We start from the raw sequence: 106,992 nt of genomic DNA on the forward strand, positions 1-106,992 counted from the left end.
TATTGTATGAGACTTTTTTTTGGTATCAACTTAATTGACAATATAATTTAATAGATTGAAGATGTAGGATAGACCTATAAATAAACTATCAGAAAAAAGTTACTGAAGAAAGATTATCACAGAAATGTAAAGCCTTTAAGAATTGAATATTTGTTAATAACTGGTAGTTAGAAGAAACTGAAAGAAGAAAGTGTAAAAGCGCCAATGAAATAAAATGTGTTTAATAAAAAAATAAGAACCAGAAAATATAGTATTTAAACCAGATCTCTGACTAACAAAGCGTATACAGTTTACCTTCCCATATTTTTTTAAACAGATTAAAAGATTCACAGCCGAAAAAGACAATCAAGAATGACAGTAATTCTATTAAAAAAATATATTTAACTAATATAAATTATGAAGCTGTGGAAACTCTTCTTTTCTCTTCAAGTAAATCAAAATGAAATTTTATGTTGGCAATATTTTTCCAAGTTGCATATTTAAATAAGAAGAAACCGATAAGCATTCCTAATGTATTCAAAAATATGTCATCAACATCAGCAACTCCTCTTCCTGTCATGTACTGTATTGATTCAATTATACTTATTGCGATTAGAAAAAATAGCGTGATTGGAATAAAGCCATTGAATTTCCTGATGCACAATCCCAACCAACCGAACGGACTAAATAAGAATATATTACCAAATATATTCACAACAAAAGCCTGATTATCTATATTCTGATCGTTAAAAAAATGCTGTATTGTAATAAATGGCTGATGTTGAATGTATGAGATTTCAGAAGGTTCTCTTCCAGAAGCGTAGAACATCATATATAATAAAACAACTGCATATAGGACAATAAATACTGCAAAATATCTTTTCATAGGTTTCCTTTTGGGATTAGTAATTAAAAAGAGGTTGAAGTGCTTATTAGTTTTTAGTATAATCTAATAACAAAAATCTTACCCTATTAGTATGGTGTTTAGAGACTTTATAATTCTTTAGGACTATTTAACATAATATAAAAGCCCCACTTAAAAAAGTGAGGCTTGTTTTTATAAATTTGTTTATTTATCACACCTGAATAACTCCAAGATTAAATTTTTCTGTAATTGGAGAGTGATCTGCAGCTTCAATTCCCATAGAAATCCATTTTCTGGTATCTATTGGGTTGATGATCGCATCGGTCCATAATCTTGATGCAGCATAAGTAGCTTCTGTCTGCTTTTGATATTTTTTTGAGATCGAGTCTAAAATTTCTTTATGGGCTTCCTCAGTAATTTCTTTTCCTTGTTTTTTTAGCGTTGATTCCTGAATCTGAGCTAAAACTTTAGCAGCCTGTGAGCCTCCCATTACCGCAAGGTCTGCCCACGGCCAAGCAACAATCAATCGTGGATCGTAAGCTTTTCCGCACATTGCATAATTTCCCGCACCGTAAGAATTTCCTGTGATAATAGTAAACTTAGGTACAACAGAATTTGCAACTGCATTAACCATTTTTGCTCCGTCTTTGATGATTCCTCCGTGTTCTGATTTTGAGCCAACCATAAAACCTGTTACGTCTTGTAAGAAGACCAGAGGAATTTTTCTCTGATTACAATTAGCAATAAATCTTGTTGCTTTATCTGCAGAGTCCGAATAAATTACGCCACCAAACTGCATTTCACCTTTACCGCTTTTCACAAGTTTTCGTTGATTGGCAACAATTCCTACAGACCAGCCGTCAACTCTCGCTGTGGCACAGATTATGCTTTTTCCGTAATCAGCTTTATATTCTTCAAATTCAGAATTATCGACGATACATTTTATAATTTCTAACGTATCATACTGATCAGCACGAGAAACCGGCATGATTCCGAAAATATTATCTATTTTTTCTTTCGGTGGGAAGCTTTCAATTCTGTCGAAGCCAGCTTTTTCGTAGCTTCCGATAGATTTCATGATGTTTTTTATTCTGTTCAAAGCATCCTGGTCATCTTTAGCTTTATAATCTGTTACTCCGGAAATCGAACAGTGAGTTGTTGCACCACCCAAAGTTTCATTATCAATACTTTCACCGATGGCAGCTTTCACCAGATAGCTTCCTGCAAGAAAGATAGAACCTGTTTTATCAACGATCATCGCTTCATCGCTCATGATTGGCAGGTAGGCTCCTCCTGCCACGCAACTCCCCATTACGGCAGAAATCTGGATGATTCCCATTGCACTCATTTTAGCATTATTTCTAAAAATTCTTCCAAAATGTTCTTTGTCCGGGAAAATTTCGTCCTGCATCGGAAGATAAACTCCTGCTGAGTCAACAAGATAAATAATTGGAAGTTTATTTTCCATTGCAATTTCCTGAGCTCTCAGGTTTTTCTTCCCTGTTATCGGAAACCACGCACCTGCTTTCACAGAAGCGTCATTGGCAACAACCAGACATTGTTTTCCTGAAACATAGCCCATTACTACTACAACTCCGCCACTTGGACATCCGCCGTGCTCTTCATACATTTCGTAACCTGCAAAAGCGCCAATTTCTATGGAATCTGAATCTTTGTCGAGAAGATAATCTATTCTTTCTCTCGCCGTCATTTTTCCTTCATCGCGAAGCTTTTGAAGTCTTTTTTCTCCACCGCCTTTTTTTATTTCAGAAAGTAAACGATTTATTTCAGATAATTTTAATTTGTTTTGATCTTCTCGTTTGTTGAATTCAATATCCATGAAATTTCTATTTTAATGTGCCTAAGATACTACTTTTATAAAAAATAATATATTACAAATTTTTATGATTCAACGCATTGAAAATCATAAAATTATGAAATATTTAACACAGTTAAGTTTTTTTATGTTTGTTTTTTTTATAATTTTACATAAGAGGAAAGGAGCTGATTACTCCGTTATAAATCCTCTGTTCCTAGTTTATTTTTTTAATAGTTTATTATTTGAAGGCCCTGAAAGTTGCATAGACTTTCAGGGTTTTTTGATTGCTGATTTGAAGCGGTTTAAAATTCAAAGTTTAGAATATAAAATAATGACATTTGTAAAAACGTATTTGTAAATTTGCAGGCCGGTAAAACCGTAAACTAAATTTAGTATGAAATATTATCTTCTCTTTATTTTTCTAATCATAGCAAATTTTTCATTTTCACAAAATGTTCTTAAAGTCACAAACACTTACGGAAGTGAAAACGAAGAGATTCAAAATTTGTTAGACTTTGAGAATATTTATATTGAACAACTCAATTTTGAAAGCGAAAAATTAAAGGGGAAATATTATGTTATAAACTTGGAAGAATTTAGCAATGGAAAACTTGTGAAAACTTCAACATTATTTGATGGTTCAGAATCCGATTATTTTAAAATAGACTCAGAAAAAGAAATAGTGAAATTTTTCTTCAAATTAAGTGATAGAAAATTGAAAACTTATATAAGAGGACAAAAGTTTGGGAGCAAAAAATCATATTTCAACTTAAGCAGTGATTCTGATCAATATGCGCTTAAAGATTTTTTTGGAAATAAGAAGGAACTTAAAATAGATTTAACCAAGGAAAATGCAATATTTGCGATTATTACGCCAACAATTCATAAAGATGGTTCAGGTTCTTACTGCGAGGTTGCTCAATCTGAGGTTATGCCTCAGAAACTTGGTGAGCATTTTAGAATTCCGCATTACTTTTTGATTACCATTAAATTTAAGTAAAAGCACAAATAATAAATTTTTAAAGTTTTAATTAATATTAAAATGCAAAAACTAGCACTTTTCAGATTGCACCTGATTGTTTTTTTGTGGGGATTTACTGCAATTTTGGGTAAACTTATTACCGCAAACGCACACATTTTGGTTTTTTACCGAATGTTGTTTGCTGCGATATTTCTTTTTGTGTTCATCAGAGTTTTTAAAAAGGAAAGTATTAAAGTTTCCAAAAAGCTTTTTTTACAGCTTTCTGCCATAGGATTTTTCATGGCGTTACATTGGTTATGCTTTTTTTATTCTATTAAAGTTTCGAATGTTTCAATTGCTTTGAGCTGCCTTTCTTTGTCTACATTGTTTGCAGCCATTTTAGAACCTCTCGTTTTTAAAAGGAAAGTAGATGTTTCAGAAGTGGTCATGGGAGTTGTGATTGTTGCATGTATTCTTCTTATTTTTAAAACAGAGTTTCAGTATAAAGAAGGTATTTTCTTTGGTATTCTTTGTGCAGTTTTTGGGACTATCTTTTCTGTTTTCAACGGAAAACTATTTGGTAAAACCAGTCCAGGAAATATTATTTTTTACGAAATCTTCAGTGGTTGGCTTATTTTGGCTGTATTTTATTTATTATCTGGTCAAATATTTTCAATGAATGAAATAAATTACCGAGATTTGGCGTTAATATGCTTGTTGGCAAGTGTTTTCACTGCGTTTCCAATGCTTGAATCGGTAAAGTTGATGAAATATATTTCGCCTTTTACACTAATTTTAACAGTAAATTTAGAACCAGTCTACGGAATTATACTAGCTTTTTTTATCTTTGGAGAATCAGAACATATGAGTCAGGTATTTTATGTGGCATCATTGGTTATGATTTTGGCAATTGTAGCAAATGCTCTGATAAAAACTAGGAAACAAAAAACAATTAACTAAGCATCAATTTGCATGATGAAAAAATATCTTTTATTATTATTTTCCCTCTTATTCGGGTTTTCTCAATCACAGATTATCAGAAAATATTCCAATGAATTTTTAAATATTGGAGCCGGGGCAAGAGGTTTGGCTATGGGTGGAGCTGTGATCTCCAATCAGGACGATGTTTACTCGCCAATGTGGAATCCGGCTGGTCTGAACGGAATTAAAAAAGACTGGCAAGGAGCAGCAATGCACGCAGAATATTTTGAATCTATTGCAAAGTACGATTATCTTGCCTACGCAAAAGTTTTGGAAGAAGGCGTTTTCGGAGTTTCAATTGTAAGACTGGGCGTTGATAATATTTTGAATACCACTCAGTTGATCGATACGGAAGGAAATATTGATTACGATAAAATTACAAAATTCTCACAGTCAGATTATGCGGGAATTATTTCTTACGCATTCAGTCCAGGGGGAAATCCAAAGCTGGATGTCGGTATTAACGCTAAAATTGTTTACAGAAATGTAGGGAAATTTGCAAGTGGTTATGGTTTTGGTTTTGATGTTGGTGCAATTTATAAAGCAGATAACGGCTGGAAATTCGGGGGAATACTCCGTGATGCAACAACTACAGTGAATTTCTGGAGTATTAATCAAAACGAATTGTCGGCAGTGGTCAACGGTGAAGAATTCAACCCTGCACCAACCGATAAAATGGAACTGACGATGCCGAAGTTGAATGCGGGTGCAAGTAAATTATTTGAAATCAACAGTAGTTTATATGTTTTACCCGAAGCGGGAATTAATGTGGATTTTGCTAAAACAGCAGCTCTTCTCTCCACAGATTTTGCCAGTATTACTCCATATGCAGGTGCTGAATTGGGTTATCAGAAAATGATTTTTGTGAGATTAGGAGTCAATAGATTCCAGTCGATTACTGATATTGAAGATTTAAGCAGAAAAGTTTCCTTCCAGCCGAGCGCAGGTTTAGGAATCAGATACAGAGGTCTGACTCTTGATTATGCAATCAGTAACTCAGGAATCGGCGGATCAAATTTCTTCTCAAATTTTTTCTCTCTGAAACTGGATATGGGTGAATTTAGGAATGATTAAAAAATTAAGATTATTTTAAAATTAATTACAATGAAGAAACTTTCAACAATAATAGCAGCTCTTTGCATTACGTTTTCGTATGCGCAAAAGGTTTCCGATTATCAATATATTGCACTTCCAGAGAAATTTAGCGGATTTAAAAACGATCAATACAAAATGGATGTATTGCTTTCTAAAACATTGAAACAAAAACAGTATGTAGTTGTTTCAGGAAACAGAAGTCAATGGACGGCGGAAGCCAATTCAAATCCATGCAGCGTTTTGAATGCAGATGTAATCAACGACAGTGGTTTTTTGAGAAATAAGGTTGTTTTGGAATTTAAAGATTGCAACGGTAAAGTAATTGCAAGCCAAAAAGCGAGCACTTCGATTAAAGAATTTGAGGAAGGTTTTCAGGATGCTTTAAGACAGGCGTTGGTAACGGTTCCGGTTTCAAGTCCGAAAGAAATTCAGATGCAAGTGGCTGGTCAGGAAGCACAATCTTCAGAACCTGTAAGAGAAGCTCCACGTCAAAATGTAGATAATTCTTCAAATCAATCGGGAAAATATACGAATGGAAAAGTAAGTTTGCAAAAAGTTCAGATTGACGATAGTCAGTTTATTTTGGTTGAAAGTAATAGTTCTGTACCATTTGCAACTTTTAAATCGACAAGTAAAAAAGATACCTTCAAAGTAAAATTAAATTCAGGAGAATCAACCATCGGATATTATGAAAACGGAAACATCGTGATTGAGATGCCAAAAGGCAATGATGATTATTCAAAAGAAGTTTTCATTTTAAAATAAATAAAAAAGCCTTATCTGTCATCCAGATAAGGCTTCCTTAAAATAAACCATAAAAAACTAAAACTATGGTAATAGAACAGTATCTATTACATGTATAACACCATTTGACTGATTGACATCAGCGATTGTCACTTTTGCTTTGCTACCTTTTGCGTCAGTTACATACAAATCGTTTCCTTTTGTCCAAAAAGTAAGCTGTTCTCCTTCTACTGTCTTCATCATTGCTTTTCCATTTCCTGCTTTTACTGCTGCCCAAACTTGCTTAGCACTGTATTTACCAGGAAGAACGTGATACGTTAAAATCTTTGTAAGCATTTCTTTATTTTCAGGCTTTACCAAATTTTCAACTGTTCCTGCAGGTAATTTTGCGAAAGCTGCATCCGTTGGAGCAAATACTGTAAAAGGTCCTTTGCTTTGTAAAGTTTCCACCAAACCTGCTGCTTTTACTGCTGCAACCAATGTTGTATGATCTTTAGAATTTACTGCATTTTCTACAATATTTTTAGAAGGATACATTGGTGCTCCACCAACCATTACCGTCTTTTCTTTCATTTTCTGAGCAGCTGCATTTCCACTTAATGCAAATGATAAAGCGACCATTCCTAAAACTGCAAATTTTGATCTTGTGTACATTTTTTTGATTTTTTAAATTATTATTATTTGATTTTTCTAAATTTTGTTCTTGCTTTTATTTACGACAGTAACATGATTTCAGTTTTACGTTTTTCAAATATTTATTTTATTTAATTGAAAATCAATGTATTAAATTTATTTCTTTTTCTTTTGATTAGGAACAAACTCTAAAGAAACCGAATTCATACAGAATCTTTTTCCTGTAGGTTTTGGTCCGTCATCAAAAATATGTCCCAAATGAGAATCACATCTTCCGCAAAGCACTTCGGTACGCTCCATATTGTGAGAGTTATCCTTTTTATATTTTACACCATCTTTTCTCAAGGGTTCATAAAAAGAAGGCCATCCACAAGTTGTAGCAAATTTTGATGTTGACAGAAATAACGCATTACCGCAAACTGCACAGTAATAAGTTCCCTTTATATCAAATTCATAATATTTCCCTGTAAAGGCCATTTCGGTGGCTCCTTCTCTTGCAACTTGATAGAGTTCTGGTTTCAGAATTTTCTTCCATTCTGCATTGCTTACTTTTAAGGGAGCTGTGTTTGTTTTGGAGTAATAAGGATTTTTCGCCTTAAAATTTTCTGACTGTGCTGAAATATTTCCGAAAATCAAAATCAGGAAAAACGCGGAAAATATTTTCGTAATCGTATTTTTCATTTTTAATTAAATTTTATAATGATTGTTTATGAATATATATACGAGATAAATTTTTTGAAAGATTTTTTCTGTTGTTCATTTTATTTTATTAGATTTGATATGTAAAATATTCAATATTAAAACAAACTATTCGGAAGACGAACTTATTGCTTTGCTCAGACAAAAGAGCGAATCAGGTTTCCACCACTTATATGACCATTATTCAGGGGCATTATATGGGGTGATTCTTCGGATCGTACAGTCAAAAGAATATACTGAAGAAATTATTCAGGATGTTTTTATGAAAATCTGGAATTCTATTCACCAGTATGATGCTGCAAAAGGAAGATTTTACACTTGGATGATCAATATTGCCAGAAACACAGCAATCGATTATTTAAAATCAAAAAGTTTTCAGAACGAATTAAAAAACCAATCATTACCTGATTTCGTATATAACAATGCGGAACTTTCAACCACCAATAATTCAGATTTTATTGGATTTAATAACGTGCTTGAAACTTTAGAATCTGATAAGCAGGAGCTCATAGATCTTGCTTATTATCAGGGCTATACGCAGAGTGAGATATCAGAAAAACTGAACATGCCTTTGGGTACTGTAAAAACGAAAATGCGAAATGCATTGATGAAATTAAAAGATTTATTAAAAGATTATCAATAAAATTGAATAGTAAAGAGTACATATCATCCGGAATTCTAGAATCATACATTCTAGGTCATGCTTCTCCCGAGGAAGCAGGTATTCTGGAGTGTGTAATGAAGAATAATGCTGAAGTAAGAGAAGCTTTTGAGGAAGCACAAAAAACTTTTGAGATGCTTGCTACTGCGCAGGCTGTGACCCCACCCAACGATTTGAAATCTAAAATCTGGGATAAAATTCAACAACAGGAAAAAGTTGAATCAGATATTGAAAAACCGGTTATACCTATACAAACCAGTGTTCAACAAAGCGAAATAACAACTACAGCTCAGGATATTAAAACTGAGAAAAACGGCAGTTGGAAAAACTTTGCAATTGCTGCTTCTTTACTGTTTTTAGTAAGTATAGGTGCTAATCTGTATTGGATGAACAGCCAGGCTGAGATCAATGAGAAAATGGTAAAACTGGAAAGTGAGGCTCAATCTAAAAATGTTGCAATGCAGAATATGCAGCAGAAATTAGATATTGTTGCTAATCCCGATATGAAAAAAATTGTCTTAGCCGGCGTTGACAAACATCCGCAATCTAAAGCAACGGTTCTATGGGATACCAGCTCTAAAGATGTTTATCTGAATGTAAACAGTCTTCCGAAGGCACCCGAAGGAATGCAGTATCAATTATGGGCAATTGCAGACGGAAAACCTGTAAGCGCAGGAATGTATTCTGAAGATAAGGACGGAAGAATTGCATTATCAAATATTCCAGATGCGCAGGCATTTGCTATCACACTTGAGAAAAAAGGAGGAAGTGAAGTTCCGACTATGGAAAATATGTACGTAATGGGAGGAGTTTAAAATTTTAATAAAATATATTGTATAAAAAATCAGCTTAATAAAATTGAGCTGATTTTTGTTTTTAGCGAACTTATATATTATTAAAAAAATCAAAGACTATCTTCCCCTTGCTTTTTCCTAAGATTTCCTCTAAAGTTTCCAGATTGGCTTCTTTTATTCTTTTTACTGATTTTAATTTAGATAAAAGCATTTCAATAGTTCTGTCGCCTACGCCGGGAATTTCCTCAAGCTCAGATTTTATGGTTGAATTGGTTCGTCTGGTTCTGTGATGTTTTACCCCAAAACGGTGCGCTTCGTCACGTACTCGCTGTAGAACTTTCAATGTTTCAGATTTTTTATCGAGATACAAAGGAATAGGGTCTTCCGGAAAGAAAATTTCCTCAAGTCGTTTGGCGATACCGACAATTGTAATTTTTCCATACAGTCCGAGCAATTTTAAACTTTTAATGGCTGATGAAAGCTGTCCTTTTCCACCATCAATTAAAATCAGTTGTGGCAGAGCTTCACCTTCATCGAGCATTCTTTTGTAGCGGCGGAAAATCACTTCCTCCATGGTTTTAAAATCATCAGGACCTGTAACGGTTTTTGGATGAAAAATTCTGTAATCTGCCTTGCTCGGTTTTCCGTCTTTAAATACAACACATGCCGAAACCGGATTGGTTCCCTGAATATTTGAGTTGTCAAATCCTTCAATATGACGCGGTTCAACAGGCATTCTCAAGAGTTTCTGCATTTCTGCCATGATTCTGTTTGAATGTCTTTCAGGATCTACAATTTGTACCTGTTTCAACTTTTCTATTCTGTATTCTTTGGCATTTTTCTCAGAAAGTTCTACAATTCGTTTTTTGTCACCCATTTTAGGAACAATCAGTTTCACATTCGGGATTTCCAAAGTTAAATGAAAAGGTATAAGTACTTCTTTGGAATTCGATTCAAACTTCTGACGAATTTCAATTAAAGCTTCTTCCAAAATATCTTCATCGCTTTCTTCAATGATTTTTTTTATTTCAGTAGTGAAACTTTGGATGATATTTCCGTTTCTGATTTTAAAATAATTAACGTAAGCTGCTGTTTCATCACTTGTCATTCCAAAAACATCGACATCATCAATGTTTGGATTGACAACAGTATGTTTTACCTGATAATCTTCCAATATATCGAGTCTTTCCTTGATAATCTGTGCATTTTCATACTGAAGATTTTCTGCATATTTCATCATTTGGTTGATCAGATATTTTTTTGCAGTCTGGAAATCCCCCTTGATGATTCCGCGTATTGCATCAATTTTCTCATCGTATTCTTCTTTGCTTTCCAAACCTTCACATGGTCCTTCGCAATTTTTTATGTGAAATTCAAGACAGACTTTATATTTCCCATCATTAATTTTATTCGGAGATAGATTGAGATTACAGGTTCTGAGCTTATAAATATGTTTGATCGTATCTAAAAGAATCTTTGCAGGGCGTACTTTCGCATAAGGTCCGTAATATTCTGATCCGTCTTTAATCTTCGTTCTCGTTAGAAAAATTCGTGGAAAATCTTCATTTTTAATGCAAATCCAGGGATAAGTTTTGTCATCTTTCAACATGACATTATAAAATGGCTGATGTTCTTTGATTAAATTATTTTCCAATAAAAGCGCATCATATTCGCTGTTGACAATGGTAGTTTCCAGTCGATGAATCTTTCCGACCATTATTTTTATTCTGGAACCTAAAAGATTTTTATTAAAGTAAGAGAGAACTCTTTTTTTCAAATGTTTAGCCTTTCCTACGTACAATAAATTTCCGTTTTTATCGTAATAACGATAAACTCCGGGCTCTGATGGTAAAGTTTTAAGCTGTAATTCTAAAGAAGGATTCATAAAACAAAATTACGGAATCCTGATGTGATTTAAAAGCATAAAAAAAGCTGCAGAAAATTCTGCAGCTTCAGATTTTAAAAATAATTTTATCCTTTTGTCATCTCGGTATATTCATTAACCAAAAAGCTGAAATAATCCCATTCTACAGACTTCTTAGGGTATTTTTTCATAAATTCTGCGTTATCGCCAAATAAGAAATCATAGTTGTCTTCAAAATCATCTTTGTGTAGCCACATTACTTTGTCACCTTTTTTCACATAGTAAGATTTGATAACTCCGCCACCCAATTGAGGTCCGCCAAATGAAACGCCACCGGTTTCTTTAGCTCTAGGATCATGATAAACTGAGATCAATTCGCTGAATTCTGGATTGATCAACTGCATCAAAAACTCTTTATCATCCTTTTTATTTTTAAGAGAAACAGTCTGGTTGACAAAATGAATATGCTCGTTAGTAGTATTTTTATTAAGTTTTTTTGTCCCGAAATTTCTGATATTGCCCATATACTTTCGAACTTTTAAAGCTTTTTCAAAATTGCTTGGGAAAATGTACATTTCACCAACATTTTCAGCGGCGAATTTCATTTGTTTTTTTGTTGCGCTGTCCTTAATTGCAATCTCGTAAATCTGTCCTTTTTTCGTTTCGATGTCACTGCAGAAACCTTTATGGGTAGTTCCGTCCTTTAAGATAATTGTAGAAATCTTTTTCGTAGAAGGGCCCGAGAAACCCTCATTGAAAAGATAAGTTTCCATTTTTTTGATGTTTTCTTTAGAGTACTTCACTTTGTCTTGAGCGAACGAGAATGCACTGGTAAGAGATAGTGCCAGTAATAAAGCTTTAATTTTCATACATTTAGTTTTAATGTTAGGGCGTAAAAATAATAAATAATTTGATTGGTTTTAAAAATAAATTACAACATTTGTTTTGCATTTTCATTTCGCCTCAAAATGTGTATTTTTAAGCAAATTTTTTGAAATGATATACGGAGTAGATGTTTTGAGTTTCCATGATGTTCTGGAAATCTGTAAAACCCCTGATAAAGCTAAATTAAATAAGACTGCGAAAGCGCAGATCCTAAAATCTCAGGATAATGTAAAGAAAATTGTAGAGTCTGATCGTTGTGTTTATGGGATCAATACAGGATTCGGACCACTTTGTGATACAAAAATTTCTGCTGACGAAACTGCGCAGCTTCAGTATAATTTAATTATTTCTCACGCAGTTGGCGTTGGAAAACCGATTGATAAAGAATTTTCGAAAATCATGATGATTACGAAGGTTCATGCGTTGTCAAAAGGTTTTTCGGGAGTTTCTCTTGAGGTAATTGAAAGATTAATTCTGATGCTTGAAAAAGACATCATTCCTGTAGTTCCGGAACAGGGCTCTGTGGGAGCTTCAGGAGATTTGGCACCTTTGTCACATTTGGTTTTGCCACTTTTAGGTTTAGGTCAGGTTTGGGTTGGAAACGAAATTTTTGAAACTGCAGAAATTCTTGAAAAGCATCAGCTTGAACCTTTGGTTTTAGGTCCAAAAGAAGGTTTGGGATTGATCAACGGAACACAATTTATTTTGGCTCATGCGATAAAAGGTCTTGAGAAATTTGAATATTTATTAGATTTGGCAGACATGACGGCAGCGATGAGTCTTGAAGCATATAGAGGTTCAGCAAGTCCGTTCAAAAAAGAGCTTCACGACATCAGACCTTTTGAAGGAAGCAAAAAAGTGGCGGCAAGAATGCTTAAATTTTTGAAAAATTCCGACAATTTAAAATCTCACGAATATTGCGACAGAGTACAGGATCCTTATTCGATGAGATGTGTTCCGCAGGTTCACGGTGCAAGTAGAAATGCTTTTGAGCATTTAAAATTAATGGCAGAAACGGAATTAAATTCTGTAACCGATAACCCGATTGTTTTGAGCGCTGAAGAATCTATTTCAGGAGGGAATTTCCACGGACAATTGATGGCAATGCCTTTAGATTATGCAACATTGGCGGCGGCTGAATTGGGAAATATTTCAGACAGAAGAAGTTATTTGTTATTGGAAGGAAAATACGGATTACCAAGATTGTTAACAGAAAGTTCAGGTTTGAATTCTGGATTTATGATTCCTCAATATACTTCTGCGGCTTTGGTGACAGAGAATAAAACACTTTGTTTCCCGGCTTCCGCAGATTCTATCCCAACGAGTTTGGGTCAAGAAGATCACGTTTCGATGGGGAGTATTTCAGGGAGAAAATTCAATCAGGTTTTAGGAAATTTAGTAAATATTTTGGCGGTTGAATTGATGTTTGCTGCTCAAGGTTTAGAATTCAGAAGACCTGCGAAATGTTCAAAAATTATTGAAGAAAACTTCGCAATTCTTCGTTCAAAAGTTGATAAACTGGAAGATGACAGATTGATCGGAAAAGATATTTTAGCGATTGCTGAATTAATTAATGAGAGACAATTTGTAGTGAATTAATCAGGTCAATTTTTATTTAAATTGTAGAGATCATAAGTAACTAAGGTCTTTGTCATTCTGTAGGAATCTCGATAAAGCTGTAATTTTAAAATATTTAGGAGAAATATATAGAAAGCTTCCAATTTGGAAGCTTTTTTTAATATAAAATAATGAGAATTCTATGTTCGTAATATTAAATTTCAAACATCAAATGTCTGTAATTCAGTAGAAAGTGTTAATTTGGTAAAACCAAACAAAAATATTCTACTATGAAAAAATGTGTATTCCTATTACTCACGGTTTTCGCTTTGAGTTCATGTAATAATGATGATCTCCAAACCTCATCAGTCGAAAATGAAATCGTACAGACCGATCCGCTTACTGCAAGACAAATCAATGAAAAAATCAACGAAATAACCAAAACCAAAGGCAGATTTTCCTGGAACGAATCTTCATCCCATTTTTTATGGAGTGGAATTGTTCAGGGAAACAAAGTTGCTTCCATTGGTTTCGGAAATTCTAAAGATGATTTCGACAGAAGCAAATCTGCTGATTCAGAATCAATGCAGAATGAAATTTTAGATGTCATTGCACAATATGAAGGAAAGAAAGACAGAATTTTACTCGCCTCAGATGAAAACCTGAATCAAATAGATGTGTATATTGAAAAGCAGGAAACCGTGATTGCTCTTCGTCGTTTAAAAACCATTCGTTATTTTGAACCTGCAGATTACCATTATTTTGAAAATGAAAATAAAATTAACGGTGTTGCAAAATCAAGCGGAAGTTCATCCGGGTGCGGATTTGAATCAACAGCTTTAAGCGCATCAGATTATACAACGGTAACACCAAACGCAAAAGCATCATGGTCTTTTTACAAACATAATATTACCAACGCATGGAGTTACAGTACAGGAGCAGGAATTACGATTGGTTTGATTGATTCCGGAGTTTCAGCAAATCAGAGTTTGTTGGGAAGTAGTTTTAATAACGGTTTATCTTCTGGAAGATCAATTAGTAAAAATGGAGTTTATGTAGATTCTGTTTGGCCGTGGAGCTCAGGTTTTGACGGTTCAGATGACAAATGCGGTCATGGAACAAGTATGGCTTCTGCGATGGCAGCTCCGAGAAATAATCAGGGACAACCTGTTGGAGTTGCTTATAATGCCAATTTAGTGACTTACAGAGCGGCTTCCAATGTTGTTTTAGATGGTTATCACGAACAGGAAGGGGTTAAACTGGCTTTTACAGCATTGGCAAATAATACTTCGGTAAAGATCATCTCCATGTCGATGGGACATATTTTTTCTGTAGGGAAGATTGAAGACGGGGTGAAATACGCGTATTCAAAAGGCAAATTGATTTTCTGTGCAGGAGGAACTTCCACAAGCTTTACCACTTTCGTCGGAGTGATTTTCCCGGCTTGGATGCCTGAAACACAGGCAATCACAGGTGTGAAAGAAAATACATCCAACCAAAAATGTGATGTCTGTCATTCTGGAGCTGAAATTGATTTTACGTATCAGATGGAACGTGCCTCAGGAAATAATATTCCGGTTTTAAGTTATTATAATGCACAAACTGATTATGTAGGTGGTTCTTCCGTTGCAACAGCTTCTACTGCGGGAATTGCAGCTTTGGTATGGTCAAAAAATCCTTCATGGACGAGAGAGCAGGTTTTAACCAAAATGAGACAGTCATCAACATATTATCCGACGCCAAATTCAGATTTTGGATATGGAAATATCAATGTTTTACAGGCTGTACAGTAAATAAATTATATTAATTTCAATGCTCCCGACTGATAATTAAAAGAATGTTTTGATTGTTAGTCGGGAGCATTTTTTGTTCAGTAAACCAATGTCTATGTACGAAATTTTATATTTTTATCTTAATTTGCTTTAAAAATAAAAAAATGATAGTCAAAAGAGTCGATTCCACAGATAAGGATTTCCAAAAACTGGTACAATTTTTAGATGCAGATTTAGCGATCCGTGACGGTGACGAACACGATTTTTACCATCAATTCAATAAAATTGATATGCTTAAACATTGTATTGTTGCTTATCTGGATGATGTTCCTGTTACTTGTGGAGCTATAAAACCATTTAATGAAGAAAGTGTAGAAGTAAAAAGAATGTATACTGATCCTCAAAAGAGAAAAATGGGTTTAGCTTCAGAAACTTTAAATCAATTGGAGATTTGGGCAAAAGAACTCGGATATAAAAAATGTGTTTTAGAAACGGGAATAAAACAACCCGAAGCAATTGCATTGTATGAAAAATCTGGTTATCAGAGAATTCCAAATTATGGGCAATATATTGGGATAGAAAATAGTGTTTGCTTCGAAAAATAAATCAATTAATCTCCCAGTTTATAATCCAGCGGTAATAATTTCTCAATTTTATCTTTTGCAAACTCTCCCTGATTGGTCAGCTGACCGGGATTGGAAGTGTTTCCATCAGAATAAATTTCAAAAGTATCTTGTTCAGGATGAAGAAATGAAGTCTGCATAATTGGCATAATACCTTTCACAAACTGATCTTTTTTTAGTTCATAATACAATTTTTTAAAATTGATCTGCATCATGTGATCATAATCCAAAAACAATTTTCCATCAGTCTTTTTAGTGTAATCAGATTCCGGAATCTGAATTTTGGTAACAGCGATTTTGTAAGGTGACTCATTGCGTTTTCTGTTTCCGATATCTAAAATATCTTCAGGAACATTCAGCGTTTTTTTTGATTTTAATGTTTTTGCAAAATCTTTTAGTCGCTGCAATTCTTCTTCAGTAGGATATTTTGAATTGGGAAATTTGGTGATCTGATTCACAATGAAACCTTCATCTGCAACCTTATTTTCATAAACGCTCCTGAAAAAATGAACCTGACTTCCGTCGTAAGCATTCATTCTGTTGAGCTTTACTTTATTGGTACTTTTCGTTTCTCTAAAAAAGCTGGTTCCCATAAATCGGGTCGTGTTGTTTTCAAAATCAGCAATATATTCCACAAGATTATAATCGATGGTATAACCAAGATTTTTATTTTCAATAATCAATATTTGCGGAGCTTTCACCTTGAGAATTTTATTTTCTTTATCAAATGAAAACTTCAGAGAACGTTGATTTTTTATGCGCACATTTTCCTTATCATTTCCGATAAAAGAATCCAGAAAAAAATGAATGTAATTTTTGTAAGCCGCTTCTGTATAAGGAATAATTCTTACTTCCTCAATTTCTTTAGCTTTAATTAAAACAACTTTCAGCTTTTTATTTAAAACTTGCGAAACAGAGATTGTGAATGTCTCGTAATCGTCTTTCTGGAAAACCAGACTGTTGTTATTTGCTGAAGGAAGATTTAAGGTGAAACTTCCGTCTGCTGCGGAAACCGTTCCTGTTTTCGTTCCATCCAGATAGACATTCACATTGGAGATAGGTTTCTCAATGTCATTCACTACCGTTCCTTTGATGGTCTGAGCAATTACGAGATAAAACGGTAAAATTATAACTAAAAGTAATATCAATTTTTTCATGGTAAACAATATTACTAAATTTATAGTGATAAAAAAAGGCTATCACAAAAATTTTATTTTACCCAATCCTTACACTCGTCATGCTCAGACTTCCGCCAATTAATTCATCATTAAACAAAGCAAGATCCTCAGATTTATCTTTCAAAGCCAAACTATACACCAACGGTAGATAATGATCAGGACTCGGAACTGCATATTGCAGAAAAGCGCCTTGTTTATGATAATCAATAATATTCTGAAAATTTCCGTCCAAAAGCCAATTGTTTGTTTTTTCTCTTGCTTCGATTGCCCAATCCCAACCGGCTCCAACAGTATTGATGTTTCGCCAGTCGATTAATCTTAAATTATGAATGATGTTTCCGCTTCCGATAATCAGAATTCCTTTTTCACGAAGTTTATTGAGCCTTTTAGCTAAATCAAAATGATATTGCGGCGGTTTTGTATAATCGATACTCAACTGAATCACAGGAATGTCAGCTTCAGGATACATGTGCTTGATAACCGACCATGCACCGTGATCCAAACCCCAGTTGTGATTTTCCTCCACTAAAATTGGCTTCAAAAGTTCGGCAGTTTCTTTTGCCAGTTCAGGATTTCCGGGAGCAGGATATTGTACATCAAATAAAGCCTGTGGAAAACCTCCAAAATCATGAATGGTTTTTGGCATATCCATCGCAGTGACAAAAGTTCCTGCGGTAAACCAGTGCGCTGAAATACACAAAATGGCATTCGGTTTCGGGATTTCCTTCGCTACATTTCTGAAACCCTGTACAAACTGATTTTCTTCAATAGCATTCATCGGCGAACCATGTCCCAGAAAAAGAACAGGCATCTTCTGAGTGTTCTTAAAATTGTCGCTGATGTTTTGTAGATCGTTGAGATTCATAATATCCATCTTAAAATAAAAGATCCAGTGATTATAGTAAACCACCGGATCTTCAGAAAACTATATTTAATTTACTATGCTTGCTTTACAAACTGTAGTTCACCAGCAATTTTCACATCTTCGCTTACCATTACTCCTCCTGCTTCAAGAGCTGCATTCCAGTTTAACCCGAAGTCTTTTCTATTGATTTTTCCTTCAAAAGAAAAACCTGCTTTTGTATTTCCCCAAGGATCTACATTGATCCCTCCGAAATCTACATCTAAAGTTACCGGCTTAGTAATACCGTTTACTGTAAGATTTCCTGTAATAGAATCGTTCAAGGCATCAGATTCGAAAGTGATTGTAGGATTTGCTTCTGCGTTGAAGAATTCTGCTGATTTCAAGTGAGCATCTCTGTCTGCATTATGCGTAGAGATAGAAGATACCTGAATCGTTGCTGTAGTTTTTGCATTTTTAAAGGTATCGTCATCAGCATCGATTTCAGCAGTGAAATTGGTGAAATTTCCTTTGATGTTAGAAATCATCATGTGTTTTACTTTAAAAGTAATTTCACTGTGCGTTGGGTCTAAATTCCATTTTGTAGCCATTGTATTTATTTTTTATTGTTATTGTATGATGCAAATGTATAACAAGAACGATATCCGATTCATTGATTTAGGATAAGAAATGAGTTTTCTAGCATATTATTATGAAGCCGCAGAAAATGAAAATCAAAAGTTTTACCGGAAACCTTCTTGCATCCTTGTAGAATGTTTTCCCTGTTACCGGAAAGTCTGTAGCACCCTTGCAGTGAACTTTCCGGAAAGCAGGAAAGCTTGTCGCACCCCTGCAACAGGTTTTCCGGAAGCCCGGAAAGTATGTTGCACCAGTGAAAGGCTTTTCGATGATAATCAAATTTTCTCAAGAAATATAATAAGTTATGACTTGATAAACTCTCTCTAATTTACTCAATTCAAATAAATTCATCTTTTATTTAACATTTTTTAACGGACGGGTTTTATTTCTTACTTTTGACAGATTCAATTTTTATGCAATGAAATTATATAAATTTTCTTTATTGATGGTGGTTTTGGGCGGATCTGTATTTGCACAGACCCAAAAATTTACCATGGCAGAAGCTGTAAACGGACTGCGAAGTAATCTTGCAGTGAAAAACATCTCGCAGTTTTCGTGGTCAGACGACGGCAAATCTTATATTCAGGCTGTGAAAGGAGGGTATTTGGTGACAGATTTGAAAACCAACAAACAAGATACTTTGGTTTCTCTGACGCAGCTCAACAAAAATTTTGCAGACAAAAAGCTGAAAGCGGTTCCACCAATTAAATTTACCAATACTTCAAACGGTTATTTCAGTGCAAATAATCAGATGTATTGGGTAGAAAAATCAGGAAACGACTGGAAGGTAAAACGTTCATCTGCAATGGATGAGAATGTTTCAAACATGAAGATGTTTGCTGATAACCAAACTTTTGCTTACACTGTAAAGAACAATTTATTCATCGGCAAAAACGGAAAAGCAATTGCGGTAACCAATGATTCTGATGAAAATATTCTCAACGGAGCATCCAACGTTCACAGAAACGAATTTGGAATTGATACAGGAATTTTCCCTGCCCCGAATTCTGAAAGTGTAGCCTTCTACAGGATGGATCAGAAAATGGTTGCAGATTATCCTATCATCGACTGGTCTGTAACTCCGGCGGTGAATACCAACATCAAATATCCAATGGCAGGAAAAACTTCGCACGAAGTTACGTTGGGTGTTTATAATATTAAAAATGAATCAACTACTTTCTTAAAAGTTCAAGGCGAAAAGGATCAGTATTTAACGGCAATTACGTGGAGTCCGGATTCTAAATATATTTTTGTAGGTGTCTTAAACAGAGGTCAGAATCATTTAAAAATGAATCAATACGACGCTGCTACAGGAAATTTGGTGAAAACTTTATTTGAAGAAACCGACAGTAAATATGTTGAACCACAACATCCGTTATTATTTTTCCCGAATTCTAATACAGATTTTATCTGGCAAAGTCAGAGAACAGGATATAATCATTTGTTCCACTACAGTTTGGAGAAAGGATTGATTGCTCAGATCACAAAAGGAGATTGGTTGGTGACGGATATTTTAGGATTTAATGAAAAGAAAAAAGAAATTTACTACGTTTCTACTCAGGAAGGTCCGACAGAAAGACATTTATACAGAATTAACTGGACAACATTCAAAACTCAAAAATTGGATAATGCAGAAGGTATGCATTCGGGAGTTTTGAGCAAAGACGGAAATTACCTGTATGATATTTATACCAATTCAAATACACCGAGAATTGCCAATATCATCAATACCAATTCTCTGAAATCAACAAATCTTCTGACTGCAGAAAATCCACTGAAAAATTATCAGCGACCGGAAATTAAAAACATCAACTTAAAAGCAGACGACGGAACTTTACTGTACGGAAAGATCATTCTACCGACCAATTTTGATCCGAATAAAAAATATCCGGCAATTGTTTACCTATACAACGGACCGCACTTGCAATTGGTTACGAATAGCTTCCCTGCTTCCGGAAATCTTTGGTACGAATACATGGCACAAAACGGATACATCATTTTCACGATGGACGGAAGAGGTTCTTCTAATCGAGGAATGAAATTCGAACAGGCTGTTTTCAGAAACTTAGGAACTACCGAAATGAACGACCAGATTCAGGGAGTAAAGTATCTGCAATCTCTTCCATATGTAGATTCCGAAAGAATGGGAATCCATGGATGGAGCTTCGGAGGATTTATGACGACAAGTTTCATGCTTCGTCATCCTGAAGTTTTCAAAGTGGGAGTTGCAGGGGGACCTGTAATCGACTGGAGTATGTACGAGATCATGTATGGTGAAAGATATATGGATACTCCGCAGGAAAACCCTCAAGGATATGCAGCTTCAAATCTTTTGGATAAAGTTCAAAACCTGAAAGGAAAGCTATTAATGATTCACGGAGCGCAGGATGATGTTGTGGTTTGGCAACATTCGATGAAATTTATAAAATCTGCGGTTGACAACGGAGTACAGTTAGACTACTTTGTTTATCCGGGGCATCCGCACAACGTGATCGGAAAAGACAGAGTACATCTGATGCAGAAAGTGACTGATTATTTTGATCAGTATTTAAAGAGATAATATTTAAATCCAACCGATGAGGTTGGATTTTTTTGTTTTTAGAATCTCAATTTCCATAAGGTTTGTCAATCCGTAGGAATCTCAATAACGTATTTAAAACTAACATAGATTCTGTAGAGTAATAGACGAAACGGTTATTTTTTTAAGAATTAATTTCATATAATTATTTTTAATTTAACCATTAAAATTTAAAATGATTCGATAGTTCAACAAGTTCCTAATGTAGATTAGCATAATATGCTAGTACTAACTGTTTTGACGCTCGCTTCGCTCGCGCCATTTAATTATCTTTAAAAACTAGTTCTTAATATTCTAACCTTTTCATTAAAATCTTAATGGCTAAAATGATTTGTTAGTTCTTGCTTATTTTTTTATTTAAAACTCTAAAAATGTGATGCTTCTTTGTCTTATTTTAACATAAAATCCAATTTTGGATATTGAAAAGTTAATAAAACCGCCTTAAAAACGTTTTTAATTTAATATTTTTTCATTATATTTACTGAAAACAGGTTTTATGAAGAAAACGCTGGTAGTTTTTGCGCATCCTTATCTGGAACACTCAAACTCAAATGTAGAATTGATTAACTTCTACGTCAGGCATCAGCATTTTACTTTACGCGACCTTTACGAAGAATATCCGGATTTTCACATTGCTGCTTTTCGTGAACGAAAACGCTTAAAAAATTACGATCGTTTTATTTTTCAGTTTCCTATTATCTGGTTCGGAATGCCACCTTTGTTAAGGCTTTGGATTGACGAAGTTTTTGACAGAAGCTGGCTCGAAGAAGGAGTAGAAAATCCTCTGGAAGGAAAAGAAATTTACATCGTAGTAACGACCGGCGGAAAAGAAAGATCTTTCAGCAAAGAAGGAACTTATCAATACACGATTGACGAGTTAATCAGCGGACTGATTGTCTCGTTAAAAGTTTTTAAAGCCAATATCAAAGACATGATTATCGTTTATGAAGCCAACAAACTTTCAAAAAAAGAAATTATTTTACATAAACAAAAATTTGCAAAACTGTTAGATCAATAAATGGAATCAACTTTAGCCATGAATACTCTACTCTTTCTGGGCGTTGCCATCATCATGGTTCCGTTGGCGAGAAAATTGGGTTTAAGTTCAGTCATTGGTTATATTTTAGGAGGAATTATTATCGGTCCTTATGTTCTGAAACTGACAGGAAAAGATGTTGACGACATTATGCACGCCAGCGAATTCGGAGTCATTATGCTTCTGTTTTTGGTCGGTTTAGAATTGGAACCCAGAAAGTTCTGGGAAATGCGGAAGAAAATTCTTGGTCTCGGAATGACTCAAATGGTCTTAACGATTTCATTACTATTCTTAATATTCATTTCAGTTGGATGGAAAACTGATAAAGCATTTGCCATTGCGATGTGTTTTGCGCTTTCATCAACAGCGATTGTTCTTCAGACTTTACAGGAAAAAAATAGCTTTAAAACGATCTCTGGTGAAGCATCATTCTCCACTCTTTTGTTTCAGGATATTGCAGTGATTCCGATTTTGGCGGTCTTGCCATTGCTTGCCCATTCCAAAGCAAAGCACAATGAAAATGAAGTTCAGGTTTTAATTCAAAAACTTCCCGAATGGTTGCAAGCCGGAACCGTAATCATGGGTGTTGTGATATTAATTCTATTGGGAAGGTATGTTTTCGTTCCTTTTTTAAGATATGTTTCAAAAGCCGGTATGACTGAATTACTGACCGCTTCTTCGCTATTTCTGGTTATCGGAGTTTCAGAACTGATGGTTTCAATCGGGCTTTCTCCTGCATTGGGAGCCTTTCTGGCAGGTGTCATGTTGGCAAACAGTGAGTTTAGACATGAGTTGGAAGCACAAATCGATCCTTTCAAAGGATTACTTTTAGCGGTATTTTTTGTCAGTGTAGGTTCTACAATGAATTTTAATGTAATCGCAGAAGATCCTTTATTCATATTCTCAACTGTTTTTGCAGTTTTGATTGTGAAATTTACTGTTCTTTTTGCCATCGGTAAATTTTTCAAAATGGATAATCCTCAAAGCTTATTCTACGCATTTGCGCTTTCGCAGGTTGGGGAATTTGCTTTTGTGCTGATCAATTATGGTTCAGATCTTTATCTTTTTGGAGAAGAATTAAATGCGCAAATGATGGCTGTTACAGCGATTACTATGTGCATCACTCCATTTTTATTAATTATTAATGATAAACTGATCACCCCAAAATTTCTTCGTGGTATTCCCGAGGAACAAAGTGATTTTAATATTCTCGAAAACAATATCACTCAAAAGAAAATTATCATTGTGGGTTTTGGTCATTTTGGAAGCACCGTAGGACGTTTATTAAAAGCAAATAAAATTAAAGCTACTGTTCTTGACAGAGATTCTGACCGTGTTAAATTATTACGTGGTTATGGTTTTAAAGTCTATTACGGAGATGCTACAAGACTCCCTGTTTTGAGAGCGGCCGGAATTGAAGATGCTGAAATTCTGATACTATGTCTCGATAATTCCGGAGATAATAAATTTATTGCAGAATTGGTAAGCGAGCATTATCCTGATGTAAAAATATTCGTAAGAGCAAAAAACAGGATTGACGCTTATTCTTATTTAAACAACGGAATCGACAATATTTACCGTGAAACTTTGGGAACTGCAGTAGATATGGCAGTTGATGTTCTCCACGAAACCGGAATGCGCAAATATGCCGCAAGACGTCTCGGACAAAGATTTATGGCAATTGATAAGGCTTCCATCAGAAAATTGGCGAAAGCTGACAATGATGATGAAATCCGTCTGTTTACCACAAAAGAACTCCTCCAGAGAGAGGAGGAGTTATTGGCTTATGATAATCTCAATTTTGATGGTAAAAACTGGGAAGGTTCTTCATCATCTGCCGAGGAGGACGATGATGAGAATAAAGATTAATTTTATTGAATATTTACACTTCCGCCGCTGCTTTCTTCTTTTTTCACGGTAGTTACGTTTCCTTTTTTATATACATTCACACTCCCTCCTGAAGAAGCTTCTGCATCAATCGTAGAACTTGCGCTCACTTCTAAGCTTGCACCGCTGGATGCTTCCGCTCTAAGATTTTCTACAATGACATTTTTCCCACTCATACTGCTTCCTGACGATGAGCTTATCTCTGCATTTTTAGATTTACCGGAAATTGAAATACTTGCTGCCGAAGATGCGTCAACATCCAGATCTACAGCCCAGATTTTGCCGTCAAAACTACTGCTGCTGTCAGCAGAAATTTCAAGATCATTTGCTTCAAGATTGCCTGTGATGCTTGCAGCGCTTGAAGCCTCAACATCGGTTTTTTCTTGGGTAAATTTATCTTTTACATTGATACTTGCTGCAGAATTGGCAATCAGTTTCACAAAATCTTTAGCATAAATTTTCGCAGTCACATTATTCGTATTCATTACACGAAATCCTGTTTTGTAATGAATATGAATTTTTCCGTTTCTCCTTTCTACCAAAACCTCATCTATAATATTAGCCGGTGCAGAGATAACTACTTTTTCTACATCAGATTTGATAATTTCAGCTTCAATTGCCTGAGAAACTTCAATTTCGTCAAAATCTCCGCTGAATTCTTTTTGTTTTAAAGGTCCGTGATCTTTATTGGTGACATCAGGAAGCCATTTTGATTTTTCAGATTTTTCGTTGCATGCAGAAAGAACAATCAGTCCGGAAAAAAGTAAAATTGTAGGATATTTCATGGTTGGTTTTAATGAATTTTGTTTGTATTAATAATAACAACTAAAATATAAAAAATATTACATAGTTATTTACAGATTTTTTGATCTTTTTTGATTCCTAGATTTCAATTTAAATAAATCAGCAAAATCAGACTAATTTTAATAATTATAACGATCAATATTTGGGAATACAAGTCGCAATAAATTTATCAATTACTTTTAATATCTTTAGACTTTAATAATAATTCATCTATGAAAAACATTTCATCAGCATTATTAATTTCTGCTTTAGCATTCAATTACTCATGTACCACAATGAAAACAAACGACATAAGACAGGAAATTCCTGTTCCGGATTCTTCACTTTCGTCGAATCCTTTCATGAAAAAAAGTAAACTTCAGTACGAAGCTCCGGAATTTGATAAAATTAAAGACGAACATTTCAAACCTGCTTTTGAATTTGGCTTAAAACAGCACGATGCTGAAATCCTTAAAATTGCCAACAATTCCGAAGCAGCAACTTTTGAAAATACAATCGTGGCTTTAGAGAAAAGCGGTGAAATTTTGAAAAGAGCCGTAACGATATTCTCAAACCTGACAAGTGCAAATACAAACCCTACTTTACAGGCTTTAGATGAAGAATTTGCACCAATTTTTGCAGCACATTCTGACAAAATGTATTTGAATGAAAATTTATATAATAGAATAAAAGCGATTTCAGAAAACGGCTTAGATTCTGAAAGTAAAAGACTTCTTCAGTTTTATAAACAGAATTTTGAGATTGCCGGTTCCAATCTTTCTGCTGCTGATAAAGAAAAACTAAAGCAGTACAATCAGGAAATGGCCTCGCTTTCTACTCAATATTCAAATAAATTATTGGAGGCGAGAAAAGAAGGCGGAATAATCATCGACGATGTAAAAGAATTAGACGGACTTTCTGCTGACGAAATTGCGGCAGCTGCAGCCGACGCTAAAACTGCAGGAAAAGAAGGAAAATATCTTTTAGCTCTTCAGAATACTACACAACAACCCGTTTTACAAAACCTTACGAACAGAGCAACCCGCGAAAAAGTTTTCAAAGCTTCATGGATGAGAGCCGAAAAAGGCGGAAACAGTGACACCAGAGAAACGATTGAAAAACTGGCAAATTTAAGACTGAAAAAAGCTCAGATTTTAGGCAAAAAAAGCTTCGCAGAATGGAAACTGCAGGATCAGATGGCAAAAACCCCTGATGCAGCGGTAAAATTGATGAATCAATTGGCAACTCCTGCCGTAGAAACTGCAAAACGCGAAGCAAAAGACATTCAGGATTTGATCGATCAGCAAAAAGGTGGTTTTAAATTAGAACCGTGGGACTGGAATTTTTACGCAGAACAGGTAAGAAAAGCGAAATTTGATTTAGATGAAAACCAAATCAAGCCTTATTTTGAAATCACAACCGTTCTGGAAAAAGGAGTTTTCTTCGCAGCTGAAAAATTTTACGGACTGACCTTTAAAAAAAGAACCGATCTTCCTGTTTATCATCCCGATGTCGTAACCTACGAAGTTTTCGATCACGATGGAAAATCTTTAGCAATCTATTATCTTGATTTCTATACAAGAGATTCTAAAAACGGCGGCGCATGGATGAGCAATTTCGTAGAACAGTCTTATCTTTTAGGAACAAAACCTGTCATTGTGAACTGTTACAATTATCAAAAACCGGCTCCGGGGAAACCTTCATTGATCAGTTATGATGATGTGACTACGATTTTCCATGAGTTTGGTCACTCTATCCATGGAATGTTTGCCAGTCAGAAATATCCTTCCCTTTCAGGAACCAATGTTCCGAGAGATTTTGTAGAATTTCCTTCGCAAATTAATGAACATTGGGCTTTAGATCCTGTTGTTCTTAAAAATTATGCGATTCATTACGAAACAAAACAGCCAATTCCGCAGGCTTTGGTTGATAAGATTAAAAATGCTGCGACTTTTAATCAAGGTTATATGACTACTGAATTGGTTTCTGCGGCTGCTTTGGATATGGATTGGCATTCTGTGACGAACGAAGGACAATTGCTTCCGGTTTTAGATTTTGAAAAACAATCTTTAAATAATCATGGATTTACTTTATCAACCGTTCCGCCAAGATACCATACTCCATATTTCGCACACATTTGGGGCGGAGGTTATTCGGCGGGATATTACGCGTATTTATGGTCTGAAACTTTAGACAGCGATGCCTGGGAATGGATTTCAAAAAATGGCGGATTGACCAGAAAAAATGGTGACCGTTTCAGAAAATTCATTCTCTCTGTTGGTAATTCTGTTGATTTGAATCAGGCATTCAGAGATTTCACAGGACATGATCCTGATATTAAACCTTTATTGAGAAACAGAGGTTTTATTAAATAAATTTTAAAAGCATTCATTGATTTGGATGCTTTTTTATTTAAACACAAATGATAAAATGACACGATTTTAGGCTAATACAGATTTGGAGAATAAGCAGATATCCCTTTCCATTTAATCAGCGTTATCTGTAAAATCAGCGAGAGATCTAGCTTTGTGATATTCGTGCAAAAATATTCGTGTAAATTTGTGTTTAAATAAAATCTAAAGAAATGAACTGCCCCTGCTGCTCCGGAAAATCCTATGAAGAATGTTGCAAACCTTATCACACAGGAGAAAAATATGCTCCGAACGCAGAAGCTTTGATGCGATCCAGATTTTCTGCATTTGCTATTCCCAACGGAGAATATTTAATGGAAACCACGCTTCCCGGAAAAAGAAAGCTTCACCATAAAGAAGATTTGCAGGAATGGGGAGAAATTAATCAATGGACAAAACTGGAAATAGTAAAAACGCCTGCTTTAAATCAGGTAGAATTTAAAGCTTATTATACGGATGAAAACGGCAAATCACAGATTCATCATGAGTTTTCAATCTTCCAGAAAATGCACGAACGATGGTACTACGTTTCCGGAGAATTTTTAGATTAACTAAATACCTCATTCATTGACTTCAAAAAAAATGTCCGATTTTCATCGGACATTCATATAGTTTATAATGCTTAGTGAGCTTCGTCTCCGTCAACTCCATGAGCGTGACCGTGAGCCAACTCTTCTTCAGTCGCAGGACGTGTATTTAAAATTTCAACCTGAAAATCCAAAACTTTCCCAGCCATTGGATGGTTAAGGTCTGCTATTACAACTTCAGGGGTAACTTCTACCACAAATGCCTGGAAATTATTTCCCTGATCATCAGATAATGGTAAAATAGCTCCTACCGGTGGAATTCCAGCTTCACCAAACATATCGATTGGCAATTGGGCAATAGCATCTTCCTGCTTTTCACCGTACGCTTCTTCCGGCTGAATTACAAAAGCAGCTTTATCACCAGCTGTCAAACCTAAGATATTTTGTTCAAATTTAGGAATCATCATTCCAACTCCATATAAAAATGTAAGCGGATTTTCTGCAGTCGTTTCTTCAACAAGAACTTTACTTCCATCCTCTTCAATAGTGTGAAGTATGTAGCTCACCGCTACAACGTGATTGTGATCAATTGTCATAATTTTTCTTTTTTTCGTGAGATTTTTCACGATTAACGGCGCAAATATACTGCTTTTGAAATCATTGAATGCCGAAAACGTATTAAAAGAAGATTATTAAACATCCAATATACTATCCTTTTTTTGCTTCTTCTTTCTTTTTCTGTCTCAGAACGTAGAGATACAAACTCTCTACTTTTGCTCTTGCCCAATCAGTTTTTCGTAAAAACTTCAGTGAGGAATTGATACTAGGATTGTCTGTAAAACATTTGATATTGATCTGTTTTCCCAATTCCTCAAAGCCCTGATAATATTCTACCAGTTCCTCAAGAATGGCATCAAGTCTTTTTCCGTGGAGTGGGTCTTTTGATTTTTCTTCCATAACGCAGTAAAATTAAAATATTTTATCCGACTTAACGACTAAAATTGTTTAGACTCTTAATCTTTAGTATTTTTGATGAAGATATTCTTATCAATAAAAATCACTCATTACAAAAAGATATGAGCAAAAACAACGAAGCGAACAGAAAAAAGAATAAAAATAAAATCGATCAGAAAAAACGTAAAATTCAAACTGCGGAAGCAGAAAGAAAAGCACGTTTAAAGCAAATTCGGGAAGATTTTAAAGCAAAAGAAGCCAATGATAGTTAATCATATTCTTTGAAACAAAAAACTGCATTTAGTTACAAACAGCTTGCTTTACTTAAATGTCATTTGCATTTGATTACAAACAGGGTTGTTTTAAACAAGAGTAATTTGCAGTTGATTACAAACATTGTTGTTTGAAGAAATTAAAAATTCAGGAAAACTATTCTGACTTTTCCTTCAATTTTTCTGCCTTTCCTTTTTGAATGTTCTCTGCCATATTTTTAAAATTCTCACTTTTCATAATGATAAGATTATGATTAGGATTCCAAATACTAGTAAATTTTTTAGAGACCGTAATATAGCTTTCCCAATTTGTAAATTTCTGATAAAGCATCAAGGTACAAATATCTGTCGGCGTCATGGTCTGCCAATTTTCAATCACATGAGAATGCACTCCACTTACGGTTTTTCCAACTTTATCATCATTGATATTTTGGGCAATCATACTGTTATGAAGTCTTTCAACATTTTTTACTTCATTTTTATTATTAAAAGTAATCAAATAATCATTTCCAAAAATAATCACGTTATCTACAGAAGGTCCGGTCAAAACATAGACTTTCTTTACTTTGTTCCTGATAATGGGAACAATATTAAAATTAGTGTTCTTATATGATTTGAAGATCGTATCATTTTTTATCCTCGCTAAAGCATTTTGTCTGATTGTAAAATACTCAATTTCTAGAGATGTAAAATCTCTTTCCTTCATATCTAGTTTTGCATCTTTCGGATTATAGTTTGTGGGAAAAGCAATGGTTGCCAAAACTTTATTCTCCTTCGAAAAGAAGATACATTTGGGAACAGATTCATCAATGTAGGAGAAATATCCACTTACATTTTCCATTTTAGCATAATTTTCTCTGAAGATATCCGTACCGTACCAACTTGCCATCTCGCTTCGGTACAAGGCAATTCCTTCTTCATTAATTTCTTTTGAAATTTTTTCGAGATTTTGAGCATTAAAAAATGTAACAAACAAAACAAGAAACAGAGTGAAAATACATTTCATAAGATTAGTTTTTTTCAAAAGTAGGAAATAACATTTTCTTTCAGAAATTTCACATTAGGTTTTTAGTTTCTTAAATTTGAAATATGAAAATTCTGCACACCGCCGATTGGCATTTGGGTAAGCGACTTGACCGTTTTTCACGCTTGGAAGAACAAGTGTTGGTTTTAAACGAAATTGTTGAAATTGCCGATGAACAAAACGTTGATCTGGTTTTGATTGCCGGAGATTTATTTGACAATTTTAATCCGAGTGTTGAGGCGACAGAACTTTTTTACAAAACATTAAAACGTCTATCATTAAACGGAAAACGTCCTGTCATTGCCATTTCAGGAAATCACGATTCACCTAATCTGATCGATGCACCAGATCCGTTGGCTAGAGAATGCGGTATTATATTAATCGGTCATCCAAAAGCGAATATTGCTCCTTTTGCACTTGAACATTTTAAGATTTCAAATTCTATTCATGGTTTTGTTGAATTAGAATTAAAAAGTCAAAATTTCCCTATTAGAATTTTACACACACCTTATGCAAATGAAATTCGTTTAAAAGAATATTTCGGAGAGAACAAAGAAGAAGAACTCAACAAAGTTTTAGCAGAAAATTGGGCAGCAATCGCCAATGAATTCTGTGATGAAAACGGAGTCAATATTTTAATGGCACATTTATATATCAACAAAAAAGGAGCGCCGATTCTTGAAGAACCCGAAGGCGAAAAACCGATCAAAATTGGTAACGCAGACCTTATTTATTCTGATATTATTCCTTCGCAGATTCAATATACTGCTTTGGGACATTTACACGGTTTTCAGAATATCGGAACTCTGGAAAAACCTGTTGTTTATTCGTCTTCGCCACTTTGCTATAGTTTCAGCGAAGCCGGACAGACAAAATATGTTTCTATCATTGAAGCTAAACCCAATAAAGAAGTTTCATTTGAGAAATTGGCTTTAAAAAACGGAAAAAAACTGGTGAGAAAAACTTTTGATTCAGTGGAAAAAACTGTTGAATGGTTAACTGAAAATCCAAATACTTTGGTCGAGCTCACTTTAGAAAGCGAAACATTTTTAAAAGCCGAAGAAAGAAAACAGATTTACCAATCTCACGACGGAATTGTGCATCTGATTCCAAAGATTAAAAGTCAGGAATTTAATGAAAATCAATTGCAGGAGATTAATCTCAATCAGGATATTCAGTTTTTGTTTAAAGATTATTTTAAATCTAAAAACGGTGGTCAGGAAGCCAATGAAGAACTCATCAATTTGTTTAACGAATTTTTAAACCCTTAAATTAAAATGATTCCAATTCAATTAACCATCGAGGGTTTATATTCTTATCAGGAACGTCAGACGATCGATTTTAAAAATCTGACGGAAGCCGGATTATTTGGAATTTTCGGGTCTGTCGGTTCGGGAAAATCATCAATTTTGGAGGCGATTTCGTTCGCTCTTTACGGCGAAACAGAACGTTTGAATATGCGCGACAAAAGAGCATATAATATGATGAATCTGAAATCAAATTCTTCTTATATCCAGTTTGATTTCATCAATCATGAAAACAAAATCTTCCGTGCAACGCGTGATTTTAAAAGAAATTCTAAAAAATTTGATGATGTAAAGCCTTCTTCAGTTACTTTTTACGAAAAAATAAATGACAAATGGATTCCTTTGGATCATTCAGATTCAGAAAAAATCATTGGTCTCAGTTATGCGAATTTCAAGCGCACGATCATCATTCCACAAGGTCAGTTCAAAGAATTTCTTGAGCTTGGAGCGACTGAAAGAACGAATATGATGAAAGAAATTTTTAATCTTCAGCGATTTGATCTTCAGAATAATGTTTCGGTTTTAAATGCCAAAAACAGATCAGAACTTGATCAGTTGGAAGGTCAGCTGAAAGGTTTTGAAGAAGTGAACGAAGAACAGATTTCTGCCCAAAAAGGAACTTTACAGCTTGAAAATCAAAAACTGGAAATGATACAGATTCAGTTTAAACAAATTGGAGAAAAATATCAGCAACTCAAAAATTTAAAGGAAGATTTTGAACTTTTAAAGAAGAAAAAAGAAGATTTCGAAAAACTTTCCGTTGAAAAAACTGAAATTGACATTTTAGAAAGAAAAATTGAATTATTTGATCAGGTTTTCCGTACTTTTAATCCTTTAATTACTGAGAAAAATAAGCTCCAAACAGAAATTGAATCTCATCAAAAAGCCAGAGAAAATCAGACTAAAATTTTATTGGAAACGGAGACTCAATTTAAATCTTTAACGGAAAAACTTTCAGCAATTTTACCAAAATTTCAAGCTTTGGATCAATCAAAAGTTCAGCAAGATGATTTGAATTTGATATTACAAATGCTAAATTTTTCTGATGAAATTGAAATTCTGAAAGACAGAACCAAAAAAGGTTCGGAAAAAGTACAGGAAGTTGAAGCCAATAATAAGCTGATTGAAAAAAAGCTTACCGAGCTTGCAAAAGAAACAGAAGTTTTAAAGCCTAAAAAATTAGATGCAACTTTAATAATTAATGTCGGAAATTGGTTTTTAGAAAAGAAAAATCTGACGGAATCTTTTCAAAAACAAACCGAAAAAACGAATCAAAAGAAGACTGAAATTGAAAAAATTTCAACCGTATTAAAACCTTTTGAAATCAATACTGAAAGTTTTAAAAATGATTTTAAAACTCAAATCGATGCTTTAGAAATTCAGAAAAAAGAGCTTTCGGAAAAGCAAAAACATCTGGAAATCCAGCAAAAGTTGTCGCATTTTGCAAGTGAATTGCATGACGGAGAATCTTGTCCGCTTTGTGGATCGCTGGAACATCCGAATATTTTAGAATTTGATGATGTGAATTTTGAACTGAATGAATTGCAAAAACAAATTGAAAATCTTGAAAATCAAAAACAGGAAATTCAGAAAAAATCTTTAGAAATTGAGAAAATTTTCGAACGGAAAAACATTTTTGAAGAGCAATTGAAATCTGAAGAAGAAATTTTAAAGCAAATTCAGATCAACATTCAAAATCATGTACAAAATTTTATCTGGAAAGAATTTAATGCTGAAAACGAAGCCGAATTTGAACAAAAACGTCTGCAATCTTTTGAAATAGAAAAACAGATTGAGCAAATCAGTCAAAATATTTCCCAAGAACGAAAAAATCTTGAAAAAGAGCGTGAAACTCTTGATCATTACAACAAAGCTTTGGAAAAATTCAGATTAGATGAAGCGAAAAAAGCCGAACAAATCAAAACCAATGAATCAAATCTGAAAATTCTGGATTGGAAAGATTATCAGGAAAAGGCGATTATTGAAGTTGAAGAAAGCTTTCAAAAACTCGCACAGTCAAATCTTGAAACCGAGCAGAATTATCAGAATTTAATTAAAAAAGAAAAAGAACTTTCACCAAAACTTGCCGAACAAAAAACAATTGTCAGTCAACTCGAAAAAAGAATTTCAGAACTTGAAAAAGAAATTTCCGACAATGAAAATGTTATCAAACAATCTTTATCAGAACAAAATTTCACAGATTTGGTTGAGGTTCAAACTATTTTATCAGAAGAAATAAACGTTTATGAAGCGAGAAATAAAATCCAAAAATTCAGGATAGATTTTGAAACTCTGAAAAACGGAATTTCTGAACTTGAAACAAAACTCAAAGATTTTTCATTTGATGAAGAACATTTTTCAGCAGTTGAAAATCAGTTTAAAACAATAGAAAATGATGTGAAAATTGCAAACGATTCTGTCGTGAAAATCACTTCTGAAATTGAAAGACTGGAAAAAGAATTTAAGAAAAAAGAAAATCTTTTAATAAAATTATCCAAACTTCAGAAACGTGCAGACAATCTGAAAATAATGACCAATCTCTTTAAAGGGGCAGGCTTTGTACAGTATGTTTCGTCAATTTATCTTCGTCAATTGTGTGATCACGCAAACATCCGCTTCCACAGAATGACGAGAAATCAACTGAGTCTGCAGCTGAATGAAAACAATGATTTTGAAATCGTAGATTACCTCAACGAAGGACGAAGCCGAAGCGTAAAAACATTGTCCGGGGGACAGGCTTTTCAGGTTTCTCTGAGTCTGGCTTTGGCTTTAGCGGAAAGTGTTCAGGCGAATGCAAAATCTGAAAAAAACTTCTTTTTTATTGATGAAGGTTTCGGAACTCAGGATCTGGAATCAGTGAACGTCGTTTTTGAAACTTTAATGAGCCTTCAGAAAGAAAACAGAATTGTAGGAATTATTTCGCACGTTGAAGAACTGAAAGAGAAAATTCCTGTTTCCCTGAATATCATAAAAGAGGAAGAAAGAGGAAGTTTGATAGAGATCGTTTGATAAAAAATGCCCCTAAAAAGGGGCACAAATTTAAAAGATTATCTGTAAAAATACATCACCATTTTATCATTTACACCATCACCATTTTCGTCATTCTCATCAGCAACAATCTGAAGCTCATTTTGATTAAGCTGTAGAACGTCGGTTGTTGTACCATCAATCAAAATTTTCTTTGTTGCAGGATCATAATTGTAGCTTTCGGAAAAATTTCCGTCTTCTCCGCAGGTTCCGTCAGATTTTGTGTAAAATATTTTTGAATTTAAAATTCCGTTGGAGGTAAATTCGTAAGTGTTTTTTTTGTCGCAGTCATCGGGTAATTCTGTACTCAAAACAGCATTGTTTGTTCCACTGTAGATTACCGTTTTACTCTCTTTCCAGATTCCTACAATAGATATTTGATCTTCTGTTGCATCATCATTTGAGCAGGACATTAGTGCGAAAACGCCCAATGACATCATTAATAATTTTTTCATATTTGAATTTTTTAACGATGCAAATTTAATTTTTTTTTCTTTCTGTAGAAAAAAAATAGTATAATGTAGAAAAAAATCTACAAATTTAATTCAATAAGGTTTTTACTTGCTCTCCAAATAATTCGATAGACTTCATCATCACATCATGAGCCGGATCACCAACATCCATGTGACCGATAAATCTTGTAATCCCGAAAATTTCTTTCATGTAATTGATTTTATCGGCTACTTCATTTACATTTCCGATAAATAATGCGCCGTCTTTTCCTCTCCCTCCCTCATACTGCATTTTTGTGTACGGAGCCCATCCTCTTGATGATCCGATTCTGTCCATCTGAGATTTGTAATTATAAAAATATCCGTCAACAACTTCTTTTTCATCGCTTACAAAAGTATGAGAATGAATGGCAATCTGCATTTCAGATTCGTCATGCCCTGCTTTAAGGTATTCCTGCTTATAAAATTCAATTAAATTTTTAAACTGGATCGGCATTCCGCCGATGATCGCAACCACTAAAGGCATTCCCAATTTTGCAGCACTCAAAACCGACTGCGGAGTTCCGCCGACAGCTCTCCAAATAGGAAGTTTACCATTATTTTTTGCTCTCGGATAAACGGTTTGATTCTGCATCGGTGCACGCAGTTTCCCTGACCAAGAAACGTTTTCTTCGGAATTTATTTTTAATAATAATTCTAATTTTTCGTCAAATAGTTGTTCATAATCATTCAGAGAATAGCCATACAACGGAAATGATTCGATGAAACTGCCACGTCCAACGAAAACTTCAGCTCTTCCATCTGAGATAAGATCTAAAGTTGCAAAATCTTCATAGACTTTCACAGGCTCAGACGAACTTAGAACTGTTACTCCACTCGCCAGTTTTATATTTTTTGTGATACTTGCTGCTGCAGCCAAAACGATTTCGGGTGAAGAAACCGCATAATCGGGACGGTGATGTTCTCCCATTGCGAAGACATCAATTCCCACCTCATCCATCAGTTTTACCTGCTCAAGAATTTCACGGATTTTTATTCCAGCATCTTTATATTTTCCGGTTGTCTGGTCAAAAGCCAGATCGCCAAACATTCCTATTCCTAATTCCATATTGTTGATTTTTATAAGACAAAATTAGTATAATGATTGTTTAAAAACATTGATGAATGATAAGAAAGAAATGATGTTCTAATAAGAAAAAATTAACACATACTTTACCATTCCGTTAAATCTCAACAACGTATTAAAACTAAATTTAGATTCCTACGGAATGACAAGCGTTGTAGTAATTTATGCTGAATTAAAATAATGAAGATATGGGATTAAATAAAATTCTAATAACCAATACAATAAAAAATAAAGATAGAAACATTCCTAACAATTGGTTTGGTGATGATTATTGTTGTTTTTTTTCATTCATTATTTAATTAATTTTTACCATCCACCCGAAGCACCACCGCCGCCAAAACTTCCGCCACCGCCGAAGCCGCCAAAACCGCCACCGCTGCCTCCTGAACTTCCGCCTCCAAATCCGCCACCAAAACTTCCAGGGAAAGGGAAGAATCCACCGGGATAATTTCTGCGTCCTCTTCGGCTGAGAATCATGTCGCCATCATCGTCACCACCACCTCTGTTTCTAAAAAGAACAATAAGAATAAAAAAAATGACGAATCCGATGATGATTAATTTAGAAATACTGATATTTCCAGATTTTTTCTGATTGGCTAAAGGTTTAAATTTACCCTGAACCGCTTCCATGATTGCAGTTGTTCCACCGTTGATTCCTTCATACCATTTTCCCTGTTTGAATTTTGGAGTAACAATATAATCGAGAATCTGTCCGGCAACTGAGGCAGTTAAATATTGTTCGACAGCCCGCCCTTGCTGAATTGACATCGTTCTGTCTTCGGTTGCAATGAGAAAAACGACTCCGTTGTCAACATCTTTTTGTCCTATTCCCCATTTTTCACCAAACATTGTTGCAAGATAATTGATGTCTTCGCCTTTTGTGGAGGGAATAATGATGACTTCAATTTCCGTTGAGGTAGAATCTGCAAATTTGATGAGCTTGTTGTTGAGTTCATTTTTTTCCTGATTTGTAAGAAGGTTTCCTTCATCATATACAGGATATAAAACCGCTGGTTTTTCAGGAATAGTATATTGTGCTGATACGAAAGAGCATAAGCAGATAAGGAAAAATGAAAACAGTATTTTAAGAGAATGTAATCTCATTGGGAAGTTCGTTGTGGTTTTCTCCCGTTACAGGAAAATATTTTTTGAGTTCGAGGCCGGTTTCTAGAATAGCACTTTTTAAAGCTTTATAATGATTGCCTTTTGCGAATTCTGAAGTGATAAAATCGTGCAGGTGATCCCAATATGACTGATGCACTTTTGCATGAATCCCTGTGTCGCCGATAATGGTAAGATACTTCTGTTCAAAATTAACATGAAAAAGAACCGCATTTTTTTCGGCAGTTTTGTCCTTACAAAGTTTGTTGAATACTTTGAAAGCAGTCTCTGCATTATTACTATCAGTAGTAGAATCAATATGTACCCGGATCTCTCCGGTAGAATGATTTTCTGCCGACTGAATAGCTTCCACGAGGGAAGCTATTTGTTGATCTGTAAGAAACTTACTCATCTTATTCTGTGAAAACTTCCGGTGCTTTTTCTGCTCCTGCGGCTGCCTTGAAGTATGGTTTTTCTTTAAAGTTGGTGAAATTCGCCAAAATATTATTCGGGAATGTCTTGATTGAAGTATTATAATCTTGCGCAGCTCCGTTGTAATAAACAGTTTCTGTTCTGATGCTGTTTTCAATTGCGGTATATTCTCTCTGGAAATTGATATATTGCTGATCTGCTTTCAGATTAGGATAAGATTCTACAACTGCCATCAATCGGCTTAATGCTCCTGATAATTCTCCTTGTGCTGCCTGGAATTTAGCTAAATCAGCTTCGGTCATATTCGTAGGATCGATATTGATTGATGTGGCTTTTGAACGTGCTTCCACAACTTTGGTCAAAGTTTCCTGCTCAAATTTAGAATAAGATTTTACCGTTCTTTCGAGGTTAGGAATCAGGTTGGCTCGCTTTTGATAAACAGTTTCTACGTTTGACCATTTTGTATTTACATTCTGTTCTTTAGTGACAAAATTGTTGTAGCCACTTTTTCCCCAGAAGAATAATACCGCAACGATAATTAAAAGAGCAATACCGATAGTTCCGGCGCTCAGGCAACCTTTGTTTTTCATATGTGAGTTTTTAATTGTTTATTTTAATAGTTATTTGATTTATCTTTGAAAGAGTTTCGTTTGATTGTTTAATTTCTTTTTAAATTTTTTTGTGCTACCCAAATATACAAATTATGTGCTAATTTTGCAGAAAATTAATTGAATGACAACAATAGTGGTCGCGATGGGCGAGAAAAACGAAATTGGTGCTGATAACCAATTGCTTTGGCATCTTCCAAAAGATTTAAAACATTTTAAAGACCTTACATCGGGACATCCGATCATTATGGGAAGAAAAACTTATGAAAGTATAGGAAAACCTCTTCCAAACCGTACCAATATTGTGGTTTCAAGAAAAAAAGACTGGTTTGAAGAAGGTGTTTTGATTGTTGGAAGCATCAAAGAAGCCGTGAAGTTTGCAAAAAAAATTAACGAAAATATATTCATCATCGGCGGCGGAAATATCTATGAACAGACAATGGAAATCGCTGACAAACTTGAGGTTACCCTTGTGAAAGCTCAATTGGATGCCGATACATATTTTCCGAAAATCAGCACAAAGTTCTGGTCAAAAACAAGTGAGATATGTCATGAGAAGGACGAAAAAAACCAATATGATTTCTGTTTTCAGACCTATGAAAAAATAAAGACAGAATAGTTGTGATAATTCTGGCTTCTAACATCTAGCTTCTAACATCTAAATTCTTTATCTTTGCACTTCTAAATTTTAATAATGAATAAATACATAAAAATCGCAGTAGCAGCACTCCTTATTCTCGGAGGGCTTTATATGATGATTTTCACAAGAAACTTAGGGTGGGGAATTGTTATTTTTCTCTTATCTGCTTTACCCATTTTTCTGTTCTTTAAAAACGAAAATATCCTTTTGGCATTTTGGCAATTGAGAAAACAGGATATGGTAAAAGCTTCAAAATTTTTGAATAACATTACCGATTATAAATCTCAGCTTCATAAAAACCAATACGGTTATTATTATTATCTGCAAGGTTTGGTTTTGGCTCAGGATCATCCGACGAAAGTTGAGCCGTTAATGAAAAAAGCTTTGGAGTATGGTTTGAATATGAAGCACGACAGAGCAATGGCTACTTTAAATCTTGCTGCAGGAGCAATCTCAAAAGGAAGAAGGCAGGAAGGGCAAAGATTATTGGAAGAAGCTAAAAGATTAGACACTGCGGGAATGATGACCGATCAGATCAAAATGATGAAAGATCAGCTGAAAATGCCAACAATGCAGAAGCATATGCATAATCCTCATATGAGACAGAGAGGGAAATTTTAATCATATCAGATTTATATAAAAATAAAAATGCACCAAACAAATTGGTGCATTTTTTATTTTGAAAATTAAGGTTACATTTCAGAATTACTTTCATAACCATAAAATTTCGGGATCTGCCAATGATATTTTACCGCTAAAGTTCGTACACTTACAATCATTAAAATCGTAAAAATTTGTATAAAAGTATAAGAAAGATTGGTGAAATGAGTAAGTAATAAAAATGTTGAGCCGCCAATAATACAAGCACTTGCGTAAATTTCTTTCCTAAAAATCAACGGGATTCTGTTCAGTAAAATATCCCGGATAATTCCGCCAAAACATCCGGTTATGGTTCCTAATCCAATGCAGATTAAAGGATGAATGTCTAGATGTAAACCTTTCTGAACGCCAATAATGGTAAATAATCCTAATCCAAAGCTGTCAAAAATAAATAAGGTGACTTTAAAATTTTTCTCAATTGATTTAAAGACCATAGAAAAAATACTTGTCGCCAGGATCAAACCACACATCAAAAGATCATGCATCCAGAAAACCGGAATATCTAAAAGTAAATCTCTCACTGTACCGCCGCCAACTGAGGTAATGAAGGCAATAATCAAAACACCGAACGGATCAAGTCGCTTTTGCATCGCAGCAAAACTCCCTGACATCGAAAATGATATCGTTCCGAGAATTTCTATGATAAAATTGAACTGTTCGTGCATTACTTTGTAGAAAGTGAATTACTTTCAATATTTGTGGTGAATTAGTCGAAAAAATTAAAATATAGTGTTTAATTTGTCATTCCGTAGGAATCTCGGCAAATCTAATAAATTAGCTTAGATTCCTACGGAATGACAAACCAAGAATAATATATTCAATTATTATATTTACTTTTTTTCTACTCTTACTGCATCCGGAACCAATAATTCATATTCTCCGCCGTGGTTGATGATTTCTCTCACAATACTGCTGCTGATGAATGATTTTCCTGATGAGGTTAGTAAGAAAACAGTTTCCAGTTTTTTGTGGGCCAAAGTACGGTTGGTATGAGCAATTGCTTTTTCAAATTCAAAATCGGCGGGGTTTCTCAAGCCTCTAAGAATGAATTGAGCATTTTTTTCAAAGCAATAATCAACAGTCAGACCTTCAAAATAATCTACTTCAACATTTGGGAATTCTGCGACTGAATTTTGTATGAATTCCATTCTTTTTTCGAGCGGAAACATATATTTTTTCTGAGAATTCTGTCCGATCGCTATAATCACTTTGTCAAAAAGTGCCGCAGCTCTCTCAATAATATCGTAATGTCCTAATGTAATAGGATCAAAAGACCCCGGAAAAACGGCAATTTTCATGCGTAATTAATTATAAGTTATGAGTTAGAAATGATGAGTTATTTACTCTAATATCTAACTTCTAATATCTAGTTTTTCTTTTGTAAAGCTTTTTCAACTTCATTTCCGCAAAGATCTTTGATTGAAATTCCGTAGATTTTTGCCTGTTGAGGAAGAATACTTGCAGGTGAAAATCCGGGATTGGTATTCATTTCCAACATATACGGAACTCCATTCATCAAAATAAATTCACTTCTCGAAAAGCCGCTCATTCCTAAAGAATCATAGGCCCTTTTTGCTATTTCTTCCACTTTCTTTGTGGTTTCTGCGTCAATTCTTGCAGGAGTAATTTCTTCTGAAGCACCTTCATATTTGGCTTCATAATCGAAAAATTCATTTTTAGGAACAATCTCTGTAATTCCCAAAACAATGGTCTCACCTTTAAAATCTATGACACCTACAGAAACTTCCATCCCGTCGAGGAAGCTTTCAATTAAAATTTCATCATCTTCTTTAAAAGCAATTTCTGTTGCAGCAATCAGCTCAGACTGATTTTTTACTTTAGAAATTCCCAATGATGAACCAGATTGATTAGGCTTTACGAAAACAGGGAGACCTAAACTTTCGATGATTTCATCAACATTAATATCTTCACCTTTTCTTAAATAAACACTTTTCGCTGAAGGAATTCCATATTTTGACAAAACTGCTAAAGTGTCTTTTTTGTTAAACGTCAAAGCACTTTGATAAAAATCACATCCTGTATAAGCTTGTCCGATTGCATCCCAATAAGCCTGCAAAATACCGTTTTCGCCGGGAGTTCCGTGGATGATATTGAAGCAAACGTCAAATTTTAAAGTCTCATTTGTTTTGAAATTAACTGAAAAATCTCCTTTATTAATGGAAAGCTTGTTTTCATTTTCATCTAAAAAATACCATTCATTTTTTAGAATGACTACTTTATATACATTATATTGATCTCTGTCTAAAGAATCGTAGATCAACTGTCCGCTTTTCAGGGAAACTTTATATTCGTCAGAATAGCCTCCCATCACTACAGCAACGTGTTTTTTGCTCATATCCGTTTAATCATTTAAGGCAAATTTAATGAAATTATATCACGCACGAATTGAATTTTAGAAAATTTGGAGCCAAATGCTAATTCTGTTAAATAAAAAGTGCAATCAAAAATTATTAGTTATATTTGCCGTTATAATTCAAGTATTTTAAAGTATGCTTAAATCACTTTTCAATTGGAAAGTTTTAGTTAATTTACTAGTAGCGGTCGCTGTTTTCGTGGGATTGGTATGGCTTACATTTCGTTGGCTGGAATACCATACAAACCACGGACAAGAGATTCCTGTTCCTAATGTTGTTAATAAATCTGTACACGATGCTGTCAAAATATTAGAAGACACCGGTCTCGACTATGAAGTAGACAGTGCAACCTATAACCCTAAATACAGACCTTTTCAGGTTCTTCAGGTATATCCTGCACCGGGTTCGCGCGTGAAAGACGGCAGAGCCATTACTTTAAAAGTAAACCCAAGAAGCTGGGCTCCTGTTGCCGTACCAGATGTTATCAATAAATATTCGGGTCTTGCATTCCAGAGATTAGATCAGGTCGGTCTTAAAGTTGGAGACACTATTTTTGAGCCGAGCATTCAGAAAGATGCGGTTCTGAGGATTTTATTTAAAGGAAATTCTCTAAAACCCGGAACAAAAATCCCGAGATTTTCGGTTATTGATGTTGTGGTAGGTTCCGGACCGATGAGAAATATCTCAATACCTAATGTGGTAGGTTTAACAGTAAAAGAAGCGAAAGCACTTATTTCAAGAAATCTGTTTGAAGTAGGAATCGTGGATCATGAAGACGGTGGTAAAGATGAATCAGATATCGTTTATTATCAGGATCCGGCTGCTGGTGATGTAAGAGATCAGGGAATGCAGATTGATCTTTGGGCAAGTAAGAAAACTCCGGCTGAGCTTCGGGACAAGATAGATCAGTTAAATTCTACTTACAGAATGAAAATTGATACGACATTGCCTCCGATCAGGTATGAAGAAGTTCCTAATTTTCAGGATGAACCGGTAAATAATGTTCCGCCTCCTGCAGTAACTCCGAAACCAGTAAGTCCAAAACCTTCAACAACGACAACGTCTAAGCCTGTAAGTACAACAAAAACTACAGACACGAAGCCAAAAACTTCTGGTGGCAATCCAGACAACTCAGCTAAGCCGACAACGCCTGCTGCTGAAAAACCAAAAGGTAAGAAAGTTATCATTTAAAAGATGACTTCATAATAAAATTCAGGCTTCAACTTTAAAATGTTGAAGCCTTTTACGTAAAAAAGAATAGAATGACAGAAGATAACGAAGAGTTTTTAGACGAAGAATTGCTGGATCCGAATAATGTAGATATTGATGAGGAAAATAAGGGCCTGTATGAACATGTGAATATCACAGTTGATGGTAAACAGGAACCTTTAAGAATAGATAAGTTTCTTTTGAATTTCCGTCAGAATTCTTCAAGAAATAAAATTTCGCAAACCTGCAGAGCCGGAAACGTTGTTGTCAACGGAACTCCTGTAAAGCAAAACTATCGTGTGAAACCGGGAGATCAGATTTCTTTATTGCTTGCTCATCCGCCAAGACTGAATGTGATTATTCCGCAGGATATCCCTATCAATATTGTATATGAAGATGATGATTTGGTGGTTGTCGATAAAGAGCCGGGAATGGTTGTACATCCCGGATTCGGAAACTGGGACGGAACTTTAGTCAATGCTTTGGCTTTTCATTTTGATCAGAAAGGAGAAAAGTCAGATTTGGACAGAGTAGGACTTGTTCACCGAATTGACAAAGATACCTCGGGACTTTTAGTTATTGCTAAAAACGAATATGCTTTAAGCTTTCTTGCTAAACAGTTTTTTGAAAGAAAAACCAAAAGATTGTACTGGGCTTTTGTATGGGGGAATGTGAAAGAAGATACAGGCACGATTACAGGACACATAGGAAGACATCCTAAGAACAGGATGCAGATGTATACTTATGTTGACGGAAGCCAAGGGAAGCATGCCGTAACACATTATAAAGTTTTAGAAAGATTTAAATACATGACCTGGGTAGAATGTAAATTGGAAACGGGAAGAACGCACCAAATTAGAGCCCACTTCAAACATATTGGTCATACTTTATTTAATGATGAACGATATGAAGGAAATATCGCCCTTCGTGGAGTTAATCTACCTAAATATAAGCAATTTGTAAAAAATGTTTTCGATATTTTGCCAAGACATGCACTTCATGCCCATACTCTCGGATTTATACACCCCACAACCAAAAAGGAATTGTATTTTGAGAGCCCAATGCCCCAAGATATGACGGATGCCGTAAAAAAATGGAGAAATTATTTAGAAAACTAAAAATATATTGAGAATTTTTTTATATTTGTTGAATTGAAATCAAGATTTGTTATGAGAAAACTATATGCTATCGTATGTTTAGCTCTTTTGTCTAATGCGTACAAAGCACAAGAATCATTACCATACTATCAGCAATATCTATTAGATGGTGAGTTCCTGTTCAACCCTGCACAATATGGTAAAACGGACTATGTACAGCTTAATCTAAACTATCAACAACAATTTTCAAAATTTAGCGAATCTCCAAACGTACAGTCTGTGGGAATCAACGCTAATATTTTTGACAGAGTGGGAGCGGGTATTTCCGTTTTTAGAGATAGCAACGGTCCTATATCAGCAGGAGGTATTACAGCGGGAGCTTCTTACTTTATCCCATTAAGCAGTGAAGGGGATAGAAAAGATCAGTTTTCTTTTGGTACTAGTGTTAATTTTTATAATATGAATTTTGATTATTCTAAAATTAATACAGAAGACGGTTACGATCCATTATTACAAGGAAACGAAAGTAATATTTTTATGGCGTATGCAAACTTCGGTTTAGCTGCTACATATAAAGGGTTATTCGGAGGTGTTTCAGTGAATGACATTGCATTAAGCAACGACGAATCTATCGTAAACAATTACGAACCATCACCAATCAAATTCTTCTTAAACTTAGGATACGACTGGAAGATTGCAGACAATATTGCCATTACTCCTTCAGCTTTGATCAACTTAAATACCAATTCTACAAGAATGATGGATTTAAACTTGATGGCTACATTCTCAAACGACATCAACGCATTCTCTTTCGGAGTTAGCTACAGAGGTGTTCAAAACAGATTTGATAACCAACAGTTGAGTATTTCACCAATCGTAAAAGTAAGATTCAACAAATTTATGGTGGGTGCTACTTACAACCTTGGAATGTCTGACATTCAGGAGTATGGTGGAAACAGCTTCATGATCGGTTTAGGTTACAACTTTGATAACTTTATTAATCATAGAGGATTTAGATATTAATCTGATTTAATTTAAATAAATTTGAGCTCTGAATTTTTTCAGAGCTTTTTTTATGATCTACATTCACATTCCTTTTTGCAAGCAGAAGTGCAGCTATTGCAATTTTCATTTTTCAACGTCTTTGAATTTTAAGGATGAAATGATTGCTGCGATGAAAAAAGAGATTTTTCTCCGTAAGGATGAGCTTCAAAATAAGAGTTTGCAATCCCTTTACTTCGGTGGTGGAACACCTTCTATTCTTTCCGGAGACGAAATCAAGTCTTTGATTGATGAAGTTTTAAAATATTTTAGTTTTAATTCTGATATTGAAATTACTTTAGAAGCAAATCCGGATGATTTGGATAAGAATTTTTTAAAGCAACTATCAAATTCTCCTATTAATCGATTATCAATCGGGACGCAAAGTTTTTTTGATGAAGATTTGAGGTTGATGAATCGTGCACATAATGCTTCCGATGCGGAAGGTTCTATCAAAAGAGCGCAGGATTTTGGCTTTGAAAATTTAAGTATTGACTTAATTTACGGTTCGCCAACTTCCAATTTAGAAATATGGAAGCAAAATTTAAACAAAACTATCGCGCTTGAAGTTCCTCATATCTCGTCTTACGCATTGACGATTGAGCCAAAAACCGCTTTGGAAAAATGGATTGCCAACGGAAAAGTCTCAAACCCGAAAGAGGAAGAACAAAACAGAGAGTTTTATTACATGATTGATTTTCTGAAAGATCATAATTTTGAGCATTATGAAATCTCGAATTTTGCTAAAAAAGGCTTTCATTCAAGACATAATTCTGCATATTGGGAGTACAACGAATATCTGGGAATCGGTCCTTCCGCCCATTCTTATAACGGGTTTGATACAAGAAGCTGGAATGTTGCCAATAATCAGCAATATATTAAAAAATTAAATTCAAATATTTTAGCGAAAGAGACCGAAATTCTTTCACAAAAAGATCAGTTTAATGAAATGATCATGATCGGATTGAGGACAACTTGGGGTGTTGATCTTGAAAGTTTGAAAAATAAATTTAAAGAAGAAATTTTAGATCAATTTTACAAAGAAATTCAGCAAAAATTAGCTGAAGGAATTTTAATCAAAGAAAATAATCACCTCAAAATTCCTGAAAAACATTGGTTTATGGCAGATGGAATTGCTTCAGATTTGTTTCAGGTTTAAAGTCATTAATGTATATTTGAAATTAAATATAATAACCAATGAAGAAAAGTTTATTACTGTTTTTAGTATTTCTTGGAGTTTTACATTATTCTCAAAAACCCATATTTGTCAAGGCAAAAGTTAATGCTGTAAATGTTTACAGAAGTTCAGCGGAGCTTCAAAATTCTGCAAATTTTTCTATCCCTTCCGGAGCTTCGGAAGTTATTATTACAAATATTTCTGAGGAAATTTTCGAAAAGTCGTTGCAGGTAAGTGTTAACAATAAAAATGTAAGCATTCTATCAGTTCAATTTACGGATAATTATACGTCTGATTATGATATGGATAATACAAATCCACGTATCAAAAAAGTTAGTGACAGCATTACACTGCTGGAAGATATTGTTTATAAAGCAAGTATGGAGCTTGAAGCTAACAACAAAACGCTTGAGCTTTTAGATAAAAATCAGACTGTTCTAGTTGGAAGCAATACTTCTAGTGTGGCTCAACTGATGCAGCTCGCAGATTATTATAAGACCAAAAGATTAGAAATCAGTACAGCAATATCTCAAATCAACAAAAAGAACACTGACCTTCAAAAAAAATTAAACCGATTGAGAAGCAGCCTGAAAATTAATTCTGAAATGGAAGAAGCATCTTCTGACGGAGTTTTAATTTTAAAAGTAATGAGCTCTGCTGCTGCAAATGTGAAAGCAGATATTAGTTATTTAGCAGAAAATGCATCTTGGGAACCTTTTTATGAAGTAAGAGGAAATAAACTTTCTGAGCCTTTGGATGTTCTGTTTAAAGCAAAAGTCAGACAAGATACAGGTCTCGATTGGAAGGGGGTGAAACTTTCTTTAATCAATGGAAGATCGAGCAGAAATAGTACTGCACCGGTTTTAAATCCATGGTTTTTACAATCGTATAAGCAGCAAAACGAATCTGTCGTAAATTCAGGAAGATATATTTCCGATACAATAAGTAGAGAAAAAAATATTGAAGAAGTAGTTGTTGTGGGAGCGAGTTTCAGGTCTATTGAAAATCAGTTTAATATCAGCTTTGATGTTGATGTACCTTATGATATTCTCTCTAATGATCAGGAGAATTTTATTAATTTGAAACAGGAAAAAATCCCCGCAGTTTATAAGTATTTTGTTGCGCCAAAATATAATAAAGATGCCTTCTTAATTGCTAAAATTAAAGATTTTAATAAATATAATCTAATTTCGGCTTCGGCAAACATTGTTTTTGAAAATATGTATATTGGCGAAACAACAATTAAGCCCAATCAGACAACTGATGAATTAAGTATTACGCTTGGGGATGATAAGAAAATCAGTGTCAGAAAAGAGGTAATTGATGATAAATCTAGTGTGAAAATGTTTTCATCTTATCAGGAAAAGACAATTACATATGATATTGTCGTAAGGAATAATAAAAAAGAGGCTATTGAGATAGAAATAAAAGATCAGTTTCCACTTAGTAAAGACGAGTCGGTTAAAATAGAATTATTACAAACCTATAATGCAGAACAGGACAAAGAAAAAGGATATTTAACTTGGGATGTTAAAATTTCTCCATCAGAGACAAAAAAATTTAGAGTAAGTTATAAAGTAAGATATCCGAAAGATTTTTCAATTAGTAATCTTAATTAATTCTAAATTCTATTCACTATTTTTGCATAAAATTTCATTCGTTTGAAAACTAAAAAACAGGATTATTCGCATCTTTCACCAAAGCAGCCTATCGGAATTTTTGATAGCGGAGTGGGAGGTTTAACGGTTGCCAAAGAGATCAAGAGACTTCTTCCCAATGAAGATCTTATTTATTTTGGAGATACAAAACATCTTCCTTATGGTGAAAAATCTAAAGAAGCGATTATAGGATATTCTACGAAGATTACCAATTTTCTACTTGAGCAAAACTGCAAAGCGATTGTAATTGCATGTAATACGGCCACAGCAAATGCTTTGAATGAGGTGATGGAAGCTGTCTCAGGAAAAGTTCCGGTAATTGATGTGATCAATCCGGTTGCTGAAAAGGTTTCTTACGAGATTCATACCAATGTGGGAGTGATTGCTACGAAAGCAACGGTAAATTCAGGTTTATACAAAAAAAGCATTCGTAAGCATAACAAATTTATCAAAGTTGATGAATTGGCGACGCCATTGTTGGTTCCTGCAATTGAAGAGGGTTTTAAAAATCATCCGATCACGCATTCGATCATTTATAATTATCTGAGTAATGCTAAATTGAAAAATATCGAAACTTTGATTTTAGGATGTACTCATTATCCGCTTTTGATTGACGAAATCAAACAATATTACGGAAATCGTGTTCGTGTGATAGACTCGCCGAATATTGTTGCAAACCATCTCAATATTATTTTGGATAAATACAATTTATTAAATCAGAATAACCCGAAACCAACCTATCAGTTTTATCTTTCGGATATCACCAAAAACTTTGAAAAAATTTCAAAAAAGTTCTTCGGAAAAACTATCGACTTAGAATTGAAAGTATTATAAATAAAAAAAGACTCAGAAATGAGTCTTTTTGTTTCTTAAAGTTCTACAATTATTTTGTCTGAAACCAATCTTCTCTTGGGAGTAATTGCCGGCTGATTACTGTCAGTTTCAGATTTTTTGCCAATCGCTACAGCAAATATTGATTCATATACATCGTTTTGTATAATTTCATCATACTTGTCAGGCATTATTCCTTCCATCGGAGTACAATCGATTTCCATATCGGCACATGCAGAAAGTAAAACACCGAGAGAAAGATACACCTGATTTCTCATCCAGAATTTTATTTCTAAATCTCCTTTTGGTTTGACCATTGAATTGTAATATGCAATCGCGCCTTCTGGTAGATTTTCGTGCATTTGTTTTTCAAAATCTTCTACATTTTTTAATACCTGAAAGACAATCAAATCACTACATTCAATCACTTTTTCTTTGTTGTGATAAGAAATTTCAGAAAACTTCTCTTTTGTTTGCTGATCGTTTATAAAAACAAAATTCCAGGGCTGACTGTTGATCGAAGATGGACTTAAATTTAAGATTGCTTTAAGCTCATCTATCTTTTCCGGATCTACTTTTACCTGAGAATCATACTTTTTAACCGTATATCTCTTTTGCATTTTTTCTAAAAAACTCATACTATCAATTTTATAGTTACAAAACTAATTAAAGTTTAATATCTTTGCAATAACGGATAAAAATGATAGTACAAAATGTTTACAATTGATAATAAATCCTATCCCTGCAGTACGAGTGTAACGATGAAATTTATTGGCGGAAAATGGAAAGCCGTTATTTTGTTTCACTTAATCGACAGCGCTAAAAGATACAACGAATTGCGAAAACTGATTCCTACGATTACGGAACGAACTTTAAGCCTCCAACTCAAACAATTGGAAGAAGACGGAGTAATTGACAGAAAAGTTTTCACGGAAAAACCTCCGTTGATGGTAGAATACAGCTTAGCAGAATTTGGAGAAAGCCTGATTCCGGTCGTAAAAGAAATTGCAAAATGGGGTAGAGAAGCTTCATCTTACTCAAAAAAAATAATCAGGAATTAAATTTCCTGATTATCTGTTTCTTCTAAATCTGTTGTTTCTTCCTGATTCGGTTTAAAAAAACTGAAACTCACATTTCCGTATCTTCTGGTATCAACGAAATTTGGATGATCAAATTTCAACCTGCTTTGATGCTCAATCACCAAAATACCATTCGGTTTCAGGTATTTATTATTTAAAACCAACGAAATCAGTTCGTAATATTTTTTCTCTTCCATTTCGAAAGGAGCATCAGAAAATACGATTTCGTAGGATTTTTTATTTCTGAATTTTTTCAGCCAGTCAAAAACATCACCACGCTGCACACTTACATTTAAACTAAAACCCAGTTCTGAAGCTGTAGAATTTAAAAAAGAAGTGTGTTTCGGGTTCATTTCGACCGAAGTAAGATCTTTGCAGCCTCTTGAAGCAAACTCAAAAGTGATTGATCCGATACCCGCAAAAAGATCAAGAACAGATATCGACTGCATATCGTACGTGTTCTCAAGAATGCTGAATAATGCTTCTTTTGCAAAATCAGTGGTCGGTCTTACATCAAAATTTTTCGGAGCTGCTATTTTTTTGGCTTTCCACTTGCCGGCAATTATTCTGTACATTTTTTGTTAGTTTTAGATAGTAGGTAAAAGGTAGCAATAGAAACTAAATTCTAAAAACTGTATCCTGCAACCTAATTAAGGATGAAATTCTTATTCGGAATGTTATCAAAAACAATTTTTATGTTTTTCACAAACTTCTGAAGTTCTGAAATAAACGTTTCGTTTTCTGTTGTTTCGCCGTAAACAAAAAAGTTCGTATCGTTGATTCCAAAACCGATTTTGCTTAATGTAAACATCACGAAATAAAGAAAGTCTACTTCCGAATTGACATCCAGATTATTGTATAAAATTACTTTCTTGTTATCAATGGCAAAAAACTCACACTGATTATGATAAAGGTTGATATGAATTTCCTTTTTGTTCTTATTATAAATAGAATTTAAAAATTTTTCTCCCGAGAAATTGAATCTCACAGGAATCGAAAGGTCTTTAATTTTGCGATAAAAATCTTTTGGGAAAGTATAATAGAACTGTACATTGAATTTTTTATTTACCGAAAGCATCAATTCTTCATTCTCTTTATCAACAGGTGCATTGAAAGAAATGAGATCATATCCTGCATCATGTTCCGCAAAACCTTCAGGCATCAGCGTAAAATGGTTTAAAGCTGATATTACGGAAACTTCATCAAACCTTTGTTTCAATAAAACTTCTTCAAGTTTTTGAGCAATAAAATTCTTCGGAGATTCTTCATCAACCAGATAAGATTTCTCTTCCAAAACATTTTTGTTCTTGGTAATCTGATAGATGAGTCCGTCTTTCGTGAAAAGTAAATTGAGTACGTTCATATGACAATTGCTGCAAATTTAGTGAAATTCTACCATTATTGCACCCGATTGGTGATGAAGTATTTCTTTGTTGTAAAAATCCAGACCAGTTTGACTTTCAAGTACGTCCCAGACTAATTTCTGAAGTACACCATCGCCGATTCCGTGCACGATTTCCAGCCTTTTTAAATGATTTTTTCTGCAAAAATTAATGGTCTGAATCAGTTTTTCTTTCTGCATAAACAATCTCTCGAAACTATCGTAGTCATTCGGATTTTTGACCAAATTATGAAAATGAAGGTCAAGAACCAAGGGATTTTTATCGTGTTTTTTTGAAGTTACTTTTCTGGGTTCTGCCTTTCGTACTACTTTCATATTTTCGTAGATAGAAGCATTTTTCGGAACCAGTTTTTCTTTCGGATATTGATAGGTAAAACCATATTCGTCTTTGAAAACCACGATATTTCCATTTACCGAAGTGATTACTCCGCTTAAATCTTCATCCACTACCGAAACTTTATCGCCTATTTTCATAATTTTTTCTAAACAAAATATCTACTTAAAGTTTTTCTTCCGCATGAATCTCAATACTAAATTTTTTTAAAAATAAATTTAATTCCTCCGGAATGACAAATATGCCGGAAATTTATTAATTACAATTAAATCTTTGAACCCAATTCAATAATTTCTAAATCTTTAATTTCCGTACCATCAATTACAAATCGCATCATCGTTCTCATTTTGTGCCAACCTTGTTTTCCACAAGCTCCCGGATTTAAGTGTAAAAGATTGTTTTTCTGATCAAACATCGCTTTCAAAATATGAGAATGCCCTGAAATAAATAATTTCGGCGCTTTTTCAGAGATTTCTTTTTGTGCTAAAGGTGTATATTTTCCGGGATAACCACCGATATGAATCATTAAAACTTCTACATTTTCACAAAAAAAGCGTGTTACCTCGGGAAATTCTGAACGAATTTTTGCGCCGTCAATATTTCCGTAAACACCTTTTAAAGGTTTTATTTTTTCAAGTTTTTCTATAATATCAAAACTTCCAAAATCTCCGCAATGCCAAATTTCATCAGACTGTTGAGCGTAATCTAAAATTCGGTCATCTATGTAAGAATGAGAATCGGAGAGGAGGAGGATTTTAGTCATTGTTCAATGAAAATTTCTTTTGAAGTGCAAATTTACTCAATAATACCGAATTGATTAACTTTGGAAAAATTTAAAAAAATGAAGCAAAAACTATCCCTATTCTTTGTTCTTGTCTCTTTTATCGTATTCGCTCAGGTCGAAGAAAAGAAATTAAACGAATTGATCCAAAATGCCTTAAAAACTTTCGATGTTCCGGGAATGTCGGTTGGAGTAATCAAAGACGGCAAAATTATTTATTCAAAAGGTTTTGGAGTACGTTCTCTGTTGACAAAACAACCAATGGATGATACAACCTTAGTAGGCATTGCTTCCAATTCTAAAGCATTTACCTGTACAGCTTTAGCGATTTTAGCAGACGAAGGAAAACTGAATTGGGATGACAAAGTTTCAAAATATATTCCTGACTTTCAGATGTATGATCCTTATGTTTCTCAAAATGTTACGATAAAAGATTTGGTGACACACAGAGCCGGATTAGGTCTTGGACAGGGCGATTTGATGTTTTTTCCTGAAGGTGGGAATCTAACCGTCAATGATATTGTTCATAATGTAAGATATTTGAAACCTGAAAATCCTTTCAGAACGACTTTAGATTATAATAATATCATGTTTATCGTTGCAGGAGAAGTTATTCACAGAGTTTCGGGATTGAATTGGGCAGATTTTATCGAGCAACGAATTATGAAACCCATCGGAATGAATTCAAGTTTTGGAAGTTACAACAGAGCAAAAGCGGTTATCAACAAAATTGACGCTCACGCTCCGGTTGACGGAAAAGCAATTGCAGTTCCTCACGACTGGAATGAAACAGGAAATGCTGCAGGTGGAATCATGAGTAATATCAAAGATATGACGACTTGGGCAGAATTTCTTTTAAACGGCTTTACGACTAAAGACGGAAAGAAATTGGTTTCAGACAAACAGATTCAGCAACTTTGGAATTTACAAATTACAAGTCCGGTTGCGATGAAAAATCCTTATGATACAGGTTTTTACGGTTATGGTTTGGGTTGGTTTTTGAGCGATGTGAAAGGTCATAAACAAATTCAGCATACAGGAGGTTTAATTGGAACGGTAACTCAGTTTACTTTGATTCCTGATATGAAATTGGGAATTGTAGTTTTGACCAATCAACAGTCTGGAGCAGCTTTTAATACAATTACCAATACTGTAAAAGATTCTTACTTGGGAATTGCTGACAGAAACTGGTTAAAAACTTACAGCGACAGAATAAGGAAAGCCGATGCAGAATATGAGACGCAGAAAAAAGAAGCGTTTGCCAAATCTGATGCATTTAAAAAAGAGAAAAATCTACAGCCAAAGCCGGAACAGTTTGTTGGGAAATACAATGATATCTGGTTTGGTGATGTTGACATTATTCAGCGAGGAAATACATACAGAATTTCCTGTCAGAATTCTCCACGATTAAAAGGCGAATTGCTTCCCTATTCAAACAATTCTTTCATTATCAAATGGGACGACAGAAGCTACGATGCAGATGCTTATATTATTTTCAATTATGATGAAAACGGAAAAGCTCAATCTGCAAAAATAAAAGCAATTTCTGATATTACAGATTTTAGTTTTGATTTTGATGATCTGGATTTGAAGAGAAAATAAAAAAAATGAACCATTAAGATTTAAAATGAAATTAGAGATATTGATCAACTTAATAAATCTTAATGGTTTAATGATCAATAGGAACGGACTTCAGTCCGTTTTTTTTATTTTTTTCAGCAAAAACTTTGAAAATTATTAATCAGCAAAAAACATTGTTAAAAAGCAGACTAACTGTACACTCAAACTCAAAATATTTATTGATACAGATTTAAATTTATTTTTAATTAAAATATAAATATTAAAGAGGAAAAAGAAAACCATTCCAAGGATGATCGGAATTGTCAGAATTTCTGCAAATACATTTATTAAATTGATCTTTTCCATTTTTGAAGAATAATACACTAAAAATAGAATATATCCCAAACAAAAAATGCTTGCTGTCAAAATGAAAGTATTCAATCGGATTTTCATTAGAATAAAATTATAATTGGATCTTATTCGGCTCATAGAAAAATAAAAGTTTTTTATCAGCTCCGTCAAATTGCGACCAAGAATCACAACTGATCTCAAAACCAGCAACACCGCACGTAGGAAAATGAAAAATATCTTCCGAAATCGAATTGGCAAAATTTGAAATTCCATTATTGTGTGAGAAAAAAGCGACTGAATTGACATCATCATTCAAATCATAAATGACCGACTGAAAATTATTTTCAGATGGATTGTATAATTTCTCATTGGTAACATAATTCAGCCTGTAGGTCTGATTAAAAATTTTGCACGTATTTAAGGCTCTTACCGCCGGACTGGAAACTAAATAGTCAATCGCTACGCTGTTGTTTTTTAAAAATTTAGACATTTTCAAAGCATCCTGTAACCCCTTGTCTGCCAATGGTCTGTCAAAGTCTTCCGTTTCTTCCGGCCAGTCACTTTTTGCATGTCTTACTAAGATGAGTTTCTTCATAGTTCTGAGTTTGGAATATTAAAATTATAAAAAAAAATCGTTGAATGTCACATCATTTTATAAAAAAATCTGCGTTATGAATAAAATCATTAAAATTTCTTAAATTTGCAGACTTATGGGACAAATCCTTGCGATAGACTACGGAAAGGCTCGTTGTGGCATTGCCGTGACCGATGATATGAGGATTATTGCCAGCGCACTGCAAACTGTAGAAACAAAGTTTTTGATGGAATTTTTGACAAAATATTTCAGTGAAAACAAAGTAGAAGACATTGTAGTAGGTCTTCCGATTGATTTGCGGGGAAACCTTTCTGACGTGGAAACTGATATTTTAAAGTTTATAGAAAGTTTTAAAATTGAATTTCCGGATATTCAGGTTCATCGTTTGGATGAAAGATTTACGTCAAAAATGGCTTCGTTTTTTATTTCCCAAAGCGGGAAGAGCAAAAAACAGAGACAGGAGAAGGGATTAATAGATAAAGTAAGTGCAACCATCATATTGCAGAATTTTTTAGAACAAAGAACAAGATGATTTTACCAATTAGAGCCTTTGGAGATCCTGTTTTGAGAAAAGTGGGAAAAGATATAGATAAAGATTATCCCGGTTTGCAGGAGCTCATAGATAATATGTTTGAAACCATGTACAGCGCCAATGGCATTGGTTTGGCTGCACCACAGATTGGTTTAGACATCCGTCTGTTTATTGTAGATGTTTCGCCTTTGGCAGAAGATGAAGATTATGAAGATATTGCTGAAGAGCTGAAAGATTTCAAAAAAGTATTCATCAATGCTCAGATTCTTGAAGAATCGGGTGAAGAGTGGAAATTTAATGAAGGATGTCTTTCGATTCCTGATGTGAGGGAAGATGTGAAGAGAAAAAGTACGATCGTTATAGAATATTATGACGAAAATTTTGTGAAGCATACAGAAACTTTTTCCGATATTAGAGCCCGCGTAATTCAGCATGAGTATGACCATATTGAAGGCACGCTGTTTACCGATCATTTAAGTTCTTTAAAGAAAAAACTGGTAAAAGGTAAATTGGTGAAAATCTCTCAGGGTGATGTATCAATCAACTACAAAATGAGATTTCCGAAATAATAAAATAGAAATAAGTAAACAATAAACTGCAGTTTGTCTTGAGCAAATTGCTAAAAATTAAAAAAAATAAGATTATGCTGTTAGAAAAAATAATTTCGATTTCTGGTAAACCAGGTCTTTACAAATTAGTTTCGCAATTGAAAAACGGATTTATTATTGAAGACGTTACAACAAAAAAGAAAGTAAGCATCGGTAACTCAAGTCAGGTGAGTTTGTTGGATAATATTGCAATGTTCACATTCGACAAAGAAGTTCCTTTGTTTGAAGTTTTTGAAAATATTGCTAAAAATTACGAGTACAAAGAAACAATTTCTCATAAGTCTACTGACGAAGAATTGAGAGAATTTATGGGAGCATCTCTTCCAAATTATGATACAGAAAGGGTTTATTATTCTGATATTAAAAAATTGGCTCAATGGTATAATATTCTTCACAAAGCGGGATATATTACGCCAGAAAGCTTCGTAAAAGCAGAACCGGAAACTGTAGAGGGAGAAAGCACGGAAGCAGATATTACAGCTGACAAAGCAGCTCCGAAAAAAGCAGCTCCAAAAGCTGACAAACCTGCAACTCCAAAAGTAAAAGCAAGCTCAGGAGCAAAAGCAGCTACAAAAAGTACACACAGAAAAATGGGATAATTTATTTTATCTGAATTTATATAAAACCTTGTCAGCGATGATAAGGTTTTTTGTTTTTGGGCTAAAAATTTGACTTAGGAAAATGGAGCGTTAAGAAAATTAAAAGTTAATCCGTTAAGAAATTCCCACTGTTTGAAGCGCGACAATACTTTTGAACTAAAAAACAAATTTAGAACTCGCGCAAGTTTTGGGAATTTTAGGATTTACTTTTAATTTTTAGCGGAAGTTTCCAAGTCTTGAACTTTTGGTTCTTTTGTTTTAAGACAAAAGAACTAATAAAGATTTGCTTAAATTTGTACTACTTTTTAATTCTCAATTATGAACACCAGACAGGAAAAACTCGAAGCTTTTGGAAGACTTTTGGATATTATGGATGACCTTCGTGAAAAATGTCCATGGGATCAAAAACAAACACTTCAGACGTTGCGTCATTTAACGTTGGAAGAAACGTACGAACTTTCAGATGCTTTGTTGCGGGAAGATTTAACTGAAATTAAAAAAGAACTAGGAGACGTGCTTCTGCATCTGGTTTTTTATGCTAAAATTGGTTCAGAAAAAGAAACTTTTGATATTGCCGATGTTATCAATTCATTGAATGAAAAACTGATTTTCCGTCATCCACATATTTATGGAGATGTTGAAGTGAAGGATGAAGAAGAAGTAAAACAGAATTGGGAGAAATTGAAACTCAAAGAAGGCAATAAATCTATTTTGGGTGGCGTTCCGAAAGGTTTGCCAAGTATGGTGAAAGCTTACAGAATTCAGGATAAAGTAAAAGGAATTGGTTTTGAATTCCATGATGCTGAAGATGCATGGAAAAAAGTAGATGAAGAGATTCAGGAATTTCATGATGAAACTGAGTTAGATAAAAAAGAACAGGAATTGGGAGACGTATTTTTTTCGTTGATCAACTATGCCCGAATTTCAGGTTTAAATCCTGATTCAGCTTTGGAACGAACTAATCTGAAATTCATTTCAAGATTCCAAAAAATGGAAAATTTGGCTTTAGAAAGAAATTTAAAATTGGAAGATATGACTTTGGAAGAAATGGACGAACTTTGGGATGAAATAAAAATTTTAAATAAAAACTAATGAAATCGCCATGATTTGGAAATCTAATCCCAATGAAGACTCAGCGATAGCATATGACTTTTAACAACAATAAAATCTACATATGAAAATGCATATTCTTACTGCGATTTGTTCACTTATATTTATAGGATGCAATCCGAAAACTGAAAATACTCAAGTAAAAGAAGATTCTTTGAAAACAGAATTTTCTCTGCCCAAAAAGCTGAAAGAAGTTTCAGGAATTGCACTTTCGCAGGATCAGAAAACGATTTGGGCAATCGAAGATGCCGGAAATAAAAATGTAGTTTACGGATTAAACCGACAAGGAGAATTGACTACCGATGTTTTGGTGGAAAACTCCGAAAATAACGATTGGGAAGATATTACCAAAGACGCAGCCGGAAATATCTATATCGGAGATTTTGGAAATAATGAAAATGACAGACAGAATCTTTCTATCTTAAAATTAGATTTGAAAACTGATTCTCAGAAGTCAACAAAGGTTATTCAGACTACGAAATTTCATTACGAAGGGCAGACTGAATTTCCTCCAAAAAAATCAAATTTACTGTACGATTGCGAAGCATTTGTTGAAAAAGACGGTAACTTTTATTTGTTCACAAAAAACAGAAGCAAAGGTTTTGATGGAACTTTTTTAGTTTTCCAAATTCCAAATAAAGAAGGTAATTTTGAAGCGAAATTGGTAGGTAAATTGAAATTGGAAGGCGGTTACACTGATGCTGCAATTACTTCAGCTACCATCAATTCTAAAAATCAGATTGTGCTTCTAAATCATAAAAATATCAATGTACTTTCCGGATTTACAGCGAATGATTTTAGTTCAGCCAAAGTTCAGAAAATACCTTTAAATCATAATTCGCAAAAAGAAGCCATTGTTTTTATTGATGATAAAACGTTGTTGATTGCCGATGAAAAGGATAAGAAAACAGGTGGGAATGTTTATCAGTTTTCTTTAAAATAAATATCAAGTTTGTCATTCCGTAGGAGTCTCAATAGCTTATCTAATATGTTGTATAGATTCTTTCAGAATGACAAACTCTACAAAATTTATTTAAGAAGGTTAAATAAAGCAGTCAATGACTGTTAAAAACTCAATCCCACACCACCGGAAATCCTTCCGCCATCTTCACCGATAAAATAATCGACTCTCGCAGAGAACGTTTCCAGAATATTCATCCAGAAACCTGCACCAACTCCTTGATGCCATTTGTCAGACTGTTCACCATCTTTCCAGACTCTTCCCAAATCATAACCGACTAAAATTCCCATATTGGTCGGAACAATATTGTTTTTTACTCTTCCAAAATCCCATCGGATTTCAGAATTGTTGGCGAAATATGATTTCCCGGCAAATCTTTCATTTCTGTAGGCACGCATTCCGTTGTTTCCGCCGATGGCTGCAGCCTGATAAAATTCAAAATTGTTATTGTTGATGATCATTGCGTTGCTCGAGTTGGCAAACACAAATTTTCCTCTTTTATCGATTCTGTGGAAGACATTTAAGGTTCCATTGAAATTGGCGAAGTTTTGATTGAATTCCGAAATATTCGCCTTCCAACCTGCATTTAAAATCAGTTCTAAACCTAAAGTAGGGAAAGCTTTATTATCTAAATTTTTAAAACTAAACGTATAGTTCGCTCCCGCAAATTGTTGTCCGTTGAAAACTTCTGGGTTCACATCCGGAGAAACAGCTACAAAACGGTCATCATTAACCTCTACTTTAGCATGTTCAAAATTCAACTGAAACTGATGCTTCAGATTCAGCCAGCTTGTTTTTGAGATGGAAGGTGCAAATTTAAATTGAGAAATACGCACTCTGTTGTAGTCTCTGTTGTCTTCATCAGCATCATTCAAACTTTCATTACCTAAACCAAAGAACGTTCTTGCAAAAAACGGAGTGGTATAAGTTGCATCAATTCCCGCATCCCAACCAGCGATTGCTTTTTTGAAAATTCCTTTGTAACCAACATTAAATCCGCCGGTTGCGGTGTAAAAATTAGCGCTTAAACTATGCTTTTGGGTAAAAGGATCACGGATGAAATTATTGACAGTGTAATTAGCAACAATTCCTAAAATCACTCCGTCATCAGGATTGAAATTCGCCATTGGATATCCTGCGAAGAAATTGTATTTCGGATGCTTCCAGTTGTAGGTATTAACATCGTAATCGTCGGTGATATGTTTGGTTGCAGATTTCGCATTGTAGGTGTTTTTTGAAGATTTAAAATCGTAAATTTTCACCTTCCTTCCATTTTCTACATTATATATATCATGATTATAACCACCAATTAATCGGATGTTGATTTTTGATTTTCCTTCTCCTGAAACTTCGTAAATATCATCTTCTTCCAAACCGTAGATCCAAAGTTCCTTAGTTTTGTCATCTTCGTATTTCTTTTCAAAAACCAATTTTTCACCTTTGTTTTTGTCTAATTGATATTGTTTTACTTCGACAGAATTTCCTGTCTTAGTAATCACGAATTTATCTTTGTTAACGGTTCCAGTCAATGGAATTTTTTCCTGCAAAACATCAAAGTATTTGGTTGCATAATCTTCCAGTTTGCCTTTTCTCAGCTTCAGTTTTCTCTGAATGTCTGTAATCGTTTCATCCTGAACTTCTTTAGGTAAATTATCAAAGGCGCGGTCAATATCGTTATCTGATAAATGTTCCTGAATGTATTTTGCCTGATTCGTCCAGTCTTCCTGATTTGCGTTTTTTAAGAAGATTAAATCCATAGGATAAGGCTCCATATTCATCCAACGCACGCTTTTAATATCATCTTTAAATGTTTTCATGTGACGGATTGCAGGAATATTCATTAAAACTTTAAAAGCTGCACCATCGTAGTTGCTGAAAGCCTGATCTCTGTCACGAGGAATCGGTTTATAAATCACTTTGTCACCTATTTTATACTCAGCCCATTTCCATTGATCTTCGTGTCTGTCCCAATCGCCGATCAGCATGTCAAAAATTCTTGCTCTGATGTAAAGATCCTGATCTACTGAATATTTACCGTCTTTTCGCATATTTTTCAGAACATCTGAAGTTGAAACAATGTCTGAAGCATTATCCAATGACTGTAAAGTTTTAGGATCAGAAGAAAAGCGTTCTTCAATCATATACAGTTCGTCGCCGTAGTTTTGATTGTATCTTCCTAATGATTTTTGTTTCGGAATGTAATACAATTCAGGATTGCTGTGGAAAATCCCAAGTTTATCAATCATATTGTTGACAGCAAATCCTGTAAACGGATGATTGGTTGTATAGAAATCCAGTAAAAACCTTTCTGGAAAAGTATTGTTGAGTTCGCTTCCGAAACTGTTTTTCTTAAAAGCCTGTGCATTCAAGAAACGGACTGCACTTTTCTTGATTCCCCGCATCACAAATTCCTGTCCGTCATTGGTTCTCAAACGAAGACTGTTCGACTGGTTTCCGCCACCTTCTCTGACAGGAGAATATCCGGGATTCATGTCTGAAAGATTTTTTGTTTTGGCTTCTATCGGAAGTGCATAATATTTTCTGTAATGATTTCCCCAAAGCCAAGTATAGAATTTTCCTGCTTTAGTCTGTCTTTCGGAATAAATCGTAGATGTTACGGTTGCTGGTAAAGCATCGGGATAATTATTTTGAAACTCTTCTGGTTTTTTAAGGACTGCAATCTGTGTTAGTTTCTCAAGTTTATTATTTTTGGTCGAAAAATATTCAACATCTGAACTTAAATCTTTTCTGAGATTTAAAACAGCAAATCCACTCCCGCCTGAAGAGAAGTCCGTTTTTTTAACAATCGTTGCCGGATCTGTTTTAGAACCCGCACCGCTGATGATTTGCTTAATATTTTTGTTTTCGTGATATTGTAGATTGTGATCATGACCAGAAACCAAAATCACATTTTCTTTATCCTGAATAATACTTTTGATTCTATTGGCAAATTCTGCATAATGTGCATTGCTAATATCTTCCATACTCGCACCGGAAGAGCTTCTCAAAACATTGATCAGACTCGCAACTCCGGGAACAGGAAGTTTTCCCTGAAATGATGAAAGGTGAGATTTAGCCGAATTAAAACCTGCATGAACACCCGAGCTGATGACGGGATGATGCAAAGCAACAATGATTCTTTTGTCCTGATTTTTTGTAATTAAATCTTTAAACTCGGCATAAAAATCTGCTGTCGTCTTGATTTCGCAGCCTTTATTGATTCCTGGATATTTGTCCCAATTGATAAGAGCCCATTCAGAATCAAGAACAATCAGTTTGATGTCTTTGGTTAAATTAATATCGTCAATCGGACAAGAATTTTTAGGTAAAAAAGATTTTTTGTCGTTTAAATATGATTTTACAAATTCTTCCTGAGCTTTTAAGCCTTCCAAACCGTGATACCAATCGTGATTTCCGGGAATAACCAACGTTTTCCCCTTGAAATTTTTGGTTATGGCTAATTGGTTTTCCAGTTTTTGTTTGGCTAAAGGATAACCTTTGTCACTTTCTTTTGGCATTCCCAGCGGATAAATATTGTCTCCCAAAAACAGAAGCATGGAGTTTTTATCAGCAGAATCCAGTTTATTTTTAATGAAATCTAAAGTATGCTGTGCTTGCGGCTCATCTGCATTTCCGGCATCCCCAACAAGGAAAATTTTAAAATCATTTTCAGTTTTTGCATCAGAATTTTGTATTTCATGCAAGTTTTTTCCTTTTTGTACGTTATAGGTTGCACAAGAAAACAGAAATCCTGAAAGAAGGACAGTTCTCACAATTGCCGAGAATATTTTTCGATCAAATTTAAAGGATAAATTCATACATTTACATTAAGAAAAATTCAGAAATGAACGTTTTAAACAAAGCCAAAGATTATGTTGAAAACTTATTCAAAGATAAGTTATCTTCTGTATATTTTTACCATAATTTTATTCATACTACCTACGCTGTCAATAAGGCTGAAGAGATCATCAGTCATTCTGAAGTTTCTGAGGCAGACAGAGAAAAAGTCTTGCTGGCTCTTTGGTTTCATGATGTGGGTTTTACCGATTGTAATGCAGAAGGTCATGAGAAAAAAGGAGTGGAAATTGTTACAGAATTTCTCTTACATGAGAATGCTTCAAAAGAATATATTGATGAGGTTGCAAAATTGATCCTTTCGACAGAAAAATATCATCAGCCACAAAACTTTCTTGAGCAAATCATGAAAGATGCAGATTTCAGTCATTTTGCAAGTCCGTTTTACAATGATTCTGCGGAAGCTTTGCGAAAAGAGTGGGAACTGACTGGCGGAATGTGCTTTTCTAATGATGAATGGAACGTGATGAATGTAGATTTTCTGAAAAACAAGCATAAATATTTTACAGACTACGCTAAAGAAAATTGGGAGCCGCTAAAAATGAAGAATGTAAAAAAGCTTGAAAAAAAGCTTGACAAAGAAGAAAAACCAAAGAAAGAAAATTCAGATTCTAAAAAAGATAAAGAGCAAAAATCTGACAGAAGTGTAGATACCCTTTTCAGAGTTACCTTAAATAATCATACAAGATTGAGTGATATTGCTGACAGCAAAGCCAATATTTTGCTTTCGGTGAATGCGATTATCATTTCGGTTTGTCTTTCTGTTTTGGTTCCGAAATTAGATACTCCGAAAAATGCACATTTGATTATTCCTACATTTTTCCTGTTGATATCAAGTGTGATGACGATCATTTTTGCCATTCTTTCTACAAAACCGAATGTGACAAAAACTACATTTACCAATCAGGATATTGAAGACCGGAAAGTGAATCTTTTATTCTTTGGGAATTTTCATCAGATGAAGTTTGATCATTACTTGAGTTCGATGCACGATCTCATCAAAGACAGAGATTATATTTACGATTCTATGGTGAAAGATTTATATTTTTTAGGGAAAGTTCTAGACAGAAAATACAAGCTCCTTTCAGTAACATACCAGATTTTTATGGCAGGAATTATTATTTCTGTACTTTCTTTTGCGTATGCTTTTCTTAGTTTGTAGTTTCTAAATCTTTAAAAAAGTCACTTATAGATATTTCTAAAGCATCGGTAATTCTCATAAGGTTGAGAACAGAGGTATTGATGATGCCTCTTTCTATTCTTGTAATCTGAGAGATTTCTACATCTACTAAAAAAGCCAGTTCTTTTTGCGTGAGATTTTTTTGCAGACGCAATTCTTGGAGTCTTCTTCCAATGTTTTGCAATCTTATAAAATCCAAATCTCTCACAAAGTAAAATTTGGATTTTGCAATAAATTAAGAGTAAGCAAATTTGCCTACTTTTAATTTTGTTTTTCTTCTTATGTTTGTAAAAAAATTATATATTTAACTTTTTAAAACATAATGATAATGAAGAAAAATTTATTTCTCAGGCTTTGCCTGATGATGGCAGTAGTACTGTCCCTCTATTCCTGTATTCACGATGAAATCTATTCTTCATCTGACCCCTCTTCTACAGAATACACCAACAAAAGTCTCTGGAAACAGGATGAAAAGTACATCAAAAATGTAATGAAAGTCTATGCCGAAAACGAGGCAGACATCAAGAAAGTAAACGGAATCCCTTACTGGAACTATGCTACTACGGTAGACAGCTTCGATGAAAGCTTTGTAGCAATACCCGTAGTAGACAACGGAAAAGTAATATCTGTACTGAAAGTACCAAGACACGGCAACAAAATTTATTTCTATTATACCCATGACGAAAGCGATCTTCTTTTTTTTCAGGGATTGGTTTTTGCTAAACACAAAAAAGCAGGAATGACGGATGGTTCTACGGCTCAGACAGACGGAATGGCATGTACAAGACAATGGATGTCTATGTGGTTTCCAGACAGTGAAAGTAATCCTGATCCGGATTCAGGATCCGGACATTGGGAAAGTGTATCGATCATCAAGTGCAAAACAATAAAAGACGAATGCGTAGGTGTTATCAACGAATTCGGACAATGCGAAGGAAGCGGTGATGACGGTGGCTATACTTATCCCGGAGGTGGAGGTGGTGGAGGAACTGAGCCTGAAGAGGAAGAAGACCCTTGTGATAAAATAAAAGCTAAATTTGCAGATCAACGGGTTAAAAACCAGTTTAATGCACTAAATACACAGGCAAATTTTGATAAAGACCATGAAGAGGCATTTTATGAAAAAGCAGCTGATGCAAACGGCTCCATAATACAATCATTTACGCCTGTAAGCGGCCCGCCTTGTGCAGATTATGTTAAACTTCCAAGTGTAAAGACCGGGATAACGGGTTTCGGACACACCCATAACAATTATGACTGCAAAGGCAGGCAAAGTATATTGGTTCCTTCAGCAGATGATATTATGGTGTTTTTGTATACGATGGTAAAACAGGCAGGCAATGTGTACGGAGATTATTCGCAGGCATATTATTTGACGGTAACTTCCGGAGGAAGCTATATGTTTCAGTATACGGGAAGCACGTCTCCCAGTGGTTTAAGTTTTGACATTGTTGCATTACGAAAAGAATATGAAAAACTATTTTATTCTTTAAAAGAAGAACATTCCAATATTCCACAGGATAAAGCGGAAAAAGCTTTTATGAAATTTTTAAAAGAGAGTGTAAATATTGATGGTTTGGAATTATATAAAGTAACGCCCAATTCTTCAGAGAAAATGGAATATGATGCGAATACCCAATCCTTGATCAAAACCCCTTGTCCAACTATTTAAAAATATTGATTATGAAAAACATATTCTTCTTACTTTTTTTTGTGATTTCATGTAAATCGTATACACAGCAAACAATTGTTCCCTTAAGAACGTACACTGTTATTCCTGAGAATGCAGGATATTATAAAAAAGATACCAATAATGAGCTTCAGGCTTTTGAAGGCACCTGGAAAGGAACTTGGAATAATAAAACCATATTTATCACATTCCAAAAAATAGTTAATAAATATGACGGCACGTTTAAGTATAACAGAGATTATATAGCAGGAAAATTTAAAACCTTGGACGGTAACGGAAATATTCTTTTTGATAATACTTTTTTATCAGGTAATGAAGCTAAAATTGAAGGGATTGGGTTTCAAAATATAACAGATAAATATTTGATGATTTATGTGGACAATGATTTATGTGGGATGAGTGGAGGTATTGAGATGACATTCGCCAATACAGCAAAAACACAATTGAATATTTATTTCGATCAGCGTAATCAGATTTTGGATACCGATTGTTATTTTTATAACTACTCCCCAGATCAATACCCGGAGCCATTACCAAAGGATGAAATTGTATTGACAAAACAATAAGAATGAAAAATATACTCTTCTTACTTTTTTTTGTGATTTCATGTAAATCGTATACACAGCAAACAATTGTTCCCTTAAGAACATACACTGATATTCCTGAGAATGCAGGATATTATATAAAAGATACCAATAATGAGCTTCAGGCTTTTGAAGGAACTTGGAAAGGAACTTGGAATGGTAAAACGATATTTATTACATTCAAAAAAATGATTAATAAATATAATACCACCATGAAATATAATGAAGATATCATCATTGGAAAATTTAAAACATTAGATAGTAACGGAAACGTTTTGTTTGATAACTTAGCTTTACCTGATGATCAAGCTAAGATAAGAGGAGGAAACTTTCAAAATATAACAAATAAGTATTTGATGTCGTATAGAGACAATGACATATGTGGTATAGGGGGTAGTATTTATTTAACTTTTGCTAATCCTGCTAAGACCCAACTTAATTTTTCTTATGATCAGACAAGTATGGTTTTAACTTCAGACTGCTATTTTCATGGCTGGGCACAAGCAGACAGACCAGAGCCATTGCCTAAAGACAATATTGTGTTGACAAAACAGTAAGAATGAAAAATATACTCTTATTACTTTTTTTTGTGATTTCATGTAGATCATATACCCAACAAACAATTGTTCCGTTACGAACCTATACAGATATTCCGGAGGATGCAGGATATTACATGAAAGATACCAACGATGAGCTTTCTGCTTTTGAAGGAACTTGGAAAGGAACTTGGAATAACAAGACTCTATTTATTACTTTTAAGAAAATCATCTATAGATATAATACTACTCTTAAATATCATGCAGATATTATTATCGGGAAATTTAAAACAGTAGACAGTAATGGGAATATTCTGTTTAATAATTTACAATTAACAGATAATGATGCAAAGGTTCGAGGAGTGGGATTTCAAAATATAACCAACAAATATATTATGTCTTACACGGATAATGATATCTGTGGAATGAGTGGAACTATTTATATTTCCTTTGCCAATGCAGCAAAAACACAATTGAATATTTATTTCGATCAGCGTAATCAGATTTTGGATACCGATTGTTATTTTTATAACTACTCCCCAGATCAATATCCGGAACCATTACCAAAGGATAATATCATATTGACAAAACAATAGCAAAAAAGGTAAAAAACAGATATAATCTCAAGGAGTAGTTTTTCTACTCCTTTTTTCGCTAAAGTAAATATTGACGGTTTGGAAGTGTATAAAGTAACTCCCAATTCTCCGGACATTGGTCTACGGTCTCCATCATCAAATGCAACCAGTTGTCTGATGAATGCCTTGGTGTCATCAACGAGTTTGGGTAGTGTGATGGAAGTGGTAACGAAGCTGGCTACCCATATCCTGGTGATGGCGGTGAAGGAACTGAGCCGGAAGAAGAGAAAGAAGACCCATGTACAAGAACAAAGGCGACTACTACCGTATTGTTCAAAATAGAAGGAAACTCTACCAATCCTGAGAAAGTAAACTATGACGAATATGGAAACCCATCTGAAAATTAATGTCCTTAATTACTAAAATTACTATTATGAAAAATATACTATTTATATTAAGTTTTGATAAATCGGTACACTTTGATGTTAGTAAGCTTCCCGTGGAACTGATTAAATATAGATATCCTAAAGAATATTATAAAATAGAAAATGGGAAAGCATTTCCAATGATGGGTAGATATGTAGATGACTTAGTAAAGCTTTGGAAGGAAATTAAGAATAAGTCTAAAAGTTGATTTGGAAACTTTATAATTTATTTAAACAAAAGAAACTCTGATTGCCAACAACCCAGTAATTCCCTGAAGATCCTCAACTTTCAAAAATTCAACATCAGCTTTCAGAACATTTTGTTTTTGAAGTCGGTTGATGTATTGTAAGTATTCACGTTGATTTTCCATGCCGAAATAAACAATGGTGATTTTTCCCGGGCAGGTAATTCTTTCTGTTGAATCTTTGATGTGCGCTTTTTCAAGTCTTTTCTTGATGATCTCAAAATTTGAATTGAAAGCACCATCAACATCAAAACGTTTCTCATCCATTCGGAAACGGATGTCAATTTTTTCGTTATAAACAAAAATCAGCGAAGCAATATCCAAAGATATCGGAAGATCTTTTTTGAACAGATGAAACTCATGTTCCATGGTACAAATGGTTTCTAATTGCCAATATCTCAGTTCGTGAACGAATTTTGAAGAATAAGCTAATTCAGGAGCGATGTTGGGACCGATGTAAAGATTATGCTCTACGCCGTCTGATTTAAATCTTTCAAAATAATGAGGGAAAATTTCCTGAGCAATCACCTGTTTCTCATCTAAAATATCGGCCAGTTTTCGGTTGAGAAGCGTGATCGAATCATCAAGATTTTTCCTGTTGGCGTAAAAAAGATCGTTCTGGATGAAAACCTGACTGAAATAATTTTTAATCTTATCTTTAATATTTTCTTCGGTTTTGATCTCAAGCTTAGCCTGGAAAAAAGGGTGGATTTCCTCTCTCAGAAATCTCTGAAACCTCTGCTCGGTGTCGGCTTTGATCTCATTGTTGAGTTCGTTTTCAAAAATATCAAGAGCCAGCGTATATTTTTCTGCTTCTGAAGAATTCAAAAGAGCAATTACTTCACAAATGCCGTCAATCTGCTGATTGAGATCTGCAAGCATCAGATTATACCGCTTCTCAGAAGAAGCACGGATATCGGAAAAGCTAAATAACGGAGTAAGATTTTTAAACGAAATCTCTTTCAGGGTGTATATCTTTTTCGATAAATAAGCATTAAAATACCGTTCTGCTTCGTTTCTGAATTTCCAGATAACGCTGTCGTGAATTGTGGTGTATTCACGCTGAATAATCGCTTCAATTTGGTTATTTCTTTCGTAAGAAAATCTATTAAGAGAGAAAATAATCATATCTGCAACAAACTCCAGTTTTTTCAGCTTTAGACCATTGAGACTGTTTGCCAAAGGTGATGTAAACTCCATCATTGCAAGAAGCTCGTTATCTTTCATAATCGGAATGACCATGAAACTATTGATATTGTTATCTTTTAAAATGCTGAAAGAAGGCAGTTTCTTGATTTCGTCATCGAGTTTGTCAACATTAGAAACCACTACCGGTTTTGAGTTGTAACTGATGTTTTCAAAAGCCGTTTTTCTTGCTTCTTCGTCGAAAGTATTGATCCAAAAATCAAGAAGATAATTGGTGAAAACATTTTCGTAAATCGGAAGTTTTTCAAGCCTTTTATTTTTGGTGTTAAAAAGCATTAAGCCAAAATTGAGTTCTGCAACTTCAAAGTAAGATTTAAAGATTTCTTTCAGATTTTCATCCGGAGCAGGATTTTCAAGATCGATTTTGATCATACTTGATTTCAGATCAGATAAAGCAACTTCTGATGTACAGTCGATAAGTGAAATGATACTGAATCCATTTAAAACCCACGATTCTGGTGGGAAATATCTTTTCCAGAGTGGTAAATCGTCTAAATTTTCAAGAAGCATGTCTAAGATTTCATCAGGCGGTATTTTTGTTCCTTTCGCAGGATAAACATCACTGAAATCTGAATTGACTGTAATTTTATAATGTTTCATAATTCCCTGTTTGTCGGGAATGTCATAATAAAATGGAAGCGTTACCTTAACGTCTTTTTTTAAATAGGTCTGCAAAATCAGGCAACAACAGAAAACATAATACTCATCATCGGTGATATCTCTGAATTCTATTTCAAAATCTTTTCCGGCATCGTTTAATATGTTCTGAAATCTTTCAGTATAATTAAAAGTAAGATTGGTCAGAGGAATTCCTGCAGCTTTAATTTCATTTCTCGTCAAACCGGTAGGGAAGAGGTCTGCTAAAAGAAGTCTGATGAGATCTTTATGTTTTTCAAATACTGAGAGATCCTGAAAGCCATCCCGTAATTCTTTGAAATTTTTGGTTTTTTCTATTAACGATTCTGCATAACTGACACGATATTCTAACCGATCATTATACCGGATATGCTCCAACACATCCAAATATTTTTTGAACGATATAAAAACCTGAAACGGACTTTCTTTCTTGTAAAAATTCGACAAAATCTGAAAAAAATTGTGAGGATAAAGGTATGAAAAAAGGTCTTTTAAAAGGTAAATCGAATGAGATAATTATAGTGAAATATTTCTCCATGCATCTTTGAAATAAGTTTAGGTAATTGATATTTAGATCAAACTTATTCAGCATTTCTAATACCAGAATCAATTATAAATGTTAACCTAAGTCAGAAAATAGTTTATTTTTTTGGCTTCAAAGAAAAATTATCTACATAAACTGCCTGATGCACCCCATTCAGCAAAACTTTCAGGCCTAAGTTTGAATCTTTCTTCAAAGAAATGTCAAACGTTTTTTTTCCTCCCGTTATTTTTGAGGATTTAGCTATCGAAACATATGATTTTGTATCTGATGTTTTGTTGATCGAGAATAGTTCCAAAGCAGTTTCTCCACCGTTGTCTGAAATATCAAGAGCCAGTGTGTATTTTCCCGCTTTAATTTTTGGAGTTACCAAATACATATTTTCTCCGGGATTAGTCATTGAATAGAAAACGATTTTTTTGTCACTAGCATAAAGCATTGCTTTTCCCTGCTGAGCAGTCCAACACTTATTAATTTCTTTCCAGGTATCAAAATTTTCTGTAAGCGTAGTTACCGTTTTACACTGTGCATTTGCTGTTAGAAATCCCCCAAAGACTATTATTCCTGTCAATACGATTTTTCTCATATATATTATATTATTACGAGGTAAAATTAGTTTAAAAAAAGATTATATCAGAAAGTCATTGCTTATATATTAAAATATTTATAAATACTTTTTTGATTAAAAGAACATATCATCTTAAAATTAGATAAATAAAAAAGCACAACAATTGTTGTGCTTTTTCTATATTTTTAAGTGATTTCTACAAACCAAACTGTTTCGCAAACAAGTCTGGGAAGACTCCCAACACAACTAAAGATGCAATAATTACAACGGCAATGATATTGTAAGTAATAGTAACTTTTTCTGAAGTTTTGAATGTTGTTTCTTTAAAGAAGAACATCGCAATAATTAATCTCAGATAATAGGCTATTGAAATTGCTGAACCTAAAACAGCTACAATTACTAAGAAAGTATTATCATCTTTTGTCAACGCCTGAGCAAATAAAGAGAATTTACCCATAAACCCTGCTGTCAACGGAATTCCTGCCATTGAAAGTAGAGAAATAGTTGCAACAACAGCCAATAAAGGTTCTGTTTTTGCCAATCCTTTGAAAGCTCCGAAAGATGTTTCTCTTTTTATTTTTTCTACCCAAATCAGACACATAAAAACTCCAACAGTTGAAAGTGAATATGCGAATAAGTAAAATGCTAAAGTATACGTAGAAAGTGCATTCATCCCGAAGAATACCAAACCGATATATCCTGCGTGAGAAACTGAGGAATATGCCAACATTCTTTTCGCATTCGTTTGTGCAAGTCCCATTACGTTGGCAAGAACTAAAGTGATAATTAAGAAAACTCCAAGAATGTTGATCCATTCAGCAGTAACGCCAGAGAATCCAATCGTCATTAATCTGAACAAAGCAAAGAAACCTGAGATCTTCACCACGCTCGCCATGAAAGCCGTAATCAATGAAGGTGAACCTGCATAAACATCAGGACTCCACATATGGAAGGGTGCCAAAGCCACTTTGAATGACATTGCACAAAGCATTAAGATAACTCCTAAAATCAACATGATGTTTTTAGGATTCGTGATCGTGAATTCCTGTATTTTATATAAATCGAAGGTTCCTGTACTTCCATAAATAAATGCAATACCAAATAATAGGAAACCTGTTGCAAATGCTCCCATCAGGAAGTATTTAATAGAAGCTTCGTTTGATCTTAAATCTGTTTTGTTTGCTCCCGCCATTACGTACAACGGAATAGAAAGGATCTCAATTCCTAAGAATAAAGTCACTAAGTTCTGGAAACCGAAAAGGATAATTCCTCCACAAAGAGCAAAAAGCATCAATGCATATAATTCTGACTGATGGCTTCTGTGATTGCTGAATGCAAAACCTCCCAGAAAGAACAGTAGTAAAGTTGTTACAAGAGAAATTTTTGTGAATAAAGCCGTATTTGCGCTGTAATCATACATATGTCTGTACTGCTCGAAGAAAGACGCTTCAGGCAGAAAACTTACATACAGGGCAATGATTAATCCAAAAATCCCAATGTATCTTGCGAATTTTCCTTGCTCAAAAACTCCCGAAAATAACGCAGCAACTGCAGTTAGGAAAACAATAATTAAAACACTCATAATTTATATTTGAGATTGGAGATCGAAGGTTTAAAGTTCAAAGTTGTTTATTTAAGATTTAAAGTTGTGAAAATACAGTCTCTAAAATCTTTAATTTATTATCTTTTCTCTTTAATCTTTACGCTCTCTGAATATTCTTAATCTTTTACTATTTAAATTTTAGTTAATCATTGAAGTATAAATAAACTTCAGTGAACTACTTACCATATCAATGACTGGCTGAGGAAAAACTCCCAATACAATTACAAATACTGCAATACTTGCCAATACCGAAAATTCTACTGCTGATAAATCTTTTGCTGTGCTTAAAACTGCATCGTCTCCCTGTCCGAACATTGCTTTTCCGTAGAATCTCAATAGATACACTGCACAAAGAATAACAGTAAGACCTGCAATTACTGAAGCCAATACGTTAAAATCAAAGATCGATTTAATCAAAATAAATTCTCCGATGAAACCATTCGTCAACGGAACGCCCATTGAACCTAATATGATAATCAGAAACAAAACGGCAAACTTCGGAGCGACTTTCGCCAAACCTCCCATCTGTCTGATGTCTCTTGATTTAAATCTTTTATATAAAATATCGGCACAGAAAAATAAACCTGCCACGTTGATCCCGTGAGCAAATGTCTGTACCAAAGCTCCTTCAGCTCCTTCAATCGTAAATGTTCCTCTTAAAGTAAGAACTGCGGATGAGAAAATACCTGCCACCATCAATCCAACGTGAGAAAAAGAAGAATACGCAATGATTCTCTTCATATCAGTCTGGATGATTGCAATCAATGCTCCATGTACAACTCCCACAATCGCCAAGATGATTACAATCTGTCCGGAAATTCCGAAAATTGCCGTGGGCGTAATCGGAATCAGATAACGAAGTACACCATAGATCGCCATTTTAAGCATAATCCCTGATAACAACATCGATCCCTGAGTAGGAGAGTAAGTATAGGTATCCGGCTGCCAAGTATGGAATGGGAAAACCGGAAGTTTTACTGCAAATGCAAAGAAAATAAACCAGAAAACAACGATCTGTTGAGTTTCGCCAAGGTCTGCGTTATACAAATCTGTTAAGGCAAATGATGCTGAATGATTGTAAACGTAGATTAAACCAGCCAACATAAATAAAGATCCTACGAAAGTATACACGAAGAATTTTGTAGTGAACTCCAGTCTTTTGTTTTCCTGACCCCAAAGTGCGGCGATAAACCAGATCGGAATCAAAGTTACTTCCCAGAAAATGTAGAACAACAATCCGTCTAAAGCGGTGAAAACACCAACCAATCCGAACTGCATTAGCAAAATCAGACCGTAGAAAGAATTTTTATAGCTTACATTTTCATTAAAAGACGATAAAATAATGATCGGCATTAAAATATTGGTCAACAATAAAAGAAGCAAGCTCATTCCGTCAATTCCGAAATGAAGTGTACTTTTTATAAATTGTGACCAAGGATAGTTGATCTCGTACTGCAATACGCTGTCTACGGTTGGATTAAAATCAAAATCCGAAACAACGTAAAATGTAAGCAGCATTTGAATCAAAGCAATTCCTAATGCCAAGTATTTACTGGAAGTATTCTTCCACGCAAAGACCAATCCCGAACCTACTAGAGGTAAAAGTAATAATGTTAATAGTAAATAAGACATTATTGTAATATAAAGTTAACAATCAGTATAATTCCCACAGCTAAAGACATAATCAGAATGTAGTTTTCTACATTTCCGTTCTGTATACGCTTCATCGATCTTCCGCTGTCTTCAGCGCCTTCTCCCACGTAGTCTACAAAACGATCCAGAACGCCTTTGTCAAACATTTTTCCGCCACGTCCCAGTCCTTCAACGGTTTTTACAATCAATGCATTGTAAAGTTCGTCAACATAAAGTTTCTTAGCAGAAAGTTTTTCCCATCCTGTATAATCGTCTTCAGCGATAGCTCTTTTTTTCTTATTTACATAAGTATTTTTCACGATAAACCAAACTGCAAAAAACATAGCAACAGTAGCTCCTAAAAGAATAAATTCAGTGCTTTCTGCTACTCCTGTAAGTGTAGTTTCCATTTGCTTAAAGCTTTCTTCTGTCAAAACAGGTTTCAGCCATTCCATTAATTTAGCATAATGACCGTGACCGATGAAGTGAGGAAGGTTAATGAAACCTCCAAGCACTGAAAGGACAGCCAAAACAATTAATGGTAAAGTCATGTTTAATGGACTTTCGTGTAAATGATGTTTCTGTTCTTCTGTACCTCTGAAATCTCCGTGGAAAGTCAGGTAATACAGTCTGAACATATAAGTTGCAGTAACAGCAGCTAAGATAAATAGCATCACCCAATAGATCGGGTTTTTAGCATAGGCTGCTACTAAAATTTCGTCTTTTGAAATCATCCCTGATAATAAAGGGAATCCTGAGATCGCTAAAGTCCCGATCAGGAAAGTAGCGTGAGTGATAGGAATATATTTTTTCAAACCTCCCATGAAACGCATATCCTGTTCATTGCTCATTGCGTGAATGACAGAACCCGCACCCAAGAATAACAAAGCTTTAAAGAAAGCATGTGTCATTACATGGAACATTGCCGTTGTATAAGCTCCCAAACCTAAAGCGATGAACATGAAACCCAATTGTGAAACTGTAGAATATGCCAATACTTTTTTGATGTCGTTTTGACGAAGCGCATAGAAACCTGCCAATGCTGCGGTTAAGAATCCGATTAATAAAATTCCGTCCTGAACGGTTGGCGCTAAAGTAAATAAGAAGTTGGATCTTACCACCAAATAAATACCTGCGGTTACCATCGTCGCCGCGTGGATCAACGCAGAAACCGGAGTCGGACCTGCCATTGCGTCGGGTAACCATGTATATAAAGGAACCTGAGCAGATTTTCCCGTAGCACCGATAAATAAACTCGCTGTGATAAAGATGATGATCGTTCCGTCTAATTCAAATTTCCCTGCGTTTTGAGCGACTGTTAAATAATCAACTGCATTTGTTTGAGAAGCAATCATAAAGATTCCGATCAACAAAGCAAGGTCACCAATTCTGTTCATGATGAAAGCTTTTCTTGCTGCTTTCCCATATTCTTCGTTCGTGTACCAGAAACCGATCAGTAAGTAAGAACACAAACCTACACCTTCCCATCCAATGAATAAGATTAGGTAGTTGCTTCCCATTACCAAAAGTAACATCGAGAAGATAAACAGATTTAAGTAAGTGAAAAACTTATAGAAACCTTTATCATGACTCATATATCCGATAGAGTAGAGGTGAATCAAAGACCCGATTCCTGTGATAATCATTACCATCATCAATGACAGCTGATCAATCTGGAAACCAAAGTTAATCTGAATTCCGTTCACTCTGAACCATTCAAAAGCTTTTACGATCACGGGCTGGCTTTCAGAATCGAAATTCAGAAATAAGCTTACCGCAATACAGAAAGATCCGAAAACAGCAATGGTTGCCAAGCTTCCAACAACTATTTTTGGAAGATTTTTTCCGAATAAACCGTTAATAAGAAAACCTAAAAGTGGTAAAAGTATTATTGCATAGACTAAATTCTCCATTCTTTATCCTCTTAATTTATTAAATATACTTACATCCACAGAACGGGTATTTCTATATAGCATCGCAATAATTGCCAATCCTACAGCAACTTCTGCAGCAGCAACCACCATAATGAAGAAAACTAAAAGTTGTCCGTCACTGTTCCCGTTGTATGCCGAAAATGCAGCCAACAAAAGGTTCACAGAATTAAGCATAAGCTCCACACAACCCAAAATTACAATCGCGTTTTTTCTCAGCAATACTCCCAAAACCCCAAGACAGAACAATACTGACGAAAGGATGATGAAATATTCCAAAGGGACGCTTTGCATAAAAGTATTTACTTCTCCCATAATTTATAAATCTTTTTTACCGATTAATACCGCACCTACAATCCCTGCTAAAATCAGGATGGAAGCAAGCTCAAACGGCAAAACATATTCGTTGAATAAAAGTCTTCCCAGATTCTTTGTAAGACCAACGCCTTTATCTACATTTTCTACCACTACATGTTGTTCCTGAACCCCTCTGAAAACACCTAAAACCCCAATCAACAAAAGACCTGCTGTAAAAACTCCGACAAACTTTAAAGTATTGTTCTTCTTACTTTCGTCTTCTTTATTAAGGTTAAGCATCATTAAAATATAAAGGAATAGAACCATGATTGCACCTGCATAAACGATGATCTGTATGATGGCCAGGAACTGAGCATTCAGAAGAATGTACATTCCGGCGATTGAAAACATTGTAACAATTAATGACAGAATAGCGTAGAGAGGATTTCTCGCAAATACGAAATAAACCGCACTTGACACTGCTAAAAACGCCACCAAGAAAAATAAAAACTGATCCATTATTTTACCGCATTTTTTTGTTTCTCGGACTGTCTTTCTGTGATGTCAATCCTTTCATTAATTTTTTCAACCAATTTATCTTTTCCATAAATGAAAGAACCTCTGTTGGTTTCTACATCCACCAAACGGTCTGTAAGATAAATTGCAGATTTCGGGCAAGCTTCTTCACACATTCCGCAGAAAATACATCTCAACATGTTGATTTCATATACTGACGCATATTTTTCTTCTCTGTAAAGATCTTTTTCTTCTCTTGTTCTTTCTGAAGCCGTCATTGTAATTGCTTCGGCAGGACATGCCACTGCGCACAAACCACAAGCTGTACATCTTTCTCTGCCTTCTTCATCTCTTTTCAGAACGTGCTGACCTCTCCAGATATCTGCTCTCGGTTTTTGTACTTCCGGATAAGAATAAACATTCGGAGCACGTTTTACAACGGTTCTCACAGCATGCTTAAAAGTGATCCCCATTCCCTTGAAAATCGCCGGAAGGTAGATTTTCTCAGAAAAGGTCATCTCTTTATTTGAAACAACTTTTGATCTGTTTGTAAGTTTCATTTATTTATAGATATTAGATGTTAGACATTAGATTTTAGACTAATCTTGTCTTTTATCTTAATTTATATTCAATTTTTTAATTTCCAAAAGCTAAAATTACAGCTCCTGTAATCATCAGGTTAACCAATGCCAATGGAATTAATGTTTTCCATCCTAAGTGCATCAACTGGTCATATCTGAATCTCGGAAGTGTCCATCTGATCCACATAAAGATCAAAATTCCGACAACCGTTTTCGTTAAAAATGCTACGATGCTTAAAATTCCTGCTGCATTTTCTCCCCAGTTCTGAGTAACCCACTCAATTCCCGGATAGTTGTATCCTCCGAAGAAAAGAACAACGATAAATGCATTTGAAATAAACATGTTCACATATTCACCAAACATATACAATCCTAATTTCATTGAAGAATATTCTGTAGAATATCCTGTTACCAGTTCAGATTCACATTCAGGTAAATCGAAAGGGTGACGGTTGGTTTCTGCCAAAGCCGATACAAAGAAAATTAAAAATGCTAAAGGTTGGTAAAGTATATTCCAGTTTAATCCGTCTATCTCAAAAAGACCCCAGATTTTCCCTGAAGTCTGAGTTTCGGTAATTACTTTTAAATCTAAACTTCCTGTCATCATGATGATAGAAAGCAGAGCAAGACCCATCGCCAATTCGTAAGAAATCATTTGCGAAGAAGCACGAATTGCACCTAATAATGAATATTTGTTGTTGGAAGCCCAGCCTCCGATCATAATTCCGTAAACTCCAATAGAAGCCATACCGATAATGAACAGTACACCTACATCAATATTAGCTACCTGTAAATCGAAAGATTCACCACCAATGTTCAACGTTTTACCCCAAGGAATCACCGCTCCGGTAATCAATGAAATAAACATTACCAATGCAGGTCCCAATACAAAAAGGAATCTTTCTGCATTTTGCGGAGTAAAATCTTCTTTAAAGAAAAATTTCCCACCATCTGCAAGAGGCTGCAATAAACCGAATGGTCCAGATCTGTTTGGTCCGATTCTGTCCTGCATAATTGCCGCCACTTTTCTTTCTGCCCAAGTAGAATAGGCTGCTATCGTTAATGATAACAGGAAAAGCGCCAGTACAAGTATTAATTTAAATGTAAGTAAATCCATTCTAAATTTTAGATTTTAGATTTTAGATTATAAATTCATTTAAAATTTACAATCTAAAATTTATAATTTATTGTTATTTTTCGTCTTTTTCGCTGATTTCTTTTGCCATCGGATTGTCTAAAACTCTCAATTCGTCTTTAGGTTTCTCGTAGTGGTTTAATGAAATAACAGAATGTCTGTCGATATGTCTAGGACCTTCAATGTTCCAGTCTGATAAATTTTTTCTTTCGAAACGACAAGTGTCACAGATGAATTCTTCAACTTCTCCCCACTGATCTTTTCTTGCGGTAACTCTTACCACTTCATCACCTTTCAAATATACAGTAGTTTTACCGGAACATTTATCACATTTACAAGAAGCATTCATTGGTTTTGTAAACCAAACTCTGCTTGCGAAACGTGCAGTTCTGTCAGTCAATGCTCCAACCGGACAAACGTCAATTACGTTTCCGATAAAGTCATTATCCAAAGCTTTATTTAAATAAGTAGAAATTTCAGCATGATCTCCTCTGAATAAAATTCCGTGCTCACGCTCACCAGTCAATTGATTGGCCGCCAAAACGCATCTTGCACACAAGATACAACGGTTCATATTCAATTTGATGTGTGGACCTAAGTCGTCAGCTTCGTATGTATTTCGCTTAAATTCTGTTCTTGTTTCAAGATTTCCGTGTTCGTAGCCTAAATCCTGAAGATGACATTCACCTGCCTGATCACAAACCGGGCAATCTAATGGGTGATTTACCAACAAAAATTCAGTAACTGCTTTACGGCCTTCCTGTGCTTTATCAGAAGAAAGGTTTTTCACTTCCATTCCGTCCATCACATTTGTTCTGCAGCTTGCTACCAATTTCGGCATAGGACGCGGATCAGCTTCTGAACCTTTAGAAACCTCTACCAAACATGTTCTGCATCTTCCTCCACTGGTTTCCAATTTGCTGTAGTAGCACATTGCTGGGGGCACAGATTTTCCGCCTATTTGTCTTGCTGCTTCCAAAATGGAAGTTCCAGGCAAAACTTCAGCAGTCTGTCCGTCTATCGTTATCTTGAATTTCTTAACCTCTTCGCTCATATTCTTTCGCTTTATAATGCGTTAAGCAATAGTTCTTTTTTATTAATTAAATCAAATTACTTTGATCTTTTTGTCGTATTAAATGTATATCCTATTCCAAAATTCACCTGTGCATAGGTAAAATCCTGTGAAGCTTTATCAGGCTTGTTATTAAGAGTAGTTTTAATATCCGGCATATTGATATAACCCAGCTTTCCTTCCGCCTGCAATACAATATGTTTAATGATAACTAAACTTAAAGCAGCTCTCGCATCCAATCCAAATCCTGCCAAATGGAATCTGTCACTTCTTTCATTTCCCATCAACTGAACGTTAGATTTTGGTAGTAATGCGCCTAATCCACCTCCATAACTCGCAAAAATAACAATATGTTTTTTATTTAAAACATTATGATATTTCTGAGCTCCAATATTGATATAATTAAGACCATCTGTGTGTTCGAATGTTAAAAATTCTCCACTGTTCAGATCTACTTGTCCATTATTTACCATTCCTGCATATTTGGGATCATTGATGTATCCTTTTAAATTTACAGTCTGGTTTTGATCCATCACATATTTCATATGATCCATTCCCAAAGTAATTCCTAAATTATCTTTCGGAAAATAAGTAATTCTATAATTAACCTGAGGAATTGTTATACTTCCCGGATTAAAATAGGTTCCCCAATCAAATTTGGTCTGCCTGTCATTCGCCACTACATTATCCAATTGAAAATCATATCCGTCACCTTTAAAGTGAATATCTGATTTTGAATATTTGGCATTATTCCATCCCCAAAACACTAAGAAGCTTCCTTTTTTGAAAACTCTATTGTTTTCCTCCTGTTGTTGTCCTTTTAAATTAACTGAACTGAATCCGATCAATAATAAAAGAACGATTATATTTTTCAATTTTTTGAGACTCTATTAATTACTTGTTGCAACTGGGATAGGGTCTGCATAATTGGCCAATCCGTAGTTTTGAGTTTGACTTAATTCAGGATTTTTTACATGCCATTCAAATTCATCTCTAAAATGACGAATCGCTGCTGCAACAGGCCACGCTGCCGCATCGCCCAATGGACAAATGGTATTTCCTTCGATTTTTCTCTGGATATCCCAAAGTAAATCGATGTCTTCCATTTTTCCTTCTCCTTTCTCTATTTTCTTTAAAATCTTATGCATCCAACCCGTTCCTTCACGGCAAGGGGTACACTGTCCGCAACTTTCATGGTGATAAAATCTCGCCAAAGTCATAGTGTGTTCTACGATACACTGGTCTTCATCCAAAACGATAAAACCTCCTGAACCCATCATTGTTCCGGTAGCAAAACCTCCGTCAGCAAGAGATTCATAGTTCATATATCTTGGTTCACCGTTTACAGTTTTCAATAATAAATTTGCCGGAACAATAGGAACAGAACTTCCTCCGGGAATACAAGCTTTCAGCTTTTTACCGTTTGGAATTCCACCACAATATTCATCAGAGTAAATGAATTCTTCAACCGTAATGGTCATGTCGATTTCGTAAACTCCTGGCTTATTGATATTTCCGCAAGCAGAAATTAATTTTGTACCTGTGGATCTTCCAACACCGATTTTAGCATATTCTGCACCTGTAATATCTATAATAGGAACAATAGCTGCGATAGATTCAACGTTATTGACAACCGTTGGTCTTTCCCAAAGTCCTTTTACAGCTGGGAAAGGTGGTTTTAATCTTGGATTTCCTCTTTTACCTTCTAGAGATTCAAGCAAAGCAGTCTCTTCACCGCAGATATAAGCTCCACCACCTCTCTGAACGTAAATTTCGCAATCGAAACCAGTTCCCAAGATGTTTTTACCTAAAAATCCTGCTGCTTTAGCTTCTTCAATCGCCTCTTCCAAAATATCAGGAATCCATGAATATTCTCCACGGATGTAGATATAAGAAACATTGGAACCCAAAGTATAAGATGAAATCAGCATTCCCTCAATCAAAAGATGAGGAAGAAATTCCATCAGATATCTGTCTTTGAAAGTTCCCGGTTCAGATTCATCTGCATTCACTACCAAGTGTCTTGGAACGCCCTCCGGTTTTGCCAGAAAGCTCCACTTCATTCCTGTTGGGAAACCTGCACCACCACGTCCACGAAGACCTGAAACTTTTACTTCTTCAAGAATTTCTTCGGGGGTCATTTTCAAGGCTTTTTCTGCTGCAGTGTAACCTCCCTGTTTACGGTAAGTTTCAAAGTAGCGGATACCTTCTATATGTGCGTCTTTAAGTAAAAGTTTTTTACTCATTTTTATTTGCTTATTGCAATTGGCTTTTGCACTTCGATAAGCTCAATGTGACAGCTTTTTGCATTAATTATTATTAAAACTTTAATTCAATTTAAAATCTAAAATCTAGAATTTAAAATTTTGATTAGTCCAAAGCAAGTTGTCCTTCTCTGCAAAGATCAAGGATTTCGTCTACTTTTTCTATGGTTAAATTTTCGTGAAAGAATTTCCCAAGCTGCATCATCGGAGCATATCCGCATGCACCCAAACATTCCGCAGGTTTTAATGTAAACATACCGTCTGCAGTGGTTTCACCGTCTTTAATATTCAGCTTAGTTCTGATGTGATCTAATATTTTTTCGCTTCCACGAACCATGCAAGGTCCGGTTCTGCAAACTTCCAAAACATATTTACCAACAGGTTTCATATTGAACATCGTATAGAAAGTTGCAACTTCATATACTTCAATTGGCTTAATGCTCAATAATTCAGCAACATAATCCATCACAGGAACGTCTAACCAACCTCCGAATTCCTTCTGTGCCAAATGAAGCACAGGAAGAAGAGCAGATTTTTGTCTTCCTTCAGGATATCTTGCCATGATTTTATGGACCTGCTGTAAACTTTCCGGTTTAAAAGCTATTGTTTCGCTCATTTTATTAATATAGATTAAAGAACAAAGAATCAAGAGAAAAGACTATTTGATTCGTGATCTAAATTCAATTTTATTTATTTGAAGAAAGTCTTTATTCTTTCTTCTTTTATCTTTTTGTCTATTCTATTAGGCGTCTAATTCTCCCGCAATGATATTCATACTACACATCGTTACAATCGCATCAGAAATTACAGAACCTGTAATCATTTCAGGATAAGCCTGATAATAAATGAAACATGGTCTTCTGAAGTGCAATCTGTAAGGTGTTCTTCCACCATCGCTTACTAAATAGAATCCTAATTCTCCGTTTCCGCCTTCTACTGCATGGTAAACTTCTCCTTTCGGAACATCAGTTTCTCCCATTACAATTTTGAAATGGTAAATTAAAGCTTCCATCTTCTGATAAACATCTGCCTTTTCAGGAAGATAGAAATCAGGAACATCTGCGTGGAAAGGTCCTTCTGGAAGATTATCGTAAGCCTGGTTGATGATTTTTAATGATTCCCAGATTTCCTGTTGGCGAACCATAAATCTGTCATAAGTATCACCTGCAGTTCCTACAGGAATAATGAAGTCAAAATCTTCGTAAGAAGAATAAGGTTCTGCAACTCTTACATCATAATCTACACCTGCTGCACGTAAATTAGGACCTGTAAAACCATAGCTTAATGCACGCTCAGCTGAGATAGCCCCTGCACCAATGGTTCTATCCATAAAAATTCTGTTTCTTTCTAACAACTGACCGAATTCTGCAAATCTTGCCGGGAAAGTTTTTAAGAAATCTTTCAGTAATTCATGGAATTTTGGAGTGAAATCTCTTTCAAAACCTCCGATTCTTCCCATATTGGTTGTCATTCTCGCACCGCAAATCTGCTCGTACATATCATAAATACGCTCTCTTTCGATGAACATATAAGTCAATCCTGTAATTGCACCTGCATCCATCCCGGTTACCCCGTTACAGATCAAGTGGTCACCGATTCTTGCCAATTCCATTAAAATAACGCGCATATAGTCTACACGCTTCGGAACTTTGATACCGATCAGCTTTTCAACCGTCATGTGCCATCCTAAGTTATTGATAGGAGCAGAACAGTAGTTCATACGGTCTGTAAGGGTAGTGATCTGAGAATAGTTTCTTCTTTCAGAAATTTTCTCAAAAGCTCTGTGGATATAACCAACCGTCTGCTCAGCATGAAGGATTCTTTCTCCATCCATCGTCAACACATTCTGGAAAATACCATGTGTTGCAGGGTGAGTAGGTCCTAAATTGAGGGTGTATAACTGCCCGTCAATCTGTTCTTTACTGTCGTGTTGGTTAAGTATATTAGATAATGAGTTATCTTTCATAATATTTGCTTTTAGCTATTTGCTTCTGGCTATTGGCTAATTGCCATCCGCCATTGGCTATATTATCTTCCGAACATTGCATCGTCCTTGTCTGTTCTTGTGCCATCCTCCAGACGATATTCTTTCAACATAGGGTGGTATCCAAGATCTTCCATATTTAAAATAGGTCTCAGATCCGGATGTCCTTTAAATTTAATTCCGTAGAAATCAAAAGTTTCTCTTTCCATCCAGTTTGCACCTGCATACAATTCAGTCAGAGAATCTACCTCGATATTTTCTCTTGACATGAAAATCTTTAAACGCAATCTGAAATTAGTCATCATGTTTTGTAAATGATACACAACACCGATTTCTTTATCTGGAAATTCAGGATAATGAATTCCACAAACATCAGTAAGGAAATTGATTTCTAAAGATGAATCTTTCAGATAATGAATGACTTTTTTAATATCTTCTTTTTTAATTTCAATTGTCAGCATTCCGTAAGGTTCTGAACTTGAAATTACAGTTTCAGGAAATTCTCTCGTAATTGCTTCTAATACAAATTCGTTCGTCATTTCTCTTAGTTGCTAATGTTATAAGAGTCTAGTAAATGCTGATATTCTGGTGCGTCTCTTCTTCTTAGACTTTCGCTTTCTGCCAAAGCCTGAACCTGCATTACACCTTCAATAATCTGCTCCGGTCTTGGCGGGCATCCAGGAACATAAACGTCTACAGGAATGATTTTGTCAATCCCCTGTAAAACAGAATAACTATCGAAAATACCACCGCTTGAAGCACATGCTCCAACAGCTACAACCCATTTTGGCTCAGCCATTTGAGTATAAACTTCTTTCAATACAGGTCCTAATTTTTTAGAAATAGTTCCGCAAACCATCAGCATATCTGCCTGTCTTGGTGAGAAAGAGTTTCTTTCCATACCAAATCTCGAAGCATCATAAGTAGGGTTTAACGTTGCCATAAATTCGATACCACAACAAGAGGTTGCAAACGGTAAAGGCCAAAGTGAAAACTTTCTTGCCATCCCGATTACGCTACTTAGCTTCGTTGCGAAAAAACCTTCTCCTTCAAATCCTTCGGGAGCTGGTGCATCTGTTCTTATAATTGGTTTTTGATCTGACATTTTGTTGATTTTTAAGATTCTAATTTAGATTCTAAATTACGGTTAATGTTAACCTTAATTCAATTGTGTTTATCTAAATCTCTTATTTAAAATGATGATTGATTATTTATCCCAGTCTAATGCTCCACGTTTCCAAACATAGAAAAATGCAAGGAAGAAAATAGCTACGAACATTAGCACTGCAAAAAATCCTTCCATTCCGAATTCTCTGAAGTTAACTGCATATGGATAAAAGAATACGATTTCGATATCAAACAGCACAAAAAGTACTGCTGTTAAGAAATATTTGATAGAGAATGGAGTTCTTGCATTTCCTTCAACAGGAATACCACATTCCCAGCTTGAGTTCTTCACAGAATTCCCTTTTTTTTGCTGTGGACCCAAAAAATGAGCGCCTAATAAAGAAATGGCAACAAAACCAATGGCTACACCGGCTTGTATGAGTATCGGAATATAACTTTCAGGTAAATTCATTTTTACATTATTATCTCAAGTTGCAAATTTAGGCAATAAACAATAAAGCATGAAATTAATCAACTTAAAAGTCTGATGAAATTGAGGAAAACCGATAATTTAGAATCAATAAAAATAGTGCTTATTTCTTCATTTTTTTAAGTAAAGCAAACGCCATGAAAGCGATGTAACCAAAAAGCACGCTCGCATAAAGTATATTAATGATGGTATTAAGCCGGTCATCTTCCGCTTTGAAAAGCATATTATAAGAGATAAACCCTGCAATCAGGACGGCAAAAAATATGAGATGTACTTTCATGCTAAAACTTTAATGAATACGTTCTTCTTCTTTTGTGATTCACAGGATTGTAATCCTGCCAAAGAACCTGCACGCTTTTGTTTTCTTCCAGTTCCGGGTTTGTTTCTGCGAAATCGATACCCATATTATTGAAACGCACGAAAATTTCTTTAAAAATAATAGCGGTTACACCACGTCTCTGATATTCAGGATGAATTCCGATTAAATAAAAATTAGCACGGTCGTTTTTTTTCTGAGCCTGCATAAAATGCCACCATCCAAAAGGGAAAAGTTTGCCTTTTGCTTTTTGCAATGCTTTAGAATATGAAGGCATGGTCACGGCGAAAGAAACCAACTCGTCATGCTCGTCAACCACGCAGATAACGTAGTTCTTGGCAATCATCGGGAAAAATTTTTCTTTATAGGTTTTTATCTGTTCTTCGGAAATAGGCGTGTAAGTTGAAAGGTGCTTGTAAGTTTCGTCGAGCAACTTAAACATAGGTTTTACGTAAGGTAAAATCTCTTCTTTGTTTTTGAAATCTAAAACTCGCAGATTATATTTTTCAGCAATCAGCTTACTGAATTTTTCTACTTTTGGAGGAAGAACTTTTGGGAAATTCATTTCAAATTCTACCCATTCTTTTTCTTTTACAAGTCCGAGATTTTCAATGTGTTTTGGGTAATATTCATGATTGTAAATTCCGATCATTGTGGCAATCTTTTCAAAACCGAAAGTCAGCATTCCTGCCTTATCAAGATTGGTGAATCCCATCGGTCCTTCAATATTGTCGATCCTGTGTTCTTTGGCATAATTGATTACAGTGTCAATTAATGCTTTTGAAACTTCCTGATCATCAATAAAATCAATCCATCCGAAACGAACTTTTCTGATGCCAAGTTCTTTTTCTTCTTTATGATTAATCATTACCGCGATTCTCCCAACTAATTTATTGTTTTTCCATGCTAAAAACTGCTTTGCTTCAGAATATTGCAATGCGGGATTTTCCTGAGGATTCCACACATTTATTTCGTCTTTTATAAATGATGGAACGTAATAGGGATTGTTTTTATACAGATCCATCGGGAATCTCACAAATTGTTTTAATTCGTTAGGTGTTTTTACTTCAAGAATTGAAACTTCTGACATAGTATTTTAGGGTAATTTCTACCACAAATATAATTAATAATTGTTAATACTTTGGCACAATTATTACATCCCTTAATAGAATTATTATATATAAAATTTCAGAAAAAATGACAGGTTATTATCTTATTATAGGAATCTCGATGCTTGTAAGCTGGCTGGTTTCCTCAAGATTGAAATCTAAATTTGAGTATTACTCTAACGTACATCTTAGAAATGGACTTTCAGGAAAAGAAGTGGCAGAAAAAATGTTGAGAGATAACGGAATCAATGATGTACAAGTGATATCGGTTCCCGGACAATTGACAGATCATTATAATCCCGCAGATAAAACAGTAAACCTTTCGGAAGGTGTTTACATGCAGAGAAATGCCGCGGCGGCGGCGGTTGCGGCTCACGAATGTGGTCATGCGGTACAGCATGCAGTTGGTTATTCGATGTTGCAATTAAGATCAAAATTGGTTCCGGTTGTAAACATCAGCTCAAATTTGATGCAGTTTGTACTTATTGGAGGTATTGTTCTGATGGCTGCAAGCGGAAATAAAATACTTCTATTGATAGGAGTTATCATGTTTGCAATAACAACACTTTTTGCATTTATAACACTTCCGGTAGAATATGATGCAAGCAACAGAGCAATGAAGTGGTTGAAAGATACAGGAACAGTAACATCAGAAGAATTTGTTGGAGTGAAAGACAGTCTGACTTGGGCGGCAAGAACTTATCTTGTAGCTGCAATCGGTTCTCTGGCTCAACTTCTTTACTTTGCATCACTTTTAATGGGCGGTCGCAGAGATTAGAATTTAATCTTTAAAATCAAAAAATTATATTGCATCTCAGAAAGTTTTCTGGGATGTTTTTTGTTTAATTCAAAATTTTCTAATCAACTCAAATGAATTTGATATTTTTGTTAATATCAAAAAAAACTTGAATGTATCAGAAAAAAGTATTAATGTCAGAAAATCAACAGATTAAATATCTAATCAAAGTTATTGCTCTTGTCTGGTTTGTTACAAAAATATGGAGTTATAAGACATGGGTTGCAGAAAGAATTTATCCTGTAATACCTCCGTTTGATTTTTTAAAATACATTCCGGATTCTTTACATTTAATTATATTCGGGCTATCTCTTTTAAATTTATTGTTGATCGTATTTCTTAGAGTAAATAGATTGCTATTGATTTCTCTTTTTTTATTTGAATTTCTGAGTTGCTTATTAGATACAGTAAGATGGCAACCTTGGGAATATATGTACTTGTGTATGCTTGCGGTCATAATTATTAATTTTTCAAGACCTAAAAATATCATTTTTCTTTTTCACTTATTATTAGTGTCAATGTACTTGTTTAGTGGTCTTCACAAATTCAATCGAAGTTTTCTATCTACTTTCTGGATGGATGAGATTCTGAAAGATTTTTTTGGTCTGTCATTAGAAATTATTTTAAAATTCAAACTCTTTTTTGCAGGATTGCTGATTCCTGTAATTGAAGTGTTACTGGCAATTTCACTTCTTGTCTCAAAATCTAAAAGGAAAATAAGTTTACTTTTAATTATAATGCATATCTGCATTTTAATTCTAATCGGACCTTTTGGTTTAAACTATAATTCGGTAATTTGGTTTTGGAATTTTACTTTGATCTTTATTCTGTTTCTCCTGTATGCTTTACCGGTAGAGAAAACAGATAGTAAAATGATTTTGAATAATTCTTATTGGCTTATTTTATGGTTTATCATGCCGATATTCAGTTTTTTTGGAAATTGGTATCAGTATTTTTCATTTAATCTGTATTCGGGTAAAGGGTATCAAATGTATATCTGTGTCAACAATGACAATTATGAATTGAAACCTTATCTGGAGCCTGTAGATGGTAAGTTATGCAAAGACAAGCCTTATCTGAATTTGCAAAATTGGGCAATGTCTGAAATCAAATCAGCTCCATTTCCGGACATTGAGGTTTATCAAAAAATAGGGATAGGAATGAAGAAAAAATATGGTAATAAAAATGTTAAAATTTTTCTGCATAATACAGAGACAAGGAAGACTATAGAATTATAGAGATATATAGCTTCTTATTCTATAAATTTATATTTCACATTTTGCATTTCAGATAATTTTTCTGAGATATTTTCTTTTTGTGCAGTTTTCAGTAAAGCAGTCAGAATACAGTTTTCATGAGCATCAAAGTTCAGGACTTTTGCATCAAACTTTGATAGAAGCGTAAAAATGACATTTTGCTGATTAAAGTTAAACTGAATTTCAATTTCCATTTCCAGTTCTTTGGTGATGATTTCGGCTTCTTCCAGAGTAATTTTCGCTGATTCTTTATACGCTTTTACCAAACCGGAAACTCCCAGTTTTGTTCCTCCATAATATCTTACACTAATGACCAGAACATTGGTGATCTCATTGGCTAAAAGTTGATTGTAAATCGGCAATCCTGCACTTCCGGAAGGTTCTCCGTCATCGTTGGCACGGTAATTTTCTCCGTTGAGCCCCATTCTGAAAGCATAGCAATGATGTGTCGCTTTGGGGTGTTCTGATCTTACTTTCTCCAAAGCACTTTTCAGCTCACTTTCATTATTGACAGGGAAGGCAAATCCGATAAACTTACTTCCTTTTTCTTTGAGAAGTGTATTTTCAACGGGCTTTTCAATGGTCTTATATTCGTGCAGCATTGGGTTCAGATTCTAATCTAAATTTTTATGAAATTCCATTACATTATCTCTGAATTGTTTAATTTCAAATGGCGCATGTTGAAATCTTGGAGCTTTCGTTCCGTTTTCAATGATCAGGCGCTCATTTTTAATGACAATTGTTTCATCCCAGAGGTTCGCATCAATAAATTGTTGTAAAACCAAACTTCCACCTTCCACAATGATCGATTGAATCTGCAATTCGTATAGTTTTCTAATCAGTTTTTCAATGAAATTTTCTCGTTCGGTTTTAATAAATTTGATATTTCCTTCGTCAGAATTTTTTACGGAATTAAAAACAAGAGTTTCTGCTTCATTATTATAAATATTGTAATCTGCAGGAACTTTCAGATCGATGTCAATCAGGATTCTGATAGGATTTCTTCCGGTCATTTCTCTGGTGGTAAGACTCGGATTGTCACGAAGTGCAGTCATCGTTCCAATAAGAATCGCATGTTCGTTATTTCGTAATTCGTGCACAAATTGTTTCGTTAAAGAATTGCTGATCTGTGTTGGTTTGAAATCTTTATCCATAAATCCATCAGCTGATTGTGCCCACTTCAAAACAATAAAAGGTCGTTTTTTTTCGTGATAAGTAAAGAATCTTTTATTTAAATCAATACATTCTTTTTCCAGAATTCCGGATACGACTTCAATTCCTCCGTCCTGAATAATTTTTTTTCCTTTTCCGTTGACTTTGTCATGAGAATCCATCGCGCCGATGACAACTTTTTTAAATCCTAATTCTACGATTTTTAAAGCACAAGGCGGAGTTTTTCCAAAATGAGCACATGGTTCCAACGAAACATAGATTGTAGATTCAGGAATCAAGCTTTTATCTTCAACTGAATTGATTGCGTTGATTTCTGCATGATTTTCACCCGCTTTATGATGATAGCCTTCACCGATGATTTTCCCGTTGTGCACAATTACGCTTCCAACCAAAGGGTTTGGATAAGTGTTTCCCAAAGCTTTTTTAGCCAGCTCAATGCATCTTTTGATGTAAATTTCGTCCTGCATATCATTAAAAAAGCGAAGACAAATTTCTTTGCTTCGCCATTATAAATTGTATTAAATATTTATTCTCCGGATATAATATTGTGAAGATTTTGCTTCAAAGTTTCCAAATGAGCCTTCTTGTCATCAATAGTATTGTAAGTATCTCTTAGCATAAGATTTTCTCTCGACGGGTTTTTAAAGAACGCTAAGTTGTTTTCCAGTTTCACAATTTCGGCTTCCAGATCAGCAATCTGATTTTTGATCTTTCTTGCTTTATCGGTCAATTGGTTTTCAGACAACCCTTCTTCTTTCAGTTCGAGTTCGTTGATCTTATTAAGCTTTAATTTTTCTCTTAAAGTCTTATTAAACTCAGAATTAATCCCGATTTTATCTCTCGGAACTTTCCCGATATTATTCCATGAAGTTTTGATATTTTCAATTTTTTCAATGCTTCCTTCTTCGTCAGAAATTGTTTTAAGCTCTTCAAGAATTTCTTTTTTAAGCTTGTAATTTTCTTTCCAGTTGTCGGTAGAAGCATTGCTTTTTTCTCTGTAATTATTAAAGAATGTATTACAGGCTTCACGGAATTCGTCCCAGATCTTATTGGTCATGCTTTTCGGAACGTGACCGATTTTTTTCCAGTCTTCCTGAAGTTTTTTGAAAAGTGCAACTGCAATATCCCAGTCTTCAGAAAGCATATTGTCTTTTGCGGTCTGGATCAGTTTTAATTTTTCATCTAAATTCTCCTGTTGAGAGCCTTTCAATGATTTATAGTAATTGTTTTTTGTAGTATTAAAGCTTCTGAGCGTCGATTTAAAATCATTCCAATTGTTGTTGGATAATTTTCTTGGAACGCTTCCTGTTTTTAGGAATTCCGAACGAAGTTCTTCAACTCGTTTGATCGAGTTTTGCCAGTAGTTATGATTTGGAATATCTTTCGGCTCAGATAATTTTTTGATCTCAGCGATGATCTCATTTTTCTTTTCAAGATTGGCGTTTTGCTCTGTTTCAATTGCTGCAGAAAGCTCAGATTTTCTTTCGTGAATTTTATTAGAGATTTCTTTAAATTCATCCCATGTTTTCTCACGGAATTCTTCTGCAACCGGTTCAGCTTCTTCTTTCCAAAGTTTATGAAGATATTGTAATTCGTTTAAAGCTTTTTGTACAACAGGTTCATTTTCAAGTTCTTTTGCACGAGCAATGATATGTTGTCTCTTCTCAAGATTGTGGCTGTATTCCTGCTCAAGAAACTCTTTATTAAGATCCAACATCTGATAAAACTGATTCAAATGATGAAAGTAATTGTTATTAAGAATTTTAAATTCGGATTTTGCAACCTGTCCGGCTTTTGACCATTCTTCCTTGATTTCACGGATCGATTTGAAAAGATTCGTTCCCGGTTCAGAATTAGTGTATAGATTTTTAAGTCTGTCGATCAGTTCCTGACGTTGATCCAGGTTTTTTTTCTGCTCTTCTTCCTGACCTTTTTGGAAAGCATCATGCTTTTCTTTATAAATGTGAATCAGTGCAGAAAGTTTAGATTGTGCAGGATGCTCATAACTGAAATTTTCAGCTGCATTTCCGGCATCTGTATATTCGTGTTTTTTGTCTTCAATCTCGTCATGAATAGCGTGATTTGCTTTTTCTTTCAACGCATTGAATCTTCTAAAATTCTCTCCTGCGTTATTAGAATTGATGATTGTTTCCATTTCTTTGAGGGCGTCACTCAGAGAGATCTCTTCATCTGCATGGTCTTCGGTATGCTCTGTTTCCTCTTCTTGAGTACTCTGTTCTTCAGGAGCAGGGCTTTCCGGTGTTTCCTGTGGAGTTACCTCGGTAGAAATTTTGTTTTCTTCGTTTTCAGAAAGATTGTTTTCTGTAGTCATAGCAAATCTTTTATGTGAGTGGCGTTTATTCTTTAAATATAGGGAAAAGCCAAATAAAGTACTAATTTATGTTATTTTTTTTTAAAATTCCAAATTTCCCAGGCTTTTTCTGCCTGCTGCTCAAGCATGTAATATCCATTGACTGTTTTTGCTCCTTTTCCGACAGAATTAATGATAAATTGGGTGTAATTTGGGTTGTAAATCAGATCAATAACCAAATGTTCTTTTGAAAGTCCGTCAAAAGGAAATTCCAGACAATCTTCGGTGTTCGGAAATGTACCTAAAGGAGTACACTGAACGATGATGTGATAATTCTGAACGGTTTCTTTGTCCAAATTTCCGAAATTGAGTTCTGATTTTCTTGAAACAGTTTGAGTTGAAATTCCATTTTTATTTAAAACATATTGCACGGCTTTTGCAGCACCTCCGTTTCCTAAAATCAATGCAGAATTCTGGTGAGGTTTTCTGTGGATTTTTAAAGTTTTTTCGAAACCGAAAGCATCTGTATTGTATCCTGTTTTTTTACCATTTTCAATTAAAACACAGTTTACAGCACCGATTTCTTGAGCTTCATCGCTGAGTTCATCCAGATAATCAATGATTTTTTCTTTATACGGAATGGTTACATTAAAGCCTAAAAGATCGGGATCTTGGAATAGATTTTCTACCTCGTCAATTTCCTGAAGGTCAAAAATGTTATAAGAAAGCTGATCAAGCATCAGTTTCTGAAATTTTTCTTCAAAGAATTTCTTGGAAAAGGAATAGGAAATATTTCTCCCGACAAGGCCTAGTTTTTTTTTGGAATCCATAAGTCAAAAATAAAAAAAAGACCGAAAAAATCGGTCTTTAAGTTAAATTATATTTTGTTTAATTAATCAACAATAAATTTTGAAGAAGCATGATCTGTTTTCAGAATATAAATTCCTTTTGTAATTCCGTGAAGGTTGATTTTGTTGGAATTTTTGAAAGGATTGGCAATGCTTTGAATCAGTTTTCCGGATAGATCATAGATTTCAGCCTTTAGAATTTTGCTTAAGTTTTCACCTTTCACAAATAATTCATTGTTTTTTACCGGATTAGGGTAAATGCTGAATGATTTTTGTTTCGTAGTTTCAGATGTACTTAAAGCATTATAGCAAGTCCACGAAAGATCATCAAGTGCAACTCTGTTGGATGACACAGGGTTGATAAGTGAGATTATTATATTTCCTGAAATATTAAGATTGTTAATTGTTGTTGTAACGGTAGTATCACCATAAGGTATTGTTCCGACAGTCACTCCGTTGATTTGTAGATTCAGAGTAGTTGAACTGCCATTGAATTTACGTAATGTAGTTACAGTTAAGCTCTGAATACCTCCCGAAATTGATGAGCTTGTAAGACTTCCGTTTTGAATAGTGATTGCTTTTCCATTGATTTCCTGATCGGTTCTTGCATCAGTTGCTGTCCAGCTAATCCCGTTACTAGACCAGGTTCTTGTAGTATAATTTGATGCGCTTGCCGGAATGTTAGAAAAATCTTCAGTTCCGCAAGATCCACCTCCTGGTTGCCCTGCTAAAGTAGTTGCTGTAGCAGTATTGCTTTGTGCAGAAGAGTTTCCTGCAGCATCTTTTGCAATAATGTAGAAAGTATAGGTCGTTAATGGATTTAAGCCCTGAACTGTCGCTGTAGTTCCTGTTACCGTAGAATTCAGAACCCCGTTAACGTAAATTGTATATCCTGTAACTCCCACGTTGTCAGTAGCGGCTGTCCAGTTTAACGATATTGAGTTTGAGGTCGGATTGTTTGCAACTAAATTAGTTGGAGCGGTCGGAGCTTGAGTGTCAGGAGTTTGCGTCCCCCAGACTAAATTAACATATTGAGGATTGTCAATATAAGGATTTCTGTTTCCCTGATAATTGTAAGTTGCATTATTTCTTCCTATTTCTGCAGCTGAAACCGGATCCTGGGCGTTCCATGCAAGCAATTGATTCAGCTCCCACGTTTGCAGTCCCGGGAAAGCAGATCCGCCAAGCATATCGCCTGAAGAAAATCCCGAAAGTTGGGTTTCGTATCTGGTTACAAAATAAAAGATCATTCTTGCAACGTCACCTTTGAACTCATCGATCGGTTCAAATACAGTTCCTGAATATCCTGCAGATGCCGAAGTTCCTAATTTAGAGCCGTTTAAAGAGGTGAATGAAGTACTGGTGCCCACCACTCCAAAAGGATAGTTGGATCTCATGCCGTTTACTTTTCCATCAGTAGCTCTGATAAAATGAGCATCATTTTTCATGGGCGAAGCTTCATTAAATAAGCTTTGGGGAACTATGTGTTCTCTATTGTAACAATTTCCTTCTACAGAATAGCTTCCGCATTGGTCTGTTGTTACTGTAAAATTGTATGGATCTGCAGCAGTTGGTCTTTCAGAATAAATATCTAAAATTGTTCCGTCATTTTCGTAATAGTAATCACGGTCGGTTGTTTGGTATGCGATCCATAATCCTCCATATCCGTTATCAATATGACCATTGGTAATGATTGCTTTTAGCTGGGATTTTAGAGTTGCTCCTGTACCTGTAGCGGTATTATAATATCCTGCAGGAATTTGTGCAAAAGCGTTGATGAATACAATGCTTAATAATAAAGAATATAAAATTCGCTTCATTTTTTTAAATTGGAAGGCAAATTTACGAAAAAAATTAACTGGGGTATATTAACTTTTAATAATATAATCTTTACTGATTTTAGAGAAAAACCACGAAATGGAGATTCCGAAAAGCGATGCGGTTGCAGCCACAATTAGATAGTTTTCGGCAACAATTCTTACGGGAAATGGCACATTTTCCACAGCTTTGAAAAATTCGGTGTACTGTTGGAAAAGGCAGAGTACGCTTCCCAGTATCAAACCTGAAATAACGCCTGAAACTACAATCAAAAGTCCTGTATAAAAATAAGTTTTTCTGAGATGGCTTAATGGAAATCCTAATGAGATCAATGATTTTGCCTGCTCTTTTTTGTCAAGCTGCAAAATAATAATGGCACCTGCGAGATTAAAAGTGGTAATGAAAATAACCAGTGCAAAAATAAGATAGATAAAAAGCTTTTCTGTGTTGATCATCTTCCAGAATGCGGCATTCTCTTCCTGTTTTGTTTTTATTTCAACATTTTTTCCAAGAGATTTGAGCAAATCTTTTTTTACCTGATCTGCGTTTTCAGGGTTTTTAAGTTTGATAACGATTTGATAAGCTGAATTTCCGGGAAGCTGTAATAATTCTTCAGATAATTCAATCGGTGAAATGATAAAATTGTTCAGTTGGTCATTTCCCGGAAAAACACCAGTTACCATGATGTTTTTCTTGTTATAAATATCTTCTTCCTTATTGATGATACCGGTTCCTGATTTAGGCATGAAAACCGTAGCAAAATCTTGTATGGTATCGACGGGGATAGAAAGTCTGTTGTCCAGAGAATTTTCCATGATTACCTCGTTGGAATACTGAAAACTGGGATATTTTCCATAAAAAATGGTAGTGTCGATAGGATTTACCTTGGTGTAGGCAGAATCAACACCTCTTAAATAAGCGATATCACCTTTTCCGTTATAGTTTACATAAACTTTCTCCTCGATAACCCGTGAAAAGTGAAGAATTTCTTTATTGTTTTTTAAAATCCCTTTGATTTTTTTTAAATCGGAAATAGTTTTTCCGGATGTGCTTTTTAATGTTAAATCTGCATGGAGGTTAGAAATAAGATTCTGATTAAAAACCTCAAGACCGGAAAAAACAGAGATGATGACAAACATTGCAGCAACAGCAACGGTCATAGCACCAACCGCCAACCACGTAATAAATGTAACGGCTGTGCTTCCTTTTTTAGATAAAAGGTATCGTGATGCTATATAAAATGCAATGTTTTTCAAATCTTCTACAATACAGGATTGTCGCCTTCGCCTCTAAGTTCTTTTTCAATTTTTTCTACGTCATCAAGAGCCGTATCGAGATAGAAATTCAGATGAGGGATCACTCGTACCTGCTTCGCCATTTTCTGGCCAAGGAAATTTCTATACTGTGCCTTATTTTCCTCGATTTCTTTCATGATTGAAGCCCTGAATTCCTGTGGAAAAATACTAAGATACACTTTGGCAACCCCTAAATCTGGTGAAATTTTGACATCAGAAACAGATACTAAAAAACTCTGTTTGCTTTCTGCTGACTGCTTGCGGAAAAGTTCTGCGAAATCTTCCTGTATAATTTGTGCTACTTTTCTTTGTCTGTTGCTTTCCATAAGTTCTGCAAATTTACTATTTTTGTTTGAATTGCTCATTGAAATTTGGTTTCTGTATCAAAATTGCAATGTGGACTTTATTTAAGCATTGATAAATTGTCTTAAGTTGACTTGTAATATCAAAGGAAACTATAATTGTGATGCTATTTTGACTTTTAAATAATAAATCTACATATGAAATTAGAGCATATTGGTATTGCTGTAAAAAGTTTGGGAGTTTCTGATCAACTTTTTGAAAAGCTATTAGGTGGAAAATCATATAAAAATGAAACGGTCGAAAGGGAAGGGGTTACCACATCTTTTTATGGAACAGGCGAAAGCAAAATAGAATTGCTGGAAGCCAAAAATTCTGAAAGCCCGATTGCTAAATTCATAGAAAAAAAAGGTGAAGGAATTCATCATTTGGCTTTTGGGGTAGAAAATATTCTGCAGGAGGTTGAAAGATTAAAAAAAGAGGGCTTTCAATTTATTTCGGAAGAACCTAAAGAAGGGGCTGATAACAAATTAGTTGTCTTTCTCCATCCAAAATCTACCAATGGTGTCTTGGTCGAACTTTGTCAAGAAAAACAATAAAAAAGTTTTGTAGTGAAAGAAATTTTGCTATTTTTGCAATCACAAAATTTAACCAAATTTTGAGGTCCTATAGCTCAGTTGGTTAGAGCACCTGACTCATAATCAGGTGGTCCCTGGTTCGAGCCCAGGTGGGACCACCCAACTGACAAAGTCGCCAATTTGGCGACTTTGTTGTTTTCAACTATTTGATAAACAAATCTATACCCGCTTGCAAACGGGTTCGAGAAGTCCAAAATAAAATTATGGGATTTTTGAGGCAATTCTCGAACCGCTTCCCTGAATAAATCCTAATGATTTGTAAATCAAATGGTTGTGTATTTGATCCAAACCATCTATCTCTTCCCTATAATTCTTTTAAAACTTTATATTTTCTGATAAACTGATGCTTTTCCTGTTTTACGGAGAGAAAGTAAAAAAAGACAGCCTTTTGAGACTGTCTTTTCTAATTTATTTCCAAAATTTTTTGTAATATTCTTTTTCAATTTTAGAACATTCTTCTTCAGAAACATTAATTTTTTTATTGTTATTTTTTATCACATGTTTTACAAAATCAGAATCTAGCTTAATATGTGGATATTTTTTTATATATTCTATAATATATTGAGGCCATAACCAAATCCCATCTGTGTAACAAGCATAGTAGGCAATGAAATTATCATCATCATAATTGTCTGTTCCAAATAAAGGATCTTTAGCATCTCCAACACAGCCCATTTGTGGGACAGCCAAAATTCCCTTCTGTAAATATTCTAATGTTTCATTCCTCTTATCGTTTATAGAATTGCCATCTAAAATTAAATCATGTATACTTTTAGAAGCATTATGATTGTCATGCTCTTTTACAAATCCAAAATATTTCATAATTAATCTTTTTTAAAAGTTACAAATTTACCTTTTATCATGTATGAAATTTCCTAAATCATCAACAGAAATTCTTTCCGTAGGAGCTATTACTTCTACTTCTAATATTTCAGCTGATTTTTTGGCAAACCTATTTGGCTTTGAACCAGTATGACAGGATATTAAACGTATTGGATCTCCTTTTTCGTAGCCTTGTTTCAAAATCCAATCGGCTAATTCTGCAGAGGTTTTCAATTTATTATCCCATACTTCATCTTGTACTTTAAATTAGTTCATCATACTTCATTGTTTTAACAGCTTTGCTAACCGCTTATACCGTTTTGAAAGACAATTAAAAAGCCACTTTAAAGTGGCTTAAAACTATGCTTTAGAGTTATTTTTCATAAGGCATTTTTTTTGGAGGTCGATCATCAGTTAAAAGTTTATAATCCTGATTTTCCATAAAATTTTTAAAAGACATCAAATAATTATATATCTCTAAATTGGAAAAAGTTAATTCATGAGAAACAGGAGCATCCTCCATTATTCCTTTGAAATCAAAGTTAGGATTTTCTTTTGCCCATTTCAATGCACTATGTATACTTTTTCTTTGTTCAAGATCATATACATTTTTTAAGTATTCCGAGTCATCAATTTTTAACACTATATCACTAATGTTTTTAAAGTTATATAATGCCCAAATTGGGATCATTAAATCTATTTTTTTCATTTTTTTTAATTCATCATTACTTTCCTTTACTCTTCAAAAACCACTTTATAATTTCTTGAATTATAGCCCCACCTCGTTTAAGGATTTCCATTAGAGAAGTCAACGCTTTCTAAATATCATTAGCCGGCTCTTAGCTTTTTTATAAAAACTAAAAAAGCAGTCCGAAGACTGCAATAATTCCTAGGTTCCATAGTCAATAAAAGAATCTTTGTCTATAAACATATGAAATGTTGTAGGAGTAGTTTCTATTTTTAGAATAGGACTATTGTTTACTTCGAAAATGGTTTTTCCATTATTGGTAGATTCTGTAAATGACTTTCCTTGCAAGGCTGTTTTCACAGTATTTACCAAACCATTTACTGAAATGTCGAATTCTATAAATAAGCTATCAAGATATTCATCATCACCTCCAAAAACATTCTCCACTCCATCTTTAAAATCAAAAAATAATTTTTTAAAATCTGTACGCACAGGAGAGTCTAAATCTGTCTTTCCGTCATGATTTACCGTTTTTGTCCAAACACCCCATGCATTTGCATATTTGTTTTTGAAGATTTTGATTATAGCTTCTACAAACTCATTGTGGCTACATTTTATTAACTTTTCTCCTAAGGCTTCTTCCTTACTAAAATTATCCATTCTTTTAGGATCATATGTCTCCTGGTCTAATGCGGTTAATCTATATTTTTTAGGAGTAATGTAAAATAATACTTCATAATCTTTTTCTGTTATCATAATTTCTAAATTTTTAAGGTTGATACTTTACATATTTTATCTTTCCTGTTTTATTTAATTCTCGAATGTACATATCCGCTTTATACCTTTCTAATGCGTATTTTTCTACAGGTCCATCTTTTAAAAGCTCTTTAACAGCTATTTCAACTGCCTCTTTAACTTCTTTAATATTTTTGGAAGTTAAATTTCCTATTCTTTTAAGAGAGAAAACGACTCCATCTGTCATAGCAATAGCACGAAGTTCTTTGATACCATGATCCATAAACATCATAATATCACCTGGGCTTAAACTGCTTCCCATTGGGTGATTATGGGTAACGATCGCATTTTTTAATTTCTTAAAATATTTGGAAAGATCAACACTCTTTTTAGCCCCATCAGTAATCGCGCCAATTGTTTCCCCACTTTCTGTTATGATAGCTGCCATTTCTCTTTCCAGCAATGCTTCCATTTCAAGAAAAGCACGTTCATATTGCTTAATAAACTTTGGAGCATCATCTAAAGCCATAGCAACAGCTTTAGCTAACCTACTTCTAAAAATCCCGCCTTCATAAAGAGAAAGAGCTTTCTTGTTTTTAAGAAACCAATCTACAATTTCTTTAGAAATCTTTTCAAATAGTTCTTGTAGTTTCGCTCCTCCTCGTTTAAGGATTTCCATTAAAGAAGTCAGCGCTCTCCAAATATCACTTGCCAGTTCTTTCGCTTCTCGGGTAACTGCCTGTACTGCTTTGCCTAAAGCTTTTCCTGTTCCTTCTAAAACTTCAGCAATGATTACCCCCATTTTCCCAAATTTCCCAATACTTGCCAGCTTAGCAATATTGGCATATGGAATAAAGAAGGTTAATATAAACATTAAACCAAAGCCAGAGATATATGCTACCCGAATCCAATCTACATCGTCTGCATCTTTCTCACTCAAGTATTTCTTTATGTTAGCATACGCTTTCACCAACTCATCAGAAATATCAATATTGCTTAGTGAAGTAAACAGCTGGCTTATTCCATCTACAATTTTGTCAAAGTTATCAAAAATTTCGAACGGTGCTTCTAAAACCATTCCTACAAATTTGAAAATTGAAGAGACAAAATCTACCAGTCCGTTCCACATGCCTACCCAAAATGCTATGGATTCTTTAATGTTCAGAATATCTATAATAGGATCTGCCTGTTCCTGAAAATTATAAATAGCTTCTATCTGTTGTGTTATATGCGTATTATAGTTACCAATTACATTCTGCAGTTTACTAATATATATCTCAGCATTATCAGAAATGAAACTTGGTAGCAAATCATTCCATTCCAATTGTCGCGGATCGTTGACTATAGCCTTTTTCAGTTCTGCTAGTGGTGCGGTGTCAATTGTGAAAAAACTTGTGATATTCTTTTTTTCAAAAAAGTAATCATCTGATTGCGTATCCCAAATCGTATCCGATATTTTAAGGTAGTCTATTCCGTCACCTATTTTGTTTAAAATCCACCCTAATGCTTTAGATGGTAAAAAAAGTGTTTTTATGACATTCAATAAACTCCCGATTATATCTTCAACAGCAAGTTGTTTTCCTTCCAGTTTGCCATTTAAGATTAAAGCTATCCAGTCTTTATAATCAAGCTTTAGAATTCCTTGCATGTCATGAAAAGGCTTATAATCATTCAGCGTTCTTTGGCTTACTTGCTTAAAAACTTTTTTCACACCTTCATCTGCTTTCGCCAAAATGAGCTGACCATTATTATCTCCTGCATTATCTTCAATAAAAAGTATAATTTCGTTTTTACTTGGTTTCAGACATTGGTAAGCTTCTTTTATCTTATTTTCATCTTTTGTAATAAATATTATAAAGTTAACTTTAGTATCTCCACTTGTTTCCCCTTTTTTACCGTCATCATCTATAAAGTAGTTAAAAGTCTTCTTTGTGAAATTTTGCTTGAGATACTCTTCATTTACGTTACATCCCGGATCAATTACGATATCAAAATCATCATATTTGTCTTTAAAAGCATCAATAAAATATTTATCCTTGATGTCTCCTGATTTTTGATTCGTAAGTTTCATTGCTACCAACGGACTCACATTGCTCATCCCACGAATCGTTTCTCCGAGCTGCATGACACCTGCATCATTTTTCGTCTTCAGAAAACCCTCAAACCCACCATAACCCATTTGTTGCATCATCGCTGGATTATCCAAAGGAAGATGACTTTGAAAATCTGCTAAAAGCTCTTGTTTTGTAACATCATCAAAATCTTCTATTTCATTTATATATTCTTCGTAAGTCATAATTTCTTGTTTTTAACTTTTGGCTTATGGCGGCTGGTCATTTTCCAACCGCCACTTGCCTAAAGCCGGTTAATAATTATTAATCAACAATACCATTATGGAAGATTGTTTTTGATACTCTGCATAGAGATCTGTGCAACTACTTTTCTAGGATCACTATCCGTTGTAAGCTGTAGATTACCATCTTTGATGTCAATATTTTCTACAAAACGGTGTTTTCCTGCACTCAATTGTGCATCGGTAATCATGAATTCCGATTTGGTAACCACTTCTTCAGGGTTTTCAAACTCTTCCGGATTTTCATAACTGAATGGCAATGCGGTTTCCGTTTTCAAACCTGCCGAATCTTGCTGTAGAATCGTAAGCGTAGTAGGAAGTTTTGTAATCCAAGGTTTTCCTTGTTTTAGCCCCACAGGCTCTCTCATTTCGTCTACAATACTCATGTACATAGGATCTCCAATTACAGGAACTTCTTCTCCGTTCCAGATTTTACCTGTGCTTAAAAAGAATTGGATGGCATCTTCAAATCCCGGTCTTACTGTTACAATGACTCTTGCCATACCAGACTGTAAGAAACTTCTGAATAAAGGATCTACACTTTCGCTGATGTACATTTCCTGCCAGTGTTGTCTGTTTGCCCAATAATATGGATAAAAACTATAGCTCATAACGCTCCATTCGAAAGCCTGTTCCATGAATTTGGCTAGAGCGGTGTATTTATCGAGATTCTCGTTTAAGAATACCTGGAAGTTTTCCATCTTATCGCCATCAGTGAAGTTTTGCCCGACGGTATTGGGTGACAGGTAATCTTGTAACAAGTAGGCAATACAGTTATGTTTTAAGACATCGTTCTCCATATAACGGTAGAAATTCCCCATTTTATCTTTCGCTTCTGCTTCTTTTTCTTTCTGTTCTTCATCTATTCTTGCCTGCTCTTCTTTAAATTTCTCATAAGCTTCTTTATAAGCTTCGATAATAGCATTAAAGTTTTCTGTCTGCCACGCTAGAACATTAGCATCATTAGGAACACATGGGAATTTTAAAGCGATATTAAATCCGCCTATGTTTTTTCCGGATACTCTGTAATTGAATACTCCAGTAAGATTCAATCCACTTACTCCTTCAGTTCCGTTAAGGGTCTGATTTCGGGTTTCTTTATAAAAACTTCCTCCCTTCAGGTTACCGAAAGACAAATAGGAAGACAAAATATAATTCCCTTGAAAGAATCCTGATCTGTTTCTTTGCTTATTATAAGCCCATACAACAGATGCAGTAGTAGCTTTATATCCATCAGGAATCTCTAAATTGGCATCAAAGAATACTCCTTCACCTTCAGTTTGAGGGCTTGCGTTGGCATTAAGAATGACTTCCTTGCCCGGCATTTCATCGGTAAGTGTCACTCCGTAAACATCTGCCCAGTATTGCAGTAATGTTTTTGTGGCTGCCTTTGGGTTTGGCATCGTGTAAGGAGCCGGTGCTTTTCTAGGATCTATAGGTGCGGTCAATACATCTGCTTTTGCTACTGCCAAAGCCAATCTGTGTAATCTTGCCGGTTCAGGGATCATGAATTCAAACATTGTGCGTTTCCCGTAGTTGTAGATTTGGTTTTTGTATTTCATATCTACCCATCGGTAAACACCTACGACATGTTTATCGCCATTTCGATTATCAAAACCATGCGCATTATTTTCTTCATACTCTTCGATGATCTTTTCAATTCTTTCCTCAGAAATTTTGGTGAGGAGTTTATCGGTAGCTTTATTGGTAATTTCTTGTGACTGGGTTACTGCTTGTCGCACACTGTTTTCTTTGGCATTATGAGTGGCAAGACTTCCACCAACTTCAAATCTTCCGTAAACTTCAGTGTCTTTACTCCAGTTAGCGTATGCCTGTGCGCTGGTATCTTTCATGATCACATTGGCAACTTCAGACTGTATATCATGCCTTGTTGTCGTTGTCGTATCGGTAAGCGTTTCACGTTCCGTAGATTTTGTAGATGTATTTTGGAGTTCGGTTTTTCTAAGCCTTCTGGTTGATTTCTGCTTAAATTCCCTTGCCATAATGTTTTCAATATGCGTAACATCTCCAGGCACATAGGCGTGGGTACTCTGAACGACCTTCATGTATTCTGCAATACCCAGTCTCTTCAGTCCGAACAGTTTTCTTGCGGTTGACATTTCTTCTACCGGTTCTTCTTCTCTCGGACCTTCTTTACCCGGCTTTAATGTAAGTAATCCCACCTGCAATTCATTATTAGGAATTTTAAATAACTCTACATAAGCTTCTCTTCCATTATTAAAATAAACGTCTATCCTTACCTTGCTAATAGATGAAAATTTATTAACCATTAATGCAGGAAAACTTACGGTTCCGTTGAGCACATCAACGTTTCCTAGTGCCTCTTCATGATTTCCAGTGTTGGATTCTAATGCAATTCTGGCATTGGCAACGTTCCATGAATTATCCTGAACTTCAAAAGAGAAATTAATGAATCCATTATTTGGAATAAAAGCAGATCTATTCCAGTTAGCCAATAAACTGTAAGCTAAATGAGTTCTGGTTGATGATCCTCCAATAGGAATTAATGCACCTCCTATATTAGCATACTGCGTTTGTTCCAAAGTTGTATTTTCCAAAGCTGTCTGAATAGTCAGGGAAGCATGATTTTGTACCTGAGAAATTACATCATCATACGTCTGAAAACTATCATCAATCTGAAGCGTTTGTGTTCCTACTCTTAATTGAGTTTCTGAAATGGCTTCTGCTTTATCGGTAGACGATACTTTGGAATAGAATTCTTGATTGATTTCCTGAGAAGCAAACAAACTCATAAAAAGTTCAAATGATTCCGGAGATAATTTTTTCTGAAGCTCGTAAATATTAATCTCATTTTGCGAAGAAAACTCAAAAGGAGGAAATTCCAGCTCTTTTAATCGTTCATACAATTTTCTTATTTCCTCCTCAGATGCTTTTTGCTCAGTTAAATAGTTAATTTCTTCTAAAATCCTTGCAGATTCTTCTCTTTGATATTGATATTCAGCCATGTATCTATCATAAGCAGCCTGATAATCTTTAGAGTGGGTGTTGTGATATGATTTTTGAATCTTCTCTAACTCCTTGTTTAGTTTTTCAAGTTGTTCTTTTTTAAGAAGAGCCTGAGTGACTACTAAATCTCTTTGAGCATCAGTTTTTATTCTTTCCTGTGTTTTCTGTGAAAGTTCTGATGTCTCAGGTGATGCTATTCTACTGGCTGTAGACGAACCGGAAATCTCTTCTTCAACGAAAAGTTCTTTAGGCATTACTACCTTTGCATTTAATGCTTTAGCAACCAGATCGAATCCATTTATTTTTCTAAGATCATCCGTTAATGCAAGAGTCTGTACGTATCCTACATGCAAAGCTTTTAAAATATGCACAAGAGCTTCTTTGGCATAAAAATCTTTTTGGGTAACGACCTGATAAATTAGATTATCCCATAATTTTCCCAAGTCCATTTGTCCGGAAGAATAAGCACTTTTGGTTTTGCTAAGATCATCATTTGAAAGAACCTCCTTTTTTGTGATTTTCCTTCCTATTTTCAGAAGTGCAGCGTATTGGCTGTTTTCAAGATCTTTTTCCGTAAAAGGAGAAGAGAATGACCTGCATTGGTTTTCCAATGCTTGCAATTTAGAGATTCCTGCTCTGTTATTCACTGCCTGATCAAAAGCCGTGTTCAAACTTGATCTGTGAATAAATCCTAAATTTTCTTTTTTTGTCTCAGTAAGCTGAGGGTTTCTCATGCTTATGAATCGAAATAGTGTCTGCGATGTGTTGTTGGTTATAGACATTTGTGTAAATTTGTTTGATTTTATAAAGGTTAAGATTTGAAGGTTCTTTTTATTAGAATTACTTCAGGTTTTAGCCTTATTTTTTTAGGTGGTTTCCGGCAAGATGTCCACCAAAAGTTTTAATAGCAAGTTTCATTTCTGTTTTTCTCTTGATGCAAATATCAATGCTGAAAGCGACAGAACTTGACGTATTAAAATGAAAATTTTATTTTTTCACAAACTCCTGTAACACACTGTATACTAGTATTTAAAATTATGTTTTAAGAAGATTTGATGCTATGCTTCCTCTCACTAACAGATCAAGAAAAAAAACATTTGTAAATTGAGAAAGGCCTCCCTCGGCCCGAGTGAAAAGTTGCCAATTTGGTTATTTTTTTGTTTGTCAATGTTTGATAAACAAAGATTTGTATGCTTAAATGGGTTCTGTAATTCAATGGTAGAATTATAGAATTTTAGGAGCGATTCTCGAACTGCTTTCTGATTTTTTTTATATGTTAAGATTCTAATTTTGTTATGTTTCTTCAAGAAACAAGAATAATTTTATTCGCTATTTAATTACATCTTATTTGCAACCATTTAAAAATGAAATTCTGCCTAATTTTCAAATCACTCCATCTACTATTGCCAATCATTTAGTTGAAATCGAAAGGCATAAAGGATAGTAATACTAAAAATTACTTTCTCAATTACGTAATAAATTTTCGTCGCAGTAAATTCAGACTCAAAACGATATTAATGGCATCTTACCAATTACAAGAAAAGTAATTTTGTTTTAGCATTTGAATTAAGGATTGGAATTTTGAATATTCTAATTATCAATGATTTAAAATTTGTTAAAAATAAATATTTGAATTTATAAGTTTTTAAGGTGTTGATTTTCAGTATTTATTTTCAACTCATAATTAGCATTTGAGTACTAATTTTTCTTTTAGAACCAAAAATTTTTGTTATTTTGTAAGTTAATGTGAATTAAAGTAGATAGATGTCGCTAGATATACAGTTTTTAGATCTGATTTAAGATTTTTCTTAAAAAGTTAGTAAATCCTTGTTATCACTAGCAAGAATTTAATGTACAACAATTTCCTCCTCAACCTCCATTATATCTATTATTCTGAGTAGTCTCAACCTCCTCTCCCTAAAAGAATCAATTCAATAGTGACAATCACATTTAAACGCTACTTTAAACATTGAAAATAATGTGATTGAAATTGCTAATGCATAATCCAAAATTTCCCCAAACGGAATAAATATAAGGCTGGCTTTGGGTTTAATCTTGTATTCGAATTGTATGACAGAAACTGTAAATCGTCATCAAAAAGTGGACATTAGATATTAAAGATTTAAGGAGTGTTTTCATAAAAAGAGTAATTTTAATTATGGCAACACCAAAAAAGAA

At 34.6% G+C, this 106,992-nt stretch carries 102 protein-coding genes and 1 tRNA gene; 42 read left to right on the forward strand and 61 right to left on the reverse strand.

Going from position 1 to position 106,992, the window contains the following annotated elements:
- Positions 1–394 precede the first annotated feature (394 nt).
- Both K0R77_RS15240 and K0R77_RS15245 read right to left on the reverse strand, forming a co-directional pair.
- On the reverse strand, positions 395–865 hold the full coding sequence (locus tag K0R77_RS15240) for a VanZ family protein (RefSeq protein WP_300354203.1): 471 nt from the start codon (positions 863–865) through the stop codon (positions 395–397).
- 190 nt (positions 866–1,055) lie between these two features.
- Entirely contained in the window at positions 1,056–2,684 is a 1,629-nt protein-coding gene (locus tag K0R77_RS15245) for an acyl-CoA carboxylase subunit beta (RefSeq protein WP_300354206.1), read from the reverse strand.
- A 373-nt stretch (positions 2,685–3,057) separates the two neighbouring features.
- On the opposite strand from K0R77_RS15245, the gene K0R77_RS15250 reads away from it, so the two are divergent.
- From K0R77_RS15250 to K0R77_RS15265, 4 genes are read left to right on the forward strand one after another with little or no spacing between them, the layout of a single operon-like run.
- The gene (locus K0R77_RS15250; protein ID WP_300354209.1) at positions 3,058–3,663 is read left to right on the forward strand and encodes a hypothetical protein; all 606 of its coding nucleotides are present in this window, start codon (positions 3,058–3,060) and stop codon (positions 3,661–3,663) included.
- Between the two features lie 42 nt (positions 3,664–3,705).
- Positions 3,706–4,584 (forward strand): EamA family transporter, encoded by an 879-nt coding sequence (locus K0R77_RS15255; protein ID WP_300354212.1) that lies wholly within the window; start codon positions 3,706–3,708, stop codon positions 4,582–4,584.
- Positions 4,585–4,599: 15 nt separating this feature from the next.
- Complete coding sequence (locus K0R77_RS15260) at positions 4,600–5,679, forward strand: PorV/PorQ family protein (protein WP_300354215.1); 1,080 nt, start codon at positions 4,600–4,602, stop codon at positions 5,677–5,679.
- 30 nt (positions 5,680–5,709) lie between these two features.
- Entirely contained in the window at positions 5,710–6,465 is a 756-nt protein-coding gene (locus tag K0R77_RS15265) for a hypothetical protein (RefSeq protein WP_300354217.1), read from the forward strand.
- A gap of 63 nt (positions 6,466–6,528) precedes the next feature.
- Here K0R77_RS15265 and K0R77_RS15270 read toward each other — a convergent pair whose 3' ends face one another.
- Complete coding sequence (locus K0R77_RS15270) at positions 6,529–7,098, reverse strand: fasciclin domain-containing protein (RefSeq protein ID WP_300354220.1); 570 nt, start codon at positions 7,096–7,098, stop codon at positions 6,529–6,531.
- 135 nt (positions 7,099–7,233) lie between these two features.
- Positions 7,234–7,758: a peptide-methionine (R)-S-oxide reductase MsrB gene (gene msrB / locus K0R77_RS15275; RefSeq protein ID WP_300354222.1), complete on the reverse strand. Its 525-nt coding sequence runs from the start codon at positions 7,756–7,758 to the stop codon at positions 7,234–7,236.
- Positions 7,759–7,852: 94 nt separating this feature from the next.
- Here msrB and K0R77_RS15280 point away from each other — a divergent pair, with 94 nt between their 5' ends.
- The gene (locus K0R77_RS15280; protein ID WP_300354225.1) at positions 7,853–8,419 is read left to right on the forward strand and encodes a sigma-70 family RNA polymerase sigma factor; all 567 of its coding nucleotides are present in this window, start codon (positions 7,853–7,855) and stop codon (positions 8,417–8,419) included.
- A 2-nt stretch (positions 8,420–8,421) separates the two neighbouring features.
- The gene (locus K0R77_RS15285) at positions 8,422–9,252 is read left to right on the forward strand and encodes an anti-sigma factor (RefSeq protein ID WP_300354227.1); all 831 of its coding nucleotides are present in this window, start codon (positions 8,422–8,424) and stop codon (positions 9,250–9,252) included.
- A 70-nt stretch (positions 9,253–9,322) separates the two neighbouring features.
- Here the strand turns inward: K0R77_RS15285 and uvrC are convergent, their stop codons facing one another.
- Together uvrC and K0R77_RS15295 are read right to left on the reverse strand one after the other, a co-directional pair.
- Positions 9,323–11,116: an excinuclease ABC subunit UvrC gene (gene uvrC / locus K0R77_RS15290; RefSeq protein WP_300354230.1), complete on the reverse strand. Its 1,794-nt coding sequence runs from the start codon at positions 11,114–11,116 to the stop codon at positions 9,323–9,325.
- 86 nt (positions 11,117–11,202) lie between these two features.
- Positions 11,203–11,964 (reverse strand): hypothetical protein, encoded by a 762-nt coding sequence (locus K0R77_RS15295; RefSeq protein ID WP_300354232.1) that lies wholly within the window; start codon positions 11,962–11,964, stop codon positions 11,203–11,205.
- Positions 11,965–12,091: 127 nt separating this feature from the next.
- Here K0R77_RS15295 and hutH point away from each other — a divergent pair, with 127 nt between their 5' ends.
- The 3 genes from hutH (at position 12,092) to K0R77_RS15310 (ending at position 15,914) form a co-directional block, all read left to right on the forward strand.
- Positions 12,092–13,579, forward strand: coding sequence for a histidine ammonia-lyase (gene hutH, locus K0R77_RS15300; protein WP_300354235.1), 1,488 nt, complete (start codon positions 12,092–12,094; stop codon positions 13,577–13,579).
- A 248-nt stretch (positions 13,580–13,827) separates the two neighbouring features.
- Complete coding sequence (locus K0R77_RS15305) at positions 13,828–15,330, forward strand: S8/S53 family peptidase (protein ID WP_300354237.1); 1,503 nt, start codon at positions 13,828–13,830, stop codon at positions 15,328–15,330.
- A gap of 143 nt (positions 15,331–15,473) precedes the next feature.
- Positions 15,474–15,914: a GNAT family N-acetyltransferase gene (locus tag K0R77_RS15310; RefSeq protein WP_300354239.1), complete on the forward strand. Its 441-nt coding sequence runs from the start codon at positions 15,474–15,476 to the stop codon at positions 15,912–15,914.
- A 5-nt stretch (positions 15,915–15,919) separates the two neighbouring features.
- On the opposite strand, the gene K0R77_RS15315 is transcribed toward K0R77_RS15310, so the two are convergent.
- The 3 genes from K0R77_RS15315 to K0R77_RS15325 form a co-directional block, all read right to left on the reverse strand.
- On the reverse strand, positions 15,920–17,089 hold the full coding sequence (locus tag K0R77_RS15315; RefSeq protein WP_300354242.1) for a carboxypeptidase-like regulatory domain-containing protein: 1,170 nt from the start codon (positions 17,087–17,089) through the stop codon (positions 15,920–15,922).
- A 58-nt stretch (positions 17,090–17,147) separates the two neighbouring features.
- Positions 17,148–17,975 carry a 4,5-DOPA dioxygenase extradiol gene (ygiD, locus tag K0R77_RS15320; protein ID WP_300354245.1) on the reverse strand — a complete coding sequence of 276 codons (828 nt, stop codon included), beginning with the start codon at positions 17,973–17,975 and terminating at the stop codon, positions 17,148–17,150.
- Positions 17,976–18,049: 74 nt separating this feature from the next.
- Positions 18,050–18,562, reverse strand: a complete 513-nt coding sequence (locus tag K0R77_RS15325) for a YceI family protein (protein ID WP_300354247.1) — start codon at positions 18,560–18,562, stop codon at positions 18,050–18,052.
- Between the two features lie 446 nt (positions 18,563–19,008).
- Here K0R77_RS15325 and K0R77_RS15330 point away from each other — a divergent pair, with 446 nt between their 5' ends.
- The 3 genes from K0R77_RS15330 (at position 19,009) to K0R77_RS15340 (ending at position 24,073) form a co-directional block, all read left to right on the forward strand.
- Positions 19,009–21,150: a S9 family peptidase gene (locus tag K0R77_RS15330; protein ID WP_300354250.1), complete on the forward strand. Its 2,142-nt coding sequence runs from the start codon at positions 19,009–19,011 to the stop codon at positions 21,148–21,150.
- 514 nt (positions 21,151–21,664) lie between these two features.
- On the forward strand, positions 21,665–22,186 hold the full coding sequence (locus K0R77_RS15335) for an NAD(P)H-dependent oxidoreductase (protein ID WP_300354253.1): 522 nt from the start codon (positions 21,665–21,667) through the stop codon (positions 22,184–22,186).
- On the forward strand, positions 22,187–24,073 hold the full coding sequence (locus K0R77_RS15340) for a monovalent cation:proton antiporter-2 (CPA2) family protein (protein WP_300354256.1): 1,887 nt from the start codon (positions 22,187–22,189) through the stop codon (positions 24,071–24,073).
- Between the two features lie 2 nt (positions 24,074–24,075).
- On the opposite strand, the gene K0R77_RS15345 is transcribed toward K0R77_RS15340, so the two are convergent.
- The gene (locus K0R77_RS15345) at positions 24,076–24,876 is read right to left on the reverse strand and encodes a head GIN domain-containing protein (RefSeq protein WP_300354259.1); all 801 of its coding nucleotides are present in this window, start codon (positions 24,874–24,876) and stop codon (positions 24,076–24,078) included.
- A 231-nt stretch (positions 24,877–25,107) separates the two neighbouring features.
- Between K0R77_RS15345 and K0R77_RS15350 the strand changes: the two genes are divergently transcribed.
- Positions 25,108–27,249: a M3 family metallopeptidase gene (locus K0R77_RS15350; RefSeq protein WP_300354264.1), complete on the forward strand. Its 2,142-nt coding sequence runs from the start codon at positions 25,108–25,110 to the stop codon at positions 27,247–27,249.
- Positions 27,250–27,458: 209 nt separating this feature from the next.
- Complete coding sequence (locus K0R77_RS15355) at positions 27,459–27,836, forward strand: YchJ family protein (protein WP_300354268.1); 378 nt, start codon at positions 27,459–27,461, stop codon at positions 27,834–27,836.
- A gap of 71 nt (positions 27,837–27,907) precedes the next feature.
- Here K0R77_RS15355 and K0R77_RS15360 read toward each other — a convergent pair whose 3' ends face one another.
- Positions 27,908–28,408, reverse strand: a complete 501-nt coding sequence (locus K0R77_RS15360) for a peptidylprolyl isomerase (RefSeq protein ID WP_300354270.1) — start codon at positions 28,406–28,408, stop codon at positions 27,908–27,910.
- Positions 28,409–28,520: 112 nt separating this feature from the next.
- Positions 28,521–28,769: a VF530 family protein gene (locus K0R77_RS15365; RefSeq protein WP_300354272.1), complete on the reverse strand. Its 249-nt coding sequence runs from the start codon at positions 28,767–28,769 to the stop codon at positions 28,521–28,523.
- A gap of 44 nt (positions 28,770–28,813) precedes the next feature.
- On the opposite strand from K0R77_RS15365, the gene K0R77_RS15370 reads away from it, so the two are divergent.
- Positions 28,814–29,038, forward strand: a complete 225-nt coding sequence (locus tag K0R77_RS15370; protein WP_300354274.1) for a hypothetical protein — start codon at positions 28,814–28,816, stop codon at positions 29,036–29,038.
- Positions 29,039–29,195: 157 nt separating this feature from the next.
- Here K0R77_RS15370 and K0R77_RS15375 read toward each other — a convergent pair whose 3' ends face one another.
- Entirely contained in the window at positions 29,196–30,044 is an 849-nt protein-coding gene (locus tag K0R77_RS15375; protein WP_300354276.1) for a hypothetical protein, read from the reverse strand.
- Between the two features lie 83 nt (positions 30,045–30,127).
- Here K0R77_RS15375 and K0R77_RS15380 point away from each other — a divergent pair, with 83 nt between their 5' ends.
- Together K0R77_RS15380 and K0R77_RS15385 are read left to right on the forward strand one after the other, a co-directional pair.
- Positions 30,128–31,333 carry an exonuclease subunit SbcD gene (locus K0R77_RS15380; RefSeq protein ID WP_300354279.1) on the forward strand — a complete coding sequence of 402 codons (1,206 nt, stop codon included), beginning with the start codon at positions 30,128–30,130 and terminating at the stop codon, positions 31,331–31,333.
- 6 nt (positions 31,334–31,339) lie between these two features.
- Positions 31,340–34,378, forward strand: coding sequence for an SbcC/MukB-like Walker B domain-containing protein (locus K0R77_RS15385; RefSeq protein WP_300354282.1), 3,039 nt, complete (start codon positions 31,340–31,342; stop codon positions 34,376–34,378).
- 38 nt (positions 34,379–34,416) lie between these two features.
- On the opposite strand, the gene K0R77_RS15390 is transcribed toward K0R77_RS15385, so the two are convergent.
- The 5 genes from K0R77_RS15390 to K0R77_RS15410 all read right to left on the reverse strand — a co-directional run bounded on the left by K0R77_RS15390 (position 34,417) and on the right by K0R77_RS15410 (position 38,097).
- Complete coding sequence (locus K0R77_RS15390) at positions 34,417–34,851, reverse strand: lipocalin family protein (RefSeq protein ID WP_300354285.1); 435 nt, start codon at positions 34,849–34,851, stop codon at positions 34,417–34,419.
- An 85-nt stretch (positions 34,852–34,936) separates the two neighbouring features.
- Positions 34,937–35,956: an LLM class flavin-dependent oxidoreductase gene (locus K0R77_RS15395; RefSeq protein ID WP_300354288.1), complete on the reverse strand. Its 1,020-nt coding sequence runs from the start codon at positions 35,954–35,956 to the stop codon at positions 34,937–34,939.
- A 324-nt stretch (positions 35,957–36,280) separates the two neighbouring features.
- On the reverse strand, positions 36,281–37,078 hold the full coding sequence (locus tag K0R77_RS15400) for a YgcG family protein (RefSeq protein ID WP_300354291.1): 798 nt from the start codon (positions 37,076–37,078) through the stop codon (positions 36,281–36,283).
- Positions 37,059–37,487 carry a TPM domain-containing protein gene (locus K0R77_RS15405; RefSeq protein ID WP_300354294.1) on the reverse strand — a complete coding sequence of 143 codons (429 nt, stop codon included), beginning with the start codon at positions 37,485–37,487 and terminating at the stop codon, positions 37,059–37,061. Before K0R77_RS15405 ends, K0R77_RS15400 begins: the two co-directional genes overlap by 20 nt.
- Before the next feature lies 1 nt (position 37,488).
- Entirely contained in the window at positions 37,489–38,097 is a 609-nt protein-coding gene (locus K0R77_RS15410; protein ID WP_300354297.1) for a LemA family protein, read from the reverse strand.
- Between the two features lie 142 nt (positions 38,098–38,239).
- Between K0R77_RS15410 and K0R77_RS15415 the strand changes: the two genes are divergently transcribed.
- Together K0R77_RS15415 and K0R77_RS15420 are read left to right on the forward strand one after the other, a co-directional pair.
- Positions 38,240–38,734: a dihydrofolate reductase gene (locus tag K0R77_RS15415; RefSeq protein WP_300354299.1), complete on the forward strand. Its 495-nt coding sequence runs from the start codon at positions 38,240–38,242 to the stop codon at positions 38,732–38,734.
- Positions 38,735–38,809: 75 nt separating this feature from the next.
- Positions 38,810–39,376: a DUF2892 domain-containing protein gene (locus K0R77_RS15420; RefSeq protein ID WP_300354302.1), complete on the forward strand. Its 567-nt coding sequence runs from the start codon at positions 38,810–38,812 to the stop codon at positions 39,374–39,376.
- 71 nt (positions 39,377–39,447) lie between these two features.
- On the opposite strand, the gene K0R77_RS15425 is transcribed toward K0R77_RS15420, so the two are convergent.
- From K0R77_RS15425 to K0R77_RS15435, 3 genes are all read right to left on the reverse strand, one after another.
- The gene (locus tag K0R77_RS15425; RefSeq protein WP_300354305.1) at positions 39,448–40,080 is read right to left on the reverse strand and encodes a trimeric intracellular cation channel family protein; all 633 of its coding nucleotides are present in this window, start codon (positions 40,078–40,080) and stop codon (positions 39,448–39,450) included.
- Between the two features lie 165 nt (positions 40,081–40,245).
- Entirely contained in the window at positions 40,246–40,713 is a 468-nt protein-coding gene (coaD, locus tag K0R77_RS15430) for a pantetheine-phosphate adenylyltransferase (RefSeq protein ID WP_300354308.1), read from the reverse strand.
- Between the two features lie 68 nt (positions 40,714–40,781).
- The gene (locus K0R77_RS15435) at positions 40,782–41,771 is read right to left on the reverse strand and encodes a D-alanine--D-alanine ligase (protein WP_300354310.1); all 990 of its coding nucleotides are present in this window, start codon (positions 41,769–41,771) and stop codon (positions 40,782–40,784) included.
- 154 nt (positions 41,772–41,925) lie between these two features.
- On the opposite strand from K0R77_RS15435, the gene K0R77_RS15440 reads away from it, so the two are divergent.
- The 6 genes from K0R77_RS15440 (at position 41,926) to murI (ending at position 48,806) form a co-directional block, all read left to right on the forward strand.
- Positions 41,926–42,981, forward strand: coding sequence for a PASTA domain-containing protein (locus K0R77_RS15440; protein ID WP_300354312.1), 1,056 nt, complete (start codon positions 41,926–41,928; stop codon positions 42,979–42,981).
- 71 nt (positions 42,982–43,052) lie between these two features.
- Positions 43,053–44,117, forward strand: coding sequence for an RluA family pseudouridine synthase (locus tag K0R77_RS15445; protein WP_300354314.1), 1,065 nt, complete (start codon positions 43,053–43,055; stop codon positions 44,115–44,117).
- 51 nt (positions 44,118–44,168) lie between these two features.
- Positions 44,169–45,119: a PorP/SprF family type IX secretion system membrane protein gene (locus tag K0R77_RS15450; RefSeq protein WP_300354316.1), complete on the forward strand. Its 951-nt coding sequence runs from the start codon at positions 44,169–44,171 to the stop codon at positions 45,117–45,119.
- Positions 45,120–45,171: 52 nt separating this feature from the next.
- Positions 45,172–46,296, forward strand: a complete 1,125-nt coding sequence (hemW, locus tag K0R77_RS15455) for a radical SAM family heme chaperone HemW (protein ID WP_300354318.1) — start codon at positions 45,172–45,174, stop codon at positions 46,294–46,296.
- Positions 46,297–46,334: 38 nt separating this feature from the next.
- A complete protein-coding gene (locus tag K0R77_RS15460; RefSeq protein WP_300354320.1) occupies positions 46,335–47,933 on the forward strand; it encodes a DUF4139 domain-containing protein in 1,599 nt (532 codons plus the stop codon).
- Positions 47,934–47,975: 42 nt separating this feature from the next.
- A complete protein-coding gene (murI, locus tag K0R77_RS15465) occupies positions 47,976–48,806 on the forward strand; it encodes a glutamate racemase (RefSeq protein WP_300354322.1) in 831 nt (276 codons plus the stop codon).
- Positions 48,807–48,841: 35 nt separating this feature from the next.
- On the opposite strand, the gene K0R77_RS15470 is transcribed toward murI, so the two are convergent.
- Entirely contained in the window at positions 48,842–49,441 is a 600-nt protein-coding gene (locus tag K0R77_RS15470) for a nitroreductase family protein (RefSeq protein WP_300354324.1), read from the reverse strand.
- Positions 49,442–49,516: 75 nt separating this feature from the next.
- On the opposite strand from K0R77_RS15470, the gene K0R77_RS15475 reads away from it, so the two are divergent.
- Positions 49,517–49,864 (forward strand): helix-turn-helix domain-containing protein, encoded by a 348-nt coding sequence (locus K0R77_RS15475; protein WP_300354326.1) that lies wholly within the window; start codon positions 49,517–49,519, stop codon positions 49,862–49,864.
- Here the strand turns inward: K0R77_RS15475 and K0R77_RS15480 are convergent.
- From K0R77_RS15480 to K0R77_RS15495, 4 genes are all read right to left on the reverse strand, one after another.
- Positions 49,861–50,457, reverse strand: coding sequence for an RsmD family RNA methyltransferase (locus K0R77_RS15480; RefSeq protein ID WP_300354329.1), 597 nt, complete (start codon positions 50,455–50,457; stop codon positions 49,861–49,863). The genes K0R77_RS15475 and K0R77_RS15480 overlap by 4 nt on opposite strands.
- Before the next feature lie 71 nt (positions 50,458–50,528).
- Positions 50,529–51,245 carry a DUF3822 family protein gene (locus tag K0R77_RS15485; protein WP_300354332.1) on the reverse strand — a complete coding sequence of 239 codons (717 nt, stop codon included), beginning with the start codon at positions 51,243–51,245 and terminating at the stop codon, positions 50,529–50,531.
- Between the two features lie 18 nt (positions 51,246–51,263).
- Positions 51,264–51,758: a Smr/MutS family protein gene (locus K0R77_RS15490; protein ID WP_300354335.1), complete on the reverse strand. Its 495-nt coding sequence runs from the start codon at positions 51,756–51,758 to the stop codon at positions 51,264–51,266.
- A gap of 125 nt (positions 51,759–51,883) precedes the next feature.
- Positions 51,884–52,381 (reverse strand): metallophosphoesterase family protein, encoded by a 498-nt coding sequence (locus K0R77_RS15495; RefSeq protein WP_300354337.1) that lies wholly within the window; start codon positions 52,379–52,381, stop codon positions 51,884–51,886.
- Between the two features lie 78 nt (positions 52,382–52,459).
- Here K0R77_RS15495 and K0R77_RS15500 point away from each other — a divergent pair, with 78 nt between their 5' ends.
- Positions 52,460–54,001, forward strand: a complete 1,542-nt coding sequence (locus tag K0R77_RS15500; RefSeq protein ID WP_300354339.1) for a serine hydrolase — start codon at positions 52,460–52,462, stop codon at positions 53,999–54,001.
- 421 nt (positions 54,002–54,422) lie between these two features.
- On the opposite strand, the gene K0R77_RS15505 is transcribed toward K0R77_RS15500, so the two are convergent.
- On the reverse strand, positions 54,423–54,905 hold the full coding sequence (locus K0R77_RS15505; RefSeq protein WP_300354341.1) for a histidine phosphatase family protein: 483 nt from the start codon (positions 54,903–54,905) through the stop codon (positions 54,423–54,425).
- Between the two features lie 115 nt (positions 54,906–55,020).
- Between K0R77_RS15505 and ruvX the strand changes: the two genes are divergently transcribed.
- From ruvX to K0R77_RS15530, 5 genes are all read left to right on the forward strand, one after another.
- The gene (gene ruvX, locus K0R77_RS15510) at positions 55,021–55,437 is read left to right on the forward strand and encodes a Holliday junction resolvase RuvX (protein WP_300354344.1); all 417 of its coding nucleotides are present in this window, start codon (positions 55,021–55,023) and stop codon (positions 55,435–55,437) included.
- Positions 55,434–56,006 (forward strand): peptide deformylase, encoded by a 573-nt coding sequence (def, locus tag K0R77_RS15515; RefSeq protein WP_300354347.1) that lies wholly within the window; start codon positions 55,434–55,436, stop codon positions 56,004–56,006. Before ruvX ends, def begins: the two co-directional genes overlap by 4 nt.
- A 74-nt stretch (positions 56,007–56,080) precedes the next feature.
- Complete coding sequence (locus tag K0R77_RS15520; RefSeq protein ID WP_300354350.1) at positions 56,081–56,644, forward strand: DUF5606 domain-containing protein; 564 nt, start codon at positions 56,081–56,083, stop codon at positions 56,642–56,644.
- A 318-nt stretch (positions 56,645–56,962) separates the two neighbouring features.
- Entirely contained in the window at positions 56,963–57,736 is a 774-nt protein-coding gene (gene mazG, locus K0R77_RS15525; protein ID WP_300354353.1) for a nucleoside triphosphate pyrophosphohydrolase, read from the forward strand.
- 82 nt (positions 57,737–57,818) lie between these two features.
- Positions 57,819–58,697 carry a hypothetical protein gene (locus tag K0R77_RS15530; RefSeq protein ID WP_300354356.1) on the forward strand — a complete coding sequence of 293 codons (879 nt, stop codon included), beginning with the start codon at positions 57,819–57,821 and terminating at the stop codon, positions 58,695–58,697.
- Between the two features lie 122 nt (positions 58,698–58,819).
- On the opposite strand, the gene K0R77_RS15535 is transcribed toward K0R77_RS15530, so the two are convergent.
- On the reverse strand, positions 58,820–62,533 hold the full coding sequence (locus K0R77_RS15535) for a metallophosphoesterase (protein ID WP_300354359.1): 3,714 nt from the start codon (positions 62,531–62,533) through the stop codon (positions 58,820–58,822).
- A 26-nt stretch (positions 62,534–62,559) separates the two neighbouring features.
- Between K0R77_RS15535 and K0R77_RS15540 the strand changes: the two genes are divergently transcribed.
- Positions 62,560–63,732 (forward strand): Pycsar system effector family protein, encoded by a 1,173-nt coding sequence (locus K0R77_RS15540; RefSeq protein WP_300354362.1) that lies wholly within the window; start codon positions 62,560–62,562, stop codon positions 63,730–63,732.
- On the opposite strand, the gene K0R77_RS15545 is transcribed toward K0R77_RS15540, so the two are convergent.
- Positions 63,722–63,958, reverse strand: a complete 237-nt coding sequence (locus tag K0R77_RS15545) for a helix-turn-helix transcriptional regulator (RefSeq protein ID WP_300354365.1) — start codon at positions 63,956–63,958, stop codon at positions 63,722–63,724. The genes K0R77_RS15540 and K0R77_RS15545 overlap by 11 nt on opposite strands.
- A gap of 120 nt (positions 63,959–64,078) precedes the next feature.
- On the opposite strand from K0R77_RS15545, the gene K0R77_RS15550 reads away from it, so the two are divergent.
- The 5 genes from K0R77_RS15550 to K0R77_RS15570 all read left to right on the forward strand — a co-directional run bounded on the left by K0R77_RS15550 (position 64,079) and on the right by K0R77_RS15570 (position 67,769).
- On the forward strand, positions 64,079–65,422 hold the full coding sequence (locus K0R77_RS15550; protein ID WP_300354367.1) for a hypothetical protein: 1,344 nt from the start codon (positions 64,079–64,081) through the stop codon (positions 65,420–65,422).
- 11 nt (positions 65,423–65,433) lie between these two features.
- Positions 65,434–66,006: a DUF6705 family protein gene (locus K0R77_RS15555; RefSeq protein WP_300354369.1), complete on the forward strand. Its 573-nt coding sequence runs from the start codon at positions 65,434–65,436 to the stop codon at positions 66,004–66,006.
- 2 nt (positions 66,007–66,008) lie between these two features.
- A complete protein-coding gene (locus K0R77_RS15560) occupies positions 66,009–66,581 on the forward strand; it encodes a DUF6705 family protein (RefSeq protein WP_300354371.1) in 573 nt (190 codons plus the stop codon).
- Between the two features lie 2 nt (positions 66,582–66,583).
- The gene (locus tag K0R77_RS15565; protein ID WP_300354373.1) at positions 66,584–67,156 is read left to right on the forward strand and encodes a DUF6705 family protein; all 573 of its coding nucleotides are present in this window, start codon (positions 66,584–66,586) and stop codon (positions 67,154–67,156) included.
- A 412-nt stretch (positions 67,157–67,568) separates the two neighbouring features.
- Complete coding sequence (locus K0R77_RS15570) at positions 67,569–67,769, forward strand: hypothetical protein (RefSeq protein ID WP_300354375.1); 201 nt, start codon at positions 67,569–67,571, stop codon at positions 67,767–67,769.
- A gap of 21 nt (positions 67,770–67,790) precedes the next feature.
- On the opposite strand, the gene K0R77_RS15575 is transcribed toward K0R77_RS15570, so the two are convergent.
- The 19 genes from K0R77_RS15575 to K0R77_RS15665 form a co-directional block, all read right to left on the reverse strand.
- A complete protein-coding gene (locus K0R77_RS15575; RefSeq protein ID WP_300354378.1) occupies positions 67,791–70,094 on the reverse strand; it encodes a GAF domain-containing protein in 2,304 nt (767 codons plus the stop codon).
- A gap of 194 nt (positions 70,095–70,288) precedes the next feature.
- Complete coding sequence (locus K0R77_RS15580; RefSeq protein ID WP_300354381.1) at positions 70,289–70,774, reverse strand: hypothetical protein; 486 nt, start codon at positions 70,772–70,774, stop codon at positions 70,289–70,291.
- Positions 70,775–70,952: 178 nt separating this feature from the next.
- Positions 70,953–72,338, reverse strand: a complete 1,386-nt coding sequence (locus tag K0R77_RS15585) for an NADH-quinone oxidoreductase subunit N (protein WP_300354383.1) — start codon at positions 72,336–72,338, stop codon at positions 70,953–70,955.
- A 159-nt stretch (positions 72,339–72,497) separates the two neighbouring features.
- On the reverse strand, positions 72,498–73,991 hold the full coding sequence (locus K0R77_RS15590) for a NuoM family protein (RefSeq protein WP_300354386.1): 1,494 nt from the start codon (positions 73,989–73,991) through the stop codon (positions 72,498–72,500).
- Positions 73,991–75,904 (reverse strand): NADH-quinone oxidoreductase subunit L, encoded by a 1,914-nt coding sequence (gene nuoL, locus K0R77_RS15595; protein ID WP_300354389.1) that lies wholly within the window; start codon positions 75,902–75,904, stop codon positions 73,991–73,993. The genes K0R77_RS15590 and nuoL overlap by 1 nt, the downstream gene beginning before the upstream one ends.
- A gap of 3 nt (positions 75,905–75,907) precedes the next feature.
- Positions 75,908–76,237, reverse strand: coding sequence for an NADH-quinone oxidoreductase subunit NuoK (gene nuoK / locus K0R77_RS15600; protein WP_047447237.1), 330 nt, complete (start codon positions 76,235–76,237; stop codon positions 75,908–75,910).
- Between the two features lie 3 nt (positions 76,238–76,240).
- Positions 76,241–76,738 carry an NADH-quinone oxidoreductase subunit J gene (locus tag K0R77_RS15605; protein WP_047447235.1) on the reverse strand — a complete coding sequence of 166 codons (498 nt, stop codon included), beginning with the start codon at positions 76,736–76,738 and terminating at the stop codon, positions 76,241–76,243.
- Complete coding sequence (locus K0R77_RS15610) at positions 76,738–77,295, reverse strand: NADH-quinone oxidoreductase subunit I (protein WP_076452809.1); 558 nt, start codon at positions 77,293–77,295, stop codon at positions 76,738–76,740. The genes K0R77_RS15605 and K0R77_RS15610 overlap by 1 nt, the downstream gene beginning before the upstream one ends.
- A 76-nt stretch (positions 77,296–77,371) precedes the next feature.
- The gene (gene nuoH / locus K0R77_RS15615; RefSeq protein WP_047447228.1) at positions 77,372–78,433 is read right to left on the reverse strand and encodes an NADH-quinone oxidoreductase subunit NuoH; all 1,062 of its coding nucleotides are present in this window, start codon (positions 78,431–78,433) and stop codon (positions 77,372–77,374) included.
- A gap of 73 nt (positions 78,434–78,506) precedes the next feature.
- Positions 78,507–79,505 carry a 2Fe-2S iron-sulfur cluster-binding protein gene (locus tag K0R77_RS15620; protein ID WP_300354404.1) on the reverse strand — a complete coding sequence of 333 codons (999 nt, stop codon included), beginning with the start codon at positions 79,503–79,505 and terminating at the stop codon, positions 78,507–78,509.
- 56 nt (positions 79,506–79,561) lie between these two features.
- On the reverse strand, positions 79,562–80,368 hold the full coding sequence (locus K0R77_RS15625) for a hypothetical protein (protein ID WP_300354470.1): 807 nt from the start codon (positions 80,366–80,368) through the stop codon (positions 79,562–79,564).
- A 45-nt stretch (positions 80,369–80,413) separates the two neighbouring features.
- The gene (gene nuoF, locus K0R77_RS15630; RefSeq protein ID WP_300354407.1) at positions 80,414–81,769 is read right to left on the reverse strand and encodes an NADH-quinone oxidoreductase subunit NuoF; all 1,356 of its coding nucleotides are present in this window, start codon (positions 81,767–81,769) and stop codon (positions 80,414–80,416) included.
- Positions 81,770–81,893: 124 nt separating this feature from the next.
- Entirely contained in the window at positions 81,894–82,403 is a 510-nt protein-coding gene (gene nuoE / locus K0R77_RS15635; protein WP_300354410.1) for an NAD(P)H-dependent oxidoreductase subunit E, read from the reverse strand.
- A 126-nt stretch (positions 82,404–82,529) separates the two neighbouring features.
- Positions 82,530–83,753 carry an NADH dehydrogenase (quinone) subunit D gene (gene nuoD / locus K0R77_RS15640; protein ID WP_300354413.1) on the reverse strand — a complete coding sequence of 408 codons (1,224 nt, stop codon included), beginning with the start codon at positions 83,751–83,753 and terminating at the stop codon, positions 82,530–82,532.
- A 62-nt stretch (positions 83,754–83,815) separates the two neighbouring features.
- Positions 83,816–84,310: an NADH-quinone oxidoreductase subunit C gene (locus tag K0R77_RS15645; RefSeq protein WP_300354416.1), complete on the reverse strand. Its 495-nt coding sequence runs from the start codon at positions 84,308–84,310 to the stop codon at positions 83,816–83,818.
- Positions 84,311–84,315: 5 nt separating this feature from the next.
- Positions 84,316–84,876 carry an NADH-quinone oxidoreductase subunit B gene (locus tag K0R77_RS15650; RefSeq protein WP_229985859.1) on the reverse strand — a complete coding sequence of 187 codons (561 nt, stop codon included), beginning with the start codon at positions 84,874–84,876 and terminating at the stop codon, positions 84,316–84,318.
- Positions 84,877–84,978: 102 nt separating this feature from the next.
- Positions 84,979–85,350: an NADH-quinone oxidoreductase subunit A gene (locus K0R77_RS15655; protein ID WP_229985858.1), complete on the reverse strand. Its 372-nt coding sequence runs from the start codon at positions 85,348–85,350 to the stop codon at positions 84,979–84,981.
- Between the two features lie 121 nt (positions 85,351–85,471).
- Entirely contained in the window at positions 85,472–85,648 is a 177-nt protein-coding gene (locus tag K0R77_RS15660; RefSeq protein ID WP_300354425.1) for a hypothetical protein, read from the reverse strand.
- Position 85,649: 1 nt separating this feature from the next.
- Positions 85,650–86,774: a GTP cyclohydrolase gene (locus tag K0R77_RS15665; RefSeq protein ID WP_300354427.1), complete on the reverse strand. Its 1,125-nt coding sequence runs from the start codon at positions 86,772–86,774 to the stop codon at positions 85,650–85,652.
- Positions 86,775–86,881: 107 nt separating this feature from the next.
- Here K0R77_RS15665 and K0R77_RS15670 point away from each other — a divergent pair, with 107 nt between their 5' ends.
- Complete coding sequence (locus K0R77_RS15670) at positions 86,882–87,571, forward strand: zinc metallopeptidase (RefSeq protein WP_300354430.1); 690 nt, start codon at positions 86,882–86,884, stop codon at positions 87,569–87,571.
- A gap of 536 nt (positions 87,572–88,107) precedes the next feature.
- Positions 88,108–88,827, forward strand: coding sequence for a hypothetical protein (locus K0R77_RS15675; RefSeq protein WP_300354433.1), 720 nt, complete (start codon positions 88,108–88,110; stop codon positions 88,825–88,827).
- Between the two features lie 14 nt (positions 88,828–88,841).
- On the opposite strand, the gene K0R77_RS15680 is transcribed toward K0R77_RS15675, so the two are convergent.
- The 7 genes from K0R77_RS15680 to rbfA form a co-directional block, all read right to left on the reverse strand.
- Complete coding sequence (locus K0R77_RS15680) at positions 88,842–89,447, reverse strand: YigZ family protein (protein WP_300354436.1); 606 nt, start codon at positions 89,445–89,447, stop codon at positions 88,842–88,844.
- Positions 89,448–89,459: 12 nt separating this feature from the next.
- Entirely contained in the window at positions 89,460–90,485 is a 1,026-nt protein-coding gene (ribD, locus tag K0R77_RS15685; RefSeq protein WP_300354439.1) for a bifunctional diaminohydroxyphosphoribosylaminopyrimidine deaminase/5-amino-6-(5-phosphoribosylamino)uracil reductase RibD, read from the reverse strand.
- 59 nt (positions 90,486–90,544) lie between these two features.
- The gene (locus K0R77_RS15690) at positions 90,545–92,350 is read right to left on the reverse strand and encodes a DUF349 domain-containing protein (RefSeq protein WP_300354442.1); all 1,806 of its coding nucleotides are present in this window, start codon (positions 92,348–92,350) and stop codon (positions 90,545–90,547) included.
- Between the two features lie 71 nt (positions 92,351–92,421).
- On the reverse strand, positions 92,422–93,159 hold the full coding sequence (locus K0R77_RS15695) for a shikimate dehydrogenase (RefSeq protein ID WP_300354445.1): 738 nt from the start codon (positions 93,157–93,159) through the stop codon (positions 92,422–92,424).
- Between the two features lie 62 nt (positions 93,160–93,221).
- Positions 93,222–94,997 carry an endonuclease gene (locus tag K0R77_RS15700; RefSeq protein WP_300354448.1) on the reverse strand — a complete coding sequence of 592 codons (1,776 nt, stop codon included), beginning with the start codon at positions 94,995–94,997 and terminating at the stop codon, positions 93,222–93,224.
- 48 nt (positions 94,998–95,045) lie between these two features.
- The gene (locus K0R77_RS15705) at positions 95,046–96,251 is read right to left on the reverse strand and encodes an ABC transporter permease (RefSeq protein ID WP_300354450.1); all 1,206 of its coding nucleotides are present in this window, start codon (positions 96,249–96,251) and stop codon (positions 95,046–95,048) included.
- A gap of 5 nt (positions 96,252–96,256) precedes the next feature.
- Positions 96,257–96,616 carry a 30S ribosome-binding factor RbfA gene (gene rbfA, locus K0R77_RS15710; RefSeq protein ID WP_300354473.1) on the reverse strand — a complete coding sequence of 120 codons (360 nt, stop codon included), beginning with the start codon at positions 96,614–96,616 and terminating at the stop codon, positions 96,257–96,259.
- A gap of 174 nt (positions 96,617–96,790) precedes the next feature.
- Here rbfA and mce point away from each other — a divergent pair, with 174 nt between their 5' ends.
- Positions 96,791–97,189: a methylmalonyl-CoA epimerase gene (mce, locus tag K0R77_RS15715; protein WP_300354452.1), complete on the forward strand. Its 399-nt coding sequence runs from the start codon at positions 96,791–96,793 to the stop codon at positions 97,187–97,189.
- 63 nt (positions 97,190–97,252) lie between these two features.
- Positions 97,253–97,326: transfer RNA gene (locus K0R77_RS15720), tRNA-Ile, on the forward strand.
- Positions 97,327–97,636: 310 nt separating this feature from the next.
- Here the strand turns inward: K0R77_RS15720 and K0R77_RS15725 are convergent.
- The 6 genes from K0R77_RS15725 to K0R77_RS15750 form a co-directional block, all read right to left on the reverse strand.
- Positions 97,637–98,050 carry a hypothetical protein gene (locus K0R77_RS15725; protein ID WP_300354454.1) on the reverse strand — a complete coding sequence of 138 codons (414 nt, stop codon included), beginning with the start codon at positions 98,048–98,050 and terminating at the stop codon, positions 97,637–97,639.
- A gap of 27 nt (positions 98,051–98,077) precedes the next feature.
- Positions 98,078–98,284: a hypothetical protein gene (locus tag K0R77_RS15730; protein ID WP_300354457.1), complete on the reverse strand. Its 207-nt coding sequence runs from the start codon at positions 98,282–98,284 to the stop codon at positions 98,078–98,080.
- A gap of 139 nt (positions 98,285–98,423) precedes the next feature.
- On the reverse strand, positions 98,424–98,759 hold the full coding sequence (locus tag K0R77_RS15735; RefSeq protein ID WP_300354459.1) for a hypothetical protein: 336 nt from the start codon (positions 98,757–98,759) through the stop codon (positions 98,424–98,426).
- A gap of 180 nt (positions 98,760–98,939) precedes the next feature.
- Positions 98,940–99,494: a hypothetical protein gene (locus tag K0R77_RS15740; RefSeq protein ID WP_300354462.1), complete on the reverse strand. Its 555-nt coding sequence runs from the start codon at positions 99,492–99,494 to the stop codon at positions 98,940–98,942.
- 13 nt (positions 99,495–99,507) lie between these two features.
- Positions 99,508–101,769: a hypothetical protein gene (locus K0R77_RS15745; protein WP_300354464.1), complete on the reverse strand. Its 2,262-nt coding sequence runs from the start codon at positions 101,767–101,769 to the stop codon at positions 99,508–99,510.
- Between the two features lie 95 nt (positions 101,770–101,864).
- On the reverse strand, positions 101,865–105,548 hold the full coding sequence (locus tag K0R77_RS15750) for a hypothetical protein (RefSeq protein WP_300354467.1): 3,684 nt from the start codon (positions 105,546–105,548) through the stop codon (positions 101,865–101,867).
- Between the last annotated feature and the right edge of the window lie 1,444 nt (positions 105,549–106,992).

The organism is Chryseobacterium sp. (genome assembly GCF_029240215.1).
GTDB lineage: Bacteria > Bacteroidota > Bacteroidia > Flavobacteriales > Weeksellaceae > Chryseobacterium.

What these genes read in the sequence shown, in the direction of transcription:
- K0R77_RS15240 (WP_300354203.1), bottom strand. Translation starts at nt 865, where the DNA reads ATGAAAAGATATTTTGCAGTATTTATTGTCCTATATGCAGTTGTTTTA.
- K0R77_RS15245 (WP_300354206.1), bottom strand. Translation starts at nt 2,684, where the DNA reads ATGGATATTGAATTCAACAAACGAGAAGATCAAAACAAATTAAAATTA.
- K0R77_RS15250 (WP_300354209.1), top strand. Translation starts at nt 3,058, where the DNA reads ATGAAATATTATCTTCTCTTTATTTTTCTAATCATAGCAAATTTTTCA.
- K0R77_RS15255 (WP_300354212.1), top strand. Translation starts at nt 3,706, where the DNA reads ATGCAAAAACTAGCACTTTTCAGATTGCACCTGATTGTTTTTTTGTGG.
- K0R77_RS15260 (WP_300354215.1), top strand. Translation starts at nt 4,600, where the DNA reads ATGAAAAAATATCTTTTATTATTATTTTCCCTCTTATTCGGGTTTTCT.
- K0R77_RS15265 (WP_300354217.1), top strand. Translation starts at nt 5,710, where the DNA reads ATGAAGAAACTTTCAACAATAATAGCAGCTCTTTGCATTACGTTTTCG.
- K0R77_RS15270 (WP_300354220.1), bottom strand. Translation starts at nt 7,098, where the DNA reads ATGTACACAAGATCAAAATTTGCAGTTTTAGGAATGGTCGCTTTATCA.
- msrB (WP_300354222.1), bottom strand. Translation starts at nt 7,758, where the DNA reads ATGAAAAATACGATTACGAAAATATTTTCCGCGTTTTTCCTGATTTTG.
- uvrC (WP_300354230.1), bottom strand. Translation starts at nt 11,116, where the DNA reads ATGAATCCTTCTTTAGAATTACAGCTTAAAACTTTACCATCAGAGCCC.
- K0R77_RS15295 (WP_300354232.1), bottom strand. Translation starts at nt 11,964, where the DNA reads ATGAAAATTAAAGCTTTATTACTGGCACTATCTCTTACCAGTGCATTC.
- hutH (WP_300354235.1), top strand. Translation starts at nt 12,092, where the DNA reads ATGATATACGGAGTAGATGTTTTGAGTTTCCATGATGTTCTGGAAATC.
- K0R77_RS15305 (WP_300354237.1), top strand. Translation starts at nt 13,828, where the DNA reads ATGAAAAAATGTGTATTCCTATTACTCACGGTTTTCGCTTTGAGTTCA.
- K0R77_RS15310 (WP_300354239.1), top strand. Translation starts at nt 15,474, where the DNA reads ATGATAGTCAAAAGAGTCGATTCCACAGATAAGGATTTCCAAAAACTG.
- K0R77_RS15315 (WP_300354242.1), bottom strand. Translation starts at nt 17,089, where the DNA reads ATGAAAAAATTGATATTACTTTTAGTTATAATTTTACCGTTTTATCTC.
- ygiD (WP_300354245.1), bottom strand. Translation starts at nt 17,975, where the DNA reads ATGAATCTCAACGATCTACAAAACATCAGCGACAATTTTAAGAACACT.
- K0R77_RS15325 (WP_300354247.1), bottom strand. Translation starts at nt 18,562, where the DNA reads ATGGCTACAAAATGGAATTTAGACCCAACGCACAGTGAAATTACTTTT.
- K0R77_RS15330 (WP_300354250.1), top strand. Translation starts at nt 19,009, where the DNA reads ATGAAATTATATAAATTTTCTTTATTGATGGTGGTTTTGGGCGGATCT.
- K0R77_RS15335 (WP_300354253.1), top strand. Translation starts at nt 21,665, where the DNA reads ATGAAGAAAACGCTGGTAGTTTTTGCGCATCCTTATCTGGAACACTCA.
- K0R77_RS15340 (WP_300354256.1), top strand. Translation starts at nt 22,187, where the DNA reads ATGGAATCAACTTTAGCCATGAATACTCTACTCTTTCTGGGCGTTGCC.
- K0R77_RS15345 (WP_300354259.1), bottom strand. Translation starts at nt 24,876, where the DNA reads ATGAAATATCCTACAATTTTACTTTTTTCCGGACTGATTGTTCTTTCT.
- K0R77_RS15350 (WP_300354264.1), top strand. Translation starts at nt 25,108, where the DNA reads ATGAAAAACATTTCATCAGCATTATTAATTTCTGCTTTAGCATTCAAT.
- K0R77_RS15355 (WP_300354268.1), top strand. Translation starts at nt 27,459, where the DNA reads ATGAACTGCCCCTGCTGCTCCGGAAAATCCTATGAAGAATGTTGCAAA.
- K0R77_RS15360 (WP_300354270.1), bottom strand. Translation starts at nt 28,408, where the DNA reads ATGACAATTGATCACAATCACGTTGTAGCGGTGAGCTACATACTTCAC.
- K0R77_RS15365 (WP_300354272.1), bottom strand. Translation starts at nt 28,769, where the DNA reads ATGGAAGAAAAATCAAAAGACCCACTCCACGGAAAAAGACTTGATGCC.
- K0R77_RS15375 (WP_300354276.1), bottom strand. Translation starts at nt 30,044, where the DNA reads ATGAAATGTATTTTCACTCTGTTTCTTGTTTTGTTTGTTACATTTTTT.
- K0R77_RS15380 (WP_300354279.1), top strand. Translation starts at nt 30,128, where the DNA reads ATGAAAATTCTGCACACCGCCGATTGGCATTTGGGTAAGCGACTTGAC.
- K0R77_RS15385 (WP_300354282.1), top strand. Translation starts at nt 31,340, where the DNA reads ATGATTCCAATTCAATTAACCATCGAGGGTTTATATTCTTATCAGGAA.
- K0R77_RS15390 (WP_300354285.1), bottom strand. Translation starts at nt 34,851, where the DNA reads ATGAAAAAATTATTAATGATGTCATTGGGCGTTTTCGCACTAATGTCC.
- K0R77_RS15395 (WP_300354288.1), bottom strand. Translation starts at nt 35,956, where the DNA reads ATGGAATTAGGAATAGGAATGTTTGGCGATCTGGCTTTTGACCAGACA.
- K0R77_RS15400 (WP_300354291.1), bottom strand. Translation starts at nt 37,078, where the DNA reads ATGAGATTACATTCTCTTAAAATACTGTTTTCATTTTTCCTTATCTGC.
- K0R77_RS15405 (WP_300354294.1), bottom strand. Translation starts at nt 37,487, where the DNA reads ATGAGTAAGTTTCTTACAGATCAACAAATAGCTTCCCTCGTGGAAGCT.
- K0R77_RS15410 (WP_300354297.1), bottom strand. Translation starts at nt 38,097, where the DNA reads ATGAAAAACAAAGGTTGCCTGAGCGCCGGAACTATCGGTATTGCTCTT.
- K0R77_RS15415 (WP_300354299.1), top strand. Translation starts at nt 38,240, where the DNA reads ATGACAACAATAGTGGTCGCGATGGGCGAGAAAAACGAAATTGGTGCT.
- K0R77_RS15420 (WP_300354302.1), top strand. Translation starts at nt 38,810, where the DNA reads ATGAATAAATACATAAAAATCGCAGTAGCAGCACTCCTTATTCTCGGA.
- K0R77_RS15425 (WP_300354305.1), bottom strand. Translation starts at nt 40,080, where the DNA reads ATGCACGAACAGTTCAATTTTATCATAGAAATTCTCGGAACGATATCA.
- coaD (WP_300354308.1), bottom strand. Translation starts at nt 40,713, where the DNA reads ATGAAAATTGCCGTTTTTCCGGGGTCTTTTGATCCTATTACATTAGGA.
- K0R77_RS15435 (WP_300354310.1), bottom strand. Translation starts at nt 41,771, where the DNA reads ATGAGCAAAAAACACGTTGCTGTAGTGATGGGAGGCTATTCTGACGAA.
- K0R77_RS15440 (WP_300354312.1), top strand. Translation starts at nt 41,926, where the DNA reads ATGCTTAAATCACTTTTCAATTGGAAAGTTTTAGTTAATTTACTAGTA.
- K0R77_RS15445 (WP_300354314.1), top strand. Translation starts at nt 43,053, where the DNA reads ATGACAGAAGATAACGAAGAGTTTTTAGACGAAGAATTGCTGGATCCG.
- K0R77_RS15450 (WP_300354316.1), top strand. Translation starts at nt 44,169, where the DNA reads ATGAGAAAACTATATGCTATCGTATGTTTAGCTCTTTTGTCTAATGCG.
- hemW (WP_300354318.1), top strand. Translation starts at nt 45,172, where the DNA reads ATGATCTACATTCACATTCCTTTTTGCAAGCAGAAGTGCAGCTATTGC.
- K0R77_RS15460 (WP_300354320.1), top strand. Translation starts at nt 46,335, where the DNA reads ATGAAGAAAAGTTTATTACTGTTTTTAGTATTTCTTGGAGTTTTACAT.
- K0R77_RS15470 (WP_300354324.1), bottom strand. Translation starts at nt 49,441, where the DNA reads ATGAGTTTTTTAGAAAAAATGCAAAAGAGATATACGGTTAAAAAGTAT.
- K0R77_RS15475 (WP_300354326.1), top strand. Translation starts at nt 49,517, where the DNA reads ATGTTTACAATTGATAATAAATCCTATCCCTGCAGTACGAGTGTAACG.
- K0R77_RS15480 (WP_300354329.1), bottom strand. Translation starts at nt 50,457, where the DNA reads ATGTACAGAATAATTGCCGGCAAGTGGAAAGCCAAAAAAATAGCAGCT.
- K0R77_RS15485 (WP_300354332.1), bottom strand. Translation starts at nt 51,245, where the DNA reads ATGAACGTACTCAATTTACTTTTCACGAAAGACGGACTCATCTATCAG.
- K0R77_RS15490 (WP_300354335.1), bottom strand. Translation starts at nt 51,758, where the DNA reads ATGAAAATAGGCGATAAAGTTTCGGTAGTGGATGAAGATTTAAGCGGA.
- K0R77_RS15495 (WP_300354337.1), bottom strand. Translation starts at nt 52,381, where the DNA reads ATGACTAAAATCCTCCTCCTCTCCGATTCTCATTCTTACATAGATGAC.
- K0R77_RS15500 (WP_300354339.1), top strand. Translation starts at nt 52,460, where the DNA reads ATGAAGCAAAAACTATCCCTATTCTTTGTTCTTGTCTCTTTTATCGTA.
- K0R77_RS15505 (WP_300354341.1), bottom strand. Translation starts at nt 54,905, where the DNA reads ATGAAGAAACTCATCTTAGTAAGACATGCAAAAAGTGACTGGCCGGAA.
- ruvX (WP_300354344.1), top strand. Translation starts at nt 55,021, where the DNA reads ATGGGACAAATCCTTGCGATAGACTACGGAAAGGCTCGTTGTGGCATT.
- def (WP_300354347.1), top strand. Translation starts at nt 55,434, where the DNA reads ATGATTTTACCAATTAGAGCCTTTGGAGATCCTGTTTTGAGAAAAGTG.
- K0R77_RS15520 (WP_300354350.1), top strand. Translation starts at nt 56,081, where the DNA reads ATGCTGTTAGAAAAAATAATTTCGATTTCTGGTAAACCAGGTCTTTAC.
- mazG (WP_300354353.1), top strand. Translation starts at nt 56,963, where the DNA reads ATGAACACCAGACAGGAAAAACTCGAAGCTTTTGGAAGACTTTTGGAT.
- K0R77_RS15530 (WP_300354356.1), top strand. Translation starts at nt 57,819, where the DNA reads ATGAAAATGCATATTCTTACTGCGATTTGTTCACTTATATTTATAGGA.
- K0R77_RS15535 (WP_300354359.1), bottom strand. Translation starts at nt 62,533, where the DNA reads ATGAATTTATCCTTTAAATTTGATCGAAAAATATTCTCGGCAATTGTG.
- K0R77_RS15540 (WP_300354362.1), top strand. Translation starts at nt 62,560, where the DNA reads ATGAACGTTTTAAACAAAGCCAAAGATTATGTTGAAAACTTATTCAAA.
- K0R77_RS15550 (WP_300354367.1), top strand. Translation starts at nt 64,079, where the DNA reads ATGAAGAAAAATTTATTTCTCAGGCTTTGCCTGATGATGGCAGTAGTA.
- K0R77_RS15555 (WP_300354369.1), top strand. Translation starts at nt 65,434, where the DNA reads ATGAAAAACATATTCTTCTTACTTTTTTTTGTGATTTCATGTAAATCG.
- K0R77_RS15560 (WP_300354371.1), top strand. Translation starts at nt 66,009, where the DNA reads ATGAAAAATATACTCTTCTTACTTTTTTTTGTGATTTCATGTAAATCG.
- K0R77_RS15565 (WP_300354373.1), top strand. Translation starts at nt 66,584, where the DNA reads ATGAAAAATATACTCTTATTACTTTTTTTTGTGATTTCATGTAGATCA.
- K0R77_RS15570 (WP_300354375.1), top strand. Translation starts at nt 67,569, where the DNA reads ATGAAAAATATACTATTTATATTAAGTTTTGATAAATCGGTACACTTT.
- K0R77_RS15580 (WP_300354381.1), bottom strand. Translation starts at nt 70,774, where the DNA reads ATGAGAAAAATCGTATTGACAGGAATAATAGTCTTTGGGGGATTTCTA.
- K0R77_RS15585 (WP_300354383.1), bottom strand. Translation starts at nt 72,338, where the DNA reads ATGAGTGTTTTAATTATTGTTTTCCTAACTGCAGTTGCTGCGTTATTT.
- K0R77_RS15590 (WP_300354386.1), bottom strand. Translation starts at nt 73,991, where the DNA reads ATGTCTTATTTACTATTAACATTATTACTTTTACCTCTAGTAGGTTCG.
- nuoL (WP_300354389.1), bottom strand. Translation starts at nt 75,904, where the DNA reads ATGGAGAATTTAGTCTATGCAATAATACTTTTACCACTTTTAGGTTTT.
- nuoK (WP_047447237.1), bottom strand. Translation starts at nt 76,237, where the DNA reads ATGGGAGAAGTAAATACTTTTATGCAAAGCGTCCCTTTGGAATATTTC.
- K0R77_RS15605 (WP_047447235.1), bottom strand. Translation starts at nt 76,738, where the DNA reads ATGGATCAGTTTTTATTTTTCTTGGTGGCGTTTTTAGCAGTGTCAAGT.
- K0R77_RS15610 (WP_076452809.1), bottom strand. Translation starts at nt 77,295, where the DNA reads ATGAAACTTACAAACAGATCAAAAGTTGTTTCAAATAAAGAGATGACC.
- nuoH (WP_047447228.1), bottom strand. Translation starts at nt 78,433, where the DNA reads ATGGATTTACTTACATTTAAATTAATACTTGTACTGGCGCTTTTCCTG.
- K0R77_RS15620 (WP_300354404.1), bottom strand. Translation starts at nt 79,505, where the DNA reads ATGAGCGAAGAGGTTAAGAAATTCAAGATAACGATAGACGGACAGACT.
- nuoF (WP_300354407.1), bottom strand. Translation starts at nt 81,769, where the DNA reads ATGAGTAAAAAACTTTTACTTAAAGACGCACATATAGAAGGTATCCGC.
- nuoE (WP_300354410.1), bottom strand. Translation starts at nt 82,403, where the DNA reads ATGAGCGAAACAATAGCTTTTAAACCGGAAAGTTTACAGCAGGTCCAT.
- nuoD (WP_300354413.1), bottom strand. Translation starts at nt 83,753, where the DNA reads ATGAAAGATAACTCATTATCTAATATACTTAACCAACACGACAGTAAA.
- K0R77_RS15645 (WP_300354416.1), bottom strand. Translation starts at nt 84,310, where the DNA reads ATGACGAACGAATTTGTATTAGAAGCAATTACGAGAGAATTTCCTGAA.
- K0R77_RS15650 (WP_229985859.1), bottom strand. Translation starts at nt 84,876, where the DNA reads ATGTCAGATCAAAAACCAATTATAAGAACAGATGCACCAGCTCCCGAA.
- K0R77_RS15655 (WP_229985858.1), bottom strand. Translation starts at nt 85,350, where the DNA reads ATGAATTTACCTGAAAGTTATATTCCGATACTCATACAAGCCGGTGTA.
- K0R77_RS15660 (WP_300354425.1), bottom strand. Translation starts at nt 85,648, where the DNA reads ATGAAAGTACATCTCATATTTTTTGCCGTCCTGATTGCAGGGTTTATC.
- K0R77_RS15665 (WP_300354427.1), bottom strand. Translation starts at nt 86,774, where the DNA reads ATGTCAGAAGTTTCAATTCTTGAAGTAAAAACACCTAACGAATTAAAA.
- K0R77_RS15670 (WP_300354430.1), top strand. Translation starts at nt 86,882, where the DNA reads ATGACAGGTTATTATCTTATTATAGGAATCTCGATGCTTGTAAGCTGG.
- K0R77_RS15675 (WP_300354433.1), top strand. Translation starts at nt 88,108, where the DNA reads ATGTACTTGTTTAGTGGTCTTCACAAATTCAATCGAAGTTTTCTATCT.
- K0R77_RS15680 (WP_300354436.1), bottom strand. Translation starts at nt 89,447, where the DNA reads ATGCTGCACGAATATAAGACCATTGAAAAGCCCGTTGAAAATACACTT.
- ribD (WP_300354439.1), bottom strand. Translation starts at nt 90,485, where the DNA reads ATGCAGGACGAAATTTACATCAAAAGATGCATTGAGCTGGCTAAAAAA.
- K0R77_RS15690 (WP_300354442.1), bottom strand. Translation starts at nt 92,350, where the DNA reads ATGACTACAGAAAACAATCTTTCTGAAAACGAAGAAAACAAAATTTCT.
- K0R77_RS15695 (WP_300354445.1), bottom strand. Translation starts at nt 93,159, where the DNA reads ATGGATTCCAAAAAAAAACTAGGCCTTGTCGGGAGAAATATTTCCTAT.
- K0R77_RS15700 (WP_300354448.1), bottom strand. Translation starts at nt 94,997, where the DNA reads ATGAAGCGAATTTTATATTCTTTATTATTAAGCATTGTATTCATCAAC.
- rbfA (WP_300354473.1), bottom strand. Translation starts at nt 96,616, where the DNA reads ATGGAAAGCAACAGACAAAGAAAAGTAGCACAAATTATACAGGAAGAT.
- mce (WP_300354452.1), top strand. Translation starts at nt 96,791, where the DNA reads ATGAAATTAGAGCATATTGGTATTGCTGTAAAAAGTTTGGGAGTTTCT.
- K0R77_RS15725 (WP_300354454.1), bottom strand. Translation starts at nt 98,050, where the DNA reads ATGAAATATTTTGGATTTGTAAAAGAGCATGACAATCATAATGCTTCT.
- K0R77_RS15735 (WP_300354459.1), bottom strand. Translation starts at nt 98,759, where the DNA reads ATGAAAAAAATAGATTTAATGATCCCAATTTGGGCATTATATAACTTT.
- K0R77_RS15740 (WP_300354462.1), bottom strand. Translation starts at nt 99,494, where the DNA reads ATGATAACAGAAAAAGATTATGAAGTATTATTTTACATTACTCCTAAA.
- K0R77_RS15745 (WP_300354464.1), bottom strand. Translation starts at nt 101,769, where the DNA reads ATGACTTACGAAGAATATATAAATGAAATAGAAGATTTTGATGATGTT.
- K0R77_RS15750 (WP_300354467.1), bottom strand. Translation starts at nt 105,548, where the DNA reads ATGAGAAACCCTCAGCTTACTGAGACAAAAAAAGAAAATTTAGGATTT.